This window comes from Rhodopirellula sp. J20-39, from assembly GCF_057365095.1.
Genome location: NZ_CP195123.1, coordinates 5,294,288 through 5,409,630, shown reverse-complemented (window position 1 = coordinate 5,409,630; position 115,343 = coordinate 5,294,288). Strand labels below are relative to the sequence as shown.

General features: G+C 54.3%; 82 protein-coding genes and 3 tRNA genes (2 of these 85 running past the window's edge). 53 read left to right on the top strand and 32 right to left on the bottom strand.

All coding sequences use genetic code 11. From position 1 onward, the window contains the following. The 7 genes from ACR3ZL_RS19555 to ACR3ZL_RS19525 form a co-directional block, all read right to left on the bottom strand. A protein-coding gene (locus tag ACR3ZL_RS19555; RefSeq protein ID WP_486172902.1) for a TIGR03087 family PEP-CTERM/XrtA system glycosyltransferase crosses the window boundary here: on the bottom strand, positions 1-436 show its start. Its footprint begins 857 nt before the window's first position; the window shows 436 of its 1,293 coding nt (coding positions 1-436); its start codon is at positions 434-436; its stop codon lies off the left edge, out of view. A gap of 154 nt (positions 437-590) precedes the next feature. Next, a complete protein-coding gene (locus tag ACR3ZL_RS19550; RefSeq protein WP_473651416.1) occupies positions 591-1,571 on the bottom strand; it encodes an XrtA system polysaccharide deacetylase in 981 nt (326 codons plus the stop codon). Beyond that, entirely contained in the window at positions 1,571-2,545 is a 975-nt protein-coding gene (locus ACR3ZL_RS19545; RefSeq protein ID WP_473651417.1) for a sugar transferase, read from the bottom strand. Before ACR3ZL_RS19545 ends, ACR3ZL_RS19550 begins: the two co-directional genes overlap by 1 nt. A 966-nt stretch (positions 2,546-3,511) precedes the next feature. Beyond that, a complete protein-coding gene (locus ACR3ZL_RS19540; protein ID WP_473651418.1) occupies positions 3,512-4,204 on the bottom strand; it encodes an exosortase-associated EpsI family protein in 693 nt (230 codons plus the stop codon). Between the two features lie 104 nt (positions 4,205-4,308). Then, the gene (locus ACR3ZL_RS19535) at positions 4,309-9,396 is read right to left on the bottom strand and encodes a tetratricopeptide repeat protein (RefSeq protein WP_486172901.1); all 5,088 of its coding nucleotides are present in this window, start codon (positions 9,394-9,396) and stop codon (positions 4,309-4,311) included. 120 nt (positions 9,397-9,516) lie between these two features. Next, positions 9,517-11,904, bottom strand: a complete 2,388-nt coding sequence (locus ACR3ZL_RS19530) for a polysaccharide biosynthesis tyrosine autokinase (RefSeq protein ID WP_486172900.1) — start codon at positions 11,902-11,904, stop codon at positions 9,517-9,519. A 164-nt stretch (positions 11,905-12,068) separates the two neighbouring features. Further along, positions 12,069-12,950, bottom strand: coding sequence for an exosortase/archaeosortase family protein (locus ACR3ZL_RS19525; RefSeq protein ID WP_473653511.1), 882 nt, complete (start codon positions 12,948-12,950; stop codon positions 12,069-12,071). Positions 12,951-14,531: 1,581 nt separating this feature from the next. On the opposite strand from ACR3ZL_RS19525, the gene ACR3ZL_RS19520 reads away from it, so the two are divergent. Together ACR3ZL_RS19520 and ACR3ZL_RS19515 are read left to right on the top strand one after the other, a co-directional pair. Beyond that, positions 14,532-15,248, top strand: a complete 717-nt coding sequence (locus tag ACR3ZL_RS19520; RefSeq protein ID WP_486172899.1) for a hypothetical protein — start codon at positions 14,532-14,534, stop codon at positions 15,246-15,248. Between the two features lie 974 nt (positions 15,249-16,222). Continuing rightward, a complete protein-coding gene (locus ACR3ZL_RS19515) occupies positions 16,223-16,942 on the top strand; it encodes a hypothetical protein (protein WP_473651425.1) in 720 nt (239 codons plus the stop codon). 615 nt (positions 16,943-17,557) lie between these two features. Here the strand turns inward: ACR3ZL_RS19515 and ACR3ZL_RS19510 are convergent. Continuing rightward, a complete protein-coding gene (locus ACR3ZL_RS19510) occupies positions 17,558-18,409 on the bottom strand; it encodes an N-acyl amino acid synthase FeeM domain-containing protein (protein ID WP_473651426.1) in 852 nt (283 codons plus the stop codon). A gap of 392 nt (positions 18,410-18,801) precedes the next feature. On the opposite strand from ACR3ZL_RS19510, the gene ACR3ZL_RS19505 reads away from it, so the two are divergent. Beyond that, on the top strand, positions 18,802-19,089 hold the full coding sequence (locus ACR3ZL_RS19505) for a hypothetical protein (RefSeq protein ID WP_473651427.1): 288 nt from the start codon (positions 18,802-18,804) through the stop codon (positions 19,087-19,089). 508 nt (positions 19,090-19,597) lie between these two features. Here the strand turns inward: ACR3ZL_RS19505 and ACR3ZL_RS19500 are convergent. The 5 genes from ACR3ZL_RS19500 to ACR3ZL_RS19480 form a co-directional block, all read right to left on the bottom strand. Next, positions 19,598-19,671, bottom strand: a tRNA-Val gene (locus ACR3ZL_RS19500). A gap of 102 nt (positions 19,672-19,773) precedes the next feature. Continuing rightward, positions 19,774-19,968, bottom strand: coding sequence for a 30S ribosomal protein S21 (gene rpsU / locus ACR3ZL_RS19495; protein WP_044256699.1), 195 nt, complete (start codon positions 19,966-19,968; stop codon positions 19,774-19,776). A 246-nt stretch (positions 19,969-20,214) separates the two neighbouring features. Further along, a complete protein-coding gene (locus ACR3ZL_RS19490; RefSeq protein ID WP_473651428.1) occupies positions 20,215-20,493 on the bottom strand; it encodes a hypothetical protein in 279 nt (92 codons plus the stop codon). 444 nt (positions 20,494-20,937) lie between these two features. Further along, positions 20,938-22,482, bottom strand: a complete 1,545-nt coding sequence (locus ACR3ZL_RS19485) for a COG3014 family protein (RefSeq protein WP_473651429.1) — start codon at positions 22,480-22,482, stop codon at positions 20,938-20,940. Next, a complete protein-coding gene (locus ACR3ZL_RS19480) occupies positions 22,475-23,284 on the bottom strand; it encodes a penicillin-binding protein activator LpoB (RefSeq protein ID WP_473651430.1) in 810 nt (269 codons plus the stop codon). The genes ACR3ZL_RS19485 and ACR3ZL_RS19480 overlap by 8 nt, the downstream gene beginning before the upstream one ends. 273 nt (positions 23,285-23,557) lie before the next feature. Between ACR3ZL_RS19480 and ACR3ZL_RS19475 the strand changes: the two genes are divergently transcribed. Further along, complete coding sequence (locus ACR3ZL_RS19475; RefSeq protein ID WP_473651431.1) at positions 23,558-24,070, top strand: hypothetical protein; 513 nt, start codon at positions 23,558-23,560, stop codon at positions 24,068-24,070. Positions 24,071-24,123: 53 nt separating this feature from the next. Here the strand turns inward: ACR3ZL_RS19475 and ACR3ZL_RS19470 are convergent, their stop codons facing one another. Further along, positions 24,124-25,152, bottom strand: a complete 1,029-nt coding sequence (locus ACR3ZL_RS19470; RefSeq protein ID WP_473651432.1) for an efflux RND transporter periplasmic adaptor subunit — start codon at positions 25,150-25,152, stop codon at positions 24,124-24,126. A gap of 220 nt (positions 25,153-25,372) precedes the next feature. Here ACR3ZL_RS19470 and ACR3ZL_RS19465 point away from each other — a divergent pair, with 220 nt between their 5' ends. Further along, positions 25,373-25,588: a hypothetical protein gene (locus ACR3ZL_RS19465; RefSeq protein ID WP_473651433.1), complete on the top strand. Its 216-nt coding sequence runs from the start codon at positions 25,373-25,375 to the stop codon at positions 25,586-25,588. Between the two features lie 256 nt (positions 25,589-25,844). Further along, positions 25,845-26,813: an ROK family protein gene (locus ACR3ZL_RS19460; protein ID WP_473651434.1), complete on the top strand. Its 969-nt coding sequence runs from the start codon at positions 25,845-25,847 to the stop codon at positions 26,811-26,813. Positions 26,814-26,974: 161 nt separating this feature from the next. Here ACR3ZL_RS19460 and ACR3ZL_RS19455 read toward each other — a convergent pair whose 3' ends face one another. Then, on the bottom strand, positions 26,975-28,006 hold the full coding sequence (locus ACR3ZL_RS19455) for a cytochrome c family protein (RefSeq protein WP_473653512.1): 1,032 nt from the start codon (positions 28,004-28,006) through the stop codon (positions 26,975-26,977). Positions 28,007-28,663: 657 nt separating this feature from the next. Here ACR3ZL_RS19455 and ACR3ZL_RS19450 point away from each other — a divergent pair. From ACR3ZL_RS19450 to ACR3ZL_RS19430, 5 genes are all read left to right on the top strand, one after another. Beyond that, positions 28,664-28,840: a DUF6800 family protein gene (locus ACR3ZL_RS19450; RefSeq protein ID WP_473651435.1), complete on the top strand. Its 177-nt coding sequence runs from the start codon at positions 28,664-28,666 to the stop codon at positions 28,838-28,840. Between the two features lie 241 nt (positions 28,841-29,081). Next, a complete protein-coding gene (locus ACR3ZL_RS19445; RefSeq protein ID WP_473653513.1) occupies positions 29,082-29,801 on the top strand; it encodes an ABC transporter ATP-binding protein in 720 nt (239 codons plus the stop codon). Positions 29,802-29,917: 116 nt separating this feature from the next. Beyond that, entirely contained in the window at positions 29,918-32,785 is a 2,868-nt protein-coding gene (locus tag ACR3ZL_RS19440; RefSeq protein WP_473651436.1) for a Gldg family protein, read from the top strand. Positions 32,786-32,865: 80 nt separating this feature from the next. Continuing rightward, positions 32,866-34,863: a DUF4340 domain-containing protein gene (locus ACR3ZL_RS19435; protein ID WP_473651437.1), complete on the top strand. Its 1,998-nt coding sequence runs from the start codon at positions 32,866-32,868 to the stop codon at positions 34,861-34,863. Between the two features lie 187 nt (positions 34,864-35,050). Beyond that, a complete protein-coding gene (locus tag ACR3ZL_RS19430; protein ID WP_473651438.1) occupies positions 35,051-36,853 on the top strand; it encodes a sodium:solute symporter family protein in 1,803 nt (600 codons plus the stop codon). A gap of 2 nt (positions 36,854-36,855) precedes the next feature. On the opposite strand, the gene ACR3ZL_RS19425 is transcribed toward ACR3ZL_RS19430, so the two are convergent. Further along, positions 36,856-37,728, bottom strand: coding sequence for a helix-turn-helix domain-containing protein (locus ACR3ZL_RS19425; RefSeq protein WP_473651439.1), 873 nt, complete (start codon positions 37,726-37,728; stop codon positions 36,856-36,858). 218 nt (positions 37,729-37,946) lie between these two features. Here ACR3ZL_RS19425 and ACR3ZL_RS19420 point away from each other — a divergent pair, with 218 nt between their 5' ends. From ACR3ZL_RS19420 to ACR3ZL_RS19410, 3 genes are all read left to right on the top strand, one after another. Then, entirely contained in the window at positions 37,947-39,236 is a 1,290-nt protein-coding gene (locus tag ACR3ZL_RS19420; protein WP_486172898.1) for an L-rhamnose isomerase, read from the top strand. A gap of 136 nt (positions 39,237-39,372) precedes the next feature. Beyond that, positions 39,373-40,794: a purine-cytosine permease family protein gene (locus ACR3ZL_RS19415; protein WP_473651441.1), complete on the top strand. Its 1,422-nt coding sequence runs from the start codon at positions 39,373-39,375 to the stop codon at positions 40,792-40,794. Between the two features lie 47 nt (positions 40,795-40,841). Then, positions 40,842-41,039, top strand: coding sequence for a hypothetical protein (locus ACR3ZL_RS19410; RefSeq protein WP_473651442.1), 198 nt, complete (start codon positions 40,842-40,844; stop codon positions 41,037-41,039). A 70-nt stretch (positions 41,040-41,109) separates the two neighbouring features. On the opposite strand, the gene ACR3ZL_RS19405 is transcribed toward ACR3ZL_RS19410, so the two are convergent. Beyond that, the gene (locus tag ACR3ZL_RS19405; protein ID WP_473651443.1) at positions 41,110-42,486 is read right to left on the bottom strand and encodes a sulfatase; all 1,377 of its coding nucleotides are present in this window, start codon (positions 42,484-42,486) and stop codon (positions 41,110-41,112) included. Positions 42,487-42,790: 304 nt separating this feature from the next. On the opposite strand from ACR3ZL_RS19405, the gene ACR3ZL_RS19400 reads away from it, so the two are divergent. The 8 genes from ACR3ZL_RS19400 (at position 42,791) to ACR3ZL_RS19365 (ending at position 53,211) form a co-directional block, all read left to right on the top strand. Then, on the top strand, positions 42,791-43,045 hold the full coding sequence (locus tag ACR3ZL_RS19400; protein WP_486172897.1) for a hypothetical protein: 255 nt from the start codon (positions 42,791-42,793) through the stop codon (positions 43,043-43,045). A 461-nt stretch (positions 43,046-43,506) separates the two neighbouring features. Continuing rightward, on the top strand, positions 43,507-44,250 hold the full coding sequence (locus ACR3ZL_RS19395; protein ID WP_473651445.1) for an FHA domain-containing protein: 744 nt from the start codon (positions 43,507-43,509) through the stop codon (positions 44,248-44,250). Between the two features lie 378 nt (positions 44,251-44,628). Then, complete coding sequence (locus ACR3ZL_RS19390) at positions 44,629-44,757, top strand: hypothetical protein (protein WP_473651446.1); 129 nt, start codon at positions 44,629-44,631, stop codon at positions 44,755-44,757. Between the two features lie 70 nt (positions 44,758-44,827). Then, the gene (locus ACR3ZL_RS19385; protein WP_473651447.1) at positions 44,828-45,940 is read left to right on the top strand and encodes an RNA polymerase sigma factor; all 1,113 of its coding nucleotides are present in this window, start codon (positions 44,828-44,830) and stop codon (positions 45,938-45,940) included. Between the two features lie 32 nt (positions 45,941-45,972). Next, positions 45,973-48,522, top strand: coding sequence for a carboxylesterase family protein (locus ACR3ZL_RS19380; RefSeq protein WP_486172896.1), 2,550 nt, complete (start codon positions 45,973-45,975; stop codon positions 48,520-48,522). A gap of 223 nt (positions 48,523-48,745) precedes the next feature. Continuing rightward, positions 48,746-50,671, top strand: a complete 1,926-nt coding sequence (locus tag ACR3ZL_RS19375; RefSeq protein WP_473651449.1) for an alpha/beta hydrolase — start codon at positions 48,746-48,748, stop codon at positions 50,669-50,671. A 346-nt stretch (positions 50,672-51,017) separates the two neighbouring features. Continuing rightward, positions 51,018-52,349 carry a homoserine dehydrogenase gene (locus tag ACR3ZL_RS19370; protein ID WP_473651450.1) on the top strand — a complete coding sequence of 444 codons (1,332 nt, stop codon included), beginning with the start codon at positions 51,018-51,020 and terminating at the stop codon, positions 52,347-52,349. A 127-nt stretch (positions 52,350-52,476) separates the two neighbouring features. Continuing rightward, a complete protein-coding gene (locus ACR3ZL_RS19365) occupies positions 52,477-53,211 on the top strand; it encodes a peroxiredoxin-like family protein (protein WP_473651451.1) in 735 nt (244 codons plus the stop codon). 92 nt (positions 53,212-53,303) lie between these two features. Here ACR3ZL_RS19365 and ACR3ZL_RS19360 read toward each other — a convergent pair whose 3' ends face one another. Then, the gene (locus ACR3ZL_RS19360) at positions 53,304-53,858 is read right to left on the bottom strand and encodes a gamma carbonic anhydrase family protein (RefSeq protein ID WP_473651452.1); all 555 of its coding nucleotides are present in this window, start codon (positions 53,856-53,858) and stop codon (positions 53,304-53,306) included. A 14-nt stretch (positions 53,859-53,872) separates the two neighbouring features. On the opposite strand from ACR3ZL_RS19360, the gene yidD reads away from it, so the two are divergent. The 3 genes from yidD to ACR3ZL_RS19345 all read left to right on the top strand — a co-directional run bounded on the left by yidD (position 53,873) and on the right by ACR3ZL_RS19345 (position 56,743). After that, entirely contained in the window at positions 53,873-54,139 is a 267-nt protein-coding gene (gene yidD / locus ACR3ZL_RS19355; protein ID WP_473651454.1) for a membrane protein insertion efficiency factor YidD, read from the top strand. A 208-nt stretch (positions 54,140-54,347) separates the two neighbouring features. Next, positions 54,348-54,995: a sigma factor gene (locus tag ACR3ZL_RS19350; protein WP_473651455.1), complete on the top strand. Its 648-nt coding sequence runs from the start codon at positions 54,348-54,350 to the stop codon at positions 54,993-54,995. Beyond that, positions 54,992-56,743 (top strand): hypothetical protein, encoded by a 1,752-nt coding sequence (locus ACR3ZL_RS19345; RefSeq protein ID WP_473651456.1) that lies wholly within the window; start codon positions 54,992-54,994, stop codon positions 56,741-56,743. Before ACR3ZL_RS19350 ends, ACR3ZL_RS19345 begins: the two co-directional genes overlap by 4 nt. 77 nt (positions 56,744-56,820) lie before the next feature. Here the strand turns inward: ACR3ZL_RS19345 and ACR3ZL_RS19340 are convergent. From ACR3ZL_RS19340 to metK, 3 genes are all read right to left on the bottom strand, one after another. Further along, positions 56,821-56,894 (bottom strand) — tRNA-Arg (locus tag ACR3ZL_RS19340). Between the two features lie 110 nt (positions 56,895-57,004). Further along, a complete protein-coding gene (locus ACR3ZL_RS19335) occupies positions 57,005-57,955 on the bottom strand; it encodes a metallophosphoesterase family protein (RefSeq protein ID WP_473651457.1) in 951 nt (316 codons plus the stop codon). Positions 57,956-58,138: 183 nt separating this feature from the next. Next, complete coding sequence (gene metK / locus ACR3ZL_RS19330) at positions 58,139-59,326, bottom strand: methionine adenosyltransferase (protein ID WP_473651458.1); 1,188 nt, start codon at positions 59,324-59,326, stop codon at positions 58,139-58,141. A 95-nt stretch (positions 59,327-59,421) separates the two neighbouring features. On the opposite strand from metK, the gene ACR3ZL_RS19325 reads away from it, so the two are divergent. Further along, positions 59,422-60,669 carry a vWA domain-containing protein gene (locus ACR3ZL_RS19325; RefSeq protein ID WP_486172895.1) on the top strand — a complete coding sequence of 416 codons (1,248 nt, stop codon included), beginning with the start codon at positions 59,422-59,424 and terminating at the stop codon, positions 60,667-60,669. Positions 60,670-60,745: 76 nt separating this feature from the next. Here ACR3ZL_RS19325 and ACR3ZL_RS19320 read toward each other — a convergent pair whose 3' ends face one another. The 3 genes from ACR3ZL_RS19320 to ACR3ZL_RS19310 form a co-directional block, all read right to left on the bottom strand. After that, on the bottom strand, positions 60,746-61,885 hold the full coding sequence (locus ACR3ZL_RS19320) for an LptF/LptG family permease (RefSeq protein WP_473651461.1): 1,140 nt from the start codon (positions 61,883-61,885) through the stop codon (positions 60,746-60,748). Between the two features lie 360 nt (positions 61,886-62,245). Beyond that, complete coding sequence (locus tag ACR3ZL_RS19315) at positions 62,246-62,464, bottom strand: hypothetical protein (RefSeq protein WP_486172894.1); 219 nt, start codon at positions 62,462-62,464, stop codon at positions 62,246-62,248. A 327-nt stretch (positions 62,465-62,791) separates the two neighbouring features. Then, on the bottom strand, positions 62,792-64,717 hold the full coding sequence (locus tag ACR3ZL_RS19310; RefSeq protein ID WP_473651462.1) for a sulfatase-like hydrolase/transferase: 1,926 nt from the start codon (positions 64,715-64,717) through the stop codon (positions 62,792-62,794). A gap of 462 nt (positions 64,718-65,179) precedes the next feature. Here ACR3ZL_RS19310 and ACR3ZL_RS19305 point away from each other — a divergent pair, with 462 nt between their 5' ends. The 7 genes from ACR3ZL_RS19305 (at position 65,180) to ACR3ZL_RS19275 (ending at position 75,602) form a co-directional block, all read left to right on the top strand. After that, positions 65,180-66,751 carry a sulfatase gene (locus ACR3ZL_RS19305; protein ID WP_486172893.1) on the top strand — a complete coding sequence of 524 codons (1,572 nt, stop codon included), beginning with the start codon at positions 65,180-65,182 and terminating at the stop codon, positions 66,749-66,751. Positions 66,752-66,885: 134 nt separating this feature from the next. Further along, on the top strand, positions 66,886-68,412 hold the full coding sequence (locus tag ACR3ZL_RS19300; RefSeq protein ID WP_473651465.1) for a sulfatase: 1,527 nt from the start codon (positions 66,886-66,888) through the stop codon (positions 68,410-68,412). Positions 68,413-68,510: 98 nt separating this feature from the next. Next, entirely contained in the window at positions 68,511-69,962 is a 1,452-nt protein-coding gene (locus ACR3ZL_RS19295; protein WP_473651466.1) for a sulfatase, read from the top strand. Between the two features lie 137 nt (positions 69,963-70,099). Beyond that, positions 70,100-71,866 (top strand): sulfatase, encoded by a 1,767-nt coding sequence (locus tag ACR3ZL_RS19290; RefSeq protein WP_473651467.1) that lies wholly within the window; start codon positions 70,100-70,102, stop codon positions 71,864-71,866. 189 nt (positions 71,867-72,055) lie between these two features. Beyond that, on the top strand, positions 72,056-72,229 hold the full coding sequence (locus ACR3ZL_RS19285; protein ID WP_473651468.1) for a hypothetical protein: 174 nt from the start codon (positions 72,056-72,058) through the stop codon (positions 72,227-72,229). 81 nt (positions 72,230-72,310) lie between these two features. Next, entirely contained in the window at positions 72,311-73,519 is a 1,209-nt protein-coding gene (locus tag ACR3ZL_RS19280) for a DUF1559 family PulG-like putative transporter (protein ID WP_473651469.1), read from the top strand. 409 nt (positions 73,520-73,928) lie between these two features. Beyond that, complete coding sequence (locus ACR3ZL_RS19275) at positions 73,929-75,602, top strand: arylsulfatase (protein ID WP_473651470.1); 1,674 nt, start codon at positions 73,929-73,931, stop codon at positions 75,600-75,602. A gap of 388 nt (positions 75,603-75,990) precedes the next feature. Here ACR3ZL_RS19275 and ACR3ZL_RS19270 read toward each other — a convergent pair whose 3' ends face one another. Next, the gene (locus tag ACR3ZL_RS19270; protein WP_473651471.1) at positions 75,991-76,377 is read right to left on the bottom strand and encodes a COG3415 family protein; all 387 of its coding nucleotides are present in this window, start codon (positions 76,375-76,377) and stop codon (positions 75,991-75,993) included. Between the two features lie 261 nt (positions 76,378-76,638). Here ACR3ZL_RS19270 and ACR3ZL_RS19265 point away from each other — a divergent pair, with 261 nt between their 5' ends. From ACR3ZL_RS19265 to ACR3ZL_RS19230, 8 genes are all read left to right on the top strand, one after another. Then, positions 76,639-76,806: a hypothetical protein gene (locus ACR3ZL_RS19265; protein WP_473651472.1), complete on the top strand. Its 168-nt coding sequence runs from the start codon at positions 76,639-76,641 to the stop codon at positions 76,804-76,806. A 32-nt stretch (positions 76,807-76,838) separates the two neighbouring features. Next, complete coding sequence (locus ACR3ZL_RS19260) at positions 76,839-78,083, top strand: DUF1559 family PulG-like putative transporter (RefSeq protein WP_473651473.1); 1,245 nt, start codon at positions 76,839-76,841, stop codon at positions 78,081-78,083. 222 nt (positions 78,084-78,305) lie between these two features. Further along, positions 78,306-78,449 (top strand): sulfatase-like hydrolase/transferase, encoded by a 144-nt coding sequence (locus ACR3ZL_RS19255; protein WP_473651474.1) that lies wholly within the window; start codon positions 78,306-78,308, stop codon positions 78,447-78,449. Positions 78,450-78,810: 361 nt separating this feature from the next. Further along, positions 78,811-81,279 carry a DUF5060 domain-containing protein gene (locus ACR3ZL_RS19250; protein WP_486172892.1) on the top strand — a complete coding sequence of 823 codons (2,469 nt, stop codon included), beginning with the start codon at positions 78,811-78,813 and terminating at the stop codon, positions 81,277-81,279. Further along, positions 81,276-83,207 carry a sulfatase-like hydrolase/transferase gene (locus ACR3ZL_RS19245; RefSeq protein WP_473651476.1) on the top strand — a complete coding sequence of 644 codons (1,932 nt, stop codon included), beginning with the start codon at positions 81,276-81,278 and terminating at the stop codon, positions 83,205-83,207. Before ACR3ZL_RS19250 ends, ACR3ZL_RS19245 begins: the two co-directional genes overlap by 4 nt. 168 nt (positions 83,208-83,375) lie before the next feature. Further along, on the top strand, positions 83,376-84,848 hold the full coding sequence (locus tag ACR3ZL_RS19240; RefSeq protein WP_473651477.1) for a sulfatase-like hydrolase/transferase: 1,473 nt from the start codon (positions 83,376-83,378) through the stop codon (positions 84,846-84,848). A 67-nt stretch (positions 84,849-84,915) separates the two neighbouring features. Then, positions 84,916-85,227: a sulfatase-like hydrolase/transferase gene (locus tag ACR3ZL_RS19235; RefSeq protein ID WP_473651478.1), complete on the top strand. Its 312-nt coding sequence runs from the start codon at positions 84,916-84,918 to the stop codon at positions 85,225-85,227. Further along, positions 85,217-85,510, top strand: a complete 294-nt coding sequence (locus ACR3ZL_RS19230; RefSeq protein WP_473651479.1) for a hypothetical protein — start codon at positions 85,217-85,219, stop codon at positions 85,508-85,510. The genes ACR3ZL_RS19235 and ACR3ZL_RS19230 overlap by 11 nt, the downstream gene beginning before the upstream one ends. 169 nt (positions 85,511-85,679) lie before the next feature. Here the strand turns inward: ACR3ZL_RS19230 and ACR3ZL_RS19225 are convergent, their stop codons facing one another. The 3 genes from ACR3ZL_RS19225 to ACR3ZL_RS19215 all read right to left on the bottom strand — a co-directional run bounded on the left by ACR3ZL_RS19225 (position 85,680) and on the right by ACR3ZL_RS19215 (position 90,871). After that, positions 85,680-85,859 (bottom strand): hypothetical protein, encoded by a 180-nt coding sequence (locus ACR3ZL_RS19225; RefSeq protein WP_473651480.1) that lies wholly within the window; start codon positions 85,857-85,859, stop codon positions 85,680-85,682. A 158-nt stretch (positions 85,860-86,017) separates the two neighbouring features. Further along, positions 86,018-87,292: a DUF1559 domain-containing protein gene (locus tag ACR3ZL_RS19220; RefSeq protein ID WP_473651481.1), complete on the bottom strand. Its 1,275-nt coding sequence runs from the start codon at positions 87,290-87,292 to the stop codon at positions 86,018-86,020. Positions 87,293-87,748: 456 nt separating this feature from the next. Further along, positions 87,749-90,871, bottom strand: coding sequence for a DUF6797 domain-containing protein (locus ACR3ZL_RS19215; RefSeq protein ID WP_486172891.1), 3,123 nt, complete (start codon positions 90,869-90,871; stop codon positions 87,749-87,751). Between the two features lie 415 nt (positions 90,872-91,286). Here ACR3ZL_RS19215 and ACR3ZL_RS19210 point away from each other — a divergent pair, with 415 nt between their 5' ends. From ACR3ZL_RS19210 to ACR3ZL_RS19185, 6 genes are all read left to right on the top strand, one after another. Further along, positions 91,287-91,442 carry a hypothetical protein gene (locus ACR3ZL_RS19210; protein ID WP_486172890.1) on the top strand — a complete coding sequence of 52 codons (156 nt, stop codon included), beginning with the start codon at positions 91,287-91,289 and terminating at the stop codon, positions 91,440-91,442. Between the two features lie 170 nt (positions 91,443-91,612). Beyond that, the gene (locus tag ACR3ZL_RS19205) at positions 91,613-93,043 is read left to right on the top strand and encodes a sulfatase family protein (RefSeq protein WP_473651483.1); all 1,431 of its coding nucleotides are present in this window, start codon (positions 91,613-91,615) and stop codon (positions 93,041-93,043) included. A 76-nt stretch (positions 93,044-93,119) separates the two neighbouring features. After that, positions 93,120-94,775: an arylsulfatase gene (locus tag ACR3ZL_RS19200; RefSeq protein ID WP_473651484.1), complete on the top strand. Its 1,656-nt coding sequence runs from the start codon at positions 93,120-93,122 to the stop codon at positions 94,773-94,775. A 240-nt stretch (positions 94,776-95,015) separates the two neighbouring features. Then, entirely contained in the window at positions 95,016-96,512 is a 1,497-nt protein-coding gene (locus tag ACR3ZL_RS19195; protein WP_473651485.1) for a sulfatase family protein, read from the top strand. Between the two features lie 5 nt (positions 96,513-96,517). After that, positions 96,518-97,996, top strand: a complete 1,479-nt coding sequence (locus tag ACR3ZL_RS19190; RefSeq protein ID WP_486172889.1) for a sulfatase family protein — start codon at positions 96,518-96,520, stop codon at positions 97,994-97,996. Positions 97,997-98,054: 58 nt separating this feature from the next. Next, entirely contained in the window at positions 98,055-99,524 is a 1,470-nt protein-coding gene (locus ACR3ZL_RS19185; RefSeq protein ID WP_486172888.1) for a sulfatase, read from the top strand. 178 nt (positions 99,525-99,702) lie between these two features. Here the strand turns inward: ACR3ZL_RS19185 and ACR3ZL_RS19180 are convergent, their stop codons facing one another. Together ACR3ZL_RS19180 and ACR3ZL_RS19175 are read right to left on the bottom strand one after the other, a co-directional pair. Further along, complete coding sequence (locus ACR3ZL_RS19180) at positions 99,703-100,992, bottom strand: DUF1559 family PulG-like putative transporter (protein WP_486172887.1); 1,290 nt, start codon at positions 100,990-100,992, stop codon at positions 99,703-99,705. A gap of 994 nt (positions 100,993-101,986) precedes the next feature. Beyond that, positions 101,987-105,088 carry a DUF6797 domain-containing protein gene (locus tag ACR3ZL_RS19175; RefSeq protein ID WP_486172886.1) on the bottom strand — a complete coding sequence of 1,034 codons (3,102 nt, stop codon included), beginning with the start codon at positions 105,086-105,088 and terminating at the stop codon, positions 101,987-101,989. A 305-nt stretch (positions 105,089-105,393) separates the two neighbouring features. Between ACR3ZL_RS19175 and ACR3ZL_RS19170 the strand changes: the two genes are divergently transcribed. From ACR3ZL_RS19170 to ACR3ZL_RS19145, 6 genes are all read left to right on the top strand, one after another. Then, positions 105,394-106,800 carry a sulfatase family protein gene (locus tag ACR3ZL_RS19170; RefSeq protein WP_473651491.1) on the top strand — a complete coding sequence of 469 codons (1,407 nt, stop codon included), beginning with the start codon at positions 105,394-105,396 and terminating at the stop codon, positions 106,798-106,800. A gap of 104 nt (positions 106,801-106,904) precedes the next feature. Then, complete coding sequence (locus tag ACR3ZL_RS19165; protein WP_486172885.1) at positions 106,905-108,332, top strand: sulfatase; 1,428 nt, start codon at positions 106,905-106,907, stop codon at positions 108,330-108,332. 92 nt (positions 108,333-108,424) lie between these two features. Continuing rightward, positions 108,425-109,774: a BNR repeat-containing protein gene (locus tag ACR3ZL_RS19160; RefSeq protein ID WP_473651494.1), complete on the top strand. Its 1,350-nt coding sequence runs from the start codon at positions 108,425-108,427 to the stop codon at positions 109,772-109,774. Positions 109,775-109,866: 92 nt separating this feature from the next. Beyond that, complete coding sequence (locus tag ACR3ZL_RS19155; RefSeq protein ID WP_473651495.1) at positions 109,867-110,901, top strand: hypothetical protein; 1,035 nt, start codon at positions 109,867-109,869, stop codon at positions 110,899-110,901. Continuing rightward, complete coding sequence (locus tag ACR3ZL_RS19150) at positions 110,898-112,685, top strand: sulfatase family protein (RefSeq protein WP_473651496.1); 1,788 nt, start codon at positions 110,898-110,900, stop codon at positions 112,683-112,685. The genes ACR3ZL_RS19155 and ACR3ZL_RS19150 overlap by 4 nt, the downstream gene beginning before the upstream one ends. Before the next feature lie 474 nt (positions 112,686-113,159). Further along, positions 113,160-113,246, top strand: a tRNA-Ser gene (locus tag ACR3ZL_RS19145). 243 nt (positions 113,247-113,489) lie between these two features. Here the strand turns inward: ACR3ZL_RS19145 and ACR3ZL_RS19140 are convergent. Both ACR3ZL_RS19140 and ACR3ZL_RS19135 read right to left on the bottom strand, forming a co-directional pair. Continuing rightward, positions 113,490-114,536 (bottom strand): nucleoside monophosphate kinase, encoded by a 1,047-nt coding sequence (locus ACR3ZL_RS19140; protein ID WP_473651497.1) that lies wholly within the window; start codon positions 114,534-114,536, stop codon positions 113,490-113,492. A gap of 254 nt (positions 114,537-114,790) precedes the next feature. After that, positions 114,791-115,343 carry the 3' portion of an NAD(P)-dependent oxidoreductase gene (locus tag ACR3ZL_RS19135; protein ID WP_473651498.1) on the bottom strand. 191 nt of this gene lie beyond the right edge of the window, so the window shows 553 of its 744 coding nt (coding positions 192-744); its start codon lies beyond the right edge, outside the window; the stop codon is at positions 114,791-114,793.

Below are 115,343 nucleotides of genomic sequence, written 5' to 3'. Positions count from 1 at the left end.
CATCAACAAGGTCGACGATCTTAGGTGTCCCTGCGAACGCTGCATGATCTACATACGGAAACATGCTCGAACAAAACACCAGGACTGCGTCGAAGGGATCTTTTGCATGCTCATCAAGCACCTGTTGCGACAGAGTAAGGGACGCAAACATCCCTTCGGTCAAACTGCCACCTGATACTACCGACTTCAAGGCGGAACCGAACCGGCGGAAACGGGGCAGGTCGGCGACAAACACTTCGTCGCACAGTGACGCGAGATGTTCTCGCTCGCCCACTGAAATCGACTCATCGGTCGTACAACCTAACGTCATCCGAAATCGTTGACTCAGCACACGCAGCAGATTATACGAACGAATCCGATCGCCGCGGTTCGGCGGGTAGGGAAACCGATGCGTTAACATCAGTACCCGTTTCGATGGTGATGAGGTCGTCGACATTCCGTTTTGATTCAGCGAAAAACCTTTCCGCCCGCGCGGACTTCGTCCTCTTGGGTGACCCTTTGCTCGGGTCATCCATTGGCGAGTTGATCAATACTGCTCCGCGGATGGTTCCGCGGACGACCCATGTAAACCCTGGCAAATGCCAAGGCGACTAACGAGCGCGATGAGCGAGAGGCCGCGAACGAGATTCAGGCATGCTCGTTACTGGAACCACCGTCAGCGTCTCGACTGAACTACTGCAATCGCCCACGATACTGCGTGACATCGTCCCAAAGGTATGATTGCCCAAGAGAGTCTTGAGCCCTGAGTGCGTGTGTTTTAAGTTGACGTAGTGCCGAAAGCGACTCTTCATACCAGCACCCGTGATACGGGGTTGATCTGGATCGATTTCCCAAGGATGGATGTAAAACATGGCCGGCCGCCCCTCGCTTTCGATGCGGCGAATTGCAGCCGAGGTGAAAGACCGAGGGAAAAACCGGAAGTAGCCACCGCCGATCGGTACGGTCAGCCCGCCTACTTTCGCTAGCGTTGGCGGGAACTCTTGAATCACGCCACTGGCGGTTTTGTAAGTGTGAATTTCCTTTCTCGCATCCGGCACGCCATAACGGTCGTGGCCGCTAATTGGAAAAATACTGGAGTCGGTTTCAAATCCAAACTCGCTCAAGATGTCCAGTGCCCACATGGACTTCTTAGTGATCGAAAAACTGGGGGCGCGGTAAGCGGTGACCACCACCCCGGCGGCATCGGCAATGGCTTCTTTACTGTCGGCGATATCCTCCGCGAACTCCTCGGGCGTTAGATCGTATACCAAGCGATGCCAATAACCGTGCGAGGCAATTTCATGGCCGGCCTTCGCGATACGCCGCACCAACGACGGAAAACGCTCAGCCACCCAGCCCAACACAAAGAACGTCCCACGCACTTCACATTCATCGAAAAGTGAGAGCATCCGGTTGGTACTGGCAACCACGCGACTCTCATAGCTTCCCCAGTTCTTTCGGGAAACGCGATGCTCAAAGGCGGAGACTTGAAAGTAGTCTTCCACGTCTACCGTTAGCGCGTGACACACCGGAGCGCCGGCTTTCCACCCTGGAGACGAATGCGACTCACCAATCACTATAGGCACGCTCATTATCGTGGCCGACGGATTGGATGAGCATCGGACTGCACTTCACCCACACCTGAAAAGGCGAATGCGGGCTGGTAGTCTTCATTCGAATCGCATCGCGAATCACACAGTGGACGCGTACAAACCACACTTGATGGCAGCATACGACCCTGGCTGCGTTCCAAATGAGGCTCCCGCACAAGGTGGAGCCGATCCAAACACATCAACCGGGTCACCACAATACCCTTCAAACCAAACAAACGAAGGGCGGTCGCAACCATCATTCTTGCATCAAGCCAGAGTCCCGCATTCTCGATATAATGCAGGTCCAACAGCTGCTTACGCCGAACGTCTTCAACGGTCTCATCAGGCGGCAAATTGATCTGAGCTAACCCGGTCACACCGGGCTTAACCACGGTGCGTTGGTAATACCCTTCAATCTCCTGGGCTAGCTTCTCACAAATCTGTGGCCGCTCAGGACGGGGCCCTACTAACGACATGTCACCCCGACACACGTTCCATAGCTGAGGCAATTCATCTAGATGAAGCTTACGGAGCACCTGGCCCAACCGGTTGACCCGAGGATCATTCTTGCAAGCCCACTGTGGCTTACCGGGCCGTTCGGCATCAACAACCATGGACCGCAGCTTGATAATTTCGAACGCCTGTCCATGTAGCCCAACACGCTCTTGGCGATAGAACCCCGGCCCCTGCGAAGTGACCCTAACTAGGACGTAAAGCAATAAAATAAATGGTGAGGCAAAGAAGAGCAGTAGCCCACCCAAGATCCGATCAACGAGATACTTCCGCTGAAAAAACACACGACAACGGTCCGGGCAGCGAAGCTGATACCTCATTCCCCCCAAAGTGGATGGAGTGTCCTGGTCTATGGACGCTTTTGGGGCCAGTTCGGATTGACCTTTGTCGCTCCATTCGGTGTCTTCACCCGCACATTTACGGCTTCGCTTCCCGTTTGATGACAGTGATCCTGTAGCCATGCTCTACTCCTGGTGGATACTCTCAGCCGCCTACAGGGTGATTCACTTCTGATCACACAACATCTGGTTGGGGTACATGCCCCCAATATGACGGTCGTTGCACTTATCCTAGTATGGGTGGGTGCAGATTGAAGGGGGGGGGGCAGTGTTTTAATGGAAAAATTTCATTCAGATGGCCTCACCGCCACCGCCTCCAAAAAACCCCCTTGTGGAAGTTTAGTTTCCTGTGATCTCCATTAATGAGGTTTCAGTGGGTTTTGATCACGCGTTGGGAGGTGTTCTTGAACGGTAAGTGTTAAAGTTTACAGTCCAGTCCCTTCTACAAAACTTTACTAATTCCATTTGTGGAACAGCGTTCCGACCAGAACAGATGGGTGGTGTTGGCCCGGCAACAAACCGCCAGATTTTTTGTACGTGAGTACACGGTTCTGGTTATCTGCACTTCATGGACTCCACGCAGCACCCGTCGCAATGCATAACCAGTTCGAACCCTTGGTTCAACGACTGAGTCGTCTCTTGTCGGTACGTGAGAGTGGCCGGGTGAACCGCACTGAAGACACCCCCCTGGTAGATTGTGTCGGTGTTGCGAGGTCTATGATTTGCCGACAGAAGTCGGTCGACAGCATCAGCATGGTGCGACGATTCGCTTTCCACGGGCCCGCATACGATTGGACTTTCGTGTTTTCAGATCAGCTTTCGTAAGCTTGGAGACACTTGCTCTGTGTCATTCCACGACGGTCACTTATCCCCAACCTTTTTCCTTGCCGTCGCCCACTGTAAATGTTGACAACCGAATTGCGATACAACCTGCTCAGGCAGAGTTTTCTGTTCGACAGCAGCAAGATTCTGGTCAACTCGGCTAGGAATGCAGAGAGGAGCCTACGAATCATTCGGCCTGTCTGTCGTGCGCAAGCAAACCCTGCGTGTTTCTGTCAACGGCGATGACGAAAGACGCTGCATACGCAATCATTTCTCGCCTAATAGACGATGGGTGTGAGGTAAAAACGCAGTCACAAAATCTTTGACGGGGCGACTGGTTTCATCGCCAGCAGGTCCAGCCACTTGGATTTTATACAGAGCGTCCGCAAACCAAAATCGTGGGTGTTCACGGGCCTGCCATCCCTCGCCGCTGCTCCATCCGTACCAGACTTCCAATGATGGGTCGGGCACAGGATCCACAGAAAAGCGAACTGCCCATAGAGTGTCTTCTCGATCAGAATTGCTGACATGTTCTATCGCACGCTCTCCCACAATATTGGTGCCAACGGAGCTATAACAGATCTCCGGCGTGTGTACGGCAATGGGCCCGCGAGGCCCAAACAGGATTGCTACGTTAACGCTAGCGCCGGTGACATCGCTACGGTACACCCGAACTGTCGACCCGTAACAACGAAGCAGTTGGGCTGCACCTTCATCAAGTTCTGACTCTTCAACCAGTTTCCATTCCCCAATCTGTTCGGGAAGCTCACTCAACTTACTGCCCGCGGCCTTGAGATCGCGACTTACCGCCCAGCGACCATCCAAATAGCCATGAACAACTCCAGAGAACAATGTCAGCCCGATCAGAACCGCGGTCGCAGCTATCCGCGTCTCGCGTTTTCGCGACGCTTTCGATGTCCCTGGTTGAGGTGAAGTCGAGTGAGTTGGAGTGTGATTCATGATTTGCGTCTTTGAAAGTAACAACGGGATCGGCTGTGATCGAAGTTGTTTCCATCGTGCAATGATGTCAACAACACGACCACATTCAAAAGCTAGGCGGACAGTTACAAACGACCGCCAAATTGTCGTTTCATTTCTTCGAGTCTCTTTCGCTCGCTAGGGGTCAATGCCGTAGGATCAAGTGTGTCAAGGTCCAACCGTTTCCATGCCCTCCGGGCGATTTCATTTTTACCTTGAACTAGCTGCGAAAGGATAACGTGAAACAGATGTCGAGGTTCACCGGATACGGCGAATGCTTCTCCAAAAACCGTTTCAGCCTCAATCAAGCGATTGGAAGCCATCAGAACCACGCCCTTCGTATCAAGCAACTCTGGATTTTGGTTGGTTAGCTTCAGTGCGGTCTCAATCGGAGCAAGCCCTTTAGATGCCTGCTGAGGTATCTCTGAATATGCCATTGCGAGATTGTTTAACGAGCGGATGGATGTCGGATTTGTTTTCAGTGCTCGAGAAAATGACTTGACTGCAGCCTCGAAGTTTCCCTGCGCCATCTGTAGCGTCCCTGTTCCCTCTAGCAATATTGCATCATCGTCAAAGCGATCGACACCATCTGCTAACCTTTGTTCGTGAGCATGAATCAATTTTGCTTGCAGCTCACTACTTTGAATGCCTAGCAGCGACTCCACGAGCAACTTTGCAGACTTCGCATCGCCATGCTTATCAAAATGAGCGGCGCATATCTCAACGCCCTTTTCAAACTTTCCGTTTTTTCCCAACGCGAGGACATATGGTCCGAGGGCTTCAGGACGCTTTTCGTACCCACGTTCGAACCACTTCAATGAATCTTCAGAAAACCCGAGTCGCTGGAGTGACGTCCCCGCCGCCGCGAAGACCATTAGCGCTCGCATATCCGTTTGACCTTCACCCAGTGAAGCCCCGCCTGCTGGCTCGATTGCTAAAGCGTTATCCGCCCACTCCTGAACGATCCCCGGCATCTCTTCGCGGTTTCCTTCTCGCTCAGAAACTCGCAGGGCAACTTCAAGCGTTTCAAGCTTGCCACCGGCTACTGTGTTGAGTTTTTCCAGCAATAGATTGAGTTTTATGTCGTCACGTGATTCCTTCTGATTTAGCAGGTAACTCGCATATTGATACAAGTCACTCGCTGCTGGCTTTCCTTTGCTGACCAGGCTGTCGTACAACGAACGAACCTCAGAATTCACCCGAGCCTGCTCTTTCTTTGAACTGCCGCTTCGATAGCTGGCACCTCGTTGCAAAACGGATGCGAGGAAACGCTTTGCCGTATCAGCATCGCGAACTTGGGACTTTATGAGCTGCCGCAAAATCGATTCAGATTCGTCCAGCTTGCTCAAAAGGGTGTTGTTGTCTGAATCTGAAAGTTCGCTGTTTGCAGCACCTTCACCCAAACGCCGCAATGCGTCACCCGCGAGCAAAATGGCATGCATTAACCGATTGCTTGTGACAACGCCTTCGGCCTCAGATAGCAATTGCCCGATTTCTTTCCAATCAATGGCGTCGCCAGTTCCGCTCCGAGCGACGAGCTTCTGTGCCAAGACGTTTCTTAGCAAGTTATTGCTCGGGTTACGCGTCAACGCTGTTCTAAGCGAACGAATTTCGTCATCGTCTTGCTTGAGCAAACGATAGATCTCAGCCAGCTTTAATTGAGAGTCCGACGAAGGCTCTGCCTGATCAACACGCAAAAACATCTGAAGCGACTTTTCGTAGTCCTTCAATGCGACATACCCCTGTGCGAGCAAACGGCTTCGAAACGGCTCACTCACTTTGCTTGATTTAATTGTCTCGATCATTCCTCTGATGCCAGCCTCATCGGCAAGCGTGCTGAGCAGGCGTAGCTCGGCTGCGAAGACCCGCGGATCATCATCGCCTGCCAATTCCGCCGCGCGTTCAATGGCGTCTCGCGTCGGAGCGAGGAACACCTCGCGATCCGCTGGATCCGTCGTGTTTTGCAATGCCGTTGTACCTGTCGCTGCAACGACCAATTGCGGCAATGGGTCCTTCGGCTTCATGGCCGCTGATTCAAGTGCTACATGCATACTCTTTGAAAAATCTCGCTGCTTGATAGCGAGGTTGATTTTTGTTGCAGCCAAATCTCCCGGCTGTGACATCGCCCCCATTTCCGCGATTAGAATTTCCTGCTCCGCTTCATCACCACGTCCCAGCAAAATCAATTGCTCCCACAACAGACGGCGAAGCTGCATCTGCGTGCTTCCCGCGGCAATGCCCTTGCGCAATTGATCCACTGCGTTCTCGGGATTGCCTTCCAATGCTGAGATCCAGCCTTCTAATGCGATCGCATCACCCCAACGTGGTCGCCGAACCAAAATCGCAGAGACGAGCTTGCGTACCTTCGACAAATCGGGATCATTGGCGTCGAAAACCTTCGATTGGGACTGCAATTTCCCCAGCAAACTAAATGCCTGTAGGAATCGCCAGTGCGTCCCTTCATCGCCCTCTCGCTGGTGCAGCGTTTGGAGACACTCAGAAAATAGCTTGTCGCGGGCAGTTCCCTGATCTCCCGCCGCAAGGTAAGGGGAACCATCTGGTAGGCGTTTGGCCAAACCCGCAAGCATGGTGAGCGTCGCAAGCGTTTGCTCTCCATCGGGAATCATCGAGAGTGCACGATAGGCGAGTTCAGTGTCATCGCCACGGGCAGCAAAGCTGGCGGCCAACTGGAACAAATAGGCTTTAGAGGGAACCGTCCGCTGTGGCGGCTCGCCAGTTTCGCTGGGAGTTGACTTCGCCGCTTCGATAAGCTGGTTTGCCGCATCGGCGTGTCGCCCTAACCCAGAAAGAGTTCGAGCCCGAACAACAGGTTCAAAAATCCCGCTCTCGGCCGCCACGATCGACAAACGATCTAACGCCTCCATCGCCGCTTGAGTTTCGCCCGCTTGCGCCAACCGTTCCGCTGCGAAGACATGCAACTTCGCTTCCTGCGGATGATTCTTTGAAAGCTCATCAATGCGTTTGGCCAATTTTGCGGATGCCAAGTGTTCGTCGCTCGAAACGCCTTCACCGGGAATCGTTAGCTCGAAAGCTTCGACAAACCGGAGTCGTGATCGAAGTGCCTGCGCCGGGTCGACATGCGACGGGCGGTCTCCAGTCTCGGTCACTACAGGCGATCGCGGGTCCTGCTGATCTGGCTCATTTACAGTTGAATCTCCTTCCGCCTGGACCGCAATTTCTAGTTGTTTTTTAAGCTGACTAACGTCGGAGCGAATGTCGTCAAAATCGCGGTGCTGAGGGAGAAGCCGCAATTGATAGTTGAAACGTGCCTCCAGGCTAGCCATTCGGTGATCAAGTGATTTTGTCGAATCAATAAAGTCCCATTGCCGCATAGCCTTAAGACGATTTCCGGATTGATTCCAAGCGTTGGAGGCGGCAATCCGAAGTAGTTCGTTATTCGGATCCAACGCGACCGCCTTTTCAAGCGTCGCTGCGGACGCATCCCACATTCCTTGATGCCCGTAGAATTCCGCTAGTCTAAAACAGGCATCTACACGTTCGGGCACGGAAATCTCCGCATCTGAATTGACTGCTTGTTGAAGAAGTTGAATGGCGTTGAGCTCATCTCCTCGACCGGCCGCTAGAAAGCCTTTCAGCACGTCAAGATGCCACTTGGCGGCTTCAAGTCGACGTCCCAAGGCAACGCGTTCCGAGCGAACCATGTTGGACTCAGATGCCCGGGATAGCCCGACAGATGCTGAATCGATCGCGTTGGCAAGCGTTTTGGCTGTCGCTTCTGCCTTGTCAAATTCGCCCTGATTGAGATAGGTGCCGGCAATCGCTCTGGGCAAAAGGATGCTAATCTCTCCGACTCGATCGAGACCAGCCTGCCAAGCCACCATCGCTTCGTCAACGCGGCCTAGATTGAATAATAACTTTCCCGCATCCAGGTACAAACTCTCAAGATGCGAATCAGATAGGGGCTTCAACTCAAGCGTCATCAGGAATCGATACTGCTCAATCGCATCCTCGGGAGCATCGCTCTGCTCCAATCTTGCCAGCTCATAGATCGCTAGGAAATCCCAATAGCTTGGTGGACTGGGAATCGAAGTTGGGTATTTCTCTTTTTGCTTAGACTGTTCGCTCAGCTCTTGCTGTTTTGAATCGGTGGCGACTGAATCCTCTAACCGTTTGCGTGCCTCATCAGCGGCCGCTTTGAGCACACCCTTTGCCAGCCCACGCTTGCCCGATATTTGCAAATGCCTACATAGTGAAAGCTTGGCGCGACTGTCGGCGTTGTTATCGAGCGAATCCTCACAGGCCTGTTCCACTGCATCCAAATCCTGCGGAGAAAGCAGAGCCTCCGCTTCAGGATCGCCACGAAACAAAATGTCCTTTGTCACTCGCGTAAACAGAAAGTGGTTGATTAAGTTGAGATCATCGGGATTCCGCTGGAGCGCCAGTCCCAAAACGTAGGTGGCGGGCTGATTGGACAACCAGCCCCAAAAATCTTCGTCCTTATCTACTTCGTTTGCATCTTGCATCGCATAGGTGCCATCCTCGATTTGGTTTGCCAATGCCATTGCAAGAAAGGCGGCGGCTTGAGGGTCTTTCTCGCTCGCTCTGAGCTCCTGAACCTGCCGCACGGCTTCACGATTCCAAGGCCCTCCGAGTTGCAGCAAGCGACTGATGAGCCGCAGTCGAAGCTCTTCCACCTTAGATGCGTCCTTAACGCCAATTTGAGCAATCGCACTACTAAGCAACTTTCTCGCTGCAGTGATTCGCTGACCAAGCTCAGCGGGTTCGGAAGCGTCGGCCGCGCGATCCGCAGCAATCGCGGTTAAATAGACCGTGTCAATATCATCAGGAACTAGCAGCGAATAACGTTGAAGCCACTTCGCTTGACCGACAAAGTCCTCCTTTGCTTCTGCTCTTCTGGCGAGTTCCTGGAACGTCTCTGCGGTAGATGCGGAATGGTATAAGTAAGACCCCGTCGCGACGCTCATTAGTATCGAAAGGCTGATCACCGAGCCCAGCAACAGCCTCTTATTCCATCGCCAACGGTAACGACGCTGGGCAAGCTTCGCGTCACGGAATGTGTTCTGTGTGGATGTCCTTGGACTGCGTGACGAATCGACTTTTGCAGTCAATGTTTCAGATAAATCAACATCGGCAATGCGACGGCCGGGCTCTTTTAAAGGTGTCTTGGACATAGGAGGTCAATACGGGGGGGCAGCAATGGGTGTGAGTTTAGAAATTGACTGAAACTCTGAACCACGGAAGCAACTATTGTGACTCAAAGAACTGCCAATATCGTTGGTAGCGCGTTAGTCTCAGGTTGCTGTTGGCTCGCCGGTCACTGCGTAGTGGTAGTCACCGTATCGGTAGGCGTATTGTCTAGCGGAAACACCCGAAAAAACTGTTCCAACGACGCTCGCCCCACTCGCTTCGAGACGACGGGTCGTTCGTAGAACGCTTTCTTTGCGACTCACATCTCGCATCACGCAAATCAATGTCGAATCAACAACAGCGGTGATCGCCAATGTTTCGCCGGCAGCTAAGACAGGTGCAGTGTCAAACACCACGTACCGATAATGCGCGAGCGCGTTGTCGACAAATCCGTTAACGTTTGACGGACTGATCAGACGGTGTGGACTGGCACTCAAGCGTCCAGCAGGCAACAAATGAATTAAGTTGCCCAGCGACGTGTCGACCGCGCCTTGCAAGTCGGACTCCTGTGATAGAACACCAGTGAAACCAGTGCCCATTTCGAGGCCAAAGATCTCATGTTGATCGGGGCATCTCAAATCCGCGTCAACCAACAATACGGTTTCACCTGTTGCTTTGGCGATCGATAACGCTAATTGAGACGCGACGCTACTCTTCCCTTCACCGGACATGCTGCTAACGACCGCAATTGTTCGCGTGTTTCTAGTGTCCATTGATAAAAACAGGTTGGCACGAAGCGTATCAATACTTTCCTCAAATACTCTCCGTCCCTTTAAAGCGCCGGCGCCCGCTGGAAGCCGAGCGATCTCCCCTAGAACAGGCGCCAGCTCTCCATGCTTGTCGTGTGTCTCGGCATCCGTCAAACGCTGAACCTTGAACTCCCAAAGCAATCCCAACAAAAACGGCACTGCAAAGGCAACCGCGGAAGCGATGCCCAGCTTCTTATATGGCATTGCTTCAACAGGGGTCTTTGGAGGAGTGGCTGAGGCCAGCGTTCGAACCGCACCATCTTGTCGCCGCTCGGTACGAATCGCAGCAACTCGGCCGCGCAATTTCGTGAGCACATCCGATGCAACAACCAACTCGTCGTTGGCAAATTGAAGCTCGGCAGTCGTGCCGCCAAATTGTTCCAGTCGTTCTCGCTCCTCGTCGTGCTGACTCTGCAAAATCTCTAGCTTGGCTACAAGTGCTTTGCGTTTATTCTCGCGTTCTTTCTCTTTCGCAGTCGCGTATGCTTGCTGGGCAACCTTTTGCTCTTCGACGTTTTGCTGCTGTTGTTTCTGCAGCTCTTCATGTTGCTTCTTCAATTGCTCTCGCTGCCAGGCAATCGTACGCGAAGCAATCTCTTTTCGTTGTTCGAAATCCTCCTCAATCAAACGCTGAAGTTTTTTTGCCGATCGATCATGTGCAAGCTCGCGCTCCAGTTCGACCTTACGCTCGGCGACAGCTAGGTTCTCCTTCATCTGGTTGTAGTAATCACGACTGACTCGAACCATGTCCTTGACTTCTAAGTCCAAGAGGATCGCTCGATAGCGATCTGCAATTCGCTTGGACTCACGTACTTTCACATCCGCTTCGATCGCGTTTGTTATATCCTTCTCGCTTACTGTCCCTTTCTGAACGTCAGCTTCCGCGATTGCAGGAATTGAAAGCACGGAATCGCCATGAGAGGATAAAGTGACTTCCGCCAGAGTCGGGAAGTCAGCGGTCGCATCAAATAACGCTAGCTCGATCTCGAGCTCACCGATCTGCGATCGCAAGTCCGCCAACCGGGTCATGTTTGATTCACTTTCCGCTCTATCCAAGTTTCGACCAGGAGCAAAACCTAGCGCCTTTTCGCTAAGCATGTGAACGCGCTGCTGACGCCCTTCCACTTCTTGCTCCCATCGCTGGATCTCGGGTTCGAGCCATCGCTCCAAATTGTTGACGCGCGTGTCATCAAACGAGTCTCGTTGACGCAGATAAGAATCGACAACCGCGTTGCAAACCAATGCAGCTGCCTCTTGGTTCGTATCCGTATAACTCACTACCAAGCGAGACTCTGTTCCACCGCTGTTAACAGAAAGATTCTCGCGAAGATTGGCCTCCGCCATCACTGGATCCGATAGGCTCGGAACGCTGCGAAGACCTGGATCGGCCAATACCGGGTCCAGCACAATTGGATTGAAGAACAGGCTCTTTTCAGTACGCGCCAAATCCTTGACGACCGGCATCACGCCTTTGAAAACCACAAAATCCTCATTCGCCTCAAGTAAATGCATCGCGGTGTATCTAGGAACAAAGCTCTGCATGACTACAAACGCAGCAATCCCGGCGAACGCTGCACCGACGGGAACAGCCCATGGCCAACAACGGCGAAACGTCACCCACAAAATCCACGGGTCGAAGGCCACTGCCTCACCACCAGCTTCAGCTCGCTTCGGTCCGTACGAACGCGCTCCGGCATTGGGATTGTTGGCGGACTTCCGATTTTCTTTTGCGACTTTGGACATAGAAAGATTGCCCCTACCGGTGGGCCTCATTGGTTTCAGATCAAACGATGCGAATTAAACAGGAGCTACGAGCACACAAGCCGCTAAACGTTGATTTCTTTGATGTTTGAAAACCGAGTCGAGACGCAAGCAATTTGCCGCTACGCTCGCTCGACAGTCCTAAACTATGATGACGACGACACAAAATCTCTTGCCGTTATTTGCTCAACCGGCCGATACAGCGACTCCCAATAGCCCTTCAAAGACCAGAGCAAACCAAAGGCAGCGGGAACCATTAAATACCCCGTCCAATCGTGAATCGCTCCTCGCATTGATTCGCCATCGAACCACTGGTAGAGCAGCCCCACGCTGACAATTCGCATGGCGTTGACAAAAATCGCAAGTGGAACCACTGCGACGAGCAACACAACACGATCAACCCAACTGCGTCCTGCCATTACTGCCCAAAAGCAAGCCAATGCAGCGACGCCAATAAAGATTCGCATTCCCGAACATGCTTGCTCGACAAGCAACCTCTGATCGGCAATCCAAATCACGTGACCTTCGGACACGGCGGGCTGCCCAAGCGTCCGCAGAATTGCGGTACTCAGCCCTGTTGCAACTCCTTGTAACTTCCAACTCAACAAGGTTTCCGCTTGATAGGGCAACGGGATCATAAAGAACAAAAAACCGATGGCGGGTAATGCCCACTTCGTCGCCTCTATCCCCAAGAGCACCCAGGTGATTCCAGCCAAGAGCGGCAAGAGGGAATAACCATCTAAAAAGTCCATGTACAACAAGCGTCCTGCCAAACGCATCAGCACCGCCAGGAAGATCAATGACAAACCGGCATAACTCGCGTTAGCTCGAACACCTGGAAACTTGTCCGCTCGATACCAGAGCAGCATGATTGCGAGCAACGGCACGATATATCCGTGCGAATAATCCGGTTCACGCCGCCATGTGTCTTCCGCCCATACCAAAGTCGGCCAATACGCGAACAGCAGCACGCCCAAAATGGGCAGAAGACGGGCCGACCAAAACTTAAGGTCGCCCATAGACAACATCGACACCAGCGAATCGGACACCTTATCAGTGGCCACCCTCGTTCGGGCACCTAGTGCCGCTGGACTGGTCGGACGTCGCTTACGGTCTCTGCTCTTATTTCGTGCCAACGCACCAGGCTCCCAATACCGCCAATTCTTAGCCTAGAGCTATCAAAACAGCTCGGTCGCAAATGTCACTCACAAAACGCGACGCGGCCAGAACCAAAATCAATCTATAGACACACTGCCGATCCGCGGGGGATGTAATTACCCCCACCGCCACAGGCCGATGCAGCTTCGCCAGCCCAAAGAGCTAGCCGCATGCATCCCTGTAGAGGAGTATCATAACCACTAGGTTGGCTGTGCCAAGGTTTCGAATTCCGAAAATGAACCTTTGTTAATCACCCGCTTCGGTCGTCCTAACCTTTTACGAACAACATCACTGTAATTCGCCTGTTTCCCTTCAAAAGCGATACAATGCCTCGCACTTGGGTGAAGACGAAGGCGATAGAACTGTGGAGGATCGCGACAAAACGCCACGGCTCGTTCGGCCTGTTTGTCTGCCACTAGGTAATAAAAGTTTACCAGAATGGAATTGGAAACGAAACACCGGACAGGGGGGGTGGAAGCGTTCCGGAATTGCGATGGCCAACGGATTTTGCGTGAATGAAATCGCTCCGGTCCCGCAATTCGATGCTAAAAACTTGCGAAGTTTGCCGGCGTTTACGAGCGAATTGATCGGCTTTTCCCGGCCAAGGCATTATCCGAAGACCTTCGTCTATAGCGCCGAACTTGCATCTGAAGCTCGTTGTTCACTTTGAAAATACGAAGTACGCATTGCAAAAGTTTGATCTAAGTGAGCTGCGAACTGGACACTCAACCGCCACGATCAAGATTGGCACGATCAAACGTATGGCCTCGGCGCACTCCTTCACCTTGCGGAAGAAAAACACCATTTTCTTAAACAGACCCGATGCGATATGGCTTGAATCGGACAACATTTAGTTACGATTTAGGTGGCAAGCCCTCCCCCCTCCACTGCACCTTTTCAATACGGGACTGCGGGACGGGCCTTCTTTCGCTATCTCTTCTCTTCTCAATTCGGGCGACGGGCCGCTTGTAACGACAATGCACTGGACTCAAGCTTCGTGGGAAATTACCACTACGGTTGCTGGCAACATTCAGCGGCACGCACAGAAATCGCCATTTGCGCTAATCGGACCAAGCGACCATTGTGATGTACAGATTCCCGCTCGCGGCGTGGGGGGGGCATCGTATTTTGCCTGTTGTTTCAACGAAAAGATTGAACTTTGGCCATTGTGCGCGGTCGCTTTTCCACACTGGGGCATCATCGACGAAAGCATCGACGTCCCACTTGGGCAGCATCGTTTGCGTTTTGCACACACACGTGCCGCTTCGTCGGAAACATCGGTGTGGTCCCCCGCGTCTCTTGGGCAAACAAAGTACCTCAACGAATCACAATGCTGCGAAGCTGAACTCACACTGGCATGGGGCTCTACCGTCATGGTCAGAAAATTCCTTCGTTCAGTAACCATACTAGGTGAGGGCCACCCTAGTGTTCTGAGAGCTCGGGGGCGGGGCATGCGCCGATGCGACCATGCCATCATTTGTAACCTGAACCGGGTCTGGTTGGTGGACCTGCACCCCGTGACCGCTTACCCCTCGATCGATCCGTCCATTCAGGCATCCTCGCCTCATTATCCTCCCGCAATCGAATTACAAGCGGATGGTCGTTTTTACCAAATCGGCGACATGCGAATTTCAAGGGGCCCGGCGGACGTCGAACACGAACATTCCGTCGTCCGGCGAGAGGCGATCATGAGGCGGGGGCGGACAACCGAACGCGTAGAGGCACATTCAGGCGACCAAAAATCCGTTCTGTTCGTCGACGTTGAGTCAAGTAGGGAGCGTGACGTCACATCCCACCTGAAATCGCTTTCAGATGCTCAAACGAAAACGACGGATGAAGTCTTTGACACTTCTGGCGAAAACGCATCCCTATCCGGTCTGATCCAGGACCTTCAAGCGGTATCGTGCAGTGATGAAAATTCATGCGTTGATGAACGCGAAGTGAACGTTCAGGAATTCGTGTCGACCGGCAAAAAAGAAGAATCCGTTATCGAAGGCGAAACAGCTTTGGAAGGCTTCGATTGCCCAGAGATGTTTACCTCGCATTTGACGGGGCGCTTGGTTTCCATCAAGAAAAGTCGCTTCACAAAAAAAAGACTTCTTCGCACCACGGGCTTTGTCTTGGTTTTCATGATCGTCATAAGCTTTTTGGCATGGCTGATTAGCTAATTCAAACGCTGCTTATCGAACGCTTAATTTTCGGTAGTTGTTGCCTGTTCCAACAAGACTTCGTGCCGACGATCAGTTTTTGATGTTTCTGGCGTGAAACTTGCTGGCGAAGTCGTAGCCGGCATGCATCTGCCGGCATACAATAAGCAAATGAATTCCCGTTGAATTAAGATGTGGATAAGCCCATCGCCGGACGGATCGGACTTTGATTAACTGCAGTGCGAATGACACCTTTGCAATGGTAAAACCGATACTCAGTTGATAATGCAGGATTGTGTCCGAGCCTTCACTGAAGGTCACAAGCTAACCGTGCCGAACTCTTCTTCTTTATAAAGACCTAGGTTAACAACCGTCGACTGCTCAACGATCATGCATCATCTTAAGGTTGCCCTATGATTTTTTATGGCGTTCTCATTGCCTGCCTGACGTGCACCTGCCTGCTAGTCGTTTTGTTCAGGCTTGCGCCGCGTATTGAATGCGATGAATGCCACCGTACCCGAAACGGCGTCTGCAATCGTGACGTCTGCCCTTTGCGAGACACTCAAACCACGCCCGCCGAGAAAATCGACCCGCTAAACTCGTCTTCTGAACCAGCGGTTTCACGCCATATGCCTGCCAGCAGCAATGTTGACGAGGATTCGTAATTCGGTTCGTGGACGAATGCTCAACCGTCGTTGGGATTGAATGATAGGCAGGCGTAAGCTTGCGTAGCATTTCTAAATCATGAAACCACCAAATCGCGACTCAAGTTCGAGGGTGGAACTTGGGGGGCAGACGGTTGCTTCCTGTAATCGATTTGCAATCAAGGACTGTTGTGGGGCGTGGCGTCAAGAAAAAAAGGCTCCATGAAAAACCGTCTGCAAATCGCCCGCAGATGCTAGCGAATGAACGTGGGCCGTCTAGGCTAGGGGTTTCTCACCTTTGTTTCATGTCGTGAGACTAGCTCCCAAAGGCGACTATTTATGAAGACGCGATTGTTCCTGGAAGTGTTGCCCGTTATTGCCTTGACTGTCTATCTCAGTTCGTTCGCTAATGCGGGCATCATGCGGGCCGAGTTACCAATCCGCCACTGCTCAGGATGTGAGCAGTTCGACAATACAGACACGGTTGCTTTGACGATCGACCACTGCGACGGGGTCTCACTGCTTTCCTTCAACACTCAATTTTTGGCGGAAGCGGCCCCAGAAGTTTTGCTTGAACTTAGTTCGCTTTTTCATCCTGCTAGACGTTGCATAGATGAACCGCTTTGCCCTGAGGCATGCTGCTTACCGGCAATGCAAACTTCATGCGGCGAGGCCAACGCGGTCGGTTCATCCAGCTCAGGTGGACCGACTATTCACTTGGGTTTAAACAACGCAGGAATGTTCTCGGCCGCTCAGGTAGTGCTGTTGCAGGGCACCCTAACCGAGGCCATTTCGGCTACTGTCCTTGGCACGAGTCTTTCCCACCCTTTCGGCAGAGACAATGTTGGTGCGTCACTGTCTGATACGTTACCGTCAATTCCAGTGACCAATTGGGTAGCCAGGCCAAAACCTGACCGCTCCACGTTGCCTCCGATAGGCGATTTCCCAACAACGACAATCGCTGGTCGACCCTTGCCCGAACCGCTCTCTGCAATCATATGGGGAATTGGGGCAGGGCTCCTGGGTATCTTTCGCATCGACTTTGCCAAAGCAGTCTTCGCCCCCAACTAATGCACTGAGACCTCGCCGAGAGGGTATCAGGCAAAGTTCAGTAGCCGCTACTTTGCGTTTTTCCGGGGGCAGAATCCCGGCTTAGGGCGCCCTCGCACTGTCGCATCTTGAAACCGCGTGTCTTACTTTAAAATGACAAGCGTCTCACGTTGCACTCATCACTTTGGCAAGATCCGAAACGACACCCTGATCTTCGACTCATCTCCACCCGGGGAGACTGGTGCTTGAGTCACGATCACGATAGCCGATGATCTGTTCCTGACCCGAATCGCGAGCGGGTGGCCTCTTGGCTATCCTTGCTTACTAGCCTTTTGCATGAAACTTACTGAGCTGAAGCGTAGTCAATCAAACCGCTTACCCCTTACCGGCGTTCAAACGGTGCGGCAAATGAGCTGGCGGCAGGATTATGTTTCAGTGAAGTCAATACGCCGAGGTCGTACGTTGCGACGAGAGGCGTTGATTGCCTAGTGCGAAAGTCGTTGTTGGTGGACAACAAGACATTGTAAGATGTCGCTTTAAAGCCAGATGCGAATCCATGAACGAAGCATCCTTGGTGCCTTGCGTCGGCAGTCGAGGAATGACGATGCTATCGTGACTGGCATTGGGTGTAGAGATTCACAGTACGCGTGTAGGGTAGTTTCCAGTTAAGGCTGCGTAGGCCAAATGCCCCTTCACGCATTTGATGTCCCGTTCTTCATCTGTCTGCAAAAAACGTTTAAAGTAACTGCGTGTCTCTTGGCTCCAAAGTCGTTGCTCAACATCAAGTGCGTTAGCCATGGATCCAAAGAACCGTTCATAGAGATTGGTACCTTTGTGATGATCAAATTGCAAGCTGAGCATAACTGCGGGGTTTCCATTCGCGTAAGGGCATTCATGCACATCACCGATTTGCACGAATGGCAATATTCGCTTGTATAGACGCGCATGACGGGGGTGAGTGGCTGCAACTAAGCCATCGTATCCTCGAACCTTTGCCGTCTGCGCAAGCATTCGCCCCATCGTTGCGAAGGTCTCCATAAAACGCACGGGCGAATCACGACGATCAGCAAGGCAGCCAACCTCTGCCATCCGCATTCCATTCGTCCGCATGCTTCGAACTGCTTCGGGGTAGATGGATTCTAATGGCAACCCTAAGAATCCGTCACCGATCAGCGAAACAGTGGAAACCACTTGATCTTGATATCTGGTAACGAAGACTTCCGTTGTCGGTAAAAAGTGAAAAGGCGTGATGCGGATCTCCTCAACTTTCTCTTCCATCAAGCCAGCCCGCAGATACGCATGGTAGACCAGCCCGAATGCTTCGCCGAGCTCATCGCGTTGATGTGCAATGCGATAGCAGAGCGGCGAATCAAGGGCCCGTCGTCGGTTAATCGCGGTTGCGGCGTTCGCTGTCTCCGCATTCAAAGAGCCAGGGATCAGCGGGCACGGACGCGCTCCTGGTATCACTTCAAAGGTGTTTGTGTGCATCGTGAGATCTAGACAAGTGGAGTCCGCTGTCGGGGCATCTCTGTCCAGCAGCGATCAGGTCGACGGTTTTGCCCCCCCGGAAGACGGGCCTTTGTTAAAACCTATGTCGAATTTTTGAGCAGCGATTCAAAAAGCAACCGCGACACCTGAACAGATATTCCCGCGTCATAGTTACGCGGGTCGTGCTAGATATTCATGCCACTTTTACCTATGGCCGAGAGTGGGCAGTATTGCAAAAGCAGTTCACCCAAACTCCGAGAGTGGACTCGATCGCTGCGGTTGACGCTGAATTGTTGGGGCAATGGCTCTTCACCGATGGGAATGAGCGAGATAAAGAGAGAACCGATTTGGGCCGAAATACTGTTAGACGCAGGGTCGGGAGCTGTCGGTAAATGTTCAGCGACGCCGTCAAATCCAAATGGATCTTGGGCAATCCGTTTGATGGTTTGTCGGCGACTGTTACGGCTGACTCTGAACGCTATTGCTGCGTTAGCCACGGCGAGTTTCAGCGGGCGATGGGCTTTGCGCCAGGCGTTGCGGTGAGGGCGATCATCGCACTTGATCGGTTCATTGAGATTCGGATTCCGAGTGAAATTCGGACGCTCAATTGTTGTGATATCGATTTATCCGCAGCCGGCGGGCATCTGAAAATAATGGCTCCAAAGACTGAGTACCATTAGAAGCGAGGTATCAGGAAGTTACCGATACTCCCGTCGTTACGCCCTTGTCTGCAAGGTGGTGTCTGGGATCTAGCCGAGCTTGGGCTGGAAATTCCGATGGATTCGCCAGTGTTCTCTCGATTCATTGCTGCCGGTGACTCGGCGATCCGGTCAGAGGTTCTCAAATTTGAAGAGAGCAGGCATCACACCTTGGCCAATCCTGTTTAGCCATGGCCGCAAGTGGGCGAACAAGGATCTCCTTCGAGATGGCCACGATGTTGTTGATATCGCGGCTTGGATTGGCCATTCTCCAAAAGTCATCTGGGAGTTCTACGCGATCGCAACCGAAGGGGTCCGGCGACGTGCTGCCTCGCTTGGGGCTCCGGAGAAGATACTTACCGATGTTTGAGGGCCCAATTGTGGACCCGTTCGGCGCAGATCGGTGAATACCAGCACTGACCAAGAATCAGAACAACACGAAAAAACCCCTGCAAGTGACCAGCAAGGGCACGTGCAGGGGGCTGATTTATGGGCGTTGAGGGACTCGAACCCCCGACCCTCTCGGTGTAAACGAGATGCTCTAGCCAACTGAGCTAAACGCCCCTGAGAAGAGCTTTTAGCGATTTGCTACTAGCTCTTAGCTGTTCGGGTTGCCGGCGATCGTGAAAGCTAAACGCTAACAGCCAATCGCTCAAGGCTTTTTCTTTATCGTGCCAACAATTGTGTTCGCTTGTTGCGGCGTTCGGCTCGCAAACGTGCGCGGCGGTTGGTTTCGCTGGGCTTTTCGTAGAATTCGCGACGGCGCATTTCTTTCTTAATGCCGCTTCGTTCAACTAACTTTCGGAATCGTCGAACTGCCTCTTGAATCGTTTCCCGATCTCGCACCAATAACTTTACCATATCCGCTTCGTAAACCCTTCGATTTGAATTCGTTGCATGTGTAAACTCCTCCAATTTTTAAGGAAGAAATGGGCGGAAGACCGACGCGGTTGAATGATCCAAAGATCATGGTCAGCCAATTCCACCTGACAGAGTGGCGAGATGATAACGACTGCCTACCGGAGCGGGCAACCTGGGAACAGGGGAAAAACTTTGATTTCGTGACACTTCACTGCCGTTTGCTGTTTTCGCACCCCCGTCGATCGTCTAGTTGGGCAACTTGTCCCATTGAATCGTCTCTCGCCGGACCCCGTCACTGCCGTAAAAGACAAGCGAACGGGTCTTCAGGTCAGCGATTGCGGTCAGTTTGACACTTCGTGGCCCATGCAGACAGAAATACAGTGCACACGTCTTTCCTCGCTTGACCACTTCGCGTTGGGTCAGCGGGAATTGCTGTGGTTCCAAAGCCCCGAGTTCGCAAAGCTTGGTTTCAACCTGTTGTCGCATTTTCGGTAGGTTGAAAGCGGGGAGACTGAAACCGATCATCGAATGCCTTCTAGTTCCATGGCGACCGGCAGGTGTCGATGTTGCCGGAGGGGGAGTGATGCAACCGATATCGACCAATCCGCTCGCCGGCGTTCGGCGCTTCGTGCTGGGGCGGGGTCGTAACGGTCGGACTAATTGAGAAGCGTCGGACCGATTTATTCTGGGTTATTTTGCGACCTCGGATGAAGCACGCGTAAGGTAGTTTTCGTCGCCTTTCCAGCACCCAAACGGGATCTCCACGTGGTAGATGGCAACAAATACCGGTGTTTTTCCTTTGCGCTGGCTATGGTTGTGCACGACCAGCCAACAGTGCCTTCCCAGACATCAGTGCCTCCTGGGCCAACCTCGTCTGCCTAGCCAACAGCGCCTGATCGGCAAGCATTGTCTGATTGCAAAATGGGGATTAGTTAACGAACCGTGAGGGATCGGCCGCGTGGCAAACGATCAGTTCGCGGTTGCCAACCGAGACGGATCGGGGGACTGGGCAAGATAGAGGTGCTCAGCCGGGGCGATGACGACGAGGTACGTGTTGCGACCGTTGTCGATACGAACGGTGGTGGATCGCGAAGCACCAATGGAAAAGCCATCCGCGCCGACGGGGGCTAGGTGGATCGTGTGGTCTCCGGCGGGCAATTCCGCTCGCAAAACCTGAATTTCACGAGGCAGCAAACCCCAGCAGCGTGTGTCCGCGGTTTCGGTTGCCGTCCAGGCGTTTGCGGCGGCGAACTGGAAGATGGTTCCGGCGGCGCCCTGCAAACCCAGGCCTTCGCGAGCTTTGGCGACCGCCAGTTCCTTGCCAGCTTGCCGCAGGAAGGCTCGGGCGATCGTCCAGGGAAGTTCGGCAGCGGCTTGCGTTTGAACGAGTTGAGCGACATTGGTCAACGACTGAGTCGCACCCAATAATTGTGCCGCGCCGCCGATTTGTGGTGTTCCAAGTACTGCACCAGTGCCTGTTCCCGTGCCTGGAGAAGGCGGCACGTTTGCGATTGGCAGGAAAGCGGGGCCGCTTTGCGCCGCTACGGTGACGGCAGCGATCGGCGACGGCGGGATCAGGACGGAGGGAACCTTGACGGATGAGATCTTCGGCAGTCGATCCACGTCGTCTTTTTTGTCTTCATCTCGCATCATCAGGATCGAAGCGATCGATACCACGGCGGAGGTCACTGGCGCATCGACCGGTGTCAGCACAGGACCACGGCCCACCATCGCGAAAACGTACAATGCTCCGTTACCCGCTTGGCTGTGGTTACCGTGAGTTGCCCGGTCGAGATCTTCGGCGGCGGGCATGAAGTCCGGCTTAATGGCACTGACGAGTTGGTAGTTTCGCTTCGCGTCGTCGAAGTCATGGTGCGTCGCCTCACGCAAAACGCCTCGCAGGTAAGGTGCCAGGGCGAGTTCTTGGTGCGGCGTTGTGTCGAGGAAGTCGGGGAAGAATTCCTTTCGTTTGGCGTCGGCGACCTGCCGCAATCGGGCTTGGTGGATCGCGGCTTGGTTGATGTAGCTTTCCGCATCGGTTTCGTCACTGACCAACGAGCACATTGCCAGGATGGTGCGGATCATCACTTCTTCGTATCCGGCCGGTTTGAAAACGCGGGCGGTGTCGTCGGTGACCATCGATAGGGCCTTGCCCGTCGCTTGATGAGCCTGGGCCGTCGCGAGGGCGAGGCCGCTGGTTTGGGATGACTCGCTGGTTCGGTCAAACCGGTCGCGTAGCTTTCGCAGTCGAGCGGAAGCGGCTTCGGGTTTGCCGGATGCGAGTTCCGCGATGGCGAGATCCAATTGAGCGGGCTCGGAAAACCGGCCGCCTCCGTCAGCAACCTCGCCTAGCATCGATGTGGCCGATGACAAATCGCCAGCAACGAAGGCATCGCGGGCGGTGTCGATCGATGCGAGTTGGGTGGCGCAACCGGTGATCGACAGCACCAAGCCTATCGCCGTCGAGGCGAGTGTTAGCTGGATCGGGCCGCACGAGCGGCGGGTATCAGCCATCAGCTTGGTCGAAGATGCCAAAGTTCCACCATTTGCCGGCACGCGAACCGTGGTAGCCCTTGCTGATCTTGGCCGATTCCTTGATGTAATCGCCGGTTTGGATGTTGACCATTTCCAGCGTCAGCACGTAGTCCCGCTGGGTGGATTTGTTTCGGTCGGTGGTTCCCGATGTGATGGTGGCATACAGCAAGTAGTCCACTGGAGTGCCTTGGCGGCCGAGCGTGGCGGCGAACGCGTTACGGTTGGCGGGCAAGAACAGCGAATCGGGGCGAAGGCGAGTTTCGACCAGTGCGGCATCGACCAAACGGCGGCTGATGCTGCGAAAGGAACCGCCCGCGTTGACTTGTGAGTCGATTCGTTCGTAGAGCTGATCCTTGAAGTCGACCAGTTCTTCCGCACTCTTGTTTTCGATGCCGATGAAGCAGACGCGAGCGGGGCCGGTTACCAGCGGACCGTAGCTTTCGCCATCCGCACCGCTTGGATTCAGCGAGACGTCACCGTTGCTGGCGACGGCGTGGCTGGCCATCATCGCAGGGGTTTGGCCCGGCAGATAAGGCTCGGTGGTGGGGGGGCAGCGGCCCAATAATTGAGCGACGGATTGATCGACCAGCGGGTTCCAGGTTGCTGCCCCCGCCTCGTGGCTGCCGACCATGTCTTTATCGTTGCTGGCCAGGATATGGCCATAGCGGTGGGCGCAGCCGGTCATCGTGATTGTGGCGATAGCAACGCAGGCAATCAAAGAGAACGCATGTTTTGCGAACAATTGATCACGTAAATTCGAACGAGAATCGGTGCCGTCCATGGCTCATCAGACTCTTAAATGTAGGAATCGCCAGAAATTCCGGCTTGGTCGGCTTGTGATTGACCGATCAGTTAGCAAAATGATCGGCTCGACCGCCAGTGAACGTTCGCGAAAGTCGTTTTAGCTGATAGAGATCAAGTAAACGGCCTGCGTTCGCCGAACCACCTATTTTAACGGCGTCGATGATGTGTTCCATTGTCGGCGTTCGACGCCATCGTCCCTGTTCGCTCTTTTCTTCCTCTCCTTTTCCCAATTCGCGTTAATCGATCGCTGATGAGCATTACGTTTGCCCCGAGCCAGACCGTCCCTAGCCAAACTGCAATGAGCCCGATTGCAGTTGGCCAGATCGCATCGAGCCCGGTCGGAGTCCCCCAGTCTTCGGATTCGGTGTGGGCCACGCCCGCTGAGCCGTTGACATTGGCGCCGGTGGTCACATCGCCCCAATTGGTCACCGATGACGATGATGATGACGACAGCGATGATGGTGACGATGCTCGTGATGACGATTCCGACAGCGATTCGGCTGATGGCCCAGGCACCCCCGGTTTCGGCGACGACCTGAGCGATGCCGATGACGACATTGACGAGTTCGACGATATCGACGAAGACGATTTTGATGACGACTTCGACGACGATTTCGAAGAAGAGCTCGATGACGATTACGAGATCGAAATCGATGACGAGATCAGTGCCGAGTTCGGTTTGAACACTGCTGGCGGCGACGAAGATGAAGACGTCGATGACGATGATCTAGACGACTTCGAAGATTTCGACGCGATCGACTGATTGCGGACGCGAGTTGTCGCCCGCGATCAAGAAGTCAGCCGGCGATGGAAAATTCAGTTGCCGATGACGAGTCGGCCTCGCATTCCTGGGCGAATCGCTTCGTCGGGATTGCTGACTTCGGCCCACAATCGAACTTGCGAGGTGACCGGGTTCAGTTCGTCTGAGACGAAGGTCACCGTACCGGTCAGAGTCACTGTTCGGGTCAGGGGCACTGTTCCGGCAGGGTTCACTGGGGCACCGAGCGTTGCCAGGCCAGGATTGGATTTCGAATCTTGGCCGTTGTCGGTTTGAGGTTTTGTGCCGGACTGAGATGCCTGGTTGGGCTCATTCCGATTGACTGGTGTCCAGTGAAACGAGACGGATCGACCGACCAGCGAGCGGTCGAATTGTCGGCCATCGATGAATCCGCTGACTCGGATGGGATTGAGCGACACGATCCGGGCGACCGGAGCACCAGCTTCGGTCCACTGCCCCACCTGGACGGCGACTTCAGCGATGCGGCCAGCGATCTGGGATTCAATTCGGTGCTCGTTCACGCGGAGTTGTGCGAGATCGACGGCGGCGGATTTCTCGTTAGCCGTGGCGCGGGCGATCGCGAGTTCTTGCTCGGCTTGCTCGACGGACAATTCCGCTTGATCGATGACCAGTTGCAATCGGTCCATTTCGGTCGCGGTGACGCTGCCAGGGTACCGGTCATTGGCTTCGTTGGACTGCATCAATTCGCGCCGGCGGACGTCCAGGGTCCGTTGGGCGTATCGGATGTTGACATCGTTGTCGGCCTGGATCAGAGCGGCTTGATAAGCGGCTTGAGCGGCGGACCATTCTTTGCGGGCACGATGGTCGTCCAGTTCGGCGATTAACTGATCAGGCGAAACGACATCGCCTTCCTTCACCGGGCACTGACGAACCAGGCCGGAGATCGGCGAGGCGATGACGGTGTCGGCAATGGTGAGGACTTGAGCGTCGGCGATGACCAGCGGAGTTTCCGCGAATGCCGACGGTGCCGCCAAGCCGATTAGCATCGCAAGAGTTGCAATGCGAGCCAGGCGAGTCGATGCGAGCGGATTGAGCTGGTTGATCATCGGGAGGCTGTAAAAACGGGGCGTCGGTTTGCTAGGTTTGGTTTGCGAAGTGCTTCGCGCATCCTTGCATTGGGCGTCCTTTCGCCGTTGTCCTTCCACGGCCGCCAGATTGCTGCCGAAAGGTGGCGGTTTCAGGTATCTTGGTGGCTCCAGACTAGTTCTTCGCCTGAAAACGGCAATCGATTTCTCTCTTCCTCGCTTTCTTCATGGGCCCGCTCTGATGCAACAAGTGAAACTTTTCAAGGGCGTTGATTCGGATTTGCCCGAACTTGAACGCCAGATCAACCGATGGATTCGAAAATCGGGTGTTCGTGTGCTTTCGATTTCTGGCAACCTATCCAGTTCGCCGGGGGCCGCGTCGGGGCCGATGAGTTCCTTTTCAGCGGGCGATGTGCTGGTGATTGTTCAGGTTGAAACTGAAACTCCACTTGGCTAGCCAGTTTTCTCTGACGGCGAATTGCCTTGTTCGGATGGTCGGCGTTTGCCTTAAGAATGCTGCAATGGTTGGCACAGCAGCGTTCGGGACGCGTCGCTACCTTGAACTTGGTAAACCATGGATACTTGTCGCTCGACGCGAAATGATTTGCAGCGTACTTGTGTCGCAATGACTCGATTCGGTTTTTGTTTTTTGTTGGTGCGAGCACCGCAAACGTCTTCCATTTCTTCTTTGATGTATCCGCCTGGGGCTTGTTGTGAAAGATATCTGGATTGGGTTCGATTTGGGCGGCACCAAGATGCTGGCCGCCGCCATCGATGGCGATATGAAGGTGATTGCTCGCCGTCGACGAAAGACACGCGGTCGCGAGGGATCCGACAGTGGGATCGCGAGAATGGTGTCGACGATCACTCGCTTGCTAGACGAGAACGACTTGAAGGCCGATCGCATCGCAGGAATCGGTGTCGGCTGTCCTGGTCCGATCGATTTGGAAAAGGGGCGTTTGATGATGACGCCTAATCTCGGTTGGGATGATGTCGAAGTCGAAAAGGAACTGAAGAAACAGTTTGATTGCCCGGTTGTGGTTTTGAACGACGTGGATGCGGGCGTTTATGGCGAGTACCAATTCGGCGCAGCGAAAGGCAGTCGATGCAGTGTGGGGATTTTCCCCGGCACCGGGATCGGTGGTGGCTGTGTTTACGAAGGCAAGATTCTGCAGGGCGCTGGCATCTCGTGCATGGAGATCGGCCATACCCGAATCAGCAGTGGTGTGAAGAGCAGCGGCGGTGACATTCCAGGCACGTTGGAGTCCGAAGCGAGTCGTCTAACGATCGCGGCGGAGGCGGCTAAGCTTGCCTATCGCGGTGAAGCTCCCTCACTTTACAAGAATGCGGGCACTGATTTGGCGAGCATTCGCAGCGGTGCGCTTGCGGATTCGGTCAAGAATGGGGACAAGGAAGTTGAAAAACTGATCCTCGAGTCCTGCAAGGTGATCGGTTACGCGGTGGTGAACGTGGTGCACGTTCTGTGTCCCGACACCATCGTCCTGGGTGGCGGTTTGGTCGAAGCGATGGAAGATCTGTTCGTCAAGAACATCAGCAAGACCGCCAAAGATTGCTGCATGCCGGTCTACAAAGATCGCTTCAAGGTCGTCGCCGCGAAGTTGGGTGACGACGCCGGCGTGATGGGCTCGGCCGCCTGGGCCAAGGAGAAGCTGGGCGGTTAGTTCGGCATGACAGCCTTTTCGCCGGTGAAGCCTTTCGCCTAGTGGCTAGGGCTTGTTAGCAATTGGCCGAAGGCGTTCTGGAATTTCCGCGTTCTGGATCATTCGTGATCTCGTGAACGCATGTGGCCGAGTGTCCCAGCGACCGGCCTACTGTGACTGGCTTACTTCCAGCGACTTGACGGTGGGATGAAGGCATCCAGTTCCGTCAGCGTTTCTGGATTGGTTTGAGCCGCAAAGCGATAGCCGAGCACGGCCACGATTTCAGCGGCGGTGTTGAGCTGGTCTTCGTTGTTAAGACGAAGCTTCACGCTACCGAAGACCTTCAAGATTTCATCCAAGATCGAAGAGTCGATTTTCTGTGCAACGCTTTGCAATCGCTTGGCGGCACGGGCGGTTCGTTGGGCGGACGTGATTCCGTACTTTGCCTTTTCGGTGGCCTTCGCGGTTGCTCGCAAGCTGGCTTCCAGTTCCGCGATCATGCCGGATACGAACATCAGTCGTAAACGTCCGATCGAACTTGGATCGTTTTGGCGTCCGTCGGTGCGGACGAAGTTGTGACGAATGGTCCCCTGGCTCCACGATACAAATTCAAAGTCCAGACTGCCGGTGGAGTGACCGCCGACGTTGACCAGTTCTTCATCGGCGGTGGTGTGGCAACGCAAGCAGCTTTGGGCCACCAGGAACGCGTTGACTGGATTTCGCATGCCTAGATCGATGCTTTTTTGCAGTCGTTCCATCCGGTGTTGTGAGCTTTCGGTGGCGCGGGTGATGTTCTCGCCGCCGTAATTGTGGTGGACGTCCAAGTAGTTTTTGGCCGCACCGTGGCACGATTCGCAAGACACGCCTTCGATTGCGTGGACGTTGCCGGTCGCGACGTCGGTTTGTTGAGTGTAGTGGCAGGCAGCACAGCGACCGTCGTTCTTGATCGAGCGGATTCCAAGCTTAGCGGCGATCGCTTTTGCTTCCGGACGTCGGTGCAATTCATCGAAGGTGCGGTTGTGTGGCGTTGATTGCCAAACCTTGACTTCGTTGGCGTGGCACTTCACACAGGTCTCGCTGCCCATTGTCAGGTGTGGGTCGACGGGAGATGCCGCGGCGCCGGCGGATGACGTGGATCGGCCTTGGGCCGAAACCAGCGCGTCGGCGGCGGACGCCTTTTCGATCAGGACGATCAGGACCATCGCGACGATCATGCCGGTCACGACGGTCGGTGCGTCCAAGGTTCGGGCGATTCGAGTGAAGGAAGGCCGAGTGAATGAAGGCATCGTAAAATGGCTCTGCTGTTCAAAAAGTGAGTGACTATGAAACGCTAGGCCAGGATTCGCAGTCACGCCGCGGCAAAATGCGATTTCCCGAGCCGAAATGGCCGCCAACCTGGGCTGGGTTTCCGGCGAGATCGCTTGGGTGAGTTCGCCGATTTTGAGGTTCATGCGGGCGAGTTTGCCAGGCTGAGTGACGGGCCGGTGGTTGCTTTTGCGGGACTGGGCGTTTGGGGAGTCCGTGCTGCGTTGGCCGACGTTGCATTGATCGGCAATGCATTGGTCGTCAATTCACGGGTGTGCCGGCCAATTGCGAAATGCAAATCGGTAGGATGCGAATCAGCCCGTTTCGATCGAGTGTGCTGGATGTTTTAGGTGCTGGGTGATCCAGTGAGCTGGGCAGGTCAGTGTGCTGAGCTGGCCGTTCGTGGTGGCAAGATGGGCGAATCGGCGACCCGGGGCGGTCTTAAAAGCGGCCGATCGAGCCTGTCTGGCGGATCGCCCCCTTTCGCGAAAAGGCTGTGGCGAGATAATCCCTCGACGATAACTTCCATTTTCCTCAACCTGACCGATTCACGAGGCCCATCGAATATGCCTGGAACCGAACGACGCCGCGAAATCCGCCGCCTGCGATCCCGCCGTAAGAAAACTGCTCAACTGATCAAGCGAGCGAACGCTGGCACGATCGAAAAGGCAGAAGCAGCCCGCAAGCTTCGTCGCATGACGCCCGGTGCCGAAGTCGTGATCGAACGCGAAGGCCTGAAGTAGCCTGTCCGGCATTGCCGGCAAAATTTTCCTTGAAGCAACCGAACCATTGCCCACGCGTGCTCGTAACCGTGGGCAAATTCTTTTACACCTTCAACGCTCTTTTTAACCACCAACGGAAATTGACTTGATGGCTGAACCTTCTGGCGAATCTCACTCAAGCGAATCCGTCGCCTCCGCGACTGACGATCTTCGGAATGGTGATAACAAGACTGGAAACAAGGATCGTGCTACCGCAGACACGATGATCGAAGCGGTAGGGCTCAGTAAGTTTTACGGCCCATTTGCCGCCGCACGAGACGTGTCTTTCGAGGTCAAGAAAGGCGAGCTTGTCGCGTTTCTAGGCCCCAACGGTGCGGGCAAAAGCACAACCATGAAAATGCTGACCGGGTACATCGCCCCGAGCGAAGGTTACGCTCGCATCGCCGGTCACAACATGATGGACGACCGCATCGCTGGTAGTCATCGATTGGGATACTTGCCTGAAAACGGCCCGCTGTATCCTGAAATGACCCCGCTCGGCATGCTCGAGTTCTTTGCCGAGGCTCGAGGCTTGGCGTCGCGGAACAAGAAAAATCAAATCGAAAAAGTGATCGACATCTGTGACTTGTCCAGTGTCGTTTACAAGCCGATCAGTAAGCTGTCCAAGGGTTTTAAGCAACGGGTTGGCATGAGCCAGGCTTTGTTGCACGAGCCCGACGTGTTGATCTTGGACGAGCCGACCGCCGGTTTGGACCCTAACCAAATTCGTGGTGTCCGTAAGACGATGCGGAAGCTAAGCGAAACCAAGACGATCTTGTTGTCCACGCACATTTTGCAAGAAGTCGAAGCGATGGCCGACCGAGTCGTGCTCATCAACGAAGGTCGCAAGGTCTATGACGGCGACGTCGAAGGTCTTCGATTGGCCGGACAGGGCGACCTCGATGAAGCGTTCCATCAGTTGACTGGCCACAAGTTCGATTGATCAGTCGAATTCGTTTGACACGTTCACGGCTCAGGCGATTGGCCTGACCCTCTTTGTATTGCGGGCCGCATGCCTGCCCCTCGCCACAGCACCCTTTCCACAATCTCGAATCTCCTATGGCGCTCAATAACGTCTCGATGGCCCTCCTGACGGTCCTCGCCTACGACGCTGTTTTCCTGTTGATCCTGCTGGCTTTGGTGTCGCTTCTCGCCGGCACGAAACGAGCCGCGTTCGCGGTCATGAAACGCAACTTCGTGGGTTACTTCAGTAATCCAACGGGTTACGTTTTCCTGTGCATCTTCGTGTTCTTGACGTCGGTTGCCGCTTTTTGGCCCTACGAGTTCTTTAACTCCAACTTGGCGACGCTGGACCAACTGAACTATTGGTACCCGTTGATCATGTTGGTCTTCATCCCAGCGATCACGATGAGTATTTGGGCGGAAGAGAAGCGACAGGGAACCGATGAGTTGCTGCTGACGCTTCCCGCTGATGACTTTGATATCGTGATCGGTAAGTACATGTCGGCCGCGGCGATTTTCACGGCATCATTGCTATTCAGCCAACTCAGTACGTTCACAACCCTGGCGATTCTGACCGAGGGTGCACTGGACGTCGGGCTGATCTTCACGACATACCTGGGATACTGGTTCGTCGGCCTAACGATGATCGCGATCGGCATGATCGCCTCGTTCCTGACCGGTAACTTGACGGTCGGCTTCATCTTGGGAGCGTTGTTCAATGCCCCGCTCGCGTTCGCTTCCCATGCTGACGCGGTCAGCCCTTCGAAGCAGTTCGCCGAATGGGTTCAAGGCAGCGGAATCGCTCGGCCGTTCGACGACTTTGGTCGTGGTGTAATGAGTAGTTCGTCGGTGATCTATTTCGTCTTGGTCGCTGCGGTCGCGTTGTACGCTTGCATGGTCTTGATCGGACGGCGTCACTGGACCGGTGGCAAAGACGGTAACCAAATGGCTTGGCACTACGTCGCTCGAGTGTTGGCGTTGATCGTCTTCACCGTCGGTGCCGTCATGCTGTTCCGCAGCAAAGACTTCTATCGGCAAGACATGACCGAAGGCAAAGTCAGCTCGCTCGCCGATGCAACGAAACAGCTGATTCGCGATCTGGACGATGATCGGCCTATCGTGATCGATGCGTTCATCAGCAACGAAGTGCCTGAGCTATACGCCAAGACGCGTTACGAATTGGTCAACTTGCTGAAAGAGTTCCGCGCCGAGGCGGCCAAGCGTGACCGTACGATCGAGGTCAACTTGTATGACGGCATCGAATTGTTCAGTGAAGATGCTGCTTTGGCGGCGGAGCGATTCGGGATCGAACCGGTTACCCGAATGTTCCGCGAAAAGGGTGCTCATACCCAAAAGCAATTGATCCTCGGTGCAGCTTTCCGTTCCGGGTTGGAAAAAGTCACCGTACCGATTTTCGAGTACGGGATTCCAGTCGAATACGAATTGGTTCGTTCGATCAACACCGTCGCCAGCGGCAATCGTAAGCGTTTGGGTGTGGTGACGACCGACGCCCGATTGATGGGCGGGATGGTGATGAGCGGCATGCAGATGCAGCGAGTTGATAAGCACCCGCTGATTGATGAGTTGGCAAAGCAATACGAAGTCGAAGAGGTCGATTTGTCGGCACCAGTATCGGCTGACATGTACGACGCCCTGATCGCCGTTCAGCCATCATCATTGGAGCCACAAGCTTTTGACCGTTTGGTTGCCGCAATCCAGTCGGGAATCCCAACGGCGATTTTCGAAGACCCGCAACCGGTGGGCGCTTCCTATATCACTGCAACCGGTTCACCTAAGCAAGCCGCTGGCGGTTTCATGGGAATGGGCGGTGGTGGTCCACAACCCAAGGGAGACATTCGTCGCTTGTGGGACGCGTTGGAATTGAACGTTCCCGGAGCCCCAGCGATGCAGGGCTTGTATACGCCGGAATTGGTGTGGCAGCAACACAATCCCTATCCGAACTTGGAAGCCGCTAATGAGTTGTGGTTGTTCGTTGACGAAGCGGCGAGCGGAGTCCAGAAGGGTGAGTCGCTAAGCGACGAAAGCGAAATTACCTCGGGGTTGCGTCAAGTGTTGGCGATCCTTGCTGGTGGCGTTTACGCCAAGAAGGACGGCAAGCTGAAGCACACTCCGTTGTTGCAAACGGGACCGAAGTCGGGATTGCTTGAGGCTCGGAAGGTTGCCGAAATCATGAACGGCGGTACCTCACTGGCTCGTGAGATCCAAGGCATCAACCCACGTGTTCCGATCGCGATGGCTATCGAAGACGCGAGTGCAACGGACGGCGAGGACGAGGATGCGAAACCAGGAATCAAGGTGGTCTATGTCGCGGACACGGACATCATCTTGCCAGAGTTCTTGCTGATTCGAGCTGATCCAGACCAAATCGCGGACATGCGGTTCCAGTTCCAAAACGTGACCTTCGCATTGAACTCGATCGACTGGTTGACCGGCGATACCAGCTTTATCGACGTGCGAAACCATGAGCCGATCTTCGCTAGCTTGAAGATGATCGACTCGACTAAGGAAGAGGCTTCCAGCGAGGTTCGCTACCAAAGTCGTGAGTTCCAAACTCAGTTCGACGAAACGATTCGTGAGGCCCAGGAAAAGATCGACACCGAACTGCAATCGTTGCGAGAAGAGGTCGAGCAGCTTCGCGAAGATCAGGCCGACGGCGAAGTGCCGCAAAGCGTGCTTCAAGAAAAGCTGACTGCCTTCCAGATCAAGCAGGAAAATCAGCAGCGAGTCTTGGCCGTTCGTCGGCAAAAGATGGAACGTGAGCGTGATCAAAAGATTCGCGACGTACGCCGAAAAGCGGACCAAAAGGTCACCGCGATTCAAAACCAGGTCAAGACGCTTGCCGTCGGTCTGCCATGCATCCCGCCGCTGTTAGTAGGCGTGGCCGTGTTCGCACTCCGCCGTCTGCGTGAACGAGAAAACATCAGCAAGAGTCGACTCAAGTAGTTGGCGGTACGTCGCTTTTGTGACGTCACTTTACTGAAATTCAACATCGAAAACTGAACACTCAAAGAGTTGAGACAAACGTGAACGAAGGACAAAGAACCGGACTGTTTTGCGTTGCCGGAGCAGCGATGCTTGCGGTTGGCTTACTTCTTTCTTGGCCGATGGCGGAACGTGAGGAAACTTCGATTTCCGCCGGCAAGCCATTGTTCGAAAAGTTCAAGGACCCATTGGCGGCGACGAGCCTGAAGATGGTGACCTTTGACGAAGAACAAGGGCAAGTCGACACATTCGAAGTTCGTCGCGATCGGGAATCCGGCGTGTGGACGATTCCATCGCGTAAGGGCTACCCGGCCGATGCTGTCGAACAGATGAAAGACGCTGCCAACTCGTTGGTCGGTCTTCAGATTTTGGATATTCAAACTCGCAACGCGGAAGATCACGAAGCTCTCGGTGTCGTTGAGCCTAAGCTCGAGGATATTGAGGTTGGTGATGTCGGCGTTGGGCGGTTGGTGATGTTCCGCGACGAGGCACAAAAGGACCTTGCTTCGCTGATCATCGGTAACCCCGTCAAAGACGAGGAAGGCAAGATCTATGTGCGTAAACCAGGGCAAGACCCGGTTTACGTGGTCAAGTTGGATGAGTCCGCGTTGTCGACTCGCTTCCAGGATTGGATCGAAGAAGACCTGCTGAAGCTAAGCAGCATCGACATCAACGAGATGACGATCAAAGACTACGCTGCATCCATGACCCAGCGAGGCATTTCGCTGACCCGTAACTACTCGGCAGAAATTGCGGTCGAAGGTTCCGATTGGAATTTGGTCGAACTGTTGGAATACCAAGCGGACAACCCGTTAGCTGATCCGACTAAGGTGGAAATTTTGCCGGACCAGACGTTGAATACAGAAAAACTCAACGACATCAAAAACGCGTTGGATGATCTGAAGATCGTCGACGTGGTTCGCAAGCCTGACGGCATGAGCGACAACCTGCGAGCGGATAAGGCGTTGATTTCGGACAACGAAGCGGTCAGCTCGCTTGCCTCGCGTGGCTTCTTCCCCGTCTCGGCTGGAACGGCGGGTGAGTTCGAGGTTCTATCGGCTAACGGGGAGCTGAATGTTGCGATCAACGATGGCGTGGAATACGTCCTGCGATTCGGAAACGTATCGGGCTTAAGCGAATCGGAAAACAGCGATGAAGATGGTGATGCAACGACTGGCGTCAACCGCTACCTGTTGGTGACCACACGAGTTGACGAAGAGCAGTTCCCGGCACCGGAATTAAAGCCAGTTCCGCAAACGATCGAAGAGCTCGCCGCCATGTTGGGCGTCAGTGCAACGAACGAACCTGAAGAGATGGCTCCCGAAGCAACTGAGCCAGAATCCAGCGAATCAGAGTCCAGCGAGCCGGAATCCGGTGAAACGGAATCGACGGATGATGAACCGGAGATGAAGCAGGAAGAAGCGACCTCCGAAGAGGCCGCGGATGAACAGAGCACCGAAGCCGAAGCTAGCGAATCGGAAGCCTCCGAGAAGGAAGAGCCGAAGGCAACCGAAGATTCCGAAGCAGCACCTGCTGAAGAAACCTCTGTTGAAGAGACTGCCGAAGACGTTGCGGATGAAAACAGCGTTAGCGGTGGCGGCGAAGCAACCGGTGAAGGCCAGGGAGTTTCGGACGATGAGGGTGATGCTGAAGCAGCATCGAGCGATGAATCGTCGTCTGAAGAAATGACCGGTGAAGCAGATTCTGACGAAGCGGAAGCAGACGAGCTTGAGTCCGATGAAATTGCATTCGCCGATCTTAGTGACGACGAAAAGCAAGAACGTCTCGAAGCCGAGCAAGAGAAGATTCTCAAAGAGAACACTCGGATGCTGGATGAACGTAAAGACCGTCTGAACGATGCCAAGCGTCGTGTGCGTGAACTCAACGCCCGCTTCGCCGATTGGTACTACGTGATTCCAGAGGACACTTACCGAGAGCTACGAATCCAGCGTGATGAGTTGCTGACGACTTCAGAGCCTGTGCCTGCAGGGCCTGAAGGTCAAGGAATTCAGCTTGATGGTCTTAACAACCCTAAGTAGTTTCTGTCTCCCCGTCTGAGTTGACGACATTTTCGTGGCCCGTCCGCGATAATGTCCGGGGGGGATACTAGCGATGTCGGTTTCGAGACGCTGTACTTAAGTCTTCATTTCGATGAGGACGGTGTGCAATCGCCTCGGTCGCTAGTCGAGGAGCGTAGAACGCTCCTCTCACCTCGGGGTTGGACGCATGGAACTCAACTGGATCGATCAGGCGTTCATCGTCGGTTTCTTTTTGCTGGCACTGGCAATTGGATTGTTTGCCGCTCGGCAGGCTGGCCAAAATTCAGCGTCATTCTTTCTTTCCGGGCGCCACATGCCGTGGTGGTTGCTCGGGATGTCGATGGTCGCGACGACGTTCTCGACGGACACGCCCAACCTTGTAACCGACATCGTGCGGAAGAATGGGGTCGCGGGGAACTGGGTGTGGTGGGCGTTTCTGTTGACGGGAATGTTGACCGTGTTCCTGTATTCGAAGCTGTGGCGTCGTTCGGGTGTGCTGACCGACATCGAGTTCTATGAACTGCGTTACAGCGGCAAGACCGCAGCGTTCTTGCGAGGCTTTCGTGCTTTGTATCTTGGTGTGTTTTTCAACATCATGATCATGGCGACGGTGTCGCTGGCCGCGATCAAGATTGGCGGCATCATGCTGGGGCTGCAGCCTTGGGAGTCAATCTTTTATGCGTCTGCGGTGACGGTCTGTTTCTCGACGTTGGGCGGTTTGACCGGGGTTTTGCTTACTGATTTCTTCCTGTTCTTCATCGCGTTGATCGGCGCCGTTGCGGCAGCGTATTTTGCGGTGCAGCATCCCGATGTTGGAAGTTTGTCGGTGTTGTTCTCTCACCCGAACGTCTCGGACAATTTGGCATTGTTGCCGCAACTGAAGTACGCCGCCGATGGTAGCGTGACATCGGACAGTTTGAACCTGTTGATATCGGTGATGATCATGCCCATCGCTGTTCAGTGGTGGAGCGTTTGGTATCCTGGAGCCGAGCCCGGCGGTGGTGGTTATCTCGCCCAACGGATGCTGGCTGCCAAGAATGAGCGTCATGCGACGGGGGCGGTGTTGTTCTTCAACGCGGCGCATTACGCGTTGCGTCCTTGGCCTTGGATTCTGGTCGCACTGTGTTCGATGATTGTCTTTCCCGACTTGGAAAGTTTGAAGCAAGCATTTCCTGACGTCGATACCAACATCATCAACGATGACTTGGCCTACCCCGCGATGCTGAAAGAAGTGCTTCCGCATGGTTGGTTAGGGCTGGTGTTGGCATCCCTGGCGGCCGCATACATGTCAACGATTTCAACGCACCTGAATTGGGGATCGTCGTATGTCGTCAACGATTTCTATCGCCGATTCGTGAAGCCAGATGCTTCTGAAAAGCAACTGGTTTTGGTTGGCCGGATTTCGACGGTCTTGATGATGGTTTTCGCAGGGTTGTTAGCGTTGCAGCTTAGCAACGCGTTACAAGCGTTTCAGATTCTGTTGCAAATCGGCGCCGGAACAGGGCTGATCTTTATCTTGCGTTGGTTTTGGTGGCGGATCAATGCGGTCAGTGAATTCGTCGCAATGGCGGTTTCGTTCTTGGTCGCTTTGGCTTTCCGAATTGGCGAGTTTGGGTTCGAGTCGTGGCAAGAATTGTTGATCGGTGTTGGGGTGACGACCGTTGCCTGGGTGGCGGCGACGTTCTTGAGTCAACCGACCGACGAGCGAGTACTGAAATCGTTCGTGATGAAGATCAATCCGGGCGGTCCCGGCTGGCGACCCGTCTATGCAAAGTTGTCGGCGGAAAATCAGGTGCCGAGCGATACCGAAGTTCATATCCCCACCGCAATCTTATGCATGGTGTTGGGAACGGCCGCGGTTTATGGAACGTTGTTCGCCACGGGGTTATGGATGTATGGTCAGGTTACCAACGCCATCGTTCTGACCGTCGTGGCGGTTGTTTCCACCGCGGTGCTGATTCGAATCTGGACTCGCAAAAACGGTTTTTAGTCTTAGTGCGGGGGTGAGTTCCGACTGCGGTATTCTCGTGGCGAGGCATCGTTGAGCAATCGAAATTGCCGGCTGAAGTAGTTGCTGTCGCTAAACCCCACAGCCATGGCGATGCTGGTGATGCTTTGGTCGGTTTGTTGCAACAACTGACATGCGTGCTGGATACGTCGCCGGATTAAATACTTGATCGGGGAGATGCCCATTGCCGATTCAAACGTGCGGATGAAGTTGCGACGCGACATCCCTGAGATCTCCACCAATTCGTCCAGCGTGATCGGGTCGGTGTGATGCCGTTCGAGATGAGCAATCGCTTCGGCGATTCGTAGCAATGATTTACTTTGTGGGTTTCGCGATCGGCTATAGCATCGCGAAAGGAACGTCACCAATTGCAGGAAAGTGGTTGTCGCCATCACGCCGAACCCGGGACCTCGCTCGTTGAGTTCTCGTTCGAGTTGAGTGACCAAGTGAATCGCATCGACGAGCTCGACCGGCGACAGTTGCAAGCGGCTGCTGAACTTGTGCCGTTTTCGCCACGCAGGTTCGAGTGTAAAGAGTGTGTGGTAACCGGGCAGCGAAAGCAGATCGCTGAACGCCATCGGCAGCTCGGTCGGATCGTAAAGCACGTTGATCAGCCGCAAGCAATCCATGTTCAGATAGTCATGCGGGCGATCACCGCCGATGACGAATGTGTCTCCCACGGTGAGTTGGTAGGAGTCTTCGCCGGTGATGTGGACTCCCTTTCCACCGGTGATGATCACGATCTCTGAAAACTCGTGGGAGTGCAGCCCGAAAGGTTCTTGAGGATCGCGACGTTCCACGACGATTGGGAACCCGTCAGGATGGAACCAATCCTGTTTCCGGAGTTTGCGAATCATGCGATTGACTCATCCTGGACGTAGCTTTGGGGCGATTTGGCAGCCTGGGAAGAGGAAATCGCAAGGCTGTGTGCGAAAACTTAGCGGTGGCACTATTGTGCTAGTTACTGACACGATCGTCAAGGTTTTGGTGGATGCGGAAGTCTAGACTTTGAACCAGTGGGCGACCTTAGGCGGTCGCTAAGTCAGTTCATGTTCCCTTGAAACGAACTCGTGTGATGACAAAACCGGCGAATGTTGAGAACGCTTTTCTGCTTGCGAAAGAACGCTACGAGGCCATGGGGGTCAACGTTGATGCTGCATTGCAGCGGATTCGCGACGTCGCCATATCGGTACATTGTTGGCAAGGTGACGATGTAATGGGATTCGAGGGGGACGAGGGGGCCCTCGGAAACGGGCTGGCCGTGACCGGGAATTACCCGGGACGAGCTCGCACGCCCGAAGAGTTGCGGAACGACCTGGAGCTTGCCTATTCGCTGATCCCGGGCAAGCATCGCTTGAATCTGCACGCGTTGTATGGGGAATTCAAAACGCCGGTGGATCGCGATCAAATCGAAGTCGAGCACTTCCAAGGTTGGATCGATTGGTCACGCGACCAGGACGTGAGTTTGGACTTCAATCCAAGCTATTTCTCGCATGCGAAAGCGTCGGACGGTTTTACGTTGGCGCATGCGGATTCCGGCATCCGTCAATTCTGGATCGATCACGGGATTGCGTCACGTAAGATTGCCGCTGCGATGGGAGCGGCACAAGGTAACCCGTGTGTGAACAACTTCTGGGTTCCCGATGGATACAAGGACGTGCCGGTTAACCGTACCGCGCCGCGTGAACGACTAGCCGCTTCGCTGGATGAGATTTTTGCGGAGGACCTGTCGCGGGAGCACACGCTTGATGCGGTTGAGTGCAAGTTGTTCGGGATTGGCAGTGAAAGTTATGTCGTCGGTTCGCACGAATTTTACATGGGCTACGCCATTTCGCGGAACAAGGTCTTGTGTTTGGACGCGGGGCACTTCCATCCCACTGAGGTGATCTCCGACAAGATCTCGTCGGCATTGATGTACGTTCCCGAGTTGCTGTTGCACGTCAGTCGTGGTGTGCGTTGGGACAGCGACCATGTGGTGACCTATAGCGATGAGCTGCAAGCGATTATGCAAGAAATTGTTCGTGGTCAGTATCTGGATCGTGTTCATATCGGACTGGACTTCTTCGACGCCAGTATCAATCGAGTCGCGGCCTGGGCGATCGGAACTCGCAATGCGTTGAAGGCGTTGTTGGCAGCATTGCTGGAGCCCACCGAACAATTGCAACAACTCGAACGTGACGGTGACTACACAGCTCGATTGGCGTTGACCGAAGAGCTGAAGACGATGCCGTTGGGATCTGTTTGGGACTACTACTGCCAATCGGTTGACGTTCCCGTCGGCGCCCAGTGGCTCGAACAGGTTCGTGATTACGAGCAACGTGTGCAGATGCACCGGACCGATTCGGTGCAAGTTGCCTCTTCCTAGGCAATGAAAGTGTTGCCGGAATGCGTTCGGTTTGTCGTCGGCATCTACGATTGTGGATACGGGGCCGGGACCGAGTTAAAACACAAAATCGATTTCAATTTTTCAGTAAGTAGCCCTTCTAAATAAAAGTGCATTGATGAGCGACGAGAATTCAGGCGGAGAATTTGAGCGTGAACCTGTACCGGATTCAGCGTTGCTGGGTGCCGGTAAGTTTTGGGGAATGTACGCGGGTGAACATGCCGCCGGCACCGAGTTTATGATCGGGCCATTGTTCCTAGCCGCTGGGGCCAGTTTGTCGGATCTGTTGTTAGGTTTGTTGCTCGGCAACTTGCTTGCCGTGGTGACGTGGCGATTCTTAGTCGTGCCGATCGCGATGGCCAAACGACTGACGCTGTATTACCAACTGGAACGGATTGCGGGCGGATCCTTGGTCAAGTTTTACAACTTGGTCAACGGTTTGTTGTTCTGTTTCTTAGCTGGGGCGATGGTGACGGTTTCCGCTTCGGCGGTAGGTGTGCCGTTTGATATCGCGTTCGATGTGCCTAGCAACATGTTTGGCTTGAGCAATCCCTCGTTTACGGCGTTAGTCGCAATCGTTGGATTTGTGATCGCGGTGATCGCCGCGGGTGGCTATGAACGTGTCGCACGTTTTGCCAATATCGCGGCACCCTGGATGATCGGCGTGTTTGCGGCGTGCGGTATCGTGTCCCTTGCACAGATGGATGTGACGAACTGGGCCGCACTGACCGAAGGCAAGTTTTGGAGTGACGGGATCGCTTTTGTTCAAGAGAAGAACGGTCCTCAGTCGTTCGGGTTCTGGCAGATTGTTGTGTTTGCGTGGTTGTGCAATGGAGCGATGCACTTTGGTATGGCTGACCTGACCATCTTCCGATTTGCACGCAGCAAAGCATCCGGTTGGGCACCGTCGATCGGCATGTTTTTGGGCCACTACATGGCGTGGATCTCGGCCGCATTGTTGTTGGCCGCTTTGATCAAAATCCAGCCTGAACTTGCTTTGGGTGCCGATGGCCGAGTGGTCGCCAACCCTGGGATTTTCGCGTTTCAGTCGATGGGTTGGACTGGGATCATTTGTGTTGTGATTGCGGGCTGGACGACGGCCAATCCGACGATCTATCGAGCCGGGCTGGCTTTCCAAGGGATCATGCCAAACAGCTCGAGGACGGCGATGACATTGGTGGCCGGCGTTGTTGCCACCGTCGCAGGTGCCTTTCCAAACTTGTCAGCCAAACTGCTCGACTTTGTTGGGACCTATGGGACGGTACTCGGGCCGATGGGCGCGGTGATCTTCGTCGATTTCTATCTGATGAAGAGGTTTGGATTGCGTGACGAGTACGCACTGCATAGCCGATCGAAGATCAACGTGGCTGTGATGGTGGCGTGGTTGTTGCCGGTAGCGGTCGGGTTGTATTTGATTTTCTGGCAAGGTGTTTTTGCGGCCTATGCGGTGATTCCATGTTGGGTCGCATGCGGTGTTCTTTATCTTGTGCTCAGCAAGTTAATGCAGCGTGATTTGGCTTCGGATCCTTCCGCGGTTTGAGATTGACGCGTCGTCGGTTAGCCCTCTTACTTTTGCGAATCAGTTCTATGAATAACCTTTGTAAACTTGTGTCTTTAGTCACACTGGCCCTTGTCGTGGTTCCGTGTGTGATGTTTTTCTTCGGCATGATCAGTTTGGACGCCGTGAAGTTGGCCGCGTTAGTCGGGACGATCGGCTGGTATGCTGCCACGCCGGTTTGGATGAGCCGCAAGCTTTCGGTCGATGCCGCGGAAGTCGAAATTTAGTTGTGATGCCGCTTTGGTATGCTCGACGAATCAGCCGAGCAGGCTTAGGGCGATTCAGTGTTGGTGATTGTCACTGAACGCCAGAGTACTCTTCGACACCCATTTCGATTTCCCACGCTTTCAATTTCGCTGTCATCTTCTGGACGCGTTCAGGGTGTTGTGCGGCGATGTCGTGTTCTTCGAACCGATCTTGGACCACGTTGTAGAGAGACCGTTTTCCGCTGCGATAACCCAGCAATTTCCAGTCGCCTTCTCGGACTGATGTGTAGAGGTCCTCGTAAGCTCGGTAGCCGAAAATTGGCTTTCCACGTTGGAGTGTGCTGTTGTTTCGGATGGTCGAAAGCAGCGACATGCCATCGAGGTCTTGGTATTGAGCAGGATCACCACCGGCCATTTCAACCAGAGTTGGGAATAGATCGGTGGTTTGGATGATGCTGTCATTGGTGGTGCCCGGCTGGGTGACACCCGGCCATTTCACGATGAAGGGAACTCTCGCACCTCCTTCGCATAGCGTGTCGACGCGTTTGCCGCCTCGGTACGGTGCCCACTCAAACACGCTGCCTTGATCCGACGTCAGCAAGATCACGGTGTCCTGATCAAGTCCGTTTGCTTTTAAGGCTGCCTGGACGCGGCCGACCGATTCGTCGACGGCCATGACTTGTGCGCCATATTGGGCACGTCTGCTTTCTTCGAAACCAGGTTTGTTTTCGAAGAGTGGCACCAAATCTTTACGACCAATGTTGGGCGTGTGGACGTTGTAGTACCAAAACGACAGCATGAACGGTTGTTGCGAATCATAGGAGTCGATGAAATCGATCACGTCATCGGTCAAACGATCGGTGAGGTACTTGTCTTTTTCATCTTCCAGCACGTCTTCGTTTTTGAAGTAGTCGGGGTAATAGCTGGATGGTGAACCCTGGTCGGTGGTACCGATTTGTCGATCGAAACCTTGGTGGATTGGGTGAACTTCACTGGGCCCGAGGTGCCACTTTCCCGCAAAGAGGTTGTAGTAGCCAAGATCCTTGAGTACTTCGGCGTAGGAGACTTCTTCCAGGCCAAGTTGGTTTCGGCTGGGGAATTGCGCCGGATCGGTTTCGAGAAGGTGGTGAGTTGGTCGCCCCTGCGGATCGAGAACGTTCGTGACGTTTTTGGTGTTATGCGGAATGTGTCGAACCATCTTCAGCCGAGCTGGGTGTTTTCCCGTAAGCAGGGTTGCACGACTGGGGCTGCACGTCGGGCTGGCGACGTACGCTTGTTGAAAATCCATTCCTTCGCGTGAAAGTTGGTCGATATTGGGTGTCTCGAATAGGCTCGGATTTCGGAATCCGAGATTGTTCCAACCTAGGTCATCAACAAAAAACAGCACGATGTTAGGTGGGCTTGCCGCTTGCACGGCGCCACCAAAACAAGCACCGGAGAGAACCAACAACAGAATGAGCAATTTCATCAGGAGCGCTTTCGAAACTTATCTCGCGGCAAAATATGGGGGTAGGGCCGGTGGTCAGTCTAGCGATTGGTCACGGATTTGTTGAGCTAAGCCGTGCTTCGCTTCGTTTGGCGCATGTCTGTAGCGTGGCGGTTGCCTGTTGGGATGCTGGATGGGAATTTGCCAGGCCGCGTGTTGGGTGTTTGACACCTCGGGCATCGGTTCTGGAACGAAATTCGGTCTGGACACCTTGGTTCTCGCTTTCCTAGAACCGGAAAAGGCGTACTCGTATTCCAACGCAACTTCCGCAATACAGAATTTACACATGAACTTCAATTTCTTTGATTGGCTTCGCGACGGCGTCCGGCAATCTGTGCTCTTGGGCGTCAGTGACGCCGTGGAGCAAATTGGCGCTCCCGACACCAGTTCCGAAGTGAACCCGGAAATCGCGGCACTTTTGAGTGACGCACCGGCTCCGAGAGGTGGCGGAACCGCTACCAAGCGAAAGCGAGTGACCCGCAAAGGTGCTCCGCAAAAACGACTTGGCAAGTCCTTGCAAGAGCTGAACCCCCCTGCGTAAGGGGTTGCTCATTTGCGATCGTGAGATATGTGGGTGGATGGACGCATTGATTGGGATGTGTCTGTACACTTTAATGTCCAGGCAACCCTCTTTCGGCAGGTGCTCGCTGGCTCAGCAGGAGGGTTTGTGCGAATTAGCCTCACCGAACTATCTCTCAACGGCGTGATCAACTACGCTAAGAGCCTGAATGTCGGTGGCTTAGGTACTTGAGTGAGTATGCTGAAGCTGCGACAATCCCGAACTGAAGTGTCGTCAATCTAGTTGCACTGTTGCTTGTGCTGGTCCGTTTCGAGTCCAGCACTTTCGCTTCGACAGCAAACTGGAATGATGAACGACTCAGGTAGGAAAGACTCCGGCCTAGTGGAAGCGTAAAGCTTCTGCCGAACCCAACGAGTTATCAAAAGTGCGATCGCTGTAACCGTGGTCACGTTTTGGTACCTCTAGTTCCGTGAAGGTTCCAAATGCAAATCAAACTCCGTGTCCAATCCGGTAGCCATGCTGGTAAGGAGATCGAGGTCAGTCAGGATAAATTCTTGATCGGACGTAGCGACTCTTGTCAGTTACGACCGAAGAGTGAGTCCGTGAGCCGCAAGCATTGCATCCTGGCAATTAAGGATGGACGTCTGCTCATACAAGATCTGAAGAGCCGCAACGGAACCTTCGTTAACGAGAAACGACTTCCGCCGGACAAAGCGAAGATCCTAAAAGACAGCGACGTGATTCGGGTTGGCAAGCTCAGCTTTGTGCTTGTGATCGAACACGGACTACACGCGGCGAAGAAGCCTGAAGTCAAAAGCGTTGCTGACGCAGCGGCGAGAACGGTTGGCTCCAGTTCAGGCGACAGTAAGTTTGAAGAGGTTGACGTTAGCTCGTGGTTGGACGAAGCCGACGCAATCGACCGCGTTCGCAAAATGAACGATCCGGAAACCCGTCAGCTCTCTCTGAAGGAGCAACAGGCGGTCGAGGATGGGCAAGAAAGCAGTGATCTTTCGGTAAGCGGGGCGGTTGTTGCTCCCAATGCCGATGACAAATCAAGCAGTTCCGATGGAAGTAAAAGCGGCGACGGCGACCTTTCGAAGACCCGGACGATTCCATCGAAAAAACAGAAGCCGGGCAAGTTGCCTGAAGGGTTGAAGAAGCAGATGTCGGACACGTCACGCGATGCGGCCGATGACGCGCTGAAACGCTTTTTCAGCGGACGCTAAATTCTTCGGTCGTTGTCCCAAGATGCGACCGAAAATCGCGAATAGAACAACCGTGTTCGGTTGCGAATCCCGAAGCAACGAGTGAAGAATAATTGTCGGACTGAAATTGTGGCATAGGCTTCCAGCCTGTGTTCCGAGCAATCACAGGCTGGAAGCCTATGCCACTTATTTTCCGCTCAGTCCTAAGTTGACGCCCTGGTGTATTGCTGCTTGTTCGCTCCGAGCGGATCGCTAGTCAAGTTAAGAGCACGCCGGAAATGAACGAATTCGGGGCAGCGTGCGAATATCAAATGGTTCACCTTGCATGATAATCCGGGGTGTCCGATACACTTAGTCGGGTGCCTTATTCGTGTTTTGGGGCTGTTTCGGTGTGCTAGAATGCTGGAAGCCGGTTCCATCGTCATTGACGCGTGTTGTCAGGTCACGCTCGATCGCGAATATTCGCCCAGTCACGACAACACAATCAGTCCGCTTGGCGGAACCGGCATCGACAGCTCCATTGTTTGAATGAACGTGGGCTGACGGTTTCCACTTATCTAAGTCAGTGCCACGCTTCCTCATTATCAAGGACGACCCGATGAATGCTTCGACCGAATCCATCGCGACGTTCACATCCATAGCGTCGTTGGGTGAGTTCGCTGGGACATCCGATCGAGGTCCAGCTGTTGCAGAGCTTTTTCAGAGGCACCGCGGAATGGTCTTTCGCGTTTGCTTGCGATTGTTGCGGAATCACCATGACGCTGAAGACGTGACTCAGGAAACGTTTCGGCGAGCGACTTCGTCACTGCACCGCTGGGATTCCAACCGGCCGATTGAACCGTGGTTGGTCTCGATCGCGGGTAACCGTTGTCGGACGCTATTGTCGAAGCGGAACCGCGAGACGTGTGTGGATTCGCTTGACGAAGCCGGTCCGTTGTCGCTGGCCGATCAAGAGCCGGGGGTCGCAGCACGTTGCAGCATGAAGGAGCAGGTTGAGTTGGCACTTGAGACGCTGCCGGATAACTATCGTCACGCTTTCGAATTGGTGCACCGCCACGACCTGACTTATACCGAAGCGGCGGAAGAGTTGGGCCGTTCCGAGGGAACCATTAAGACTTGGGTGCACCGCGCCCGTATGTCGATGCAGGATTCTTTGGAGCGTCGCGATGCGGTCGCTGCCGAACGAGCGTCCACCGCTGGCGTCGGCGATGAAGCGGTCCGCGATACCGTTGTCTCGGGTGAGCGAGTGGTCGCGGCGGCACAGCGTTCGTCTCGCTGGCCGTCGGTAGCCCGGCGGATGGCGGCAACTTCGGTTGCGTCGATTTTGAGTTTGGCTTGTTGGCTGACGACATCACCCACATCGACATCACCTAGCGAATCCTTGTCCGATGCTTCGGCGCAGTTGCAGGTTCAGTCGCTGCAAGCGTTTTCGCGACAAGAGTGGAGTGTTGCGCAGATCGAGCAATTGCCGATCGGTACTTGGATGGGGCACACCGTGGGTGTTGTCGATCAACTTCAAGAAGGTGTCGCACCGCTGGGGCGAACTTTCCGTAACGTTGCTTTGCTGTTTACCTGCACCTCGGACACCGACGATGCAACGCTTCCCGGACCAAGTTCAAATGAGTTGTTGATTCCGTTCGATGAGGTTCCCTCGACGATGCCTGGGGTCCTCGACGGTTTGGCAAGTTCAGAAGTTCAGTCTCTTTCATAACTCACAGGCCCCTCATGATTGGCAGGTCAACCATGGCGGCCCGAGTACTGATTAGCTTGCTCGCGATCTTTGTATGTGTGCAAACACAAGCGGAAAAATTGATACCGCTACGCAACGGTTTGACCTTGCGGGGAATCTATCTCGAAATTGCCACGCTGAACGAAAATGCGTTTTCGCTAGGGGCGGATGGCGGTGTCCAAAACCGGCCGATCTGGATGGTGGATGATGGGTTGCGTCGGACTTATATCCATCGTCGCGGCATGGTTAACAACGAGCCGGTCGAAGTTCCGGATCTGGGATTGCGAATTGAACTAGCTCAGCCGGTTCCTGATGGCGGCGATGAAGTCGGGGCGATTGGACAGATCCTCGGTGTGACGCCATTGAACGCTTACGGCCGGCGACAAATGACGGTACGTGGCGTCGATGGGTCGCCGACCGTTGTTCATCAGGGGCTGACGGAGTTGACCGCTCGGTATGCCCGACTGGAAGGTTTGAAGGCTGATCGTTCGATTCGGCTGGACATGCGACTGGCGACGCAGTCGATCGATACGCCATCCTTGTTGCGGATCTTCCGAAAACGCTTGGACCAAAACAATCCAGACGAGCGACTCGAAACCGTTCGCTTTTTTATTGAGGCTGAACGGTACGGTGACGCCCGTCGCGAGCTTGAGTCCATCTTGGATCAGTTCCCGGAACAGGCCCAGTTGCGGACCCAACTGACCGCTTTGGTGGAACGCCAGGCTATCCAGCTAATCGAGCAGGCGAAGCTGCGTCGCGAGTCGGGTCAGCCTAATTTGGCGGAAACGATTCTGAGGCAGTTCCCGTTGGGTCGCGTCGGCCGAGTGACTCGATTGCGGGTGGAGGACGAAATTGGTGAGATCGATCGCGTTCGCCAACAACGAGACGAAGCGATTTCACAGTTGAAGGATCTGGTGCAACAACTGCCACCTGACCAGCAAGGGATGGTCACGCCCATTGTTCAGGAGATCGCGGCAAATTTGTCGGCGAATACGCTATCGCGGTTAAGTGACTTCATTCGAGCAGGGACGAATGCGAACATTCCCGCTCACCAGCGTATTGCGTTGGCGATTGCTGGCTGGATTCAAGGCAACGGGTCCGGCGAAACCAACCTGAAGCTGGCCTTGTCGGTGATTCAGGTGCGGCATCTGGTGCAGCAATACTTGGCGCACCCTGATGCGACAGCCCGTCAGCAAATCATGGAGCGTCTGAAGCCGCTTGAAGCTGCTCGGGCTGAGACAATTGCACAACTATTACCGTTAATCCCTCCGCCGTTGGCAAGCCAGGTCGCGATCGATATTCACACCTCGATCAATCCGGCCCCAGTGGACGCGGAGGCGCCGACGCGACCGATGTTGAATGGGCATCCGATGCCAATCGACGTGGTCGCTGACGAAGAGGTGCAAGACATGTTCCACGTCGGGTTGAACACGGATGACTATGCCGCTGCACAAGCTGCAGATCCACGCGAGCTATTACCGCCGTCGTACGTTGTCCAGCTTCCGCCGGAGTACGATCCTTTGCGGTCTTATCCTTGCGTGGTCGCGTTGCACGCCGCTGGCGCACCGGCGGAAACTCAGTTGAATTGGTGGGCTGGTGTCGCGACCAACCGTTTCTTGCAAGCGGAGGCGACTGTTGATGATGCTCAGTCGGCCGATAATGTTGAGGCGGCTGAAGCCAATCAACCGCGGCCCAGAGCGGCGCGTCTGGGGCAAGCGGCACGTCACGGATTTATCGTCGTGGCACCTCGATGGACACGCGGGGGGCAGCGTTCGTATGAGTACACACCTCGCGAGCATGATGCGGTTTTGCGGAGCTTGCGTAGCGCCATGCGGCGGTTTTCGATTGACGCCGATCGTGTGTTTATCGCCGGGCACGGGGCGGGCGGATCGGCCGCTTGGGACATTTCGCTTTCACATCCAGATATGTGGGCGGGCATGATCGCGATTGGAGCGGAGCCCGATAAGACCCTGTTGCACTATGACGCCAACGCGGTCCACATGCCGGTGTACATCGTGATGGGCGAAAAGGATGGTCGACCACTGAAACGCAATGGCGCCGTTTACGACGACTACATGACCTACAAACATGATGCGATGTTTGTCTTGTATCGTGGGCGCGGGAAGGAGTTCTTTTACGAAGAGAGCGACCGGATCTTTGAGTGGATGTCCACGCCACTCCATAAACGGGCGAAGATTCCCGACGAGCTTGACTTGATCACCATGCGTGAGAACGATCGATTCTTTTGGTGGCTGGAATGGGATCAATCGTTGCCGGAAACCTATATGGATCCCATTCTGTGGTCTAAGAAGGTCAAGCGGGCCACGGTTTCGGCGGTCATCGGTGCTAATAACGAAGTGCGGATATCCCAGGCACCGGCTAACGCGTTCACGATTTGGTTAACGCCCGAGATGCCCGTGGATTTTGGTGAACCGATCGCGATCCGGTACCGCAGCCGACGTTCGGATTTTCGGTTCGACGGCGAGTTCGAGACGATGTTGGAAGATGTCCGGCGACGAGCGGATCGTCGTCGCCCGTTTTGGGGAAAAGTCTCGATTCCGTAGTCGTTTAGCGGGTTTTTCGGTTGGTGGCTGCCGCTAGGCCCGGGGTTGGGCTAGCGTTAGACCCGCGATAGGGCTGCTGTTGATCGTGGTATCGCCATCGACTTCGGGTGGTGCTATCCCGTACAAGCGAATGTGTCGCTGATTAGACGACAGCCGTGAGGCGGTCATCGGCGGACTGAAACGTTGGTGATCCTAGAGTCATGAAGACACGCAGGAGTTGAAAATGGATTTTCGCTACACCCTGGCCGTACGATTTGTTGGGCCAATCTCGCTCGTGTTGGTCGGTGTTCTAGGAGTTGGCTGTTCAGGAAAACCTGAATCATCAATGGCCGAGAACGCGTCGGCATCGCGAGAGCGTGAGGTGATCGTCGATGAAATTCGGCTTCCCGAGTCGATTCAGTATGATTCACCGGATTACGGCGTTAGAGATTACGGAACCGCCCAGGCAGTCGAGGCTGAGCTAGACGTCGCATACGGTCAAGCTTCTGGTGCGGGGGCCTCCGGTCCTAGTTCCACTGGCCCGAGTTCCGCCGGGACGCACTCCACCGAATTCCGGTACGCTGAACCCGAGTACGCTGAATCGCTGCAACATGGCAGCGACGATCGTTTTGGACAGCTTCAGGCTCAGGCGATGCGGGCCCCGAGTGCTCGTCCGAAGGGATCCTCGGCAGCCTCATCCGGTTTGACCCACCGCTCCCCAGCGTCCACTATCGAGCCTAATCGATTGCCAGCCAGTCCGTCTGCTTCAGTAGGAGGCGCATCCGCCGGGATGATCGTTCCAGACGAACGGACACCGGTCCGGGCACCCGCCGCGATAAACATGCCCGCTGGAATGGATCCGGCTGATGTCGACCCAGCGAGTACGGCAATGTCGACGGCCACTTCGGAAACTGGGCCTGATGCACTGGCACTGGACGACGAGTCGGAAACCGATGAGTCCGCTTTTCAAACCGTAAACGTTTTCTACGCCACTGATCGCGAACAAGCGGCTCTCAGTTTGGCCGACTTTCATCTGACTGGTCAGCGGCAGTGGATTAGTGCACTAGGGTTCGGTGGCGGACTGGCAGCATTCTTCTTGCTAATCGCCTGTGTGTTGCGGCACCGAGCTGCCATGGTGCTGACCGGTGGTTTAACGGTTGCGATGTCGATTGCGGCCATTGCGACATTTGTATCGGGCAACGCTGGCATCGAAAAAACGGGCGTGGCTTATTCCGCTGCTCGAGGCGACTTGGTGCGGGGCGTTTGCGAAGTCACCATTCCCAATAAGCACACTCGCGGGACCGTCGAGCGGCCCAGTTTGCTTAAGTTTGAAGTCAACGAGGATCAAGCCAAACACATCGTTTTGACAAGTGTCGAGCCATTGCCGAGCGATCGATTTCATCGGCAGTTGAAGTCAGAGCTATCTGCATCGAAACAACCGGACTTGTTGGTTTTCATTCATGGTTACAACGTTGACTTTGAATCCGCGGTCCACCGCACCGCACAAATCGCAGTTGACCTGCCGTTCCAGGGCGTTCCCATTTGCTATAGCTGGCCTAGCCAGGGCACGCTGTTGGGTTACCCGATCGACGAAAACAATGTTGCCTGGACTGTCGGGCACTTAAAAGAGTTCTTAGATGAATTGGTTCAGCAGAGTGGTGCGAAGTCGATCCATGTAGTCGCTCATAGCATGGGCAACCGGGCGATGACGTCGGCGCTGCAGCAGCTAGCATTGACGCACCGCGAGGAAGCTCCGTTGTTCGATCGTGTGGTCTTAGCGGCGCCGGATGTCGATGCGGATTTGTTCCGAAAGGATCTCGCTCCCGCCCTGACCCAAGTCGCCAAGCACGTGACTTTGTATGCCTCGTCGAGTGATCAAGCTTTGATCGCATCGAAGCAGGTCCACGGTTATCCTCGCGCCGGTGAGACTGGGGACCATTTGGTCGTTGTGAAGGGTGTCGACACGATTGACGTTTCAGGAATCGATCTTAGTTTGCTTGGACACAGCTACTACGGTGACAGTGAGCCGATGCTTCGGGATCTGTTCGACGTGCTGCTGTCGCGGTTGCCCGCGAGCCAGCGAGACACGCTGATTTCACGAGATTTTCAATCTCAAATCTATTGGCAGCTCGCCAATCAGGCAAGAATCGCGACCGGCGTGGCCCGTTAGGCTTTCTGTCAATTCGCATTGCCTTATGCCGGTGCCGACTTTGCCTTTCCGCCTTCTAAGGCGACCGAATTAACGGAAGGTTCGTTCTCGACTTGGCTGAGTCGGCATCCATGATCTAGCCGCGATAGGGACTGGCTTGATCGGTATTGGATTTGGGCGGGGCGCCCGCGTCAGTCAAAAGTGTGACGTTTCGGCTGGGGCCTTGGTGCCCGTTGGCGTATCGCCTCGATCAAGATTGGTCGGTTCTAGCCGGGTGCCCGAAATCCTTCTGTCGGGCTACCATTTCAGCTTGGCTTACTGACCGTATTTTTGAATTTTTCGCATTCCGAGAACCCCAATTTTCAACATGGCTGCTACTTCTTCCGACCGAACCAACGTCGCGATCATTGGCATGGGAACCGTCGGTGCCGGTGTGGCTCAACTATTGATCGACCATGGTGACCGTACCGCCCGCCATGCTGGCAAGACGATCTGGTTGTCCAAAGCGGTTGTGCGAGATTTGAAAAAGCCTCGTGGGATCGATCTGCCGGACGGGGTTCTGACGGATTCGATTGACGAGGTCTTGAATGACCCGTCGATTGACGTCGTGATACAGCTAATGGGCGGACTGAGTCCAGCTCGCGAAATCATGCTGCGAGCGATGGAAGCTGGCAAGGACATTGTTACCGCCAATAAAGCTTTGTTGGCTGAGCATGGCGGCGAGCTGTTCACGCGGGCCCGTGAGCTAGGACGCAGTATCGCGTTTGAGGCCGCGGTCGCGGGGGGCATTCCGATTATTGCCAATGTGAGCCAGTGCCTATCGGCTAACCAGATTTTGTCGCTGGAAGGGATTTTGAACGGGACGAGCAATTTCATCGTTTCCCAAATGGACGAAAAGGGTGTCGGTTACGAGGAAACCGTCAAGGTCGCTCAGGACCTGGGGTACGCCGAGGCGGATCCCGCGATGGATGTCGATGGCACCGATGCCGCCCAGAAGCTAGCTATCCTTTCACACTTGGCGTTTGGTGCGACGGTGGATTGGCGAGACATTCCACGATCAGGCATCGATGGTCTGGATCCCGATGATTTGAGTTATGCGGGACAGCTCGGCTACCGGATCAAATTGCTCGCGACGGCTCGATTGGTCGATGGCGAGTTGGAGTTGTCCGTCGGCCCCACCTTGGTTCGCAAGGGCACGCCGATGGCCGAGGTTCGAGACGCGTTCAATGCCATTCGCGTGGTAGGCGATGCCGTGGGGCCTGTTTTCTATCATGGACTGGGTGCCGGTCAGATGCCGACGGCATCGGCAGTTGTTGCCGATGTGATCGATACGGCTGTGGGGCGAACGCCGATCACTTTCCAGACGCTGGAATATTTTTCGAAGGATCGTCCCGCCCGTACCGTCCAGCGCGACGCCTCGAAACTACGGGGCCGATACTACTTGCGGCTTCGTGTAGCCAACCATCCTGGTACCCTAGCGGCGATTACCGGGGCCCTGGCGAAACACTCGATTTCGATTTCGTCGGTAATTCAGCATGAAGATTCCGAAGTCGACAGCAGCCAGCTTGACGGGTTGACGGTGCCATTGGTCATCATGACTCATGAGGCAACTGAGGGTGCCGCGAGTGGAGCCGTTACTGCGATCGAGAGTCTCGACGTTGTCGATGGCAACGTGGTGCGTATGCCCGTTCGCGGCTAGTCGGCCGTCTTCGTCATCTTGATGACAAGGTCAGCGGGAAAACCTTTCAGGGGTCTCAATTTCACCCATTGAAAACCATGATGCGATGCCTCCATTGCATCCACTCTTCCCTTTGAAAGATCTTGTTATGCGTTTGAAACTGTCTCTTGGCATGTTGTTGGCTGGTCTCGCCTGCGTCGGGCAATCCGTCCGTGCGGATGACCATGCGGTGCCTCAAGGAGCTTCTATGAAAGCCCAGCTTGAGGCGCTCGCAGCAGGAGCTAGCAAGCGAATTCCAGCGGACAAGTTGGTCAAGTACAAAGCTGCGATTGAAGTCGTCAAAGCAACCGGCATTGAATCTTCGGCGAAACAGGTCGGCGATCAAGCTGCGGATGGTTTGTTGCCAACATGGAAGGGCGACACGATCCGGTTGAGCGACGCGTGGCAGGAAGGTCCGATCGTGTTGATGTGGTATCGCGGCGGTTGGTGCCCGTACTGCAACATCCAGTTGCGGGCGATGCAAAAGCAACTTGATAACCTGGATCAAGCCGGGGCAAGGTTGATTGTTGTTTCACCGGAGTTGCCAGCCAAGGCGAAGGAAACAGCCGAGGCGAATGATTTGGCGATTGTGGCCGCTCATGACAAGGACAACCAACTCGCGCGGAAGTACGGGATTGTCTTCGAACTGCCTGATTCGATCGCCGACGGTTATGCTCCTCGTTTGCTTGAATACAACGGCAATACCGCGTCGGAGTTGCCACTTTCGGCGACCTACGTGATCAACACCAATGGCGAGATTACTTACGCTTTCTTGGATGCTGACTACAAGCATCGCGCCGAGCCAAGTGAGATCGTCGCAGCGGTCAAAGCGGCCTCGAAGTAGAAGCGGTCTCTTATTGGGTGCAGTTTCGAAGCAAGTGCTCACTGCATCCCGTCAAAGTTCACGCACGCACGCGTGGCGTGTCTGGGCCAAACTCAGCCAGCTTGAAACTGGCGTTTGTACTCCTGTCCTAGCTTGACGTAGTGGGCGGAGTTTTCTTCACAGCGTTTTGCGAGCGCCTCGCTGACCGGCTTGATCGGTTTCGCGGGGCTGCCCACCGCTAGCATGCCCGCCGGGATTTCGGTGTTTTCGGTTACCAGAGCACCGGCACCGATAATCGCACCACGTCCAATCTTGGCTCCGTTCAGGATGATGGCTCCGATTCCGATCAGGGCTCCGTCTTCCACCGTTGCTCCGTGGACGACCGCGCTGTGGCCGATGGTGACGCCCTCGCCAATGATGCACGGTTTGCCTGGGTCGCAGTGCAGCACACACTTGTCTTGGACGTTGGATCGTGCGCCGATTTCGATCCGCTCGGTATCACCACGCATCACCGCACCGAACCAAACGCTAACACCTTCGCCCATGACCACCTCGCCCAGGACCGTCGCGCACGGAGCGATGAAGGCACTGTCGTTAATCAGGGTATGATCGGTTTTCGTGGTGACGACCGAGAGGCGGCGGACGGGTTCAGTTTCGGGTTGATTCATGGGACGATAGCGGGATGGAAGAAGAGCAATGTGAAAATGAGCCTCCGCGACGCCGGGGATGGCTGTCCGCATCGGTAGGCTGGGTTCTAATCGGATTCATTCGATCGTACCAGGTATTGATTAGTCCGATGCTGGGGCCAAATTGTCGCTTCTCGCCAACATGCAGCGCATACGCGATTGGTGCGATCCGTAAGCACGGCGTCCTACGAGGCGGCTGGGCGGCGGTGCGGCGGATCAGCCGCTGTCATCCCTGGAACCCCGGCGGATACGATCCGCCCTAGTTTTTTGGGGTGCTGCAATCTACCTATGCATCGGCGACTCGCCTCTAGAATGGATGCCTCCTAGCGATGCGAGGGTCCTGGGGCAGTTTCAGCGCGATGGCTGCGGCTGAACACCTGTTTGTGCTTGTTTGCGTCCGGCTTCCAAAAGTTGGGACAATTCGGTGGTAAAAAAGCAGATAGGTGGAATAGCTACTTAGAGGCCCCATGCATGACAGACTCTAACAACCTGAAGCCGAACTTAGCTGATGCCGGTGCGTCACGACCCGCTGCTGCGCAGCCAGCAAAAACGGGTGCTGGAGCAGCTGGTGCGAAGTGTCGCGAAGCCAGGTACCGTCAATTTGTGGAGCATTTGTCTCGAAACGAGCTGATGATTCGGCGGTTCGTCCGTTCGCAACTTCCTAGCGGTGATGGCGTGGATGATGTCGTGCAGGACACGGCGCTGGAGTGCTGGAACAAGTACGAGCAATTTGAAGATGGGGATCAGGAAAAGGATTCCGTTGACTTCATTCGCTGGGCGTGTGTGATCGCGAGGTTCAAGGCGATGTCGTGGCGTAGAGATCGGGCTCGAGACCGGCTTTCTTTTGATGAAAAAGTGCTGGGGATGATCGCTGATACCGCTGTCGCCAATTGCGACCAATGGGAAACACAGCGGCAGGCGCTTTCGTATTGCCTGCAGCAGATGGAAAAGGATTCAGAACGATTGATTTTAAGCGTGCATGTATCAGGTGATTCGATCGCCAAGATTGCGAAGGAGAAAGGGTTGAAAGCGAGAAAACTCTACAGCAGGTTGAATGGGCTTCGCAGTTTGCTAATGGATTGCATCACTCAGAAAACAGCAGTCGAGGCACTTCAGTGAAGCGTGAAATTCGGTCGCTCATCTTTCGAGCAATTGACCAAAATATTTCCCCCGAGGACTTCGATCGGCTGCAGCAGATATTGCTGTCTGACGAGGAAGCACGACTTGAGTACATCAAGGCGATCAACTTGTCGGAATCGTTGAGCGAACGATCGACTGGTGCTTCGGATCTCGGCCTTCACGACGCCGGGAACCATGCGGATGTCTTAGCCGGCTTACTAGGGCCGAGTCACGACGCAGTGCCAGAAGCGTCTGCTGTGCAGCCTTCTCGTGTCACCCGTGCTCGAAGGAAACTGATCCAGCAAGGAAAACTGATCCATCAGGCGAAGGTACCGTATTGGTTGGTGGCGGTCGCCGCAGGGATCCTGGTGCTGGTTTCGCTTCAGGCCCTGCGTAACCCGAGGTGGTTCTCAACCGGAAGTTCTCCGCTTGTCACTTTGGATCACACGGTTCATCACTTGCCCGACGTGACCCAGGCGGTTTCGACACAATTGTATGTCGCCAAGGTGGTGAGTCTGTCGGACGATGTCGTTTGGAGTGACAATAGCGCTGCTCCAGATTTCTTATTGCGAACACGTTGTGACGATCGGTTGAGGATTGCTTCCGGTTTGGTTCGCTTGCGGTACTTCACCGGTGCGGAGTTTCTGTTGGAAGGTCCTTGCACCTTTGCGACGACCGGCGAGCGGTCAGGACGCTTGGAATACGGAAGTTTGACAGGGAAGATTGATGACAGCGATTTTTTGCTGACGACGCCTTCCGCGCAAGTATTGGATTTGGGAACTGAATTTGGAGTCGCCGTCGACGACGAGGCTGGAACGGACGTCCATATCTTTGATGGTCAGGTTCAGGTGGATTCGTCTGAACCAACCAACTGGCTTGCACTATCCGATGGAATGTCGGCCCGCGTGGAAATGGGCGGAGTTGTGGCTCCAAGTCATCCGACCAACGGTGATCAGTTCATTCGTCATTTCCCGGATCGGGTTAACAAGTCGTTGAACGAGATCAGTTTGGTGGATTTGGTGAGCGCTTCATCGGCTGGCCAGTTTGGTTTGGCGGGTGTGATCGCACCGGATACCGGTTCGGCTGACCGGGGACCGTGGTTGCGTGTGGATGGTCCTGGTAACCGTTTGCATCAGGGGTTTCAGTTGACGTCGTGGCATCCGTATGTCGATGGCGTGTTTATCCCGCCCGCGATGGCGGAACCGGTTCAGTATTGCTCTAAGGGGGGCAAGATCGAACTGCCGGCGTGTACAGGGCGAACCTGGGGGCCGATTTGGTCGCGACGTAAGGTGGAGGGCAACTCAACGTTGGTTGCTCGCGATGACTATTGGGGAACGCTGACGCTCAAACGGGTCAGCGACCGGTTGCAGCAATGTGAGACCGGTTTGATTGGTTTGCATTCCAACGCAGGGATCACCTTTGATTTGGATGCGATTCGGGAATCCGTCGGGGACCCAGCCCAGTTCATTTGCACGGTGTGCAATCTGGATAATTCGAAGGAAACACAGGACAATCAGAAGTGGCTGAACTCAAAGAAGTTTAGCGCCGATGTGCAGGTCTTTGTGGACGGCCAGCGGAAAGCGAGTCGGCTTGATCTGACTCGCGCGGATGGCAACGTGAAGCTGCAGGCCTCGTTATCAGCAACCGATCGGTTTCTAACAATCGTTACGACAGATCACGATGGTTTCGACGGATTCGATCATGTCGTACTAGCGGATCCGGTGCTGAAATTCGCACCTCCACAATAGCCACCGCGATCTGTGCGGAAGTCGCCTCGGTGAGGTCGTCAATTGCTTGTGTTATTTCAGCATTGTCGGACCGCTAGCACCCTCGACAGGATTCGAACCTGTGACCTGCTCGTTAGGAATGAGCTGCTCTATCCAGCTGAGCTACGAGGGCGGATGAGGCGATGCGTGTTTTAGCAAATCACTGGTGGTTTGTCATTGAGGTAATTGAGCCCCAATGAAAGCAGCCGTGGGACGCCAGTGAGGTTATTCACCGAGCGATATTTAGGCGGAGCCGGAATCGGTCGCATCTGTGCCCCGGGGATCTGCCGCGTGAGGATCCATCGTCCGCGGAACCGAAAATCCAGCCGAATCAACCGTGATTAGGGATTCAATATCCAGTGTCCCGTATCGCGAATAACCGGTGTGAACAATCAGGTTTGGCTGTAATTCGGCATCGCCGTCGTGATGGGTGTGGCCGCACAATACCGTATGCATGCGGTGTGGGTTGGCCGTTGCTGCTTGCATCAGCACATCGCCTGTGGCCCCGCAAACGAAGAACGGTGCCCAGTCGTCGTTAGTTGTGTGCCCTTCGTACCAGCAGGCTTCGCGGAAAGGCGGTACATGGGTGGCGATCAAAACGTGTTCGATCGATCGGGGCAATCCGTCTAGCTTCTGGCGAAGGCGATCGGCGGATTGCTGGCCTTCCCGCTGTAGCATCCCTTGCCACAAACTGGGGTCGGTCGTGCGGAAATCTTCGATCAAGGCGAAGTCGTTGAGCCGGACGATGGAACCAGCGTAGTTGCCACGTGTTGCGTCACCCCATCCGTCGTCGCCCAAGAGCACGCAGTTCTTGGCGACCGATATCGGCCCCGTGTCGGTCAGGTAATGCAGGTGTTCGTTGTTGCGACATAGCTCGATCATCCGCCGGCGAGTTTCGCCAATGGATTTTCCATAGAAGTCATGGTTTCCCAAGACAAAATAGATGGGCCGAGCGAACGTTTCAGCGAGACAGCGTAGCTGATAGGAAACGTCGTCTCCTTCGGAAAGGTCGCCCGTCATGATCAAAGCCGTGGGATCATGGCCGAGTAATTCATCCGCCCAGTTTCGCCATGTATCTAGTTTGGCGTGATCGAAGTGTGGATCCGTGATCCATGCCAACTTTGCGGGATCGTTTTGGGCATGCTCGCCCGCAGTCGGCGATAGGATTCGGTGAACGTCCTGTCGTCGAACCAAGCTTGAATCCATTGATAGTGGGACGATACCCAGGCGGCGTTTGTGAATGGATTTTAAACTTGGAGACGCGGTTGGCGTCAGCAATATCCAAAATTCCGAACGTGTTTAACGCACGCCAGACCATGAATCGTGATGATCCATGGTCTGGTGGTTGAGTGCGAAAGCGGGTTGTTCAGGACTGCGTTAGGCAGTCGCAACCAAGCCAGCGGCTTCGGCCAGGGCGTTGGCCTTGTCGGTCTTTTCCCAAGTGAACGTGTCACCGTCGCGACCGAAGTGGCCGCCAGCGGTTGTGGCAACGAACACTGGACGACGCAGTTGCAAGTGGTTGATGATGCCACTGGGTGTCAGTGGGAAGTGTTCGCGGACCAACGCACAAAGCTTGGCGTCTTCGATCTTGCCAGTTCCCTCGGTGTCAACGTGAACGCTGACAGGCTCGGTGACGCCGATGGCGTAGGCAAGTTGAACTTCGCAGCGCTCGGCAAGTCCCGATGCAACGATGTTCTTAGCAACGTAGCGGGCCATGTAAGCAGCACTGCGGTCGACCTTGGTCGAATCCTTGCCACTGAAAGCTCCGCCGCCGTGACGGCCCCAGCCACCGTAGGTGTCGACGATGATCTTACGACCGGTCAAACCACAATCACCGTGAGGGCCACCGATTTCGAACTTGCCGGTTGGGTTGATGTGATACTTGATGTCGCCCTTGTCCAGTTCGGCTGGGATGGAAGGCTTGATGACATGCTCGATCACGAATTCGCGAATCGCTTCGTTGGTGACACCAGGAGCGTGTTGAGCGCTGACGACGACGGTATCGATACGGACTGGCTTGTTGCCTTCGTACTCAACGGTGACTTGGCTCTTGTTGTCTGGACGCAGCCAATCGACTTCTTTGTTGAAGCGGGCTTCGGTGATTCGGTTGATGATTCGGTGCGACAATGCGATCGGCAACGGCATCAATTCGGGAGTGTCGCCGCATGCGTAGCCGAACATCAGGCCTTGGTCACCAGCGCCGATGTCCTTGCCAGCACCTTCGTCAGAGTTCACGCCTTGGGCGATGTCGGGGCTTTGAGCGTCCAGACGAACTTGAACTTCGCAGTTGTGACCGTCGATGCCGGTGTCGGCGTCGGTGTAGCCAACCGAAACGATGGTGTCGCGAACGATCTTTTCGTAATCGACGTCGGCCTTCGTGCTGATTTCACCCGCAACCACAGCAAGGTTGGTGTTGACGAGCGTTTCACATGCGACGCGGCTGTTAGGATCTTGAGCAAGCAAGGCGTCAAGAATGCTGTCCGAAATACGGTCAGCCAGCTTATCGGGGTGGCCCATGCTGACCGATTCGCTGGTGAAAAGAAAACGACCTGACTGATTGCTCACTACTGGATCTCCGCAGATTAGGCTGGACGTGTTTGGGTTGGGTCTCAGCCGCTATGATTGAAATGCAGGCAGTACCATAATCCCCTAGGGCGTTTATGAAAAGCGATTCAAACCGGGAACGCGGCCGATCCAATCGCGCCGACTCGAAAACGGCTTCCGCTGAACCGGTCTCTCATGCGCCAACGGCTGCACCGTTTCCGGAAGAAAAGTCGCACGGGATTGCCGCAATCGCTTCGTTTTTGGCTCATTTGACGTGTTTAATGGCGCTCGCGTGGTGGTTCAGTGGTGCAGGAAAGGGGACGACCCCCGAGCCGGAGGTTCGCAGCGTCGGGTTAGCAGTCGTTCACCGGATGCCGGATCGCACGCGCTACATGACTGAGCCGACGGAATCGGAAACCACATCCGATTCGGCCCAACAATCTCCTACCGCTCAGCAGTCCGCAGCCGCTCCGCAGCACGCCGATGCAGCCGAAAACCCCCAGGATTCATCTAGCCAGGAGTCATCTAGCCAAGCTTCGGAGCCCCAGTCTGACTCGGTCAGCAAAGCGGTTCCGGTTCCGCCAATCGATCTGGATGAGGCCTTAGCGCTGGATGAGGCCTTAGCGGCACTGAGCGAAAGTGGGTTGGGGCCAGCATCCGATGACCCACTCGGATCGGGCCAAGGAGCTGCGGGGCAAGCTGGTCTACCCGATAGTCTCGTTGCCGGACGGGTGCGGTTTGCAGACGGTCAATCTGCGGAGTCTCTCGATATCGGCGAGCTCGTCCCTGGTCGCACTCGCCCTGGGTTGGGGGCGGGGCGTACCACAACGCAGGTTTTTGGTGTTTCCGGAACCGGCAGCACGTTTGTCTATGTGTTTGATCGCAGTGAAAGCATGAGCGCTGCCGGCGGAGCTCCGTTGCGAGCGTTAAAGTCCGAGCTAATTCGCAGCCTGAGCACGCTGACCGAACTTCAGCAGTTCCAGATCATTTTCTACAACGATCGTGCGGACGTGTTTAAGGCGCACGGTGATCGGATCGGTTTGGTCACCGGAGAAGATGCCACGATCGCGCGAGCGAGTCAGTTCGTACGGGGCATGTCTGCGATCGGCGGCACCGAACATGAACCCGCTTTGCGGATGGCTCTTCGATTAGCGCCGGATGTGATCTTCTTTTTGACCGACGCCAAGATTCAAACGATGTCGGACGCCCAACTCGACGAAATCAGTCGCCGGGCCGAATCAGCCGGCACGACCATCCACGGTATCCAGTTCGGCACCGGGGCGCAGCCACGCTCTTCGTTTGTGAAGCGTTTGGCCGAACGAAATCAAGGTGGCTATCGTTATTTCGACGTGACCGACCTTTAGTTGTGCTGTCAGATCACCTAGCTAACTCGCTGCCGATGTCTGGTACCCAAAAGCTAAACGCACACCGAGTTACGAACTATACGTGCTGGACCGCACGTAACCGCACGAAGGCCAGCGGGCACACGATCAGCAAGGGTAACCAAGCGGCTACACCGGGGGCAAACAGTGTCCCCGACCCGCCCAGTGCACTGGCGATGGTCTTCAGCAGGAAGAACAGCAGCACAATGCCGACGGCGGAGCCAATCAGGACAAAAAGTTTGCGACCGCGTCGGTTGACGACCATCGGCAAAATTAGCAACACAAGCCCGAAGTCCAACGGTGCACGAACAATACGCTCGTGCAGAGTGGTCTGAAGTGAAAGGCTGCTATGCACGTCCGGATTGCGAACTCGACCGGCTAATTCCATGATCGACGCTAATCGCACGGCGGTGTCTTGGGTCTGGAGCATGTTCGGGTGAACGGACGTGGCGACGAAGCATTCTCCCGAAGACAACCATGGTTGGTCCAATGAAGTCATCAGTACGAGTTGGTCTTTCAGACCAGTCGATGCGATGCGGTCAATTGCTTCAGGACGCTTAACGTTGGTTGCCAAATACCCGCTGGGGTGATCGGCATTAGCGTCCACCCACACTGCGGTATCGGCCAAGATCATGTCGCCAAATTCACCGTACTTGGTATCAATGCGGAAGTTGGGCCGTGAAATGCTCAGTCGCTTCATTTTCAGCTTTGCACCTTCAATCAAAATGCCGGTGGCTTGATCGAAGGTGGGACGCACGGCCTGTTCGGTTTCCCCGTCCAGGTTCTCCGCTTTCATGGTGAGCGAATTGCGGAACTGTGGGATCACCAGTTCGCGACAGAGCAATTGTCCTGAAATAATGACCAGCGAAGCGATCACCATCGGGCGAAAAACGCGACCGTGCGATACACCGGCCGAAAGTGTTGCCGTCAGTTCGCCGGTACGTCGCAACCAGCCCACGGTGAACAGGAACGCCATCAACGTGATGATCGCGCCCGTCATATCGAACAATAGAATCAGGTACGGACCGTAAAAACGCACGATCACAATCGGCAGCGACTGGCCTTGGCGTGATTGTTCCACCAGGTCATCGAACGCTGTAAATGCGTGAAAGACGATGAAGATGCCTGCCAACGACAAAAAACACACGAAAACCGTGCGTAAGAAGAGCAGCAGGATATAGCGGTCGATTTTGGTCACGTTCTTTGACCGATCCAGGTCACGGCTGACATGATGGGGTATTTCGCGTGCGCAAGCTGATCCTTCAGTGCACAGTGCTTACCTACCCTGCCGCGCCTTCCACACGCAAGATCAACACGCCGTTGTCAGGTCGCCAAAGCGGGGCTGCGAAGATTCTTCGCTACGTCAATGTTCGGTTTCAGCGTGCGAAACAGGGCAGTTTTCGCCCGGTGGCATCCAGGTCAAATGGACGTGGACGGTCATCGGTGGATCTTGCCGGTGACGCTAAAGCGTGCCGTGAATCTCGTTGTGAAACACGAGTGGCAGGCGATGTTCACCTGCGGGGCATCGTCGATCAGCGTCCTTTGCTAGCGATCGCGTTCAGCGTCCGCTTTTCATTGGATCGAGTCCAATACAAGAACAGCCCAGTGCAACTAACAGCGCTCCGGCACCTTCTAGAATGGCACCGGATACCATGATTGCGATTCCAATCAGGATAAACACTGCGCTGGCGATCATAGCGGTGGGCGGTCGCTTACTCGGCTGGTCCTTCTGCATGTCCCCTTGGACGTCAGCGGTGGATTTGAGTGGGGGTATCATAGATCCTCGATTCTCGCATCGGTCTAGTACGGAACTACCGAAAGACCCCTGTAACGAAAATCGTCACGCTGGGAAATAACAGATTTGATTTTCCCGAGACGTCCCACCGATTTTATCCACAACGCTAGTGCTTCATCCAGATTCAAGTTGGGGGTAGTGGGCGAGGCGACGAGCCCGTCTGGTCGGTGAGTGGATAGGATTCGTCGCCTCATCCACTACGATCAACCCCAAAATGAAATGTAGATGAAGCACTAGCTACCCAGAACGCGGAGGGTTTTGGGCGTGGTTCACTCCGGACGACATGGTCCGCGGGTTTCCCGTTGACGGCTATGGGGCAGACGCGGTGCGGAAACGGTACCAGTAAGCTCCATCGTTGAAGACTCCTGCGGGTTTGCCGCCGATCTTGATCCAGCCTCGATCAGCCAATGCGAAATAGGTGGTGTTCGGCTTCAGCGTCGGTAGATCATCAAACGTGACGTGCCGCTGACCTTCGGCTGGATGACCGGGCTGCGGATCAGCCTGCCAGACGATCGTGTTGATGTCGCTCGCTTCGTACAGCCGAATCGTTTTGTCGTCGCTGTTTACGAACGAAATTGGTTGCGAAAAGTAGAAACTTAGATCGGTGTCGCAAGGAACGTTCATGGCCGACGAAGCCGGGGCGGCACGCTCAAAATGGGGCAAACTCATCCGAACCCGATGAAAGCCCCAGCCTTCTTGGTAGGGTTTCAAGGGAGTCCGCCACGACGGTGGCATCGTCGTGTGATCTTTTGCAAATTCAAACCAGTGATCACTCATCGCTTGAAGTTGTTCCGGCATCGCTTCGGCTAGGTCTTTCGATTCTGCTGGATCGGCTTTGACGTTGTAAAGCTTCCAAGGTCCATCGCTAATACTGGAAATTTTCCAGTCGCCTTTCACTAAGCCTTTGCCGGTTTGATTGAAGGCCCAAAAGATCTCGTCATGGATCGCGTAGTCCGGTAGTGAGCTATCGCTTAACAGCGGTAACATCGAACTTCCATAGAGCGGTTCCAGTTTGCGATCACCGTCGGTGGATGGATAGTCGACTCCCGTCAGCGCGAGCAGCGTCGGGTAGAGATCCGTGACGTGCAGACGTTGGTGAAGAATGGATCCCGGTGGTGTAGCGACCTTCCCTGGCCAACGCACAATGAATGGCACCGACACGCCGCCCTCTTGGGCCGATGATTTGTACCAACGGAACGGTGTGTTTTTTAGATACGCCCAGCCAGTCGATGCAAACGGATGGGTACCCGGTTTCCATGGCACTTGCTCGTCGTAAGTTTGGATGTCACCGTTGCTGTAGTCACCACCATTGTCGGCCATGAAGATAACAAGCGTGTTGTCGTCGAGTCCTCGGTCTTGCAAGTGGTTCAGCAAACGCCCGATGTTCCAGTCCACTCGATCAAGCATCCCCGCGTAGGCAGCCATCCGGCGGCTTTCTTGCTTTTGAATCTCAACGGGCAATTCGTCCCACCGTCGCACTTCTGCTTCGGGCTGCGACATCACATAGCGGTCGTCCACCAACCCCATCGATTGCATCCGTTGGAATCGTTCCTGACGCAAGGTTTCCCAACCGCTTCCATAGCGTTGGTAGTACTTTTCCACGTTCTCGCGTGGTGCGTGCAATGGGCTGTGTGGTGCGTTGTAGGCCAAATAGGTGAAGAACGGTTTGCCTTTCTCTTGTGCCGCGTCGATTTGTGCGATCGCGTCATCGGTAAACGCGTCAGTGCTGTACCAGCCATCGGGAACTGGCTTCGGGGCTTCCTGATTGGTCTGAATCGCGTCATGCCGTGCGTCTTTTCCCGTCCAGCTATCGATCGCACCCTGCAGGAACCCGTAGAACGAATCGAAACCCGAGTCGATCGGATTGCCAGGTTGATGCCACTTCCCCGAGATTGACGTCGAGTAACCAGCCGCCTTCATCAGTCGTGCGATTGGGATTGAACGACGGTAGTGATCCGATTGGCTGTGAGTGTGTCCGGTCAGCAAACTTGTTCGCGTCACAACGCACATCGGATTGACGTGAAATTCGCTAAAGCGGACGCCGTCGGAGGCAAGTTGATCTAGATGGGGCGTGTCAATTTCGCCGCCATAGCAACCAATGTCGGAGTACCCCACGTCATCGGCAACAATCAAGAGAATGTTGGGACGAGTGTCTGCTAACTCAGCAGCAGGCGACGTTGAAAAACTTGCCAGCATGACGGCGGCAAGACTGGCGAGTTGCATGATCGTTTTCATGTTTTGCATTTCTTAATGAATCAACGTGACCCGTGCAGAACAGGGAGGCCAAGATAGCGAGATGGGGGCAAACTGGTGGCGTCCGTGTTTTGACTCTCGAGGTGAGGCTGCAAGTTTCTAACTTCTTGAATGATCGAAATGGCGATGCCGATTACCGAGGCCCGAAACGGCAATCACGGATTGTTTGCCACGGGGATTGTTTGCCTTCCGGTGACAAATCTCACATCCGGTTTTTCGCTTGGAAGAAAAATTTGAGATGACGGTTTACCGGTAGGCGGCTGCGTGAATAGCGGTATCTGGCGTCCTTGTGGGCCTATAGGGTTGCCTCGGGGGCCGTTAATTTCCAGGATTTCATGTGAGATTGCTTGCGCACTGGCAAACCAACGGTTCAGCGATCTGCTGTTTTACCTTGCGGTGGCCATTCACGAGACAACTCTTTCTTACTTCCCCTGATCAACGTCCATGAAGTTCCGTGCACTCCTTTTTATCTTGGTGACTCTATGTTCGAGCGTATCGGGTTCTGGCTTTTTGGTATCGGCTGCTCCGCCGCCCAACGTCGTATTCATCTTGGCGGATGATCTGGGATGGAGTGACACGACGTTGCACGGCACGACGGAGTTCTACAAAACGCCTAACATTCAACGTCTTGCGGAACGAGGGCTGATGTTCACCCAAGCGTACGCCGCCAGTCCGTTGTGCTCGCCTACTCGCTCGGCCATTTTGACCGGTCTCAGTCCCGCTCGCACTGGTTTGACCACGCCCAATTGTCACTTACCACAAGTTGTGCTGAAGGCGACCGAGGGAGTGAACGCGCCGCCGAACAAGCATGCTATTCAACCCAAGCCGATCACGCGTTTGGGTACGGGACTTCCAACGATTGCTAAGTCGTTGAAAAAGGCCGGCTACGCCACCGGCCATTTCGGAAAGTGGCACTTGGGGCCAACGCCCTATTCGCCGCTTGAACAAGGTTTTGACGTTGACGTGCCTCATTGGCCGGGGCCTGGGCCAGCGGGCAGTTATGTCGCGCCCTGGAAGTTCAAGGATTTCGATCACGATCCCAACATCCCCGATCAGCACATCGAAGACCGGATGGCAAACGAAGCGGTCTCGTTCATTGAAACGCACCAAAACGAGCCATTCTTTTTGAACTACTGGATGTTCAGCGTTCACGCCCCGTTTGATGCGAAGGAGGCGTTGATCCAAAAGTATCGCAAGACCGTCCAGCAAGATGATCCGCAACGCTGCCCCACGTACGCGGCGATGATCGAAAGTATGGACGACGCTGTGGGGACCTTGATGGACACGCTGGATCGATTGGATTTAACCGACAACACCATTGTTATCTTCACATCGGACAACGGTGGGAACATGTACAACGAAGTCGAAGGAGAAACGCCGACCAGCAATGCACCGCTGCGTGGTGGAAAGGCATCGATGTTTGAAGGTGGCACCCGCGTTCCGTGCGTGATCGCTTGGCCAGCAAAGACTACCGCGGGTACAACTTGCAATCAGTTGATTCAGAGCGAGGATTTCTATCCAACCTTGCTTGACGGACTCGGTCTTTCTCCCGAACCGAATCAGCAATTTGATGGAATCAGTATTTTGCCGGCATTCGGCGGCAGCAAGCTGAGTCGTGACGCGGTGTTCCAGTATTTCCCGCATGATCCACCTGTGCCGGATTGGATTCCACCTTCGGTGTCGGTTCACCAGGGAGATTGGAAGTTGATTCGCGTGTTCTATGCGGGAGTGGACGGCGGCCACCGGTATCACTTGTTTAATCTCGCAAGTGACATTGGCGAGAAGAACAATCTTGCGAAGTCGAATCCTGAACGGGTTCAGCAGATGGACGCGTTAATCAGTGACTTCTTAATTGACACGAAAGCGGTAACGCCGATTCCGAATCCGAAGTTCGATCCTAAACGCTATCGTCCCGAACTTGAAGGCATCCGTCCCGCTGCGAAGAAGAAGCCGAAGGCTAAGCAGACGGCGCAGAGCAAGAAGTCGCCGAAGACGAAGCCCGTTCGTAAGCCGTGAATCGGTAATCCGCTCGCCGCAGCGGCGGAACTGATCGAGTCCACCGTACCTGTCGGCTCATGGCAGTTCATCACAGTCGGACAAACGAGGCTGTGTGTTTTTCGCCTTCTTTGTCGCCAACATATTTGGTCCTGATGAATGAAACTAACTCTCGCTCTTGTAATGCATCCATGAAAGTCGCCGCGTTCGTAATTCTGTTGTCGTTCGGTTTGGCGAGTCCGATGATGGCTGACGCTGCGAAGCCGAACATTTTGTTCGTAGCCGTCGACGATCTGAACGACTACATTTCTCCGCTGGATAACCAGGCCGGAGTCAAAACACCAAACTTCGATCGCTTGGCCCAGCGGAGCGTTACGTTTGCAAACGCCCATTGTGCGGCACCGGTGTGTCATGCATCACGAGTCGCCACGATGACGGGGGTGCATCCGGCCACGTCGGGGCTCTACAACAACTTGTTTGGTTCTCACGGACCGCGTTGGCGAGACGAGTCACCAGCGTTGAAGAATGCGGTCGTCCTGTCCCAGCACTTTCGTGATAACGGCTATCACGCCGTCGGTGCGGGTAAGATCTTCCACGCCTTGCAGTGGACGCCAGGCGATTCGCAAAACGACCCATCCGCGTGGGATGGATACCGAGGCGATCCGCTCGATCCAATCTCGCATGATTGGCCGCGGCCGAAACTGATACCGGACGCGAAGGCGGGTTTGACCCCGGGACGCCCGCTCGGGCCCCGGCAGCTCTTTGGAGCTCATCCCTTAAGCGTGTCAGATTCCGAGACTGGCGATCACATGGTGGTGGACTGGGCGGCTGAACAGTTGGCAAAGCACCATGACAAGCCTTTGTTTTTGGCGGTGGGACTGTTTCGCCCGCACATCCCTTTCGAAGTGCCACAAAAATACTTTGACATGCATCCGATCGATCAGATCGAATTGCCGGTTGTGCAAGAAAATGACTTGGTGGATAGCCGAGTACCTAAACGCCAAACATGGCATCGTTGGGTGGTAAAGAACCGGCAATGGAGGAAGTTGATGCAGGGATACTTGGCCAGCATCAGCTACACCGATCACCAACTCGGGCGGTTACTGGATGCGTTAGATCAGTCGCCGATGAAGGATAACACTGTGGTGGTGTTATGGAGTGATCACGGCTTTCATATCGGCGAGAAAGACAACTGGGAAAAGTTTTGCTTGTGGGATCAAACAACGCGAGTGCCCCTGTTTATCCATGCACCTGGGCGAAGTGCTGATGGGGAAAGCACGCGACAGCCTGCAACGCTCACTGATATTTATCCCACACTATGTGAGTTGGCTGGGTTACCCGTTCCTTCCCAGTGCGATGGGCACTCGCTGGTCCCTCAAATCGAAAATCCGGAAGTGAAGCATGGGCGGTTGTCGTTGACTTCCTACGCGTTCACGGAGCGGCCGTCGCATGCTGTATCGGATGAACGTTACCACTTCATTCGGTATGAGGACGGATTCGAGGAACTTTACGATGTTCAGGAAGATCCGCACGAGTTTACGAACCTGGCCGCATTTCCAGAATTTGCTGAGATGAGAGCGAGGTTTGCCGCGGCTCTACCCAAGCAAGCGGCACCACGACGCGGAGTCCCCGAGGATTCCCTCTACAATCGGAAGCGTAGCTCAAAAGCTGAGTCGCATTAGTCGCAGTGTCTCGCATTAGTTGCAGTGCCTCGCATTAGTTGCAGTGCCTCGCATAGCCGATCCGTCCCAACGAACATTGATTGAACGAATAAATGAAAATGCAATCGAAACTTGTCCTCCTGCTCGCGATAACGTCGTGCTTGTTTCCCCGGTTGGGGTGGGCAGTTGAAAAGCCAGTTGCGGCAGAGAGACCAAATGTGTTGTTGGTTTCGATCGACGACCTCAACGATTGGGTTGGCTGTCTTGGTGGGCATCCCCAGGCAAAGACCCCCAATATTGATCGTCTTGCTGAATCGGGGACGCTCTTTGCAAACGGGCATTGCCAGTCACCGGTCTGCAATCCATCGCGTGCCAGCATGATGACCGGCCGCTATCCGCATACAACCGGAATCTACTTCCTGTCGCCCGACTTGAAAGACGCACCGGCTTTGAAGGGTGTCAAAACCATGCCCGAGGTGTTTGCCGCGAACGGCTACAAAACCATGGCGACTGGAAAGCTTTTTCACTCTCGGGATAGGCGATTCTTTCAGGAATACCAGCCGTCAGGCGGATTCGGTCCGACACCCGCTAAGAAGATTTCCCAGCCGCATGGTCATCCACTTTGGGACTGGGGCGTCTACCCCGACTTGGATGAGCCCGAAGCGAGTGATCTGATGCCGGACATGAAAGCGGCGAAGTGGGCAGCGGGGAAGTTGGCGGCCAAGCATGATCAGCCGTTCTTCATGGGCGTGGGGTTCTACCGTCCACATGTGCCCATGTATGCCCCTCAGAAATGGTTTGACCTGCATCCACGAGAAGGCATCCAGCTTCCGCTAGTTGCGTCCGACGATCGCAAAGACTTAAGTCAGTACGCGATTGATCTGACCAACCTCGAGCACGTATCGCCGATGCATCAATGGGTGTCCGAATCCGGGCAATGGGAACACGCCGTGCAGTCTTATTTGGCATCGGTCAGTTTTGCCGACCATTGCTTGGGTCTCGTTTTAGATGCACTGCAAGCGAGCGATTATGCCAACAACACGATCGTGGTGTTATTTTCGGACCACGGCTTTCATCTTGGTGAAAAGCAACGATGGGCCAAACGATCGCTCTGGGAGGACGGCACACGAGTACCGATCATCATCTCTGCTCCTGGATCCCAGCCCAATCAGCGAATAAGCCAGCCAGTTGAGTTATTGGACTTGTTTCCAACTCTCTTGGAACTCGCTGGGTTGCCCGCGGACGCCGACCAGGAAGGCCAAAGTCTTGTTCCTTTGATGAAAGATCCGTCGCGAGATTGGAGTCACCCTGCGATCACCAGCTTCGGTCCAGGCAACTACGCGATCCGATCGGCGCGATACCGTTTCATTCAGTATCTCGATGGCTCGCGAGAGTTCTATGACCTCGCTAGCGATCCTCATGAATGGGCTAACTTGGCGTCTAATCCGGAATATCAAAGTCTGATTGCTCAACACTCAGCTTTCCTGCCAACGGTCCAGCATCCAGTCCTGCCCGGGAAGTCAACCGGTCACGAAGCCTATGCGGCAGCGAATGCCAATCTTGAAAAATAGACCGTTCGCTTACTGCTCGATCAAGCGATTGGGGTGACGCCCGTTCATTCGCAACCTCCGCTCTGTAACCATCGCTCTGTAACCACGCCTGACAATGCCCTGGCTGGTTCTCTCCGATTTCGAATTGTTATTCAACCATGAACGATCAAATTCCAAGCCTGCTTATCTCGTTTGCGATTGCTATTTGTGGTGCAGTAGCGGCACATTGTGATGAACCATCGAAGCCGAATGTGATTGTTATCCTGGCCGATGATTTGGGCATCGTGGATGTCAATGCGTTCGCCAATAAGTTCACCGGGGCGAAGTCGGATCAGATGTACTATGAGACCCCAAACCTGGATCGATTGACGCGGGAAGGCTTGGCTTTTTCACAAGCGTATGCATGCCACCTCTGCTCACCTGCTCGTGCCAGTTTGTTAACCGGAAAGTATGCCGCACGTACCGGGTTTACAACGGCCGTCGGTGGGAACGTAAGAACCTTTTACAACCAGGCAATCGAGCCGCCGCAAGGTTATGTCGCGCAGGACGCGCTTGTTTGGGAAGACGAAATTCCTATTGAACAAGCATTGCTCAATGGTACCACTCGTGATGCACTGGCGTCGGGACACGCTATGGACGGAGGGCAGGACGAAACGACTCTCGCCGAAGCGATGACGGACCATGAGTCTGCGTTCATTGGGAAGTGGCACTTGGGTGGGCATGGATCACAGGGATGGCAGCCTGTCGACCATGGCTTCGAAGAAATTTCGTACTTCGATGAAGGCGGATCGCCTTACTTCCATTGGCGAGATACGTGGGACAGCGGAAAGAAATTATTCTCATCAACGCCTCAGGAAAAATTGCTGCGTGGTAAGTCAGGTGGCGACTTGGGCGAAAAATATCTGACCGACGAACTCACTGAACACGCGGTCAAGTATCTGGAACGCCGGGCCAAGTCACAAGAGACGGGCGGGAAGCCTTTCTTCCTGCACTTTTGTCACTTCGCTGTTCACACGCCTTTTCAGGGGCGGGCTGAAGATATTGCTCATTTCACTGGCAAATCGACGAGAGGATGGAATGGCCATGACAATCCGATCTACGCAGCGATGCTGAAGCGACTGGATGCTTCGGTCGGCAGAATCCTTGATGTGTTAGACGCCACAGGACTGGATCAAAATACATTGATCGTCTTTATGAGCGACAATGGCGGCGTGACTTATACCAATCCGATTGCTACCAGCAATTCGCCATTCAAGGGAGGCAAAGCTCTCCATTTCGAAGGCGGCATTCGAGTGCCATTTGTGATTCGCTGGAAAGGTCATGTTGAAGGAAATCGCTGGAGTAGCGTGCCGGTCGACTGCAACGACATTTTTCCAACCGTATTAGACATCGCTGGTTACGAAATTGCCGAGCATGTTAAACAAGGCGGAATTGATGGACGCAGTATTGCCCCCTTACTCACTGACCCCGACAACGCCAAACACGCGTACGGCCGTGATGTTTTCTATTGGCACTACCCGCTTAATGTGATCGTCAAAAATCCGGAGGACGGGCTGCCGTCGGCACCGTCTTCTGCCGTCCGTAAGGGTGATTGGAAATTGATCTTCGATTGGTCGGGTGCCCTGCGGTTGTACAACATCAAAGAAGATCCGTTTGAGAAAAACGAATTGTCTGCGGCGATGCCTGGCAAGACGCGTGAGTTGTTCGTGCAACTAAACGACTGGATTGATCAAAATGTGGACGTGAAATACACACCCGCAATCAACCCAGATTATCAGCCGTCCAAAGAGTCTCGTAATCGGACCTTTGTTGATCTGCGCCGCAAGTATTTGGGCGCGGAGCGTGCTATACGTTCGATCGACGACGACCCGCGATTTAGCTTGATTCCAAATGACGTGCAACGGCATGTTAACCAGTCAAATTAGACAAAAAGCATTTGATGGATGCGGTTCCAAATAGTGCTCGGAACCGTTTATCGCTTACGGAGCGGTCGTCCTCAAAATATCTTCAGCCTTTTTCGCGTTTCCGTGAAAGATATCTGCCGGAGAGGCAAAGCAGTAGAAAGCTATACGTTTAGCAGGATGTTTTCAGTTTCCTTCAGTCAAGGTCGTTCAATGATCAGGTGTTTTTTGCTCGCAACAGTGTTCTTTGCATGCATTGGGTGCGGCAATTCACAGACAGGTCCCGAAGGTACTCAGCAGGATGCGATCGAGGCCTATATCGAGGCGAATCCCAATGTGGATGCTGAGGTCAATGAAATCGACGAAAGTGATGATGGCATCGAGTAGCAGTGTTGTTACACGATCCAACCTGCAGGTGTCGCTCTTAAAACCTTCGCTGTTTTCTTTCTCCTTTTGGAATTCTTTTGTATGAAAAAGTCAGATTCAAGACGGGCATTCACCCTTGTGGAATTGCTTGTCGTCATCGCAATCATTGGTGTTTTAGTTGGGCTTTTGCTTCCAGCGGTTCAGGCCGCTCGTGAAGCAGCCCGACGAATGAGTTGTAGCAACAATTTCAAACAAATTGGGCTCGCCATGCACAACTATCACTCCGCGTATAAGCAACTACCGATGCAATCAGGTGGTTCCGCGGACTTCACGGGAACCTCGCAAGCAAACGTCGATGCGTCGGAAGTTCCAGCAACCAGCAATTCTCTCGAGCTAAGCTTCTTGGTTGGGCTGACGCCCTTCTTCGAGCAGCAAGCTTTGTGGGAGCAAATCAGCAACCCGCTCGTCGATCCGGTCAGTGGTAACATTTTCCCGCCGATGGGACCGAACCCTCGCCGAACGCTGACGGCAAACGGCGTGGCCCGATATGAGCCTTGGTTGGTGAATATTCCTTCGTTGCGATGCCCCTCCGACCCGGGCGTCGGAATTCCGTCGCAAGGCCGAACGAACTATGCGGGATGTATCGGTGACGCAGTTAAGGAAACGTCCAATGGAGCAAAGAACCAAAACGGTACCAGCAATGGCAATGAGTCGGCCGTTCGAGCTTCGTGTCGCGGCGTATTTGTGGCGCGAGAGACCATGCGTTTTCGCGATATCTTGGATGGGTTGTCCAATACCATCGCAGCCGGTGAAATCATCACTGATCTAGGGGACAACGACGTGCGAACCCGCGGCGTTAACCGGAATGCTGGCCCGTCGGTTTGGAACGATGTTCAAAAGTGCGAAGTGGGCCGAGATCCAGAACGGCCTCAGTTTTGGCGTGGAACGCTAACCGGACAAATCGAGTTTTACGGCAACGCTGAACAGCGCCGAGGTTATCAGTGGGCCTTGGGGCGTCCGTTCTTTACTGGTGTTTCTACTATTTCACCGCCCAACAACGAAGTCTGTTTGCAAGTGAACCACATCAACGTCGGGAACTTTCCGCCGAGCAGTCGTCATCAAGGCGGTGCGCACGTCCTGATGTCGGACGGCGCGATCAAGTTCATCACCGATTCGATTGAAGCGGGGAATCAACAAAGTAAGACGGTTCAGTTGGGGGGAACTCCACCTGCGGGTGCTGAAAGCCCGTTCGGTCTTTGGGGTTCGTTGGGAACCCGAGCTTCCAAGGAAGTGATCAGCGAAGAGTTCTAGCTTCGGCATTCGGTTGACGCTCCGGCCTGTGAATCAAGGAAACGGATTCACGGGCCGTTCAGGGGCGTCGCACCCCAAGTTGGTCTTTAACGCTCAAGCATGAGCCCGATGGTGAGTTCTTTACCGTGTCTAAGGCAACCTTTGGCTTTCGATCGATGTGATGGGCATTTACGTTGAGGGTGACTGCAATCCGTCATTTGGCCGTTTGATGAGGGCGATTTTGGGTCGGCGTAGCGGTTCGATGGCATGTTCGTCTAGCTGTTTGCCGTCAATTCAATCATCCCGAAGGGGCCTGTACTTGTAGGGCTGATGAAGACCATGAAACGCGTTCGTACGCGATCCGTGTCGACCTGAGAAGTGAATAAGTACAGCTAACAACCCACAGCGTCGGACGTGAGAAAAACAGGCAATGAACATAAACGCTAGAGCAGTGATGCGACTGACCCTTGGTTTCCTGTCGGTGGCTGTTGCTCCGCCCAGTATTGCGGGTGAATCAAAATCCTCGGAACGGCCAAACATCGTGTTGATCATGGTGGACGATATGGGCTTCTCCGATGTCGGGTGCTACGGAGGCGAGATTGATACGCCGAACATAGACGAACTGGCAATGACTGGCATTCGTTTTTCGCACTTTTACAACAACTCTCGTTGTTGTCCCACGCGAGCCACTTTGTTGACAGGTCTTGCGTCACACCTTACCGGAATCGGTCACATGACCGGGACACAGCATGACTTTGGCACGCCGGGTTATCGTGGTGCGCTCAATCGCAAGTGTGTCACGATCGCAGAAGCGTTGCGGCCTGCTGGCTATGCCACATTAATGTCGGGTAAATGGCATGTTGGCGAGCGTGATCCGAGCTATTGGCCGGTGCAGCGTGGCTTCGATAGGTTTTACGGAACTCTTAGCGGGACCGCTCGGTTCTTTTACCCGCAATCACCCAACCACATTACACGAATGAACGAAAAGGTCGAACATCTGGAAAGCACCACGGATCGCAAATACTACACCACCGACGCGTTCACCGACCATGCGATTTCGTTTGTTGAAGAATCAGTAAGCCAAGATCGTTCGCAACCCTTCTTCCTCTACCTTGCCTACAACGCACCTCATTGGCCGCTTCAGGCACACGAGGAAGATATCGACAAATACCGCGAACGCTATTCGATGGGCTGGGATGAACTGCGACAACAACGGTACCAACGACAGATCGAGCTTGGACTGATCGATGCAAAATGGAAGCTTTCACCGCGAGACGATCGCGTGCCTGAGTGGGCTTCCCTGAGCCCGCAGCAACAACGACTGGAGTCGTTGCGAATGGCGGTTTACGCAGCGATGATTGATCGTGTTGATCAGAACATCGGTAAGCTTCGCGATTCTTTGACTGAACTAGGCGTGACGGATAACACGTTGGTGATGTTCCTGTCTGACAACGGTGCGTGCCAGGAGGGGCCCGCTCTTGCCAAGGCCGATTTCCTGGACTCCGAAAAGCGAAATTTGGAAGACGGGTGTCGGATGGCCAATTACGGACGCCCCTGGGCGAACGCATCGAGCACTCCGTTTCGTTATTACAAGCATCATACGTTCGAAGGTGGAGCGGCAACGCCGTTCATTATGAACTGGCCTGGGAAAATTGATTCACAACCGAATTGGTATCGAAGCAACGCGCACATCATGGATGTGATGCCAACGGTTCTTGAGGTAGCCGGAGCGGCGTACCCGAAGGTTGCGCACGGAAACCAAATTCCGTCTCTCTCGGGGACCTCTCTTTTGCCTGCGATTAATGGCAAGCCGCTTGCGCGGCATACGCCCATCTTTAACGAGCATGAAGACAATGGTTTGGTCCTCGACGGCGACTGGAAACTGGTCGCCAATGGAATTGCGGTTGGCAAGCAGCCAAAAGAAGAACTTTGGGAACTCTATAACCTCAAAGATGACCGTACGGAGTTGAATAATTTGGTAGAGGCCCATCCCGAACGCGTGTCAGAAATGGCGTCGGCGTGGAAATCGTGGGCAGACCAAGTGCAGGTTTTTCCGAAACCAGAGACACGAAAAACAACTCAGGCCAGTCGCGATCATGAATGACCGTCCGGTAACCACATTCAACGGGTGTCTCGTTTCTTTCCCCTGACGCGAAACCGATTTCGCCGACTCAATTCCCACGAAGAAGTAGTCCGTCTCGACAGTAGCAGCGACGGTGTTAGACCGGAGCTTGCGTCGAGATCAAAGTCGCAGTGCAACTCGAAGCAGTGCAACTCGAAGCAGTGCAACTCGAAGCAGTGCAACTCGAATAAGAAAGAAAGATGAATAACAACACCACGATGTTCCGGCAGAAGGCACTGATACTAAAACGTTAACACGCGTCATTATCAGCATACTGTTTATTGTCGTCGCACGGCCCAATCAAGCGGCGAATCGACGCTGGCTGCTCTTCCAGATCGTCCGCTTTTGCTGGAAGTCGCTCCGCTATTGCTCACGGGCATGAATCATCTTTTTTAAGCGTGTGCCCCAGGCGATGTGGCTCGTTCCAGATAGTCGACAGGCAGCAAGTAACGCGAAGCATCGCGCGAAGTTGCTCTAGCGTCAAACTTGCATCGTGGCGAATCAGCTTGTCCAGACGTTCGCTTTGCTTTGCTGATAGAGACCGCTTTCGACCTGCCTTGTGGGTCTGGGGCTCAAGGGTCCCTAGATCACGCCAATGGTATTTCAGCTTCTGAACCATCTTGTGGCTTATCGAAAACCTGGCCGCAATCTTGGGCATGCTTTCCTCGCCGTTGAGCACGGCAGCCAAAATCCGCTTACGCAAGTCCATGTCCAAGGCCTTCATCGACGCACCTGCATGTTCACGAAAACCAAACATGTTCACGGAAACCAAAGTTCATCGCCGAGCCGAAGATGACTTATCTCAATCCTGCAAATGCTCTAACGCACCCGAGGATGTTGACTCGCTTCCTGCTCCACAGTCCGTCAAGCGAAGTCACTGTGGTTCTAGATAAACTTCCAATTTCTCATGTGAGATTCTTTCGCAAGTGGCACATCTACTTCCAAGGCAAACGCCAGATTACGCAGGTGGGGATCACTCCTCGCGACTTTTCTACCACATTATCGGATGGATTAACAAATGAGAGTGTTCTGTTTTATTGCATTGTTTCTGGCTGCTTGCGCGGGCTGTGGGGAAGGAGCTAACGAGGTTATCGCCGAGCAAGATGAGCTCAAGGCGTACGTTACCGAAAACCCAAGCCCGACAACCGAAGAACTGATGGCTGCTAACTCTGATGACCAAGAGTAATTCCCTTTTTCCCTTTTCTGGAGATATTTGTCATGAGAAACGTAAAGTTACGGAGCGGTTTCACACTCGTGGAGCTTCTCGTAGTGATCGCAATTATTGGTGTATTGGTAGGGTTGTTGCTGCCAGCGGTACAGGCCGCTCGTGAGGCCGCACGCCGCATGAGCTGTAGCAATAATTTCAAGCAAATCGGCTTGGCAGTTCACAACTACCATGCCGCATTTAATCAGATCCCAATGCAGACGGGCGGAACATACGCTGGCCCTGCGGGTGGAGGCGGCGCTTCGTTTGGAGATACAGGGAACGTAGCCGTTGCCAGTAACAACTTCGACCTGAGCTGGCTCGTCGGACTCACTCCGTTCTTCGAGCAGCAGGCGCTCTGGGAACAGGTCAGCAACCCGCTCCTGTCACCCGGTGGCGGTGGGACATTTCAATCGATGGGGCCAAACCCGCAACGAACCTTAACGCATCACGCCAACCAGCCTTATCAACCTTGGCTGACGAACGTTGCCTCCCTGCGATGCCCTTCCGATCCCGGAGTTGGACTGCCTTCGCAAGGAAGAACCAACTATGCAGCCTGTATGGGAGATGCGTTGGATCAAACAGCCTCAGGGGCCTATGGCGCGGGAGGGCAACCTTCGACCATCGCATCCAATCCAGTTAGTTTTACGTTCGAAAAAGTTCGTGCAGGCTGTCGCGGGATGTTTGTTCCTCGACAAGCAATGGGGTTCCGCGACGTTCTCGACGGTTTGGCTAACACAATCATGTCTGGCGAAATTGTCACCGACCTAGGTGACCGTGATGTTCGAACCCATCCCGTTGGTAGAAGCGCTGTTCCGCGGCCCGTCAATCGTCCGAACGCGTGCGAGGTGGGACTTGATCCTGCACGGCCTCAGTTTTGGGCGGCAACCTTGCCAGCAGGCCTTGCTGAACTTGGGATTTCTGAAGACGGTCGCGGCTTCAAATGGGCTTATGGACGTCCATTGCATACCGGCATGTTTACCATTGGGCCACCCAACAGTGAGATTTGCCTGCATACGCAAAACTCAGCCAATCAAACAGGGACTCTGGCAGCGGGGAGTCGCCACCAGGGTGGTTGCCATGTATTGATGGGAGACGGCGCGGTTAAATTCGTAACCGATTCCATTGAAGCGGGGAATCAAGAAAGCTCGACCCCGCAACTCAACGGGACGCCGGGTGCAGGCGCTCAAAGCCCTTACGGACTATGGGGATCCTTGGGCAGTCGAGCGTCCAAGGAAGTCATTAAAGACGAGTTCTAAAGTGCCTCAAAGTAGGAGGATTCGCCAGGATCCACTTCGCCGTTGTGTTAATCGGAAATCCTGGTGAATCCCACTACATCTCCAACCTCTTGACCTTCCATAAAATTTTTAGCGTCTCTGATTTTCGTCTTTACACTCGCAGTTCACGGTTCCCCATTGGCTGTGGATCTTCCCGATGTTGTTTTTGTTCTTGCTGATGATTTCGGCTAGAGCGACACGAAGTTGCAAGGGCCGACGGAGTTCTACAAGACGCCCAACATTCAGCGTTTAGCAAAACGCGGGATGATGTTTACACATGCGTACTCCGCCAGTCCGCTTTGTTCACCAATTCGTTCGGCAAATTTGACTGGACTCAGTCCGGCCTGAACAGGACTGACTACGCCGAACTGTCACTTGCCACAAGTCGTTCTAACAGCGACGGAGCGAACCAATGCTCCACCCACCAAACACGGAACTTGTTGAGAAGCTGGTTTCGCTTGCCCGGATTGGGACGGGAAATCGCCTTAGCGGATGAAGCCCGGGCGGCGTTCGGAACCATGAAGTGAAAATATTGACATTTCCACGTTCGATGGGGCCTTCCGTTTCCAGCGGACCGTTGCACCGGACATGAGTTCAGGATATCCGACGATTCGTTCAGCAGGTTCCACAAAAAGTGACACGCTACCCAAGGTGTCGTTGGACTTTACTATCAACACGAACCACCGATCCAATAATCGAAAATAGAGAAATGAAAAAATTGAACTTCCTTATCGTACTTATTCCTATCGGTTTACTCGTGGCGATCGCTGCGACGTCTGCGGTCGGCGATGAAAAACCACACGTTGCACCCAACGTCTTTGACGAGGTGGACGGTACAATCATTATGGAGATGGAAAACACGCAATCTCCGCTTGGTCAGTGGGAACGGCGTTCGACGCTAAAGCCATTCACTGGAGAAAGTTACCTGGAATTTATGGGCAACAACCCCGGTGTGGGCGCTCCTCACTCACCGCTGAACTATGATTTTCGCATCAACACACCGGGTGATTACTGGATCTCGATCCGGTCTCACAAAAGATTGACCGGCGATGATGGAGCCACTGCACGTAGCGACATGTGCAATGACTGTTACATTCGCGTCGAAGGTGAATACTCATCTGCTGATTCAACACTACCATCGGAATGGCTAAAGAAGGACACGAAGTTCTGGGGGAATGCCGCCGACTTGGATTGGAAAAACTGGTCCAATAAGGTTGTGGGAGACCACGATACGATCAAAACGGTGCGGTATCGGTTTCAGGCGGGCAAGCAGTATCGTCTGGTTGTATCCGGACGTGCGCAGCGTTTCAGTCTGGACCGGATTGTCATCACTCGCATAGCAGACCAGCGATTCAACGAGACGGGCAAGGAATCCCGACTGGTGTCGACTGAACGGCAGGCGGACGCAAAGGAAATTTGGCGAAACGAATTTGCGGTGTGGCAACCGCTGTCCATCTCCTTCGATGGTCCAAGGGCGTCTGAGACGGACGACCAACACAACCCCTTTCTTGACTATCGTCTCCAGGTTCAGTTCGTTGGCCCGTCAGGCCAATCTTATGATGTCCCCGGATACTTTGACGGCGATGGGAACGGAGGTTCAACGGGCGACCAGTGGAGCGTCAGATTCACGCCAGATGAGCCAGGTGCGTGGAACTATCAAGCGTCATTGCGTCACGGTTCTGACGTTGCAGTATCGCTAGTGAGCGGCGATGGCACCGCCGCGAACTTGTCGAACCCTTGTGGGACGTTCACGGTCACGCCTCGAGATGAATTAGCATCCGGATTTTTAAAGTGGGGCCGACTGGAATACGTTGGCGGTCACTATCTGAAATTCCGGGACGGACCGCATTGGATTCGCGGCGGGTTGGACAGTCCAGAGAACTTCCTTGCTTACTCTGGATTCGATAACACGCCGGCAAGCCATCGCTACGCCGATCATGTTTTCGATTGGCGGAAGGGTGATCCTGACTGGGGTGCCGGCCGCGGCAAAGCCATCATCGGTGCAGTCAACAGCCTTGCCGAGCAGAAAGTCAACAGCTTGTACTTTCTAACGATGAATATCGGTGGCGACGGAGGTGATGTGTGGCCGTGGTCGGGAAAACCAGCACGCAAGGGAAGCCCAACGGATGACAACCGACACTTCGATTTAAGCAAGCTACGGCAATGGGAAACCGTTTTTGATCACGCTCAACGTCGTGGAATTAACTTGCACTTCGTTTTTAACGAAGCGGAAGTCGCCAACAAGAAGGAGCTCGATGACGGCGAGCTCGGCATTGAACGCAAACTCTACTATCGAGAGATGATTGCTCGGTTCGGTCATCACAATGCTCTGAGCTGGAATTTGTGCGAGGAATACAATATTGGTTTCGACCTTGGTCCCGAGCGAATACGATCGTTTGCCGACTATGTGAACGCGGTCGATCCCTACGATCACCCCATTACGGTTCACTCGGCGCACGACCCGCTGGCCGCCTTGAAGTTCACATTGGGTGATCCAAGATTCAGTTTGACATCGATTCAATTGAACCGGCGAAGAATCGACACACTGGTCGAAGACTTTCGCGAAGCGACAACCAAGGCGGGCCGGCCGCTGCCCATTTCAATGGACGAGTTCGTGTTGGATGTCGGGCAAAAAGCGTCTTGGAAGCCGTTCGATCGCCCTGTTCTCCATCGCAAGCAGAAGATTTGGCCGACGCTGATGTCGGGCGGTCAGATAGAATTCATTCTCGAAGACTTGCTAGGCACCGAATCCTTCAAGACACCCCAGCGAACCGAACTGTGGAAGTTCCTCGGGATTGCCCGGACGTTCGTGGAAGAACATCTTCCGTTTTGGGAGATGCAGCCGGCCGATGAATTGGTTCAAAACGAATCAAGACTTACGGTTGGTCTAGGATCGGGGAAATCGTTTCAACTCGGAGCTCAAGTATTTCGGAAATCGGGGCAGGTCTACTCGATCTACTTCCCGGTCGCGACCGAAGCGGGGCAAATTGATCTGGGCGAAGCGACCGGTCACTTTCAATGTCGTTGGTTCAATCCCCGCTGCGGTCAGTTTGAAGGAAACCGTTTCAAAATCGTCGGCGGAGCGATAGTCGATCTCGAACAACCACCAGCGGAAGCTGATCAAGACTGGGTCTTGTTGATTGCCGCTGAATCGGAACCCAATGGAATCCAACAATGAATATCGCCCAGATGCGATTGCTCTATCAGTCGCTACTGAATGCGGCTGTAATTCTGGTGGCTTGCGGAACTGTTTTGGCAAATGAACGCCCGAATATCCTCTGGATAGTCGCCGAGGATCACGGCCCGCACATGGGGTGTTACGGCGACAAATTCGCAACGACACCGAACATCGACGGGCTAGCCCGACGCGGAATGTGTTTCGATTTTGTTTGGTCCAATGCCCCCGTTTGTGCTTCGGCTCGTACGACGCTTTGGTCGGGACTCTATGCGACCAGCACCGGCGGCGAACACATGCGAAGTATGGCCGTGATGCCGGCGAACAAGAAGATGTTCCCGGAACTTCTACGAGAGGCCGGGTACTACTGTGCAGGCAATGGTAAAGAAGATTACAACCATCCCAAGTCTAATGCGATGTGGGACGTCTCACCTCATCTTGCCCATTGGAATCAATGTCCGAAGGGTAAGCCCTTCTTTGCGTACTTCAACAATACTGAAAGTCACGAAGGTAAGATCCACGATGTTAAGGATGAGTCCGATCACGATCGCAGCAAGGTCCGCGTGCCGGCTTATCATCCCGACCATCCGGCAATCCGCGGCGAATGGGCTCGCTATTACGACAGCGTCACGGCCGTCGATGCCGCAGCGGGCAGGCGTCTTGCTGAACTCGCTAAAGCGGGGCTGAACCAAGACACCATTGTGTTCTACTTTGCCGATCACGGCGCGGGGTTGGCACGGAACAAGCGATGGCCTAACAACGCCGGGCTGCGGGTTCCCGTCGTTGTTCATTTCCCGCCGAAATGGAGGCACCTCGCGCCAAAGGAGTATAAAACCGGTCGCCGATCCGACCGTTTGATCTCATTCGTCGACTTTGCACCAACTGCCTTGAGTCTAGCGGGCATCGAGCCGCCGGAGTGGATGCAGGGACATGCCTTTGCCGGTGAATTCCAAACCGAAGGGCCGCGTTACGTACACGGATTCAGGGGACGCATGGATGAACGCATTGACCTCGTGCGGAGTGTTTTTGACGGACGCTACGTTTACCTTCGCAATTACATGCCGCATCTCTCGCAAGGGCAGCGTGTCGAGTCGCAGATTCGGCTTCGTCATTCCTCGACTCATGCGTGGCGAAAACTTTACGACGCCGGCAAGCTGAATGAAGCTCAAAGTCTGTTTTGGAAAGTCCCAAAGGCCCCCGAGGAACTCTATGATCTGCAAAGCGATCCAGATGAGGTCCACAATCTCGCTGACTCGCCCGGTCACCAGTTCGTTTTGCAGAACTTACGGACCGCTTCCCGAGAGCACGCCATCCGCATTCGTGACGTTGGGTTCATTCCCGAATACGCACGATTCAAAATCGCCAGGGCCCCCTACGACTTTGCTCACGATGACGAGCTCTACCCACTTCGTCGTGTATTGGACACGGCTGAACTTGCTTCCATGTTGCAAAGCGACGCCGTGCCAAAGCTTCGCGATCGATTGAGCGATGCCGATCCAATCGTTCGGTACTGGGCGGCGTTGGGGATGGTGATGCGGTCGAGTGATGCCGTTACCGCGTCGCGATCCAAGTTGGTGCAAGCTCTCACGGATTCGTCACCGGACGTTCAAATTGCCGCCGCGTGGGCTTTGGCCAAACACGGCTCGCCGATTCACGTCACGCAGGGACTCGCGGTTCTTGCGAAGTATGCTCCCCGCGATCGCAACAATACTCTGTTGTCGATGGCTGCCCTGACGGCACTGGATGATTGCGGAACAAACGCCGAAAGTCTTCGTGATGAGTTTGCCGATTGGCCGACGACCAGCGACGCGATCGACGGGTTGGATGATGGTCGCTTCAAGTCGAATCCATGGAAGCTATTGAAGAGCATCCAATTGCGTTTCGGCATCGCGGTTTCACCGTCGAACGATCAAAAGGTTTCGAAAAAGTGATTCTCTGTTCGAGTTCACAATACCTACTAAATGAACCGCAATGATGCCACTCAATGCAATCGTTGATGCTGTCAATGGTGACCTTCATTCGTGCTACCCATTTCCATGCTCAATTGATCATCCTCAGACTTATTCCGGCTCCAAAAGGCCCACCCGTAACAACACACCATGACAACAACTCGACTTCTCTCCCTAGCTCTCACACTGCTTTCGCCCGCTTGCCTTTTGGCAGAGCAGAACGCCAAACCCAATATCATCTTCATCTTCGCGGATGATTGGGGCTACGGGGACCTAGGAGCTCACGGTCATCTGACAGATGTGAAGACACCTCACCTCGATGCCTTATCAAAACAGGGCGTTCTATTTAGCGATGCCTACATCACGGCACCCCAATGCTCTCCGTCACGAGCTGGGTTGGTGACCGGTCGGTATCAACAACGTTTTGGCTTTGACCACATTCCCGACGGTCCCCTTCCTCTTGATGAGATAACGATTGCTGAAAGACTCAGGGACGCCGGATACAAAACTGGAATGGTTGGTAAATGGCATCTCGAACCCAACGCGGTCTGCCTCGACTGGGCCAAGGAACACCAGCCCGACGGGATCAAGAACAATCGAGTTGCGGTCCGCCAGAATCTGTCCCGCCCTTACTGGCCACAGGCTCGAGGGTTTGACGAATTCTTCAAGGGTGAAATGACGCGATATTGGAGCAACTACGCACTCGATGGGAGCGATCTGAATCCTGAGGGTGAATGGATCGATGACGCACGGTTCCGAGTTGATGTTCAGACGGAAGCTGGCTTGGCGTTCATTCAGCGCAACGCGGACCAACCGTTCTTTTTGTACTTGGCGCACTATGCACCCCACGTGCCGTTGGAGGCGACCGAAAAGTATCTCAGCCGATTCCCGGGCGAGATGCCCGAACGCCGCCGTACCGGACTAGCGATGATCAATGCCGTCGACGAAGGAGTTGGCCGCATCATGAATCTGCTGCATGAGCAAGGAATCGCCGAGAACACCCTCGTGATTTTCACCAGTGACAATGGCGCACCGCTGAAGATTCACAAGCTCGACACACCGGGCGGAGGCCCCGGTTGGGATGGGTCTCTGAATGATCCATTGACTGGTGAGAAGGGCATGGTCGCCGAGGGCGGAATCCGTGTTCCGATGATTTGGTCATGGCCCGCCCGGCTGCCCAAGGGCAAAACAATCAATGAACCAGTGATTAGCCTCGACATGACCGCATCAGCAGTAGCAGCAGCCGGTGTCGAAATCTCACCGACCACAAAGCTCGATGGAAAGAATTTGATTCCTTGGCTATCCGGCAATCAGGCGGCGGCTCCCAAACGCAATCTATTCTGGAGGTTCTGGAGTCAGAGTGCTGTCCGTAACGGTGACTGGAAATTCATCGTCACCAGCGACGGTCGAGAGATGCTGTTCAACGTCCGCGACGACAAAGAGGAACAACACAATCGAATTGCCCGACATCCGGAACACGCTGCGAATCTGAAAGCGGAGTTGATTCAGTGGAATGATCAGTTGGAACCGATGGGATTGCCATCGAAGCCACTCAACAACGAAGAGTTAGGCTGGTACGACCACTACTTTAAATCAACCAAACCGGCGTCTCCGCAGCAATGACGCTCGCCGGCATCTCGCATGATTGTGCACTGTCATACAAAATTGAAACCATTACCAAACGAACATCATGAACTCAGCGAACCATCAACGATGTTCGTGGCCGTTAATACTCGCCGCCGTGTTGTTCTATTCAACGACATCCGCTGCCAAGGCACCCGATTTTGTGATCACGATTGCGGACGATCATGGATACCATCATTCGTCGGTCTACGGATCGTCGGAATTCCAGACGCCCCACATGCAGCAACTCGCTGCCGAAGGGATTCGGTTTGACAATGCTTACGTGGCGTCACCGGCTTGCGCACCCAGTCGCGCAGCTTTATTCACCGGACAGATGCCGTACAACAACGGGATCGTCGGCAATCACGGTGAACGATGAGCAATTAGCCGCCGACTACACACGCGACGTTCTGATTGCCTGCTTCAGCCATCCGGCTTACACGGTATTTGTGTACTGGGGGATCTGGGAAGGAAAGCACTGGAAAACGGAAACCGGAAACCGGAAACCGGAAGCCGCGATGTGGCGATGTGGCGATGTGGCGATGTGGCGATGTGGCGATGTGGCGATGTGGCGATGTGGCGAAAAGATTGGACCATTCGGGAAACCGGCAAAGTCATCGAAGAATGGATCGGCAAGCGATGGCGAACGAAAGTCCGATTGATCACCGATGCCGATGGTCGTGCCAAGTGGAGAGGATTTCCGGGTTGCTACGATGCAAAAGTCGCGGGAAAGACAATCGCTGTTCACACCGCCGGCGATTCATCCGGCCGAGTTCAATTGCCATAAATGACATGGTTGTGGTTAACGATCCGATTGTGAATCGAAGGCCCTCAGTCCGAACCCTGGCTCGCCTCGGCCATTTCCTTGTATTCCCGTTCTAGGGCTGCGTCTCGCTCTTCAGCGGACATCTCTGTGCTAGGTTCGGGAACAATCACCTGGTTGCCACCATCTCCACATCCCGGGGAAAACAACAAAAGGATAAAGAGAAGCAAAAGGTTGTGACGATTCATGAATTGATTCTTTAGGGAACGGGTTTGGTGACTGCAATTCAAAGTACTGGCAGAGGGCGGGGTTCAAGTCCATCCGCTTAAATAGAATTCAATCAACAAGTACCACCGGCGGTTGTTTCACTACCAGTGGTCCTGTTGATCGGATCGGCGGCTTGGTTTTAGAGTTCTTCTTCAATCACTTCCCTATTCGCACGAGTGCCCAGGGCACCCCATAGTCCATAGGGGCTCATATTCCCGGATTTAGGATGAGGTGCGTTCCAGCTGTAGAAGCGAACTGGGCGAGCCGTTGAGTCGCCTGCTTCGATGGAATCCGTGATGAACTTGACGGCACCGTCGCCCATCAACACATGCGCACCTCCCTGGTGACGACTACTGGGCGGCAGGACACCGTACGCCCAATCCGATCCATTCATGCACGTTTCAGCGTTCGGTGGAAGGATTGTGGTGAAAGCGGAATACACCAGCCTCGCCTCTGCCCACCGGTACCCACGTTTCGAGACGTTCGCGGCCTGGAGTTCCCCAGCACCACCCGTTGACGGGATTCCTGAATCCCAAAATTGAGGCCGCTCATCGTCCAAGTCGCCCCGGCAAGCCAGAGGGTTGTCGATTACATCACGCCGTAAAGGATCCGTCGTGATATCACGATCACCTAGATCAGTATTGATTTCTGCTGCCATCAGAGTGTTAGCAAGACCGTCCAGAACGTCTCGGAACTTCATCTCGGCACGTGGGACAAACATTCCTCGGCAGCTCGCCCGCACGCGCTCCGAGCGGTCGCTTGCATCAAGTGCCCAACTGGTGGCATGCGAGCTTAGGTCACCCCAAGCTGGACCGCTTCCGACCCAGTGTGCAACCCCTTCGTTGGTCATCTGTACGCCATCGCCCACACAGGCAGCGTAGTTAGTACGCCCCATCGCTGGCAGCCCAACACCAGGATCACTTGGGCAACGCAGCGATGGGATGTCGGTGACCCAAGGCACATAGCCCGATTGTCCCGGATAAGGCCCCATCGAAGGCCAGAAATTGCCGGCGTTCAAAGTAAGACCACCGGCTCGCTCAACGCTTGGATTGTAAATCTGTTCCCACAACGCTTGCTGTTCGAAGAATGGAGTCAGGCCAACAAGCCAACTGAGCGTCGTTATGTTATGCCCTCCACCATTAGTCAGGGATCCGTAGGATCCTGACGATCCGTTAGCAATGTCCCGTGTTCCGCCATAGTGAACCGGAAGTTGGTTGTAGGCCGAATGGTAGTTGTGTGCGGCCAAGCCGATTTGTTTGAAATTGTTGCTGCAGCTCATTCGCCGAGCCGCTTCGCGAGCCGCCTGGACTGCCGGCAGCAAAAGACCGACGAGGACCCCAATGATCGCGATCACGACTAGCAACTCGACTAGCGTGAACCCGCGGCGGGCCTGATTGGATAGTGAAAAACGCACGAAAGGTTTCCTCAATTGAAAAGAAGTGAAAAAGGAGGTGCCGAAGCGTCCCCGACTGGAGATATTCCGGCCAAAGATGCCTTTTCATTAATTTGCCGGTCATCCTCCAAATCTCACATGGGAATTGTACTTTTTCAAAAGTTATCTATCGGTGTGAAATCCTGTGGCTATTCCGGTCGCGATTACCGCTAACTCGCGTTTCAACAGGAGAGAAATGCGATTTTTGGCACCACTGCTTCCGTCTGATACTGGACCGACACTTTTGGCTGTCTTTGCAGCACCGACAGCATGTGAGGTGCTTCGCACGGCTTTGGAGGCAGCCAGCGGCTGGGCATCGCTGAAACCTCGAAAGTCCAATGACCGGCCCGTTGCCCTAGAGCAAGGGCAAACAAAAGAAGTACAGATTCCCAAGGCCGACGCCGGTAAGCCTATCCCACTTGAAAGCTCAGCAGTCTTCTAACGCGTTGTATTCTGAGGAACAATGTGATGAATCGTCCAGTAAATCTGTTCGCTGAACGTTGAGCCTGATTCGTCGTTAACGTTCAATTGCAAACGCAATTGATTGACGGGTCGCAGGCCTGGGATTCGCAAAAGCACCGACCTGCGATCTTCTGATAGTTCGACGCTCGAGATTGCTACCGACTGCTCCCCAACTTTTCCAGTTTCTGGGTGGTAGTGGTCCGATCCATAACCGGCAGTCCACTTATAATTCCACTGCTGGGCAGCGTACGAAGCGACGTCGGTTGCTGAGGCGGGATCGACGGGAAAGTTGAATAGAATGCGAAGTCCGCCCGATTCGACTTGGCAATCTTCAATCATGCGAAGCGACTTGCCCGTGTACCGCACGCGGTAGATGCCGTTGTCGCCGAGACCCGCGCGACCGTTGTCGTTCCACCCGTTGAGTCCTGTGACATAGAGTTGACCATCGACGGGATTCACTCGCCCACGCACGATTCCTGTGCCGAAGTCGTGTGGGAATTTGACAAGCGCTGCTTGTTCGGTGCCACCGATATCCTGCATCATCAGATAGAACAAATTCCCTTGCCCAAAGCTAGTGTGCAGTAGTCGCCCCGCCAGCGGTCCCCAGCGTGTGTCATCAACAAACACTTGGCCGCCCGACGAGTTGTCAACCTCTTGTGGCATCCAAATTAGCGGCGGGTCGAATGTTTCCGGCGGAACCACTTTCGTAGCGTCGATCCGCCCGCCATCCGGTGCCCATGCGCCACCTTTTTGGTTTTGAACGTAACCATAAAAACCACCCGGTTCTACCAAATTGACCTTCGATGCCGGCATCCATGTGCCTTGATTATCGCTAACGGTTAACTGGTCATCGGGAAGAATGCCCATCCCGTTGGGCGTCCGCAGTCCGGTGCAGACGATGCTGCGCGTCTTGCCATCAGGCGACACCTTCACGATGGAACCCGGCAATTTGTAGTCCGTGTACTGACCAGCCTTTGCATAGTAAAAATTGCCTTGGCTGTCAGTTTGCAGATCAAAGTTGAAGGCATGGAAGTAGGTCGAAACATCTGTATCCGCACTGAAGCTTTCGTAGAAATCAGCCTCGCCATCGTTGTTCAGGTCGTGCAAACGCGTCAGTCGATCTTTGCATGTCACGTATACCAACCCGTCGACGACCTTGATCCCGAACGGTTCGTACATGCCGCCAGCAAACCGTTTCCACTTTAGATTCATGAGATCGTTATCAACGCCTGAAACGATCCAAACATCTCCACCAACGGTGGCCACGGCGAGTCGGCCATCGGGAAAGAAATCGATTGCCGACGTACGAAACCAAGTGTTCCAAGGCGACGACTGGGGAACGGAAATCGTATCAACGGCGTAAGCAGTATCTTGAAAGCCGCGGTAGCCGACCGTTTCAAGCGTTTGCGGCCAACGTAAGTCACCGCCTGCGAGCATCTTGGCCGGATCGATCTGATCCAGGCTTAGATCTTTACGCTTTGCCGAATTCGCATCGGCGCTCGCAAACCGTACGACGTCGATCAAACGAGCGCTTGTGTCTGCCGGAATTCGCACGACCCAACGTTGTTGCTCATCAAGCTTGGATGTGACGCCAGCGGTGTCTCCGGTGACTTGAGGTTGCTGTGGACCAACGGCCACCACCAGAGCCTTTCCCGCGCCGATTCGGAGAGTTTGACGCACAGCGGTTTCACCGTCGATCGCGGAAGGGACTTCTAGGATTTCGCGCCCATCAATCGCGTAGGAGAGAAGGATTTGGTCGCCATGTAGATAGTGACCGTGATAGTCCAGCCAGCGTTGGGGCAGGGGGCCGCGTGGCAGCACATCATCGGTCGGATAGTCAAGCGATGAATCATGGCCCCACTTCCAAGTCGCCAATCCGGGTACCGGAGTCCCTCTCGGCTTCGAGTACCCTTCGCCACGCCCGCGTTTGTGCTGGGTTTGATCCACATCAAGAAAACCGCCTGTCCAGAGGCCGGCTTGGTCCATCGTGTGCAGGTTGTAAGCGATGGTCTGGTCACCCAGAGCGACGGTGAGGGCGCTATTGACCTCACGCCCCAGTTGAGATGCCAACGCCGGGCCATAGTCACGGTCAGCATCGGGTTTGAAGTCACCCATGTCCGTTCCCTTTGGCAATGACTTCAGATACTCATTCGTGATCGGTTGGTAGCCGGGATTGGAATCTTTCATGAAGCGATTGCGGATATAGCCAATCACTGCGTAACGCTCCTTGGGCGATAGCGCCGTAGTCGCAGCCATCAAACCGTTGCCCTGGGAAAGCGTCTTGAACATGCTGTAGGGATCAGCACCAAACTTCAGCTTCTGTTTGCCGAACGCCCGTGCCGTGGCCAGCGATGGTGTGTTCCCATCCGCTCCGTGGCATTGCACACACGACGCCTCGAAAATCTGCTTTCCGCCCTTGGCGTTGGTCTTTTCGATTCTCCGCAGAATGCCGGCGTGATTCAGATTGGCGGTGTCGTCCTTGACCACCAATTGCTCTGCGCTCGGTTTCAATTCGCTAGCGCGAGAGGGACCACCCGCCTGAATCGCGAACAAGTAGCTGATCAGGTCGAGAACGTCTCGCTGCGATCCGAGTGTTGCCATCAATCCGCCCGGCATCATCGAAATTTTCTGCTCGCTGCTTGCTTCGATATCATCCTGTGCGATCACCATTTCGGCCTGCAAATTCGCAGCGTCTCGCAGCACAAGTGTCTCGTCGTCCTCGCGAACGAACATGCCGGACAAAATATCTCCGTCCACCGTTAACACTTGAACCGTCCCGAAACCCTTGCGGATCGATTTGGACGGATGCAGCAACGCCTCTACCAAATGAACGTCGGTGATCCCTTCGCCAAGTCGGGATAGATCTGGACCGAGCGGCGAACTCTGCCCTGCTGTACTCTCGTGACATTGAACGCAGCCAGCGGCCGATTTGAAATACACCAAGGCTCCGCGGTTCGGATCGCCACGGCGACGAGCCTCTGCGGCGATATCAGCCGGGTCCGCTCGTTCAAGCAGTTGGTGCAGCGCTGGTGTCTCTCCCCAAGCGGTCGCCGTTGCCAAGAACATGAAAACAGTAGCGAGAGATCGAATACAGAGCATCGGTGTGTCACAAGGAGGGTTGAACAATCGTGAAAGCACTATGCCGCTGCTCACTGAATCTTCCAGGATTTCTGGTGAGTATTGCGTTTTCCTTGTGAGAACGTTGGGCTTCAGGCATAGGACTCGTAGCGAGTTGCAAAAATGTTTCGCCACCGGCATTCTCCAGCGATCGCGTAAAATTGCCAACCACACACCTGACTTTGAAACAGGGGGCAGGTAATGCCGTGCAAAGGTGCAACAATGGTTTTCGACTCTCGACATCGTAATTTTAGAATGAAAAACAAATACGCAGCGATCGCATTGTTCCTGATGCTCTGGACGAACGCAGACTGATCCTTTTGAGCTGACCAACCTTGCGGCTGACCCTGCCTTCGCGCAAATCAAGGCACGGTTGAAACAGGAACTGTTTTCGTGGATGGATCAGCAGAATGACTTTCTGACCGAGGGAGGTGATATTCCGTTCTTTGAATCGAAGCATCCCGTCGACCAGTCGGGAACGCACTACACATGTCCTCCGCATTTGATTGGAACGATCAGACAATTCGTGGATCCACATGAACTCACCAAGTAACAATGGAAGCCTATCCCACTGTTAACCAACAAACACCACCTCCTAGATAGACTGACATGAAACCTTCTTTCCTTTTCGCGACGGCCTTGCTCTTTCTTTGGTATTTCCCGACATGTCTTCGCAACCAGCTCCGCATCACGCTTTGACCGATCACTCAATAACGCTTACACATGAAATTCCTAGCTCTGCTCTTACCTCTGGTCGTCGGCTTCCCGAATTTGGCTCAAGCCGAGGATCGACCCAACTTCGTTTTCATCCTTGCAGATGATTGCAGCTATCGTGACTTGGAGTTGTACGGCGGCCCGGCGAAAACGCCAAACTTGATTCAGCTCGCTTCGGAAGGAATGAAATTCGAGCGATGTTATCAGGCCGCACCCATGTGCTCACCGACTCGGCATGCGCTGTATACCGGATTGTACCCGGTCAAGAGCGGCGCCCATCCCAACCACGCCGAAGCCTATCACGAAGTGAAGAGCATTCCGCACTATTTGGGCGCAGTCGGTTACCGAGTCGCGTTGGCGGGAAAGCAGCACATCGCACCTAGAGAGGTCTTTCCCTTTGAGTACATCAACGAATTTGCGGATCCGAAATACAGCGATGTCGAAACGATCGACGGAACCCGTTACCCGAAAGTGCGCCAGCTACTGCGGGACTCTGCCAAGGAAGAAAAACCATTTTGCCTGTTCCTGTGCTCCAACGAGCCACACGATCCCTACACCAAGGGTGATCCAACTCCCTATCTGAACGCCAAGCTAAGCCCACAACAGTTCGAGCACCATCGAAAATCGTACGCCAAGTATCTCGCAGAAATCACTTACTTTGACGGTCAGGTCGGAGAGATCATGGGCATGCTCGAGCAACTCGATCTTCGCAAGAACACGATCTTGATGGTCGCGACCGAGCAAGGCAGTTCGTATCCGTTCGGAAAGTGGACCTGCTACGAAATCGGTGTCGCCAGCGGCTTGGTCGCTAGCTGGCCGGGTCATATCGAAGCCGGCAGCGTGTCCCAGGCAATTGTTGAATACACGGATGTCGTTCCAACTTATCTTGACGCAGCCGGCGCAAAGATGCCGGATTCACTCGATGGTAAGTCCTTCCTGCCGGTGCTGCTTGGCAAGAAAACGAGTCACAGCGAACTTGCCTTCAGCATCCAAACTACGCGTGGCGTGAACGGCTGCGAAGCACCCTACGGCGTTCGATCCGTCGTCGACAAACAACACCGTTATATTCGGAATCTGTTTCCAGAGAACGAATTCAGTATCACAACGTCTCGCAACCTTAGGAAAGCGACACGCGACCTGGACGATCAAACTCAGCAACGTGCAGAACGTTTCCTCGTACGCCCCGAAGAAGAGCTCTATGACATTCAGTCGGATCCGTATTGCTTGAAAAACCTCGCTCTTCAACCTGAACTTTCCGAAACCAAGGCTCGGCTTTCCGCTGCTGTCGATGATTGGATGACGGAGCAAGGGGATCTCGGTCGCCAAACCGAACTCGACGCCTATTCACGACAGGCCGAGTGGCGTCGACGTCAGCAGACGCAACGGCTGAAGGACGAGAAAGACGCCGAGTCTGACACGAAAGTCCCACTCTCGCGCTAGCCTGATTCCACGAAAAAACACACAAGGTCCTTTGGCAACACGTCCAACCTGATCCAACCCAATACGAAAGCACTTCATGCCTTACTGTAACGTCATGCATCACTGTATTCGATTTGCTGCAGCTTACATTCTGATGTTGGCCCTACCGCTTGCCGCCTGCGAAGCCGAACAACCGAACATCATTCTGATCTTAGTCGATGATATGGGATTTTCGGATATCGGTTGCTACGGCGGTGAGATCAATACGCCCAACATTGATGCGTTGGCGGCGGGCGGAGTTCGGTTTTCTCACTTTCGCAACAACTCTCGATGTTGCCCGACGCGTGCGACACTGATGACCGGTTTGTCAGCCCATCAAACGGGTATCGGCCACATGACGGGCGTGAAACATGACTTTGGTGTACCGAGTTATCACGGGGCGATGAACCGAAATTGTGTCACGATCGCAGAAGTCTTGAAACCGGCCGGTTACGCCACCTTGATGTCCGGAAAATGGCACCTTGGATTGCGTGACAAAGGTTACTGGCCCATTCAACGAGGATTCGAGAAATACTACGGTTGCTTGGATGGAGCGTTTCGCTATTTCCATCCTGATGAAATCACAAGCCAAAACGAACGGGTGGAGTCTCGGGAGAGTACGACGGATCGACCGTACTACACCACAGATGCCTTTACCGATTACGCGATCAAATTCATCGAAGAAGAAACAGCATCGGATGCAAAGCGTCCTTTCTTTTTGTACTTGGCGTACAACGCGCCCCATTGGCCTCTGCAAGCTCACGAACAAGACATCGACAAGTACCGTGACACCTACTCGATCGGTTGGGATCAACTTCGGCTGCAACGCTACCAGCGACAGATCGAATTGGGGCTGATCGACCCGCGATGGAAGTTGTCGCCACGGGACGAAAAAGTTCCCGCTTGGGACTCGCTCGATGCCGACCAGCAGAAACTGGAATCGCTACGCATGGCCGTCTATGCAGCCATGGTCGACCGGGTGGATCAGAACATTGGCAAGCTGATGAAACGTTTGAATGATCTGGGCGTGGCCAAAGACACATTGGTGATGTTCCTCTCCGACAACGGCGCGTGCCAAGAAGGCAAAATGATGGCGGATCCAACATTTGCGGACGCTGAGCATCGCAACGTCCAGCCCGGAATTGGTACGACTTACAGTCGTCCCTGGGCCAACGCGTCCTCGACACCCTTTCGGTTTTACAAGCACCATACGTATGAAGGCGGTGCGGCCACGCCGTTCATCATGCACTGGCCCGCCGGCATCAAGCCGCAAGAGAATTGGTATGCGTCCAACGCGGATTTGATCGATTTGATGCCGACGTTCATTGAACTCAGCGGAGCGTCTTACCCAAGGCAGGCTCACGGGAACGAGATTCCAACACTGCCGGGCATTTCGCTGGTGCCTGCAATGAAGGGAGAAAAGCTTGAGCGCGAAAGTTGGTTGTTCAACGAACACGAAAACAATGGGCTGGTGATCGACGGCGATTGGAAACTTGTTGCCAACGCCGTTGCAGGAGAGACGGAAGCAAAACAAGAAGCTTGGGAACTTTATAACCTCAAAGAAGACCGCACCGAACTTCACGATCGGTCCTTGGAATTCCCTCAGCGACGTAAGCAGATGGCAGACGCGTGGAGCCAGTGGGCCAGCGACGTCAAAGTCTTTGCTGTGCCTTCACGGCGACCACGCCCCCATAAGAAGAACGGCAATCAATGACTCCGACCCGATCAGTTTCAGACACTCAACTTGCAGCAAATGGCTGAAGGCGGAATTCGATTCGACAATGCCTATGTCGCCGCCGGTTATCCGATCGCTATTCGCAGGCGGCATGGTCATGTCCTGCGTGGTTTGTCTGTTGGCTAGATCGGCGACTGGCCGCATTGAATCTCGTCGAAGATCCCAGAGCGATAGAATCGTTCACTTAGTTCACTATGCCAACCATATTAAGAACCAACCATGGTGATGACTTCTCCCGTTGATCCGACCATGCGAACTGCGATCCCAAGCAACCGGCGACGAATAAGTGTCGTGGACCGCTCCGCGATCCTGCGTTGGATCGGCGGAGCGATCCACGACAAGCTAAGAATCCTTTACCTCTTGTTACTAGCGGTGTTGTTAGTCGGCACTCCGTCTGTCCAGGCCAGCGAACCACCGAACATCGTATTGATTTTCATCGATGACATGGGGTACGGCGACATCGCTCCGTTTGGCAACGAAGTGCTCCGCACGCCGCACCTCGAATCGATGGCCCAGCGAGGACGAACGTTCACGCAGTTCTATGCCAGTCCCGTTTGCACGATGTCGCGGGCAAGCCTGCTAACGGGATGCTATCACGCTCGCCTTTCCATGCCGTCGGTCTTGCAGCCCAATTCTGATACCGGGCTGAACCCAGACGAGACAAACCTCGCCAATTTGTTGAAAACCAAAGGTTATGCAACGGCCTGCATTGGAAAATGGCACCTCGGACATCAAACCGAGTTCCTCCCCAATCAGCAAGGATTCGACACGTACTTCGGCATTCCGTACAGCAACAACATGACGGACGACTACATGAAGGGAAAAGCTCCACCGCTGCCCCTTTATGAGAACGATAAGATTGCTGAAACCGAACCCGACCAATCGCAATTCACTAAGCGATTCACCGAGCGGGCCATCCGTTTCATCACCGATCATCAAGACGAACCATTCTTCGTCTACTTGCCGCATCCGATGATTCACACGCCTTTGTTTGCGTCTGAGGATTTCAAAGGCAAAAGCAAGATGGGAATCTTGGGCGACGCGATCGAAGAGATTGATTGGTCGGTGGGGCAGATCAACGACGCGATCGACCGTCTGGGACTTGCCAAAAACACTCTGGTCATTTTCACATCCGACAACGGGCCCGCCCATCATCCCGCTGGAAAGTTGCGAGGCGTCAAAGGAAGCACTCACGAAGGCGGTGTTCGCGTCCCCACGGTGATGAGCTGGCCGGGAAGAATCCCGCCAGGAACCACCTGTGGTCAGATCACAGGCACCATCGATATTTTGCCAACGGTCGCGAGCTTGGCATCGGCGGACCTCGATCCGGCACGACCGATTGATGGATCGGACATTTCAAGTTTGTTGTTTGCCCCCAATCCCGCTCCGGTACGCGACACCCACCTGTATTACGGATGGAGCCAAACGGTGCGACTAGATGCTATCCGGCAGGGCAAATGGAAACTGTTCTTGGGGTCCGGTGACCAACCGCCCAAGCGATACGACAATCGTCCAACGAACCATCGAACCCGTCCGGTCGGCGAATTCGAAACCGCGCTCTATGACCTCGACGCGGATCCCTACGAGACGACCGACGTCCGGGAAAAACATCCCGAAATCGCAGCACGACTAAAGGCGGAAGCTGCGAAACGCGGTGCCGAAATTTCGACCAACGCACGTCCCGCTGGAACACTCAGCCAACCACAACCAAACTGAATTCCATGAATCTGATTTCCCAACGCCGATCTCTAATTCCGCTGATGCTCTTCAGCTTGATCGCCCATGCGACCATCTGCGTCGCAAAACCACCCAACTTTGTAATCACCATTGCGGACGATCATGGTGTGTACCACTCATCCGTTTATGGAGCGGATGAGTTTCAAACGCCCCACCTTCAGCAATTGGCGGAAGAAGGAATTCGATTCGACAATGCCTATGTCGCTTCGCCAGCATGTGCGCCCAGTCGCGCGGCTCTATTCACCGGACGTATGCCGTACAGCAATGGCATCGTTGGCAACCACGAGTTTGAACTCAAGCCCGGCGTCAACTCACTGTTGCCGACGCTTTTAGCTCAAGGTTACGAAGTGGTCTTTCATGGCAAAGTCGGGCACTCCGGTCCGAAGCACTATGGGCAGTACGTTCCCGACGGCGTCAAGTTTCTAGGCGGTGGCGGTTTGCAACAAACCATGACCCTGGATCAGGTTGAATCATTTCTCCAGCAACGCCCCGAAAAGGCCCCGCCCTTGGCACTATTCCTTGGCTGGACCGATACTCACACCGCATGGCCACCCAAAGAAGAAGCCAGGATTTCGCCCGAAGACGTTGTCATTCCGCCAAAGATTTTTGACACGCCCGAAGCCCGAGTCGAAATGACGCGATACGTGGAAGGAGCCGAGGACATTGACCGCCGCGTCGGGCAAACTCTAGAGTTGATCGCCGAACACCTGGATGTGAACAACACGCTGGTCGTCTACACGTCTGATCATGGGATGCCGTGGCCGTTTGCAAAATGGTCTCTGTACGAAACCGGAATCCGTACTCCATTGATCGCCGTCTGGCCTGGAAAGATCAAACCCAATACATCGACCGATGCGATGGTCAGTTGGATTGATTTGATGCCGACACTGATCGACCTTGCCGGTGGAGAATCGCCTCTAGGTATCGACGGCCGGTCGTTCTCCAAAGTGCTGTTAGGCGAAACCGATCGTCATCGCGATGTGATCTTTGCAACGCACAAAGGCGATAAGGATAAAAACGTCTACCCGATTCGCAGCGTCCGTAAGGGCAAGTGGAAATACATCCGCAACCTGCACCCCGAATTCGCTTACACCACCCACACGGACGTCTGGGCCAAGGAAGATCCTCGCATCGACGGGCACTGGCCGCACGCCGGCCACCACTGGCAATCGTACATTGATGCAGCCAAGACCGACTCTCGGGCAGCAGCATTCTTGCATAACTATCACAGCAATCCAGCAGAAGAACTCTACGACCTGGAAAGCGATCCGTTTGAGGAAAACAACTTGGCTATGTCAGCGGAGCAAGCAAGTAGACTGGTCGAGCTTCGCGCATTGGTTGACACGAGGATGAAAGAGATCAATGACGACGGCGCCCTCAGCGGACCACCGCAACTATTAGAAGACTTTTTGTTGCCAGAGATAACGCAGAACAACACCGCATTATCGAAGCCTCAGCAGTAGGGTAAAAGGCCTGTCATGATGAACTCAATATGTCTGCAGTTTGCTATATGAGAATCGAATGATGAAAACGACTTGTCTGATCATTTTTGCCATGATCGCAGCGACTCTGATCCCGCAGCCACCGGCATATGCTGAAAAGCCGAACGTTTTATTTCTAGTTGCAGATGACCTGAATACCGCTCTGAGTGGTTTTGGGCACAAACAGTGCAAGACACCGAACCTCGACCGCCTTGCTGAGCGAGGAGTGAAGTTTGAGAACATGCACTGTCAGTATCCGGTTTGTGGTGCGTCGCGTGCGTCGATTATGTCGGGGTTGTATCCGTACTCCAATCTAACACTGGGAAATGCAGGCACTTTGCGAGGCAGCATGCCCGACGTGGTCACGCTGTCGCAGACGTTTCGCAACAACGGCTACTTCGCGGGGCGTGTCAGCAAGATTTATCACATGGGCATTCCGTTTGAGATCATCGAAGGAACCGCAGAAAGCGATGACCCGTTTTCCTGGGACGAAGCGATCAATATCAAGGCTCCGGAACAAAATGCTGCTGGTGAGCTAACCAATTGGTCGCCGAAGAACGAGGAGTCGCAGAGCTTTACTGGCGTGATTGCTTCCGGCGGAGACAGCGAACACGCTGATGGGATGGCCGCGGATCGTGCGATCGAGATGCTTGACAAGGTCAAGGACAAACCGTTCTTCATAGCGGTCGGATTCGTCAGGCCGCACGTGCCTCTTGTTGCACCGAAAAAATACTTTGATCGATACGATCGAGAGTCAATGGAGGCACCGGTTGCGCCCGAGAATGACTTGGACGATGTGCCTGGAATTATCCGCAACTACAAGCGAAACAGCACGACGTACGGCGTGACACCTGAATCGCACAAAGGACTGTTACAGGCCTACTACGCCAGTGTTTCCTACATGGACGCACAAGTCGGACGCGTCCTGGAAGCACTGAAAAAAATGGGTTTGGCCGACAAAACGATTGTCGTTTTCACCAGTGATCACGGCTACTTGTTGGGACATCACCACAAATATCAGAAACAGCATCTGTTCGAAGAGGCCACACGCGTACCATTCATCATCAGCGTCCCGTGGCTGAAAGACCAGCACGGTCGTGGCACTACCAAGATCACGGAACTGGTCGACCTCTATCCGACTCTGGCTGACTTGGCCGGCCTTTCCGCTCCAGACACGCTTCAGGGCGCAAGTCTGAAACCGCTGCTCGTCGATACCCAATCACGTTCATGGAAGAAGGACCAAGCATTCACGATCAGCCGCAGCGGAGGGGAATCGATTCGCACAACAGATTGGCGTTTCACCCAGTGGGGCTTTGGCGAGAAAGGTACAGAGCTGTACGACCTGAAAAAGGACCCGGGTGAATTCACTAACTTGGCAGGAAACCCTGAGTATGTCTCAGTGGTGAAGATGTTGCGAAGGCGCCTGGTCGCCAAACGGGATGCAGCAGGCTTCAAGCAAAATCAGTCTGCGATTGTCGGCAAGCCAGGAATGAACAAACAGAAGAAGTAGACGCAGGCTGCCAATCGATAGTTGCCTGGATGGCTGGAGTGAGTTGCGACCGCACAGATGAAGGACCATACTTTCTACTTTGAGAGGTAGTACATCGTCGGTATGAAAAATCGCGTCGCCACTCTACGCGGCAACGCGATTTGATTTACATAAATTAAGTGATCCGTAAAGATGCCTTTTAGAAATCTTCTCCAATCACTTCCTTATTCGCTCGTGTGCCCAGTGCACCCCAAAGTCCATATGGACTGATAGCACCAGGAACGGACGATGGCGTACCAGCTGTACCTTCCGTTCTGCTGACCATTCGGTTTGTATCGGCACCAGCCTCAATCGAGTCCGTGATGAACTTCACAGCCCCATCGCCCATCAGTACATGACAACCGCCTTGGTGGCGACTGCTAGGCGCAAAAACTCCATAGGTAGCATCCCGTTTCTCTGCGTTATCTGCGTCAACTGGCGCGGGCTTTGTAGCAGTAGTCGTTCTGTATTCAGTCGACGAGCACGTTACAGCGTTGGGCGGCAAAATGGTTTGCATCATTGTGAAGACGGGATCTCCGTCGGCCCAACGGTAGCCGCGAGCGCTATTGGAAGTGTTGATTTCAGCTAGCGTTTGCGTGCCCGCGAGCCAAAATTGTGGTCGTTGAGGATCGGTTCCTGTCTTGCAGCCCGAAGGATTAATGCCCAGTCCCGCGTGCAATGTAACGCCTAAATAAGACGGATTGGTACGAGTATCTCGGTCACCGAGATCGGTGGCAATCTCGCCCATCATGATCGTGTTAGAAAGTCCATCAAGAACGTCTCGAAAACGTGCCTCTTGGTGTGCAACGAACATACCGCGACAGGCTGCTCGCGCATCTTGTGCAATATTGGTATTGACGGTTCCATCCCAGTTTTCCGCACCATGCGACATGTTGTAAGAACTATCCCCAACACATGCCGCGTAGTTTGTACGCCCGTTTGCCGGAAGGCCGACCCCGGGATCACTCGGACATCGCAGAGTTGGGATGTTGGTATTCCACGGGATATATTGATCATCCTCGCCCGTCGGCCCCATCGCAGGCCAGGGATTTCCAGCGGTTCCTTTCCCGGATGAGGCGCCGTCCACACGCTGTGCATTCGGATTGGAGATCTGCTCCCATAGTGCCTGCCCTTCAACAAATGGCGTGATGCCGACAAGCATGCTCAGCTGAGAACGGTTTTCACCATTGGTGTCGGCATACCAAGAGCCCGTGTTGTTGTTAGTCCCGGACTTGTGCGTAGGGAGTTTCTTGTAAGCACTGTGGTAATTGTGAATTCCAAGTCCGATTTGCTTGAAATTGTTGCTGCAGCTCATTCGCCGAGCCGCCTCGCGAGCCGCCTGAACTGCAGGTAGCAAAAGACCAACGAGCACCCCGATGATCGCGATCACGACTAGCAACTCGACTAGCGTGAACCCGCGGGGGACCCTATTGGAAAGTGAAAAACGCATGACAGATTTCCTCAATTAAACACAAGTAATACTGGACGTGCGGGAGCGGTACGCACCCTTCACGTAGGAATAGAGAGATCCTTTCCTTTACTGTGCCAGTAACCCAGCTAACCTCACATGAGAATCCGAGGTTTTATGGGGTTTCTAAATGCGTAAAATTCGCATTTCCGCAACGCTATCAATTCTGTCTCGATCAGAAATCGAGTGGGTGGGATGGATCCGTTTGCCCGTCGAATATTCTCAATGTTTTCAAAAGGGATTTTCAACAAAGGAGTCAATTCTTTGCGTTTCAACTTCTGCTCAAAAATTCTGGTTCCATCATCCCCGATGATCCGGAAGTAGACTTCGGGATCGGAGAGTGACGCATCAATGGATAATTCGCCGAATGAATATTGGTCAGAAATTCCCTATAGCTGGGTATGCTAACCTTTGCTCTTTGCGGGAGGCCCCAGTCGACCTCCCAAACTGGCCGCTTCAAACTCATAGAATTCAAAACCCGATGGACGGGGAATCGTGAACCCACTTGTTCCATGCCGATCTCCCGAAACGAGAATCACGCCGCCAATGTGGTTCTCATCAATCAGCCTGAAGCCCCCTTCACCAAGGGTGATCCAACTCCGTATTGGAACGCCAAGCTGAGCCCGCAACCGTTCGAGCACCATCGAAATCGTACGCCAAGTATCTTGCCGAGATTACTTGCTTTGATGGTCAGGTCAGAGAGATCATGGGCATGCTAGAGCGACTCGATCTTCGCAAGAACACGATGCTGATGGTAACCGGAACGTCACCTACGGAATCCGCGTTCAACTGCGGTTTTGAACCTGTAAGGGTCACAGCACCGTCATCTATGACCCTTTCAGCGTCAACGATCGTGGAATGATTCGTTATCCGGTGGTGTTCGCTGCGCAAAAACCACCGGCGAATTTCTGAAATCCCTATCGGGATGAGCTCGTAGTAGTCGTGGGGTACAAAAAGGACTATCGCGTATGAAAGCCTAACGCGCAGCACGCGGTGGCGCGACGCGATGAAGGGTCCAGTAAATCTTTTCGCTGAACGTTGCCCCGGATTCGTCGTTAACATTCAATTGCAAACGCAATTGATGGACGGGGCGAAGCTCTGGGATTTTCAGCAACACTGACTTGTGATCTTCGGATAATTGGACGCTCGAGATTGCCACGGATTGCTCGCCAAGCTCTCCGCTCTCGGGGTAGTAGTGATCCGATCCATAATTGGCGGTCCACTTGTAGTTCCACTGCTGGGCGGCGTACGAGGCAACATCGGTTGCCGAGCCCGCATCAAGTTGGAAATTGAATTGAATGCGAAGGCCACCCGATTCGACTTGGCAATTTTCAATCATACGAAGTGGCTCGCCGGTGTACCGCACGCGGTAGATACCGTTGTCGGCTATTCCCGCACGCCCGTTGTCGTTCCAACCGTTGAGTCCCGTGACATAGAGTTGACCGTCGACAGGATTCACTCGACCACGCATGATCCCGGTGCCGAAGTCGTGTGGGAATTGAATCAATGCTGCCTGGTCGGTGCTACCGATTTTTTGAGTCATCAGATAGAACAAGCGGCCTTGTCCGAAGCTGGTGTGCAAGAGACGTCCCGACAGCGGCCCCCAGCGAGAGTCATCGACAAACACTTGGCCGCCAGACGAGTTGTCGACCTCTTGTGGCATCCAAATCAGTGGCGGGTCGAACGTTTCCGGCGGCACGACGTGCTTAACGTCAATCCGTCCACCGTCGGGCGCCCATGCGCCGCCCTTTTTGTTTTGTACGTAGCCATAGAAACCTCCCGGTTTTACCAGGTTGACCTTCGAAGCCGGCATCCACGTGCCCTGATTATCGCTGACGGTTAGCCGGTCATCAGGCAGAATGCCCATCCCGTTCGGTGTCCGCAGACCGGTGCAAACGACGCTGCGCGTCTTGCCATCCGGCGAGACCTTCACGATCGCGCCGGGCAATTTGTAATCCGTGTACTGACCACTCTTGGCGTAGTAAAAGTTGCCTTGGCTGTCAGTTTGCAGATCAAAGTTGAACGCATGGAAGAAGGTCGAGACGTCCGTGTCAGCACTGAAGCTTTCGTAGAAATCGGCCTCGCCATCGTCGTTTAGGTCGTGCAAACGCGTCAGCCGGTCTTTGCATGTCACATAAACCAGTCCGTCAACAACCTTGATCCCGAACGGCTCGTACATGCCACCAGCGAACCGCTTCCACTGGAGATTCATCAGTTCGTCATCAACACCTGAAACGATCCAAACATCTCCACCCACAGTGGCAACCGCGAGTCGGCCGTCGGGAAAGAAATCGATCGCGGACGTACGAAACCAAGTGTTCCACGGGGTCGACTCAGGAATCGAAATTGTATCGACAGCGTAGGCCCCGTGTTGAAAACCGCGGTACCCGACCGTTTCAAGCGTTTGCGGCCAACGTAAGTCACCCCCAGCGATCATCTCAGCCGGATCGATCCGCTCCAGACTTAAGTCCTTACGCTTTGGGGAATCCTCATCGGCATTTTCAAACCGTACGATGTCGAGCAAACGTGAATTTGAATCTGCCGGAATTCGCACAACCCATCGTTGCTGTTTATCGAGCGTTACGGTGACGCCTGTGATGTCTCCGGTGACTTGAGGTTGGTGGGGGCCAACGGCTAAAACCAAAGCCTTTCCCTCGCTGATTCGAAGCGTTTGACGCACGGCAGTTTCACCGTCGATCGCGGCAGGAACTTCTAGGATTTCGCGTCCATCAATCGCGTAAGAAAGTACGATTCGGTCGCCGTGCAGATAGTGACCGTGATAGTCCAACCATCGCGACGGCAGCGGGCCGCGTGGCAACACGTCATCGGTCGAATAATCGAGCGACCCATCATGGCCCCATCGCCAGATCGACAAACCGGGCACAGGTGTCCCCTTTGGCTGCGGGTATCCTTCACCGCGTCCTCGTTTGTGTTGGGTTTGATCGACATCGAGAAAGCCGCCTGTCCAGAGGCCAGCTTGGTCCATCGTGTGCAGGTTGTAGGCGATGGTATGGTCCCCCAGAGCGACGGTGAGGGCGCTGTTGACTTCACGCCCCAATTGCGACGCCAACGCCGGGCCATAGTCACGATCAGGATCCGGTTTAAAATCACCCATGTCCGTTCCAGTCGGCAGTGATTTCAGATACTCATTCGTGATCGGTTGGTAGTCGGGATTCGAGTCTTTCATGAAGCGATTACGAATGTAGCCAATCACCGCGTAACGTTCTTTCGGTGACAGCGCGGTGGTCGCAGCCATCAAACCGTTGCCCTTGGAAAGCGTCTGAAACATGCTGTAGGGATCAGCACCAAACTTCAGTTTCTGTTTACCGAATGCCCGAGCTGTGGCCAGCGACGGCGTGTTGCCGTCCTCGCCGTGGCATTGCACACACGACGCCTCAAAAATCTGTTTCCCACCTTTCGCGTTGGTCTTCTCGATTCTTCTCAGTATCCCTGCATGATTCAGATTGGCGGTGTCGTCCGAGACGACCAATTGATCGGCGCTCGGTTTCAGTTCGCGGGCGCGGGTGGGACCGCCCGCCTGAATCGCAAACAGGTAGCTGATGAGGTCGAGGACCTCCCGCTGTGAGCCGAGTGTCGCCATCAATCCGCCGGGCATCATCGAGATCTTTCTTTCGCTGCGATCTTCGATGTCGTCCTTGGGAATCTCGATTTCGGTCTGCAGATTCTTAGCGTCGCGGAGCACGAGTGTTTGATCATCTTCGCGAACAAACATTCCGGACAAGACATCTCCGTCCACCGTTAACACTTGAACGGTCCCGAACCCCTCGCGGATGAACTTGGATGGCTGCAGCAACGCCTCCACTAAATGCACGTCGGTGACTCCTTCGCCGAGACGCGATAAGTTAGGGCCAAGCGGTGAATTCTGTTCGGCTATCGGATCCGCCGTACTCTCGTGACATTGAACGCAGCCAGCGGCAGATGTGAAATACACCAGGGCACCGCGGATCGGATCGCCACGGCGACGAGCCTCCGCTGCGATATCAGCCGCGTCCGCTCGTTCTAGAAGTGCAGATAGCGGTGGCGTTTCGCCCCAAGCTGTCGCCGTTATCAAGAACATCAGAAGACTAGCTAATCGAATACAGAGCATCGGTGTACCACAAGTAAGGAAGATGATTGTGGATGCAGTATGCCGCTCGACGCGATAATTGTCAGAATTAATCACGAGCTTGCCATTTTTTCTGTGAGAAGGGCAAGGCACGAGCATAGATACTGAAGTGAATAGTCAAACGAAGACGCGATAGGATTTCTCCAGCGATCGAGCAAAATCGCCAATGATTCGCTTAGGATCGACACATCGAATCAGGTGATGCTGTGCAAAGTTAGCAGCAAAGAATGTTCGACTTTGAACAGAGGGATTTCACAATGACAAACAGATACGCAGCGTTCGCATTGTTGCTGATACTCTCGGCGGCACTGGCCAGTGCTGGCGAAAAACCGAACTTCGTATTCTTTCTCAGCGACGACCAGTTGAAGGCGGACTATGGATGCTACGGCCTGCCGGTCGAGCTAACGCCGACGGTTGATCGTTTGGCGCGAGAGGGGCTCGTGTTCGATAGAATGTTTACGGCCGAAGCGATTTGTGCTCCAAGCCGGGCCGCTCTGCTGACCGGTCTTTACCCCATTCGCAACGGGCTTTTTGTCCAGCATACATCTGCTCGCAGGGGAACGAAGACCATCTATGACGCGTTGGCCCCGCTTGGCTACGACGTATCGCTGATTGGCAAAGTGCACGTTAAACCAGACTCGGTCTTTCGCTGGAGCACACCCGTCAGCACGAGTAAGAAAACGTTGCCAGCCGATGATATCGACGCCTATTTTTCGAGCCACGCCGACAAGCCGTTTTGCTTGTTCATCATGTCACACTATCCGCATGGGCCCTATCCCAAAAAGCCAACGTTCCCAGCCGATCAAGTCGTGCGGCATCCTCACTTGGAAAAGTCTGCCGACAAGTGGTTACCCGGATACTACGACAACATCGCCGAGAAAGAACGTGAGCTTGCAGGCGTATTGGAGCTGCTCGATAAGCATCAGCTTGATCAGAACACGGTGTTCATCTACTCATCCGATCACGGCAATGGCCCCGGCGCGAAGTTCACCGTCTACGATCGCGGTTTGAACGTGCCGTTCATTGTTCGCTGGCCCGGAAAGATCAAGCCCGGACGAACGTCGGCACTGACCAGCTACACAGATGTCTTGCCTACGTTTGTCGAGCTTGCTGGTGGACAACCGGTCGCTGAGATTGATGGAAAGAGTTTTGCGGCAGTCTTGGAAGATCCGTCGATCTCGCACCACAAGTATGTCTTTGGGGTGATGACGCAACAGGGAGTCTTGGGGACACACGTCTTCCCACGACGATCATCCCATGACGGGCGGTACCATTACATCCACAACTTCAACACCCTTGAAAGAATTAGACGCGACGAACTGGCTGGCAAAGGGATTGATCCGTTTCATCGTCTGGGAGCGAAAAAACACCCCGACGTACCCGAAGAAGAATTATTCGATACGCAGACTGATCCTTTTGAACTGAACAACATTGCGGCTGATCCCGCCTTCTCGCAAATCAAGGCAAGGTTGAAACAGAAACTCTTTTCGTGGAGTGAACAGCAGAATGATTTTCTGACCGAGGGAGGTGAAATTCCGTTCTTGAAATCGAAGCATCCCGTCGACCAGTCGGGTGAGTTCTACACATGCCCTCCGCATTTGATTGGAACGGTCAAGCAGTTCGTAGATCCGCATGAGCTCACCGATCCGAAACGACACCAGTAATCAAAACAGTGGGATCTGCTTCCAGCCTGTCGAATCGAACATGACAGGCGGGAGGCCTAGCCCACTACCACCCTGCAACCATCTCCTCCCTGAAAACGACCATCATGAAACCCTCTATTCTTCTTGCGATTGCCTTGCTGTTTTGGGGCTCGATTGCAACTGCTCAATCGCCACCGAAAAACATTCTCTTCATTGGCGTCGATGATTTACGAGTCGAGCTTGGTTGCTACGGCGCCAAGCACATGAAAACGCCCAACCTTGATGCTTTCGCTCGGCAGGGACTGCTGTTGGAACAGGCCTATTGCCAACAGGCTGTTTGCGCGCCTTCACGCATTAGCCTTATGACGGGCATGCGTCCTGATTCAACCGGAGTCTTCGATCTCGACCATCCTCTGAACAAGGCTTTGCCAGACGCGATGTCGATGCCACGGTTCTTCAAGCAGAATGGTTACCGAACCGTCTCGCTCGGAAAGATCTACCACCATGGCCAAGACGATAAAGCGTTTTGGGATGTGCTGGATGCCTGCTCGACGCCGCAATACGCGGCACCAAAGACGACTGCCATGATCGCCCAGAAGACCAAGGAAGCGAAGAAGCAAAAGTTAAAAGGCAAAGTACTTCGGCAGTTCATCAAGGGGCCAGCTTTCGAGAGCGGGGATGTCGCCGACAGTACCTATTCGGATGGTGTCATCGCTGACAACGCGATCGAGCAGTTACGTCAGAAGGACAATCGGCCGTTCTTCCTGGCCGTTGGTTTCAAAAAGCCTCACCTACCGTTCGTCGCTCCCCAGAAATACTGGGACATGTATGATCCTGCCGAGATAGAAGTTCCCGCACGAACACCGCCTCGCGGTGCCGCAGACCAAGCCACCACCAGTTGGGGTGAACTGCGAGCTTACACCGACATTCCCTCCAAAGAGGATCTGTCCGACGAGCAGACTCGAACGTTGATCCATGGGTATCGTGCATGTGTGTCCTACATCGACGCCCAAGTGGGGCGAGTGCTTGAGGAGGTTGACCGACAGGGCCTTCGTGAAAACACGCTCATTGTATTTTGGAGCGACCATGGCTGGAAACTGGGTGAATACGGTGACTGGTGCAAGCACACCAACTTTGAATTGGATACTCGCGTTCCTCTGATCTTCAGCGGTACGGGTATACCGACCGGCAAGCGATCAACGGCATTGGTTGAATACATCGACATCTACCCAACACTCGCCCAATGGTGCGGACTGACGACACCAAAGGCATGCGAGGGTGAGAGCCTGTTGCCGCTGTTCGCTGATCCATCACTGCCCGGTAAGCGAGCGGCATTAAGCCAATATCCTCGCGGTGGCACGATGGGATATTCGATCCGCAGCGGCCATTGGCGTTACACGAGGTGGCAACGAAAAAACGGCGAGTTGGTTGCGCGAGAGTTGTACGATCATTCCCGGTCTGACGTCGCCACGAAGAACGTCTCGGAGTTAACCGAGAACGCAGATACGGTGAAGCAACTCGACCAACGGTTACTTGAAATTGTGAGCCCATAGAGCAAGTCATTGGAAGCCAACAAAACGTTGCCAAAGTGATCGAGTCGTCGTCAAGAAAACTGACATCACACAGAAATAGAGCTTGTTGCGGAATGAATCACTGTTTTTATCTATGCCTGTGCTTCGTCGTACTGGCTTCGCCTTCGGCTTCATGCAGTAACGCTTTGGGCAATTCACCTTTGCGGGGCTCACCGGCAGACGCTCGATACCGCGTGTCGACTATCACCGAAACAGGAATGCCCAAGACGATCGTCAAACCAGGTGCAAGGTGGAACTTTGGACCTGGAGCTCTGCAGACGTATCGGGGTTGGCAATACGCTGCGTTTTGGGATGCCAATCGGCAAGTGTCGGTCGCCCGTCGCGAACTACCCAAAAGCGATTGGCAATGCGTCTCACTTAGCGGCTACCAACGTACTTCTGACACCAATCGTGGCAAAGCTGGACCGATAGCTCGCGGATTCGGCGACGGACATGAAAAGGTGGCGATGGGTATTTCAAGTGATGGAGTGATTCATTTGGCATTCGACCATCATGTGTCCACGTTGCACTATCGCTGCAGTCAATCCGGCATCGGGAACAACCCCACGGAGTTCACATGGTCAGCAGACCTGTTTGGTGCCGTGCAAGACCACTTGGGTGGCCCGAGTATCGAATCCGCCACGTATCCCAGCTTTGTTCGTGATGGAGATCGGATGTCGCTGTACTTGCGGTTGGGTGGGGGTTCCGGCAGTGCGGACTCGCATTTCTTTGAATATCAAGCCGGACGCTGGATCGTCAACGATGCAGCCTCCAGCAAGCTGATCGACAAACACTGGTCCGGTGGCAACGGCACAGTCAATGCCTACCCACACGCGATGGTTGTCCATGAAGGACGTCGACATCTGACTTGGTGCTGGCGAGACACACCGGATGCTCGCACGTGTCACGACCTGTGTTATGCGTACAGTGATGACCACGGTCGAACGTGGAAAAACAGTTCGGGCGAGACAATTGCGAAACGTGGCACGAAATTCATTTCTGGCAATTCACCTGGCATCGCTGTGTTGGATATCCCCACTGGATCGCAGTTTATCAACGGTGGATCGATGACGGTTGATGATGCCGGTGGCGTTCACGTCTTAATGCGAGGCCCGAATGGGCGTCCCATGATGGCCCATCGCAACCACTCGACGGGCGAATGGAACCGCCGTGAAGGATCCACGCTAGGCGTGCTAGTGACCTGCTCGCAACGATTACTGGTCGTCGATGAACGTGGGTTGTACCAAGTCAGCAGTGATGGACTGGCAACGCTCAGTCAGATTGAAAAGTCAATCGGAGATTGGTGTAAGGATAGTCGCTTCGGTGTCGATCGTAGTCGCTGGCATCACGATGAAACCATCTCCGTGATCGGTCAGAGCGGTTCGGAGGTCCGCGTGATCGACTTTTTGATCGAAGGTCCATGAATTTACCAGCGATACCTAGCGAACTCATTTGGATATCCGTGAGCAAGACGCCTAAACGAATCTGAACCACCACAATAAATCAAGAGAAACTCATGATGACCCGACCGCGACTTATAAACAGCATTCCCCTTAACACTACAAATTCAGTGGCGGCGAATCAGTGCTGTCTTGGCTTAAAGCTTGTTGTTGTGGTTCTGCTTATCGGTCTGCACTTACCTGGCTTATCGTCTGCGGCTGACTTGTTGACGATTGACGATGGGGCTGTGAAGGTTGGCATCGATCGTGAAAAGGGGGGCGCAATCACTTGGCTATCATCGCGCGAGTATCCCAACAACATCGTCAATATTGCCGATCCAGGTCGGTTGATTCAACAGTCGTACTACGCAGGACGTCGACTTAACCGCGTGACCGAAGGGCAAAACAAGGCGTGGAGCCCGTGGTCATGGAATCCCATTCAAGGCGGTGGTGTTGGACAGGGCGGGGACGCGGGAACATGGTCACGTGTTACCGAGTTTCGCAAAACTGAAAACAGTCTTTACTCCGAAACGATTCCTAAACTTTGGGACATGGCTGATGAAGAGGCCGACGCGGTAATGCGTCAGTGGTCAACCTTTGAGCCTGACATGCCGGGGGTTGTTGCGGTTACCTGCGAGTTTAAAGCAATGCGAGATAAGGACGATCGTTGGGGAGGCCCGACGAAGAATCCTCAAGAGACACCAGCTTGCTATTTCACTCGCAACTTCGACGACGTGCGTAGCTATCTCGGCGAAGGCCGGTGGCGAAAGGAGTCCCAACCACCGGGGCCACCTTGGGGAAATACGATGCCGCCGCGTAAAGCGATGGCGATGTTCGAGGCATCTGGCCAAGGCGTTGCTGTGTTCTCGCCGACCGCAACCCAGTCCTGGAACTTTGGTCCGCATGGGAGTGGACTCAGCGATCAACCCGATGGTGGTCCATGCATGCATGTGGCACCGATCGATCGCGTGTTGATGGATCATCAAACTACTTATCGTTTTCGTTACTGGTTAGTCGTTGGTGATGAGACTGATATCGCTAATCGCTTAGACATGCTTTGGGGTAAGTACTCCCAAGAGCAATCACAGGTCACTCATAGGAATTCTCGATGAAGACTCTTTTATTGCCACTTGCTGTGGTACTGTCCCTTGGCGGTTCGAACGCCGTCGCGGACTCGCGGCCGAATATTATCGTCTTTTATACCGATGATCACGGCCATGCTGATTTGTCGTGCCAAGGCGTTCTGGATGATGTGAAAACGCCGAATGTGGACGCACTGGCACGCAATGGAGTGTTGGCTCGAAACGGCTACAGTACTGCGCCGCAATGTATCCCGTCTCGAGCAGGATTGTTGACGGGCAAGTTTCAATCTCGATTCGGAGTGGAATCCAATGGTCAATCGCTCGCTGGCTTCGATCGTGAGCTGACCATTGCCGAACGTTTACAGGATGCGGGTTACGTCACGGCGCAGTTCGGGAAGTGGCATCTTGGTCCCGGCCTGAAAATCGTTGAACACGGTTTTCGGCATGTGTTCAATCAAAACTCACAACAGCCGTTTGCTGCCAACATCACCCTCGATGGGGAAGATCGAGAGATGGCCAGTCTTCCACCCCTGATGTACCACGTCGATGGGTGCAGTCAGGCGGCTGCGTCGCTGATTGAACGGTACAAGGAAGAAGCCTTCTTCTTGTACGTCGCCTACCGAGCCCCGCATGTGCCACTGGATGCACCGAAAAAGTATCTAGATCGATTTCCGGGCGAGATGCCCCAGCGACGTCGGCAAGCGTTGGCGATGCTTTCCGCTGTCGATGATGGGGTGGGCTTAATCACGGATACGTTGGCAAAACACAATCTGACGGAAAATACCTTGATCTTCTACATCGGCGACAACGGTGCGCCCCTTAAAATTCATAAAAGGGATGCACCCGGCGGTGGCCCTGGTTGGGACGGTTCGTTGAACACGCCACTTAACGGGGAAAAGGGGATGCTATCCGAAGGTGGGATGCATGTCCCGTTTGTCATTTCCTGGCCCGGCACGATCCCACCGGGGCAAACCTACGATCATCCGGTCAGCTCCTTGGATGTTGCCGCCACTGCGGCCGAACTGGCCAATTTGGAAACGCAACCCGGCGATCTCGATGGCGTCAACCTGATTCCGCACTTGACCGGTAAGGTGTCATCACCACCCCATGACGCGTTGATGTGGCGCTGGACTGCTCAATCGGCGATCCGTGCTGGCAAATGGAAGCTTTTGCGAGGTGGTGAGCGAGAATATTTATTCGACTTGGAAAGCGATATTGAAGAGCAACACAACCTACTTAAGACGCATCCTGAGGTCGCAACCACGTTGCGTAACAAGTTGACTGGTTGGGCCGGTGAACTCAGCCCGCCTGGGCTCTCATCGCATCAGATGTCCAAAGCAGCAACGGCCTATTTTGATTTTTATCTCGATGGGAAGCAGCCGGCCCCGCCGCGGACGAAATCGGAGTCGACTTCGCAGTTGAGTTCTGCGTGGATGGTCCGCAATGGGGAGATGAAATCAACGCCCAGTGGTTTGCAAATCACAACTGGAAAGGCGATGAAGAATTCGCAGCCGTTCATTGTCCGAAATGGCTTGAGTTTGAAGGGGCCAGTGATTGTCAAAGCGACCGTCAAGGTTGCAGAGGCCGGTGAAGTTAACTTCGCGTGGCGAAATTCTGGCGAAAGGGATTTTGTTCCTGCCAATCGAGTTGCTGTTGGAATTGAAAAGGCGAACGAGTGGCAGAACATCCAGGCTGAGTTGCCTAGCAAGTCAGCGATCATCCACTTGCGTCTGCATCTGCCCGGTGGCGTGTCGACGATCAAGAACTTGGAACTGAAACCAAGCACTGGTGGTTCGGTAACGCTGAAGAATTAGTTGAATGGTGACTGCTGATTTGGCATCGCTTCGCAACTGGAACGCTCTGGATGCGAGGCTGCCTAGTTGCTGGGCTGACTTGGCTGGGCTGACTTGGTAGAGCCGTGATTTGGATCGGCCGAACCCAAAACCCGGGGGAATCGTCTCAGTTGTATCGACCGGTTTGGCTAGCTTGTCGAGGCGGCGATCACCGCGTGCTCAGACGATGAGAGCTGACCCTCAAAATGGGTTCGACAACAGGACTTCGCGCGTCGTGTGCGTTTGCGTAGACTTAGCGACCGCATCGGCAGGGGGTCTGTTGTCACAGAGGCTCTAATTGGCGATGCGAGATGCTGCTGGTCGTTCAATCGGCTGGCAACATCTGCTTTGCTCTGGCCATTTGTGGGCTTGAAAGGGTAAAGAAGAGAACGTCGCGAGTTTCCGATGGAGCAGTCCATTGCAAAACGCAGTTTTTCTTATAGAGAAACATTGACCGGATGGGTGTCCGAGTGGTCGAAGGATCTAGTCTTGAAAACTAGCGTAGGGGTAACTCTACCGTGGGTTCGAATCCCACCCCATCCGCTTTTTTAGCTCTGTTGGAGCAGCTCGGGATCGTGCTCAGTGGCAGGATTGGACCGAGCGGGAGCCGCAGCGGTTTCTTGTGGCCGGCCTGCGAGCCAAATTTCCGCGGCCTAAGCGGCCCGAATTAGTCAGCGTTTACGCGGCTGGTGTTCCTGAAAGCTAGCGGACACACCAGGTCGCCCTGAGACGGACGAGCGACTGTTGTTTTCGTTCGCTCGGATGGTTCGCTTGGCCGTCGTCGAATCAGGATGCGGTGTCGTCTTTGGGGAATGGCCTGAGCCCCAGCAGCATTTCAGCTCGCTCTGATAGGGGCTGGTCAGCAAACGTGGTGTCCGTGAAGTCGGCAAGAGCTTCGGCGACCACGTTGTAAACTGTTTGTCGATCCTGGCTGGTGTCGATCTCGATGCATCTGCCATTGCGTCGGAACATTTCGACGGTGGGCAGGGTGTCGGCTTTGAAGGTGTCGAACCGCAGTTTCAAACTTACGACGTTGTCATCATTTCGCCCGGTGTATTTCGCCCGAGCCAAAATGCGTTGCTCCAGTATGGGATAGGGACATTCGAAATACAGCATTTTGGGCAATTCGGACTGGCTGTCGGAATTCTGGTGCCAGGCTTCGAGGTTCGATAGCGACCGCGGGAAACCGTCCAACAAAAAGTTTCTTTTGCCGGTGGTTCGTGTCAGTCGCTCGATCGCTTGCTTCAAAAGTCTGACGACGATGTCGTCGGGAACAAGCTCGCCGGCTCGCATGATGGCTTCGAGTTTTCCCGAATCAGGGCCACCGGTTTGAGTCTCGGCACGCAACAGATCGCCGATGGATAGATGCGTCCAACCCAGTTGAGAGGCGGCCAATTCGCACATGGTACCCTTACCTGCACCGGGACCGCCTAAGACAAAGACGATGTTGGGTTCGGGGCATGGTTGTCGCGGGTCGTAGTGGTGCAAGGTTACCTGCGGGGCCGGTGCGACTCCTTTCTTATAGACGTGCCACTCACGGTCTGTTGGTGGCAAATCTTCTTCGCATGTGAAGTCATAGGCGAGGTGCCCATCGAGACGACAAATTCGCCACGACTGGTAGGTATTGGAATAGGAGATTGCTGGGCTTCGTGCTGACTTTCCGTCGGCGCGATCCCACGCTCGCTTGCCATTCCAGTAGCCAGGGCTGGAAAGAGTGCCGGATTCCGATTCGGTGGGCGGGGCAGTGGATGGCACGAACAGTCCGTCCACTTCAGGCAGCCCTGCTCCACTGACCTCGATATAGAACGAATTGGGTTTGTCTGTATCAGCCATGATTTCTGCGATTCTTCTGAAGCGGGAAAAGACTGCGGTTGTGACCTCCCTCGCCGCCACGCCGAGTTTATCCCGCTAATTCCTCTTGATGACATATTGCGTCAATGAGGAGCTAGCCCATGTTATACCAGCGAAACTCGGGGCATGGTGTCCATCACAAGTACCGCTGCGGTCACATCGCCAGGGCATCTACGGTTAATGCAGTGTCTGTAAGATCAGTGCGTCATGAGAACACCAGGGATTCGCGGTGTACGCTAAACACGATTGTAAAGAACGGGCATCTGACCTTTCCAGCGATTCCAAAGCTCTTCGTCCGCAATCAGTTCGGCCATGAAGTGAGCCACATTGATGCGACTGGACTTACCGGGATCGAAAATCGCTCCTCGAGTCGGCGAAGCGTGCAGGTCGTAGGCACTAACCTCGGACGAATCGATCAGGCTATCGGGACGAACGACCGCCCATTGAATCGATGGATGTGTCTGCCCAATCTCCGTTCGCAAGTAATCTGCTGCCGCTTCGTTATCAGCATGAGGCGGTAATCCAAGTTGCAATAGACCGATGACACAACGATGGGCAAAGGAAACCGGTTCGTTGAGATCGCGATTTGAGTTTCCGGCTGTGTTCATCAACACGACCTTGGTTGGCCGCTGGTCCAGTCCAGATGCCGTGCGACCCGAGTTGGCAATAACTGCGTTGCACAGTCTCGTGATCGAGTCGGTCACTAGCCGACGTGGCGGTCCGAACAAGCCCTGGAATGTCAAGTTGTGACCTAAACAGGAAGCGATCGCGTCGCAGCCTTCGACGTAG

Coding starts and splice junctions, on each gene's coding strand:
- ACR3ZL_RS19205 (WP_473651483.1), top strand. CDS start 91,613: ATGAAATTCCTAGCTCTGCTCTTACCTCTGGTCGTCGGCTTCCCGAAT.
- ACR3ZL_RS19550 (WP_473651416.1), bottom strand. CDS start 1,571: ATGAGCGTGCCTATAGTGATTGGTGAGTCGCATTCGTCTCCAGGGTGG.
- ACR3ZL_RS19455 (WP_473653512.1), bottom strand. CDS start 28,006: ATGATCGTCGCGATGGTCCTGATCGTCCTGATCGAAAAGGCGTCCGCC.
- ACR3ZL_RS19260 (WP_473651473.1), top strand. CDS start 76,839: ATGAGAAACGTAAAGTTACGGAGCGGTTTCACACTCGTGGAGCTTCTC.
- ACR3ZL_RS19490 (WP_473651428.1), bottom strand. CDS start 20,493: ATGATCGGTTTCAGTCTCCCCGCTTTCAACCTACCGAAAATGCGACAA.
- rpsU (WP_044256699.1), bottom strand. CDS start 19,968: ATGGTAAAGTTATTGGTGCGAGATCGGGAAACGATTCAAGAGGCAGTT.
- ACR3ZL_RS19510 (WP_473651426.1), bottom strand. CDS start 18,409: ATGCACACAAACACCTTTGAAGTGATACCAGGAGCGCGTCCGTGCCCG.
- ACR3ZL_RS19190 (WP_486172889.1), top strand. CDS start 96,518: ATGAATCTGATTTCCCAACGCCGATCTCTAATTCCGCTGATGCTCTTC.
- ACR3ZL_RS19430 (WP_473651438.1), top strand. CDS start 35,051: ATGGAACTCAACTGGATCGATCAGGCGTTCATCGTCGGTTTCTTTTTG.
- ACR3ZL_RS19385 (WP_473651447.1), top strand. CDS start 44,828: ATGAATGCTTCGACCGAATCCATCGCGACGTTCACATCCATAGCGTCG.
- ACR3ZL_RS19195 (WP_473651485.1), top strand. CDS start 95,016: ATGGTGATGACTTCTCCCGTTGATCCGACCATGCGAACTGCGATCCCA.
- ACR3ZL_RS19530 (WP_486172900.1), bottom strand. CDS start 11,904: ATGTCCAAAGTCGCAAAAGAAAATCGGAAGTCCGCCAACAATCCCAAT.
- ACR3ZL_RS19520 (WP_486172899.1), top strand. CDS start 14,532: ATGCGCCGATGCGACCATGCCATCATTTGTAACCTGAACCGGGTCTGG.
- ACR3ZL_RS19370 (WP_473651450.1), top strand. CDS start 51,018: ATGGCTGCTACTTCTTCCGACCGAACCAACGTCGCGATCATTGGCATG.
- ACR3ZL_RS19400 (WP_486172897.1), top strand. CDS start 42,791: ATGAACTTCAATTTCTTTGATTGGCTTCGCGACGGCGTCCGGCAATCT.
- ACR3ZL_RS19480 (WP_473651430.1), bottom strand. CDS start 23,284: ATGGACGGCACCGATTCTCGTTCGAATTTACGTGATCAATTGTTCGCA.
- ACR3ZL_RS19450 (WP_473651435.1), top strand. CDS start 28,664: ATGCCTGGAACCGAACGACGCCGCGAAATCCGCCGCCTGCGATCCCGC.
- ACR3ZL_RS19360 (WP_473651452.1), bottom strand. CDS start 53,858: ATGAATCAACCCGAAACTGAACCCGTCCGCCGCCTCTCGGTCGTCACC.
- ACR3ZL_RS19540 (WP_473651418.1), bottom strand. CDS start 4,204: ATGAATCACACTCCAACTCACTCGACTTCACCTCAACCAGGGACATCG.
- ACR3ZL_RS19440 (WP_473651436.1), top strand. CDS start 29,918: ATGGCGCTCAATAACGTCTCGATGGCCCTCCTGACGGTCCTCGCCTAC.
- ACR3ZL_RS19200 (WP_473651484.1), top strand. CDS start 93,120: ATGCCTTACTGTAACGTCATGCATCACTGTATTCGATTTGCTGCAGCT.
- ACR3ZL_RS19155 (WP_473651495.1), top strand. CDS start 109,867: ATGATGACCCGACCGCGACTTATAAACAGCATTCCCCTTAACACTACA.
- ACR3ZL_RS19245 (WP_473651476.1), top strand. CDS start 81,276: ATGAATATCGCCCAGATGCGATTGCTCTATCAGTCGCTACTGAATGCG.
- ACR3ZL_RS19415 (WP_473651441.1), top strand. CDS start 39,373: ATGAGCGACGAGAATTCAGGCGGAGAATTTGAGCGTGAACCTGTACCG.
- ACR3ZL_RS19265 (WP_473651472.1), top strand. CDS start 76,639: ATGAGAGTGTTCTGTTTTATTGCATTGTTTCTGGCTGCTTGCGCGGGC.
- ACR3ZL_RS19310 (WP_473651462.1), bottom strand. CDS start 64,717: ATGAAAACGATCATGCAACTCGCCAGTCTTGCCGCCGTCATGCTGGCA.
- ACR3ZL_RS19425 (WP_473651439.1), bottom strand. CDS start 37,728: ATGATTCGCAAACTCCGGAAACAGGATTGGTTCCATCCTGACGGGTTC.
- ACR3ZL_RS19410 (WP_473651442.1), top strand. CDS start 40,842: ATGAATAACCTTTGTAAACTTGTGTCTTTAGTCACACTGGCCCTTGTC.
- ACR3ZL_RS19390 (WP_473651446.1), top strand. CDS start 44,629: ATGCTGGAAGCCGGTTCCATCGTCATTGACGCGTGTTGTCAGGTCACG.
- ACR3ZL_RS19525 (WP_473653511.1), bottom strand. CDS start 12,950: ATGTTGTCTATGGGCGACCTTAAGTTTTGGTCGGCCCGTCTTCTGCCC.
- ACR3ZL_RS19475 (WP_473651431.1), top strand. CDS start 23,558: ATGAGCATTACGTTTGCCCCGAGCCAGACCGTCCCTAGCCAAACTGCA.
- ACR3ZL_RS19235 (WP_473651478.1), top strand. CDS start 84,916: ATGAACTCAGCGAACCATCAACGATGTTCGTGGCCGTTAATACTCGCC.
- ACR3ZL_RS19465 (WP_473651433.1), top strand. CDS start 25,373: ATGCAACAAGTGAAACTTTTCAAGGGCGTTGATTCGGATTTGCCCGAA.
- ACR3ZL_RS19445 (WP_473653513.1), top strand. CDS start 29,082: ATGATCGAAGCGGTAGGGCTCAGTAAGTTTTACGGCCCATTTGCCGCC.
- ACR3ZL_RS19180 (WP_486172887.1), bottom strand. CDS start 100,992: ATGCGTTTTTCACTTTCCAATAGGGTCCCCCGCGGGTTCACGCTAGTC.
- ACR3ZL_RS19290 (WP_473651467.1), top strand. CDS start 70,100: ATGAACGATCAAATTCCAAGCCTGCTTATCTCGTTTGCGATTGCTATT.
- ACR3ZL_RS19505 (WP_473651427.1), top strand. CDS start 18,802: ATGTTCAGCGACGCCGTCAAATCCAAATGGATCTTGGGCAATCCGTTT.
- ACR3ZL_RS19380 (WP_486172896.1), top strand. CDS start 45,973: ATGGCGGCCCGAGTACTGATTAGCTTGCTCGCGATCTTTGTATGTGTG.
- ACR3ZL_RS19405 (WP_473651443.1), bottom strand. CDS start 42,486: ATGAAATTGCTCATTCTGTTGTTGGTTCTCTCCGGTGCTTGTTTTGGT.
- ACR3ZL_RS19485 (WP_473651429.1), bottom strand. CDS start 22,482: ATGGCTGATACCCGCCGCTCGTGCGGCCCGATCCAGCTAACACTCGCC.
- ACR3ZL_RS19535 (WP_486172901.1), bottom strand. CDS start 9,396: ATGTCCAAGACACCTTTAAAAGAGCCCGGCCGTCGCATTGCCGATGTT.
- ACR3ZL_RS19215 (WP_486172891.1), bottom strand. CDS start 90,871: ATGCTCTGTATTCGATCTCTCGCTACTGTTTTCATGTTCTTGGCAACG.
- ACR3ZL_RS19375 (WP_473651449.1), top strand. CDS start 48,746: ATGGATTTTCGCTACACCCTGGCCGTACGATTTGTTGGGCCAATCTCG.
- ACR3ZL_RS19210 (WP_486172890.1), top strand. CDS start 91,287: ATGGATCAGCAGAATGACTTTCTGACCGAGGGAGGTGATATTCCGTTC.
- ACR3ZL_RS19160 (WP_473651494.1), top strand. CDS start 108,425: ATGAATCACTGTTTTTATCTATGCCTGTGCTTCGTCGTACTGGCTTCG.
- ACR3ZL_RS19140 (WP_473651497.1), bottom strand. CDS start 114,536: ATGGCTGATACAGACAAACCCAATTCGTTCTATATCGAGGTCAGTGGA.
- ACR3ZL_RS19300 (WP_473651465.1), top strand. CDS start 66,886: ATGAATGAAACTAACTCTCGCTCTTGTAATGCATCCATGAAAGTCGCC.
- ACR3ZL_RS19470 (WP_473651432.1), bottom strand. CDS start 25,152: ATGATCAACCAGCTCAATCCGCTCGCATCGACTCGCCTGGCTCGCATT.
- ACR3ZL_RS19295 (WP_473651466.1), top strand. CDS start 68,511: ATGCAATCGAAACTTGTCCTCCTGCTCGCGATAACGTCGTGCTTGTTT.
- ACR3ZL_RS19305 (WP_486172893.1), top strand. CDS start 65,180: ATGAAGTTCCGTGCACTCCTTTTTATCTTGGTGACTCTATGTTCGAGC.
- ACR3ZL_RS19350 (WP_473651455.1), top strand. CDS start 54,348: ATGACAGACTCTAACAACCTGAAGCCGAACTTAGCTGATGCCGGTGCG.
- ACR3ZL_RS19315 (WP_486172894.1), bottom strand. CDS start 62,464: ATGATACCCCCACTCAAATCCACCGCTGACGTCCAAGGGGACATGCAG.
- ACR3ZL_RS19395 (WP_473651445.1), top strand. CDS start 43,507: ATGCAAATCAAACTCCGTGTCCAATCCGGTAGCCATGCTGGTAAGGAG.
- ACR3ZL_RS19285 (WP_473651468.1), top strand. CDS start 72,056: ATGATCAGGTGTTTTTTGCTCGCAACAGTGTTCTTTGCATGCATTGGG.
- ACR3ZL_RS19185 (WP_486172888.1), top strand. CDS start 98,055: ATGATGAAAACGACTTGTCTGATCATTTTTGCCATGATCGCAGCGACT.
- ACR3ZL_RS19270 (WP_473651471.1), bottom strand. CDS start 76,377: ATGTTTGGTTTTCGTGAACATGCAGGTGCGTCGATGAAGGCCTTGGAC.
- ACR3ZL_RS19365 (WP_473651451.1), top strand. CDS start 52,477: ATGCGTTTGAAACTGTCTCTTGGCATGTTGTTGGCTGGTCTCGCCTGC.
- ACR3ZL_RS19225 (WP_473651480.1), bottom strand. CDS start 85,859: ATGAATCGTCACAACCTTTTGCTTCTCTTTATCCTTTTGTTGTTTTCC.
- ACR3ZL_RS19170 (WP_473651491.1), top strand. CDS start 105,394: ATGACAAACAGATACGCAGCGTTCGCATTGTTGCTGATACTCTCGGCG.
- ACR3ZL_RS19165 (WP_486172885.1), top strand. CDS start 106,905: ATGAAACCCTCTATTCTTCTTGCGATTGCCTTGCTGTTTTGGGGCTCG.
- ACR3ZL_RS19280 (WP_473651469.1), top strand. CDS start 72,311: ATGAAAAAGTCAGATTCAAGACGGGCATTCACCCTTGTGGAATTGCTT.
- ACR3ZL_RS19175 (WP_486172886.1), bottom strand. CDS start 105,088: ATGTTCTTGATAACGGCGACAGCTTGGGGCGAAACGCCACCGCTATCT.
- ACR3ZL_RS19250 (WP_486172892.1), top strand. CDS start 78,811: ATGAAAAAATTGAACTTCCTTATCGTACTTATTCCTATCGGTTTACTC.
- ACR3ZL_RS19420 (WP_486172898.1), top strand. CDS start 37,947: ATGACAAAACCGGCGAATGTTGAGAACGCTTTTCTGCTTGCGAAAGAA.
- ACR3ZL_RS19275 (WP_473651470.1), top strand. CDS start 73,929: ATGAACATAAACGCTAGAGCAGTGATGCGACTGACCCTTGGTTTCCTG.
- yidD (WP_473651454.1), top strand. CDS start 53,873: ATGGAAGAAGAGCAATGTGAAAATGAGCCTCCGCGACGCCGGGGATGG.
- ACR3ZL_RS19240 (WP_473651477.1), top strand. CDS start 83,376: ATGACAACAACTCGACTTCTCTCCCTAGCTCTCACACTGCTTTCGCCC.
- ACR3ZL_RS19150 (WP_473651496.1), top strand. CDS start 110,898: ATGAAGACTCTTTTATTGCCACTTGCTGTGGTACTGTCCCTTGGCGGT.
- ACR3ZL_RS19545 (WP_473651417.1), bottom strand. CDS start 2,545: ATGGCTACAGGATCACTGTCATCAAACGGGAAGCGAAGCCGTAAATGT.
- ACR3ZL_RS19325 (WP_486172895.1), top strand. CDS start 59,422: ATGAAAAGCGATTCAAACCGGGAACGCGGCCGATCCAATCGCGCCGAC.